Origin of the sequence: Gellertiella hungarica (genome assembly GCF_014197145.1) — a bacterium.
In the GTDB taxonomy this organism is placed as follows: domain Bacteria; phylum Pseudomonadota; class Alphaproteobacteria; order Rhizobiales; family Rhizobiaceae; genus Gellertiella; species Gellertiella hungarica.
Window position 1 is genome coordinate 1 of record NZ_JACIEZ010000014.1, and the last position, 80921, is coordinate 80921.

An 80921-nucleotide genomic window follows, 5' to 3' on the forward strand; every position below is an offset into this window, starting at 1 on the left:
CTCGAAAGTCATGACACGGTTCCTTCTCTGAGTTGCGCAGAATGATCTTAGCATCTCGCGCGACGGGTTCGGAGGGCCGTCCACATCATCAATTTCGCCGCTGCGCAACGAAATCGGCTCCCCCACGCCCCGCAGGCCGCCTATGGCGGTCATTGACCCAAACCCTCGCTTGTCGGTCCCGCACCTTTGTTTTCATTCAAAGGAGCCGACGATGACCACTTACGACCACATCAACGAACTGCGCGCCGAACTTGCAGCGTCATTCGACCAGGCCGAGCGTCAGCAGATCGCAGCTGAGCTGGCGGCGGCCGAAGCGAAGCTTGCCGAGGAAGAGGCCGCATTCAAGGCATTGATCAGCGCCGAGCCGCCCCACTAGGGCGGCTCGTTCCAATGCCGGCGCGTTGGGTATTATTGCGCTGTTACACGGTACCCTTCATCCAGGGCACCAGCCCCTACTCGATCGCGGTTCGAAGACGGTACGTCTCCCCTACCCTTACGACGTCATAGGCTTCCATAACACGACCTTCGAACAGCCTGTGCAGCGGATTGCGACGATCAACGTCAGACCCGACGATCACGCCAGCACAGACGCGGAAAATCTCCCGGGGCTCGATACCGCTGTTGTCTATCAGCAGCGCCTCATCAGCGTATCTGAGGGCGCTAGACAGCATCCGCAGCGATCCTTCATGGCGCCGTCGGATGATGTCTTCCGGAATGTCGTGGCCGCCCTTCTCTACCCGACGCTGAACACGTTCGATGTTGAGCTCAACTGAATCCAGGGCGACGTAGTAGAGGCCGACATAGTACCCAGTCGCCTGGGCTCGGCTCATCAGATTGATTGACTGTTGGCTGCTCAAGGTGGTCTCAAAGACGAACGACTGCCGGGTCTCGATCATCTCACGGATCTTCATGAGAGCCGCCCTCCCCGCTGCCATGGCGGCTGCCCGGCCATCCCTGGATCCTGTGAGCTGTTTGGCAATCTCATCAGCGTTGACCCAAGCACCGTCGAGCTGCAGCTTGGCATACGCCGATGACTTGCCCGATCCGTTGGGACCGCCAAGAACGATACAGGTTGGCTGGGACAAAGAGTGACGACCTCAGGCGGCAGAAATGCGCTTTCTCTGCTCAAATGTTGCCTGATCCTCGGCCTCATTCTGGAGGTCACGAGCGGAGATCGGCAGTCCCAAGCGACGGCTCTCGGCAATCGCTTCGCGGCCGATCTGCTTCAGGGCTTCCTTGTTCTCGTCAAACTTCTTCAAGAGCATTTGCGGTCTCCTAAGGAAAGAATATAGCGCAGAGCAAGCCCGTCGGCAAATCAGGACTTTCCCAGATGAAGGCGTCAGGCGACGCGATCAAAAGCTGCAGATCTGCTCTTTGCGCGTCTAGAAAGAGGATGGTACCCTTCTGAATCCGTTGCAACGGGAAGGATGATCACGCCATGATAGACGAAGTAGTCGACCTTTCGAAAACGCTGGTTTGGACTGTCGGAATGATCACGCAAGCCGGTCCTGATGAACGTAAGAGAGTAGTCAATGCTTATCGCGAAGCGCAGGACCTGGTTGCGCAGATCCCCAAAACCGACGAAGGCGCACGGCCTCGTATTGTCGCTTGCTTCCATCGCTCGGATAAATACCGCGCTGTCGAAGATATCGCCTGCGTTGGCTGGATCCTGACGGCGATCGAGGAACGCGTCAATGAAGGCGACCTTCCCGATTGGCGAAAGCTTCGCAAGGTCGTGAAGAACGCGGTGAAGCTCCTGTCGGACCCTGCCCCGACGCTTCACTGAATGCAGTCAGGTCCGGCACACATCCGATGGTTAGACATTGCTTTTGGCCTGGTGATGCGGAACGGTTTTGGCGGGGGAAGTCGGTCCCGGCTTCCGCTTCGCGGCGCTATGCTAAGCCTCCTGCGGCTTCCCTTCTTCCGTCAAAACCGTGTCGAGAATTCCCGCTTTCCCGCCCCTGAAGGAGGAGCGGCGCTATGCTGAAAGCTCCGATGTTCTTCATTGTCCTTCTCGGATCTCGGACTGGCGCCGATCGATCCGAGCGGTGCCTTCGCCAGAAGGGGGGGAAGGACGCCGCATGAGCGCCGGCTATTCGCCAATGGCGGCCGGCGCGCGGCGGAAACCAGAGCCAACCCATTGAGTGCAAGTTATGGCGCGGCTTTCGCCGCGCCATTCCCTTTCTGCTTCTCGATCGTCCGGGGCTCCATAGCAAGCACAAGGTCATGCACCATCTTCAAGGCCGTTTCGTCGAGCTTCTGCAGGTGGCCGACCGTTTCTTCCATCAGCTTGTTTCTCTCTGCTTCCTGTGAGTTGCCTTCGGATTGAGGGGGCCGTTCTTTGACGAAAGGATCGAAGAACTCTTCCGGGGTGATATTCAGGACTTCGAAAACGTGGAGCAGGCGTCCGACTGTCATCAAGGAGGAGGCGGTTTCGTAGCGGGCGTAGGTAGCCTCCTTCAGCCCTAGCAGCATAGCGACTTTGGCTTGCGCAAGTTGTCGATCGGTTCGCAGGTCTCTGAGCCTTTGCGCGACAAGCAGATCCAGTTGCCTGAGATCGATGATCTTGCCATTGAGCCGTTTGCGATAAACCGGATGATCTTTGTCTGGGTCTACAACGCGTTCAAGTCCGAGATAGCTTACCCACTGCTCGAGTCCGAAACCTGCCATTGCCACCAACCACACTGGAAATTAATCGTTATTCCTCTGGAACAAATAAAGATGGCACCTCGAAAGTCTACCCTGAATAGCTACTTTAGCGCATCGCTTTGCGACCCCGCTCTATGCCTTCGGCACGGAGCCAGCAGGCGCTGTCTCCGCCCATTCGGGTGATGATCGGTTGCGCTGCGGCTTCGCCTTCAATCACATGCATCTTGGGCAAAAATCGGTACCGACATTTACAGCCTCTCCCGATCGACCCATATTGGCTACTGATCAAGTCAGGTCGTGGCAAGTCTCTAGCCCTTTCTTGTCGCGTGCCTACGGAGGCCGCCCCGCCTGATCGGGGCGGCCTCTCCACTCTCCCAAAGCTCTTCACAGTCATCAGCATCAGGATGATTTGTCCGGTTTACGTCACGATGAAGCAGTGACGCCGGAGGCGTCCTGTCAGTCTCATCGATGAGGGAAAGAGGAGCGCCGCCCCCTCTCCCTCACAAGGGGAAAAAACGGTCTCCCCGTCCTTCCTTCGCGCAGCCTTGGGGCAGCGCTTTGTGCAGGAGCGCCGCTGACGCGCCGCCCCTTCGGCTTTGCCTCGGGCGGGCGAACCCCCTCCGTTTTTATCCCCTTGCCACCCTCTCCCCCGCTGCTCCGCGCGAACTCGGGAACAGGAGCGGGGCTCCTGCCCACGAGGGGCACGAGAAGACCGCTTCGCGGAGTTGGAGAAAGGGTGAGAACTATGACCACAACCGCAACCGTTTACCTCCTGGACCCGGAAGCCGGGACCATTCAAGCCGCACAGGTCGCAGCACCTAGCGCGTTCTCTCAGACCTACGGGCTAATTGGATGCCAGCTTGTCGAGGTAGTGCCATTCGACACGAGCCACGTTCTTATCGTCGATGAGGAGGGTTTGCGCGACGGCTTGACCGCTTTCACTGTCTTTGATGGCTACCCGCAGCCATTGGCTGGAAAGATCGTTCTTGCCAGCCTGGACGGCTCGCATGTCCTACCGCCGCAGATCAGCATTGAGGAAGCAGCGGCCCGCCTGAACGTCTGCAAGCCGGTTCTTGATCCGGTCTTTGCCAAGGCAGACGAGCATTCCCCCAATGGGGTCATTCTGGGCGGCGCTTTGATCGGGTTCCAGACCCGCATCACCCGCACTCACCCAACCGTCATGGCGGGGGTCGTCCGATGATCATCGCTGTTGTCGAGGACCGCACCCTGTCCATTCTCGCCGGAACCTTTGCCGCGACCATCGCGGCGAAGGACATCGAACATAGCTTCCATGCCCTTACTCATTTTCCGGAGCGGCGCACCCTTTCCGAACTGGAAGGGCTGGCAGAGCGCCTGAACGGCTTTGCCGCTTACATGGTGGAGCTGTGGGAGCAAGCAAAACTGCCCCTGCCGGACGCTGAATTAGAGGCCTTTGCCCGCCGTCATGTCGAGATGACCGCCAAGTATTGGGCAGCGGAAGGCCGTTGCATGAACTGGTTTATCACCGGACCTGCCCGCTTTCCCGTCGCCCGCAATGAAAAGCGGATGCGAGTATCAGACGCCCGCCGTGCTGACGTCTCGGCCCATATCGCGACTGCGAAAAAAGCATTGAAGCGCAAGGCGTTTCCCCACGGGACCGATGACGAGCCGATCCGCTCCGGCGACCCGGCAGCCATGCAGCGCATCGCCTCGCGGATCGAAGACCTGGCACTGTCCATCGACCGGATGAAACGGGCGAATGTCATCATTCGCCGGATGGAGAAGGATCAGGCGAGCGAAGCCGACATTCTGGCCCGTGTGGTGGCCGAAACCGGCATGGACGAGGAGAGGGCATCTCGTGGCGTTACCCTTGCCCCGTGGCAGAACCGACGCGGCTTTTCCACCACCAACACCCGCGCCGAACTGCGCCGCATGCAAACCCGCCTCGCATCGCTTGCTGCGATGAAGAAGAGCGGCGACCGCGCCGAGGACGTCGAGACGGAGGCAGGAGCCGTCACGGTCAAGGAAAATACCGACATGGCCCGCATTCAGTTGCTGTTTCCCGGCAAGCCGGACGAACAGACGCGGCGCACCCTGAAATCTCAAGGGTTCCGCTGGTCGCCGTCGCAGGGGGCTTGGCAGCGCAACTTGAACGAGGCCGGACGCTATGCGGCCAAGTGCGTCTTGAAATCGATCAGCGGCGACAGCGCCGCTTGATCAGCCCCGGAAAACAGAGGATCCCCACATGAATGAGCAAATCTTTACAGTCATGGAGTTTTCCGGCCGAGGAGACGCCATGTTCGGCGGCAGTGCCGCCGACTGGAGCCTATACACCCAAGAAGACGGCTCGAACGCTTTCATGAGCGCCGCCGACGCGCAGCGCCGCCAACTGGTGAAAGCCTATTTCCCGACCAAGAAGGAGGCAAGTGAGGCCGGAGAGGCAGCCAGTCAGCGCAAGGGCCTGATTTCGGCCTTGCCTGTTCGGCGTGTTGACGAGATCCCCTATGCGCAATTGCGCTGGATTGTCGGAAACATGCACGTTGGAACCAGCGATGACGACTTGAAAGCCGACATCAAGGGACGCGCGAAGTCGGGCATGACAGAGAATCCCGACCTTCTGGCGCAGGCGTGCGCCTATGCACTGGCAAGCCACCGAGCCAATCAGGGCTTGGTTGCCCATTTCCGGCTGTAGGAGGCGAAGCATGAAAAGCAACGGCCAGCGCCGAAGCGTTGAGGTGTTCGACACGCCCTCCGGTTTAGGAGGGAGCCACACGGTTGAGGTTGTCGAGGACCTTCGAAACAATAAGGTCAAGGTGCGCGTCTGGTATGGGCGCGCCACCGCGGCAGGTTGGGAAGCGTGGAAGGATTGGGACGGCTACCGCTTTGAGACCGACCGCGCCAACCTGACCAACAAGCGGTCAATGCCGCTGTTCAAATAGGACCTGGGCCGCATTTCGATGCGGCCCGACATCAGGAGGGACACCATTGAGCCGCTACACCGTGACCGCGAAAATCGACGAAGAGACCGACGAGAACGTCGTAATCGGCTATGATCCGCCGTTGCGCACCTTCTTTCTGCAGGCGTTTCCCGATGAGGAAACCGACGAATATGCCCTATGGTTCGGGACGCATCTTGAGCAGCACCCAAGCCTAGAATCGATCATCGAGAGCGCGCGCCGTTTTGGCTATGAGATCGAAGGGCTGTCACAGAACGCCATCGTCGCCATGACAAAGGAAGCGGGAACGCCGACGCCGCCAAGCCTTGGCGAGCGGCTAGGATTGGTACGCTGACAATTGTTGGATGCTTTGTTGCGGGGCTGGTTCGGAAGAAATGGCCCCGTAGCCATTTTGGCAGTTGCGAACCTGGCCGCATCGAGCGGGCTGCGGTCCGCCCGAAGGGAGCCCATGCCCCTCCCCTCGGCTCCCCTCCCGCCCGGCATGCTGCCGCCGTTGGCGGCTCTTTGATCATCTCGCTCAGGAGGTTGATCGAACCGGGCGATCCGCCAGCAATGAACTCATTTCCTTGGCGGAAAGCGTGCTTTTTGTCGCAATCAGATAGGCCGCGAGATAGGTCAGCTTCAGGTTGGCTTCTCCCTCTCCCTTTGGCTTGTAATTGATGATTGCCAAGCGGCGTGCCGTCGCTTTTTTCCCCCCTTGAACGGCTGCCGAGTGCTGATCGATCAACTCACGAAGCGAGGGGCCTTCTCCAGTCGCACTACCTGCGGTTTCCGTTCCAACGTGCTTGGACGACAGCTCGTCCGAGGTAAAGCTTGTGCGCAGAGTGGCTGTTGCCCGATGCGACGAACGCGAACTGGATAACGACAGTAGCATGGTGGATGCCTCACCGATCAAGTTGCATTGGAGGGGCTTTAAGACCATTGAACCTGACGAAACGCACGATAGGATGCGAAACGAAACGAAATCCGGGCCTGCAAGTCATTGGAAAAAAACGGTAAGATTTTTGTCGCGCCGCCTAACGACGGAAGCGATTTCAAGGAGCTGTTCAAGCAGATGGCCGCTGCAGGAGCCGGTCGGCCCTTGGGTGATGATGGTTTTCCGCAAGGTCCCTGGACGCCGGAACTGCTGGCGGATGCCATTTCAAAGATCGACTCCAATCGCGGCGGGGTGGATCTCCGCACGGTCCAGCTCTGGTTTCAGGAGAACGACAAGGGCATCAGCACCACCAACATTCTCTGGCTCGCACGCATCTTTGGTTGCGGCGACAAGGAGGCGACGAATGATTGGATGAAGGAGCTTAGTGCAGCGCAAGCTCGCCTGACTGCCAAGCGACGGGGTAACAAGAAGACTGGCGGCGCAGCTACTTCGCGAGTGCCGGACATGCCGGCGCCAGCCGCAAACCAGATTCCGCTAACGCCGGTCGTCTCGGTGGATCTTCAACCTATGTCGACGGAGCGGCCATCTGGTTTGGCGATCAGGACTGAGGCGATTTTCTCTCACGGATCACACTTGAATTTGCCGTCTTCGGTCTTCGCCGGTTCGTCCGCGCTTGGGTTCCTGTCCTATATCCTTGGGATCCACACCATCACCTATATGCGCGAGGACGGTATCGAAAAACAGGTCGGCTTTCTGTGGGCGCCGAACTGGACCTTCCTCTTCATGGTGCTGCTGCCGCTGTTCTTCGCCATAGTCATCGAGCTTCTGGTTTTCTGGAAACATGATGCACGTCCAAGGTTTCTGGCACATGCCGATCGACCTCAAAGCGGGGATGCCTGGATTCAAAACCTGCAGGCGAACTCCCATACCTATTGGGCGGTTTTCCTGATCTGCATCTTGTTTGCCGGCCTGGCTCAATGGATTGGGGTGCAGCTGATCCCGCTGTTAGAACAGGCGCAGGATTTTGCCCCGAGTTGGGGGACGATTGGCATCATACGGCCTGACATAATCTCGACCCCGGCGGCCATCGTCTTCACCGCCCTCGCCTACCTCTATATGTCCGTCACCTTCTACCTGCTCTTCGCGGGCCTGATCATTCTGCATACGATCATCCATGATCTTTGGAAGCTCGATAGCCAAGCGACGCTTCGGATTGATCAGGCATCAGGGCCGGGGGTCAGTGAGGCCGCTCTGAGGATCATGCGGGGGGTGTTCCGATGCACAGTTCTCGTCGTCCTGGCCGCCATCTGCATGAAAGCGCAGAGCGCCTATCTCGCTTCACAAGGCCCCGACATCATAACGTGGATCGTTCGCGATGTGTGGGCTGCCCTCACCAACTACGATGACGGCGATCATATCTTCGGCTATCGAATGCCAACCCACTACAGCAGCCTCCTCGTCGCAATATCGACCTGCAGCGTCTTCCTGTATGGAGCGATCCGGCTGGGCAGTGACAGACGTCTGCGAGCGCCCTTGTGGAAGATGTCTTCCGCGATCGGACTGCTCCTGATCTCGTATCTGACGATCGATGCCTTTGACGGCTTCTCGGTTCTGCTGATTGTCGCCGCATTGATCGCCACATACGGGCTATTTGATCCAGAGTTTGGATCCGGCTGGCGAGCCGGCGATATGGAAGGCGACAGCCATGTTTCATAGCTGGCTCGATCGTTGGGACGAGGGCCGCGCCCAACGTGGCGAAGAGGCCAAGGAGACCACGGACCTCATTCTGGACGCCGATCGTGCATTCCCCGGCATGGGAGCGGCTGAAACGCTAGAGGAGTTCTGCGTACTCGCGGAAACGGCCGCCGCTGATCCGGGTTTCTTTGATCCGCCTGATTCAAGCGACCAAACCTTTGAGCTGCGGGATGGCTGGCTGAAATTCCCTTCGGACATCTCAACGGATGTCGCGGAAAACAACATCGTGTGGGCCAGGATCACGGAGAGCGGAAAACGCGATAAGGCGGTGGTGATCTTCCATCACTGGAACGCCGAAAGTCGGAACCGGCAGATTGCCGGGTTCCTCTCCTGGCAAGGGATCACGGTTATCGAGATCGCCATGCCTTACCACTTGGAGCGCAAGCGCCCGGGCTCGCTCTATGCCGATTACATGCTCAGCGCCAATCTCGGCCGAACGGTGCAGGCCGTCAGACAGGCTGTATGGGACGGGCGCAAGCTTATCCGCTGGCTAAAGCGCGAGGGGTATCGGGATGTTTCTGTCCTCGGGATGAGTCTTGGTTCCTGGATAGCCGGACTGGTCGCGGCGCATGAGACCGCCGTTTCTCGGGCGTCACTCTTCCTCACGGCAGGAAGCCTTGCCGAAATGGTATGGACCGGGCGCGCAACCCGTTCGATCCGGAAGAGTCTCGAGCCGCATCTTGCGCTTGCCCAGCTTCAACGAGCGTGGGCACCACTCGATCTTGAAGACCATGCAGACAGGCTGGCGCGGCCAAGCCTCGAAATTCATGTCATCCTGGCATCGAGGGACACGGTTGTTTTACCGGGCCTGTCAGAACGCCTGCTGAAGCGGCTGCAGAATGCCGGAGCCAGAGTGAGCGTGCTGCGGCTGAATTGCGGGCACTACTCTCTTGGGCGGCCACCCTACATCTTGGGAGCCGGATGGAGCCTGAAGCGGTTTCTGATGCGCAAGCGCGAGGCCGCCCAGGCTTAGGAGCGCTTGAGCGCCGCATCGAGCGGCACCCAACCGCAACGAGGGGAGCCCCCTTCGGCCCCTCCCTTCAAACTCCCCTTCCCCCCTCACGACGGAGGCGCCCCGCAAGCGGGACGGTTCACTGAGGCTTGTTGTCGTTTCCGGCTAGGAGCGTCGACGTGAGCTCAACCACCGCTGCAGCATCACGGCGATGGAGATCCGACCTGGCGGCCGGATCACGATTTGCCGGTTGAAGGCAAAGACGACGGCCGGGGCTACGAAGGCCGCGTTTTCAGGCCGCTCCTTAGTGGCCGTACGTAATCTAATGCTGCGCACAATACGTCGGGCCCCGCCTTGGCGTGCAACCCTAAAGGGTTCTCCTCTCCGCTGCGCTCCGTTGCGATCGCTTCGCGATGCACTCGGCGGTTCCAGCCGTAATCGAGCTTCGCGATTACGCACAACCACTAAGGAGGAACCTCTGATGAAAACGCTCGTAACCTTCTGCCAGAAAACCGGCCGTCGCCTTCGCCAGTTCATCAACCGGCAAATCGCGAAGCTGTCCCACAAGGGCCAACTTCGGTTCTCCATCGCCGTGATGCTTCCGCTCATCGCCAAGGTCGAGTTCAGCTATCAAGTCGAGCTCAACAGCAAGGCCGGAAACGACAACAAGCCTCAGTGAAGCACGGCCGCACCCTGCCCTGCAGGGTGCGGCCTATCCGTCGTGATCCCGAACCCGCGGCCTTGCACGCGCCCGCAGGAAGCATATTTGCTGGAACATGACCGACTTTCCAAAAGCGCCACCCGAAAAGGATGAACGCCGCTACATCGCGTGTCAGATGGCGGTGGAAACTGTTTTGCAGGACCTGGTAGAGGATGCCATGCGCCGAGGTTGGGAGGAGACGGAAGTCCTCTCTGCCATTACAGAGGTTGCGGACAACCTCATGCTGGCGGCGGATGCCAATCGGGATCTAGACCTGCTTCTCGCTGCTCTGAGAAGAAACATGCCCCCGCCCAATCTTGCCGGTTAGGCGTCTCCAACATCGAGCGAATATACTGCCGCTGCGTCTTCAGGGTCGCGAAGTCCCTTGAACGAGGCGTGGCGCAGTTTCCCGTCGGACGTCCATCCCCGGAAGTCGATCTCAGCGATCAGGCCTGGATCTGTCGCGATGCGGGTCTTCTCTTTGAAGCGGATCACCGGCTTGTTCGTTTTCAGCTCGTCGAGCTGCTTTCGCAACGCTCGCGCTTGCTGATGTTTAAAGCCAGTTCCGACACTTCCGACATAGACGTACTCACCTCCTCTGAGAGCTCCGAGAAGGAGGCTTCCAAAGCCATCTGGCATAGCTGACGACAGTTCATAGCCGAGGATGGCAAAGCTTTCGCGCTGGACGCACTTGATCTTAATCCAGTCGCCAGTCTTGCCCGGTCTGTAGGGGCGATCACGATGCTTGCCGATGATGCCTTCCAGGCCCAGCGCGCAAGCGTGTTCGATCAGCCTTTCGGGATCCTCGTTGATTTCCTCGGACAAGCGGATCGCCCCTGTGGCCTCATCAAGCAGATCCTCAAGGATGTGCCGCCGTGCAGCAAACTCCAGCTTACGCAGATCATGGCCGTCGAGGTACATGAGATCGAACGCGAACATGAGCGCGGTTGCAGCCGGGTGTTTTCCGGTCCGGCCCCCAAGCGAGCCCTGCAGCAGCCCGAAGTCTGATCGCCCCATCTCGTCGAGCACGACGGCTTCACCATCGAGGATGAATGTCGCCGGACCAAGAGCGGCCGCCGCTGACGCAATGGCCGGGAATCTTTCCGTCCAGTCAAAGCCGCCGCGTGTCAGGATCCTCACCTTGGATAGCTCCCGGTGGACAGAAATCCGGTAGCCGTCCCACTTGATATCGTAGGACCATTCAGGCCCCTTCGGCGGGCGGTTCTTCAAGACGGCTAGGCAAGGTTCGACGCGATCCGGCATGGGATCGAACAGGAGGCGCGGCTGTTCAGGGTCGCGAGGTCTCAGGCGTCCGCTTCGCAGCGGCGCCTTATCTTCCGTCAGAAGCGGTTTTGGCGGCTTTCGCGGTCCTTTTACCATTCCGCCATTTCAGCAGAGACAGCTTAACAACCCGCTTAGGAAGCCTCTGGACCTCCGTCCGCTTGCTCCATAGGGTTTCGGTGCCCGGAAACGACGTAGGACAGGCACTGGTGGATCAGGCAACCGCCCAGGAGCTGCTGAAGCTCATTCACAGTATCGCAGATCCTTGCGAGGATATCATCGCCAAGGCTGGCGATCTCGCCGGCGATCCGTCCCAACCGCCAGAGATCCAGCAAGCCTCTGCTGACCTGGCTGCGACTGTTGAACAGCTGTTTCAGATCGCCCACTACATCATGAACGCAACGCCCAGGCTGTAGAGGCAAGGAACGGTTTTGCCGGGGGAAGTCGGTCCCGGCTTCCGCTTCGCGGCGCTATGCTAAGCCTCCTGCGGCTTCCCTTCTTCGTCAAAACCGTGTCGAGAATCCCCGCTTTCCCGCCCCTGAAGGAGGGGCGGCGCTATGCTGAAAGCTCCGATGTTCTTCATTGCCCTTCTCGGATCTCGGACTGGCGCCGATCGATCCGAGCCGAGCGGCTAACCGCCGCTATCGACACATTGAATCAAGTTGAAATGGAGAGCTGCCCGAGGAGCGGAGCGCTCATCACTCGGAGCGCAGCGGGCAGATCCATCGTTTTATAACCTGGTGAAGACGGAGAACCGGCGTCGCCGGTTCGCATCCGCAAGGAGCGGCCGGGATCGGCCGCCCATGGATCCTACCCTGTACCGCTCTTACGATAGGTCGCCAATCGCGCCAATGGGCAAGCGCGCAGGCGCTGTCGCTCGTCAGGAAAAACGGCTTTCGCCGTCAAGCCGGCAAACCTTCCGTTTTTCCTTCCTCCCGCCCCATGACCCGATCCGCGTCCTAACGGGAGCGGGCTGCGCCCTCCCCCTTCGTTCCGCCGGATGTGGGGGCACATCCTTCGAAAACGAAGGCAGAGGCTTCGCCCACTAGCGGGGCTTGCTCCCAAGGGAAACGGGAAAAACTGGAGCAAGAGACCATGAGCAACATCATCGCGATAGCATTGAACAAGCTGGACGCAGACCCGAAGAACGTCCGCAAGACTTACACCAAGGAGAGCATCGAGAGCCTGTCGGCCTCGATCCTCGCCAATGGCGTCATCCAAAACCTTGTGGTGCGCAAGGCATCCAAGGGAAGATACCTCGTAACCGCTGGCGGTCGCCGCCTTGCAGCCCTCAATCTTCTGGCCGAACGGGGCGAGATCACGGCTGACTACGCTGTGAATGTCATTGTCCGGGAGGCGGGTGACGCCACGGAATTAAGCCTGACCGAGAACGTGATGCGGGAGGCGATGCACCCCGCCGACCAGTTCGAGGCATTCAGAGCGTTGTTCAATGAGGGCAAGTCAATCAAGGACATCGCCGCCCGGTTCGGGACAACCGAAATCATCGTCAACCGCCGTCTTGCGCTGGCGAAGGTTTCCCCTGTCTTGTTCGCGGCGTTCCGCGCCGAGGATATGACCTTTGAGCAGCTTGCCGCCTTCACCATCACCGACGATCACGCTCGACAGGAAGAGGTGTGGAATGCCCTCCCCTCATGGGATCGCAGCGCCAACACAATCAAGCGCCGTCTCGCCGTGGATGAAGTCCCCGCAAGCGACAAGCGGCTCGCGCTGATCGGCGGGTTAGAGGTTTATGAGGCGGCTGGCGGTCCAGTGCGCCGCGACCTGTTTGCCGAGCAGGGAGGAGGCTTTGCATGCGATAGCGGCTTGCTTGAAAAGCTGGTTGCCGAGAAGTTGGAGGTCGAGGCGGAAGCTGTGAAGGCCGAAGGCTGGAAATGGGTCGAGTGGTGCGCTCAGCAGCCGGATAACATCTATCAGATGGCCCGGGTTTACCCGCAGCGCGTGGACCTCAGCGACGAGGATCAAGCCAAGCTTGACGCACTGACTGAGCGTTATGACGAACTGGCGGCGCAGATCGATGCGGATCAGGAGGATGAAGGTGCAGAGGCCGCCTTGTCCGCCGTCGAGCAGGAAATCGCCGTCCTGCAGAAGCGCGAAGAAGCCTATCGCAGCGAAGACCTCGCAATGGCAGGGGCAATCGTCACAATCGACCATTGGGGCAAGTTGTCGGTGCTGAGAGGCCTTGTCCGCGACGAGGACAAGAAGAAGGCCGAGGCCACGGAAGGGAAGCAAGGCGGGGCGACCGAGGAGGCTGACGGCGCTTCGAAATCTACGGGGCTGACCCATTCAGCCGCATTGATTGAAGACCTGACCGCTCAGAAGACGGCGGCACTTCGTGTCGAGCTGGGGAACAATCCCGACATTGCGCTTGTGGCGGTCGTCCACGCGATACTGCTCAAGGTGCAGTACCGTACGGCATGGGGCATTCCCGGCCACCAGAGCGCGCTTGAAATCTCTGTCACCCATGAAGTGCTGGACGGTTCGATGAAGCGTCCCGCCGAGAACAAGGCCCTTGAGGCGTGGGGAAGCCTTGAGGAAAACTATGGGCATCGGCTTCCCGGCGATCCTGCTGACCTTTGGGAATGGCTGATGGATCAATCACAAAGCGAATTGTTGCAGCTTCTGGCCTATGCCGCCGCCCATTCCGTCAATGCGGTTGAGAAGAAGTTCAGCAGTCGCAGCCAAGCGCTGGCCCATGCCGACCAGATGGGCCGCGCATTGAACGTGGACATGCATGACTGGTTTGAGACTACGGCGGAAAGCTATTTCAGCCACGTCAACAGGCCGACCATTCAAGCCGTTGTTGCCGAGGTGCGCGGCGAGGATTTCGCCGCGGGTGTCGGCAACATGAAGAAGGGTGAGGCTGCGGAGTATGCCGCCAAGTCCATCAAGGACAGCGGTTGGCTTCCGCCTCACGTTCGGATCGCGTCTGACCCCGACGCAGAGGGTGAGGCTGAAACCTCAGAGGACAAGAACGAACACTCGTTCCCGATGGCAGCGGAATAATCCCGCCGCTGCTTTCCGCCGGTCACGTCCTCCAGCGTGACCGGCTACCCTATTCCAGAGGACAAGCCATGCTTGATTCCGTACCTGATCCGACCCTTGCCGCCGAAAGCTGCTGCCAGCTAATCAACGCCTACCTGAACGATCCGGAGCATGTTGATTGGGATGACGTGCAAAAGGCACTCGATACAGCGCTAAAGGCCTTCGATCTGCCACCGACCCACTTTGAGGAGGCTATTCAGCGCGGCTGAGTTTACTGCAAGATCGCACCTTAGCGCCCGCTTTGGCATCGAGCCAATGCGGGCGCTTTCGCAGGTGCCTGGGAGGCAGAAACGTATCGGGGGACGGCACATCAGGCCGCTTGTTGAGAGGAGGCCCGCGCCCCCTCCTCTCAAACTCTCCTCCCCACCCGGTTGAATTTCCCCAACAATAACGGGGGGTAAATCCTACTCTGGAAACGTTCCAGATTTCAGTGTGAAGAGAGCGAAGACGCGGAAAAGCATGCTAACAAATTGAAACGTAAGCGCTATTTCAGATGTCGGCTGAACCGGCGCAGCAGCGCGGAAATGTGTCAACTTGCATCAATCCGGTATCTCAGGCTACAAATCGTAACGAGCGGAACCGTAACCGATTCCGACTCACACATTCTAACAGCTTTTTGGAGATCACACCCGGCCCAGAAAAGAAAAACCGCTCCCGAAGAATCCGGAAGCGGTCTGCAGTTCGGTAATAATAAGCCAAAACCGTTCTCGCAGACCTCCCCTCCGATGTCAATAATCAAAACACCTTTTCGGTGAACGGCGGAGCTTTGTCTGGCCTCTGACAGGAGACGGACGATGGGGGAACCCACACAACACAAGCGGCCGACAGGTCGCAGAATGACGAAGGAGCGAGCCGAATTCCGGCGACTGGCGCAGTCAACGGAAATCGGAACGGTGACGCGCGGCCAGCTGGCGGTACTTGCAAGAAACCTGATGACAATCGGGATGGTTACGACCGCAGAATATGCGTTGCTGGAAGCCATCATAACGACCGCCAAGGCAGACGCCTTCGACAAAGGAGGGCGGCCGATCGTCTACAAGTCGAACCGACAGCTCGGCTATGACATCAACAAGTCGCCAGGGCGCGTAAGCCGGATTCTCTCCCGATTGTACGACCTCGGCCTTGTCACCATGCAGGACAGTGCGAATTTCAAGCGCTACCCGATCCGTGACGGCGAAGGTGATATTGCCGACGCCTGCGGCATTGATCTGCGTGTCCTGATCGCTCGGCACCATGAACTTGATCAGCTGGTGCGCCAGAAACGGGAAGAGATTCGAGTGCGCGACAGCGCGGCGCGTCGCTTCCGGGACGCTCTGCGTGCCGCGAGATATGCTCTGGCGTCCTCAACCGAGCGAGGGGAAGCCATTCTCGGGCGGATCGGGTCCCGTGTTGAGAAGATCGCGGCCTTCATAGGATCGGCCAAGCACGCACCGGCCCATGTCCGCCGGAAGGCAACAATGCTTTTGGAGTGGCTTGCCGACCGATTGCGCAACGTGAATCGGTCCCCGCAAGCGCCCGACATAGATGCAAATCTGACATGCGCGGATGTCGAAAACGACATGCACATACAGATTACAACCCCAAGACCTTTTGAAGCTCGTAATGATGAACGGCGTTCGCCTAACGGCGAACAAATCAGTTCGTTAAGGGCTGGCTCCGCCAGCAAGAGGGCTTTTGAGGAAAGCCTGGGGAGCCGTTCGCGCCAAAGCCATAGGCAACTGCAAGTGCGGCCTTCACTTGTGGCGCTGGAAGATGTGTGGCGGGCTACGCCAAGCCTTGCCGAATATGGCTACCAGCCCCCGCGTAGCTGGGCGGACCTGGACCAGATCGCTCCCAAACTTTGCCGCATCGCCGGCGTGTCCGAGGATGCGCGCCAGCGGGCCGTGGAACGAATGGGCCAGCAGGCGGCTGCGGTTGCGATCGCTCTGACCTTTGAGAAATACACGCGCGCCGAAATCAGCTCGCCGGGCGGGTATTTGCGGGCCATGACAGACCGAGCCGCGATCGGAGAGCTTCATCTGAACCGCTCGGTATTTGGGTTGGCAGCCCGCAATTCTATGGAGGCGCGCGCTTGATGAATATTCGCTTGGTGGGAGCCGCGCTGGCTGCGCTTCTGTTCACTGCCTCCGCTGCGTCGGCCGATTTTTCAGGCCAGGCGTGGGTGATTGATGGAGACACCTTCAGCATTCGTCAGCAGAGGATCCGCATTGCGGCTATTGACGCTTGTGAGCGCGATCAAACCGGCTTCAGGAATGGCGCGATATGGAGGTGCGGCATCGAGGCACGACGGTTCCTCGCCAGCTTGATCGATGGCAAGCATGTCCGCTGCATTGAAGTCGATCGAGACCAGTACAAACGCCTTGTCGGCCAGTGCTTCGTCGATGGCTCGGATATTGGCCTTGAAATGGTGAAGGCGGGCCAAGCCAGCCTCCTGTTGCGCTATCTGCCAAGATCCCACCCGATTGACCTGAGCCAGTACCGCCACGCCGAGGATCGTGCCCGACAGCGAGGCCAAGGCTTGTGGGGCGCCCAGGTTGAATCGCCCTCCTCCTATCGCCGCAGCCATTCCGGCAACTGAACGACTGGGGCGCTCATATGGGCAACAGATGGCGAGATCTCATGTTTTGGCGAAACCATCGGTTACCCCAGCCTCTTGTTTCAGGTTGTTGGTTCGGTTGCATTCAGCACAATCCCGCACGCTACCAGTGCCGATGTCCCATTTGTCGAGGTGACGTATTGCTGCAAGCGCTCAGGCCCCACACCTCCAAAGTGGTTGCTCTTGATGCCCGTTCGCACGGCGACGCGGTTAGCGCAAAGCTGTTCGTCTCCAAATTTTCCCCGCCTTTGGCTTCCTCGCGAAACAAAATTTTCCGCCGCCCAGCCTCCTTCGCTGCGCTCCGGCCTACGGTGCGCACCGCTTTTCGCCGTGCCTTATGAACGATCATCGCAACCACCATAGAGGAGTGATTAACATGAGCATGACCAACTTCATCCAGTTCGACAAAGACGACATCGACAACGCCAAGGGAACCGGCCTCATCTCCACCATCGACCGGGACCTGGACATCAAGGTTACACCGTTCGACTCCACAAACGAAAAGGCTCCGACGCATCGCGTCTATGCCAAGTCACCTCGCGGCCACGACATCGAAGTTGGCGGCATCTGGAAGAAGACCAGCGGCGAAGGGAAGCCCTACTACACGCTCTCCATCAAGCGCCTCGGCTTCAATGCCAACCTGGGTCGCTATCCCGGCCAAGATGACCTGGCACTGCAGGCCATCATCGAGTGGGAACCGCGCGATTGATTGCTCTTGGAGGCCCGATCTCTGATCGGGTTTCCACCCTCAAAGAGCCGGATTTCCTCGCTTTCGCTGGATATTCGGCGCGTTTCATGCTAAGTTGAGCAGTAACTGGAGGCTTTGCCGATGAACGTTCATGCCCCCCGCCCCGATCGCTCTCCGGAAGCTGTTGCTTCCCGGAAGAAGGCCGTCGATCAGGCTCGCGCCGCCAACATGCGGCAGGGTTACACCGGCGATCCGGTTTTGGAAGAAGCAAACGGCCGTTACGTTGCGGGAGACATCACTTCCGAGGAAATGCGCCAAGAGCTGCTGGCCCGCTTCAAGCGGGCTTGATCATCACCTAGAGATTTGTCGCGGCCGCCTGTGATCTCAGGCGGCCTTTTTGCATGAGGTTTCGCGTGGTCCGCGATGATGAAGCCAAAGGCTCCTACACCTATCCCAACACTTCAGAGGATAAGGATTTCAAGGATGTTCTGAAGAACAAACTGGATATCAGGAGCCATTCAGCGCTGCGTGAAGCCGAATACGCTTTTACGGCTTTGAGACAAACGGAGCTCGCCGAGGGAAAAGGCCCTACCGGTAATCACGACGCAGCGCATCTGAAGGCTCTGCACGGCTACATCTTTCAGGATGTCTATGAATGGGCAGGACATACGCGCAATGAAAGTCCTGTCGTCGATGGGCAGCGGGTAGAGCCGGTAGGTGGGCTTTCGAAGGGCGACACGACCTTCCTGCACGGTTCGCGGATTGAAATGGGCCTCAACGAGGCGCTGAGGCCCGCCAGAGACGATCAGGGCCTAAGAGCTGCGACACCTGAGCAATTTGCTGAGAAAGCCGCGCACGTCCTTTCTGAGCTGAATTACGTTCACGCTTTTCGGGAAGGCAATGGAAGGGCAAACGAGGCGCTAGTGGTCTCGTTGGGCCGCACCTACGGTCATGACATCGATCTTACCGTCATCACCAAGCCTCGCATGATCGAGGCATCCATTGAGACCACCAATGATCCGTCCAGTCCGGCGATGAAGCATCTCATCCAGGATGCGATGGATCCTAACCGCCGCGAGGCTATCCGCAGTGCCATGTCAGATCTTGAGCAGGCTGGCGAGAAACCGTTCGAGCACAACATCCGCACGGCCCGCCCGGGCGAAGTGATCGAAGGACAGGTTCTCGGGCATGACAATCGCGTGGCGAGCCTCGTGACCGACAGGGGGATTGTGGCCGTTGACCGCGCTGACCTTCCCGAGCGGATGCCTCCCGACGACGAGGAGGTGAAGTTCACCGCTCGATCTGATTTCAAGACTCTGGGGCGGCCGGAACAGGTCCAAGATGCCCAATCGCAGCCAGGTCAGCAAAAGGCCCAAGAGCCTCAGTCGCAGCACATCAACGCCGAGCTTAAGGCTATCGAAGCGCAGCAGTTTGTCGATCGCCAGCGAAACCGCGACCAAGACGACCGAGAGCGCTGACCTGCGACCCGGTCGCTGCAGTGAGGGCCTGTGTCATTGGCCGGGGTGCCGGAGCTCTGCGCTCTCCCCTGTCCGTTGGATGATTTGACGGACAAACTACGATAGCCCCTCCCCCATTCAACCGCTTGCGCGGTCCTACACTCCGTTGCGGCCCTACGGGTGCATGGGGTCGTTTCGCTATCTTCGGATCTTTGCCGTCAACCAACGAACAGGAGACGGCGATGCAGAGCGTAAAGGACACCTACCAGCGGATCACCGACACCATCATTCAGCAGCTCGAGGCCGGCACCAAGCCTTGGATCTGGCCATGGCGCGGAAACAGCCGCAGGTCGGCTACGCCGCTCCGCGCCTCCGGCGAAGCCTATCGCGGCATCAACGTGGTCATGCTGTGGCTCTCCGGGCAACTCGCCGGCTACGACGAAAACACATGGATGACTTACCGGCAGGCTCAGGAGCTTGGTGCTCAGGTCCGCAAGGGCGAACAAGGAACCCTCGTCGTCAAGTACGGCACCTTCACGCCGAAGGAGCAGGAGGCGGACGATCGTGCAATCCCTTATCTCAAGGGCTACACCGTCTTCAACGTCGAGCAGATCGACAACCTGCCTGACCGCTTCAAGAGCCCGGCCGAGGCGGCGCCGATCGAGCCGGTTCCGGTTATCGACCATGTCGAAACCTTCATTCGGGCCACAGGCGCAAAGATAGCCTACGGCGGAAAGCAAGCCTGCTATCGCCCTGGCCCCGATGACATTCAAATGCCGGAGCGCGGTCGCTCAGCGAGGTTCATCTTTACAGCACGATTTTTCATGAGCTCGGGCACTGGAGCGGCGCAAAATCACGCCTTGATCGTGACCTTAGCGGGCGGTTCGGGAGCGAGACCTACGCAATGGAGGAGCTTATTGCCTTATCTTGACAGTCTGCACCGACTCTCACCCTAGTGGGGAGGTTGATGCACACGCTGACGGAGGCGCTTTCCAGGCCGGACGCAGCGCTCCCAAATAGCTGGCGGAGGCCGGCCTGGAGAGTGCCGGGCAAGTTGAACTCCTTCGTTGATGCTGGCTCCCCGGATAGGGGTCCGGGGGAAGGTTGAGCGACTTGTGGACAATGTAACGACGGTTTCGGACATCACCATTCAGGAGCGCCGATCAGCGGACGGGCTTGATGCCCATGTTCCGATGATCCTGCGGGACGGCAAGCTTTACGATCCTGATCTCGATCGTTTCTTTCTTGACCTACCCCTCAACGGCGTCCGCTCCCGCCACTCTCTCCGTGCCTATGGTTATGACGTCCTGGTCTGGGTCCGTTTTCTTTCGGAAGCCTGCGGCAAGACGGTATGGCAAGCTGACCGACACGATGTTCTTGCCTATCATCGAGTTCGCCGCCGGGCTGAAGCTGGGCAGCGCATCTCGGCCTCTTCCTGGAATCGCGCCGTCGCCTGCCTGGACCGCCTCTATCGATGGGGCGCTCGGGAACGTCTGATCGCCGAAGCGCCCTTCAGTCACCGTTCCGTTTGGAGGCAGGGACATGGTGGTCGTCGTGCGCAGATTGCGGCGCGCAATGAGGCCTACGAGCCCGCTGCGCGCCGAGCGGATGTTAGCTTCGTCACCCTTGAGGACTATCGGATATTCCGGGATGTCGGTCTGAGGGGGCATCTCCCCGAGGGCGGACCGCGACCCGGCGCCCGCGATCGCAACGGCATTCGCAATGCGTTGTTTGCCGATCTTCTCGTGACGACAGGCCTTCGCCTGGAGGAGGCGTCCTTTCTGTTCGCCTCCGACCTTGCTGTTTCCGACCATCAGACGGACCGATAGGTTTGGCTCGATCTGCCCGACGCCCTGACCAAGGGCGATCGAGGCCGCCGCATTCTTGTGCCCGGCCGGCTGCTTGAACAGGTACGCGCCTATGTTGCGGTCGAGCGCGCCCACGCGGTCCTCAAATTCCAGCGACGATCGGGGTGGCAATCATTCGAGAGGCCAATCTTCGTTCGCCGAGAGCGGACAGCTTCAAGACTTCGATTACTTGATGGGATCGAGATTGCCCTCGATCTGCTCAGCGCTGACGAGCGCAACAGGATCATCGTCTGCGACGACGATGGCGCACCGCGCGAGCCGGCGGTGCTGTGGCTCACGGAGGTCGGATTTCCTGTCCAGCCGAACTCTTGGGAAGTGATCTTCGCCCGCGCTTCCGAGCGGTGCAGCTCTTTCGGCTTCGAGATCACCATCTCTCCGCACCAACTGCGACATACCTTCGCCGTGCATATGCTGGCGATGCTGATCCAGCACCGCCTTCGCGATGCGGCATTGCCGGCCGGCCCGATTGAGGGATACCGCCAAATTCTCGGTGACCCGCTCCAGCAAGTTCAGCGGCTTCTCGGCCACGCCAGTTTGGCAACCACCTACATCTATCTCGATCACATTGCCACGCGCGCAAATACTGTCGATGCGGCGGTCGAGGAACTGCTGGCGCTGCTCCCTTCGGAGCGTTCGCTATGACGGGCCAGCCACGGAAGGGACGACCTGTCTGCTTTGTGCCCACCGATGGTACGGTACCCGCCCAGGTCAGCGATCCGGTGATCGGTCTGCGCTTCAACATCCAGGCGCGATATGGGGGCATCGCAGAAGTAGATTTCACTGACCTCGAGCCAAGACCTTTGGCGATCGCTTTCGCTGGAGCTCTTCGCAGGCAAGCGGAGCTCGGCGGATCGTTAGGAGCGCGCAGCACGATCAAGCAGCATATGAACGCCTATCGGCGTTTCTTCGGGTACTTGAGACAATATACGCACGTAACAATGCCCGCCGACCTGAGCGCCGATGTCATCGACGGCTACGAGGATTTCCTCGAAGCCAGCGGGATGACGCCGATTCATCGCCACACCGTCGTTGCCAAGGCTATTCTGGCCTTGCGTTCGATCGACGCCGATCAGCCTGGTGTCCTTGGCGAAGCCCTCCATCGTCGGCTCGGCTACACGAGCGCGCAGTCGGCCGGCAGATCTCGCCCACGCGATGCCTACAGTCCGTTTGTCGCAAGACAGCTTCGCGATGCTGCACGCGCTGACATTGGCGAACTGTTCCGGCGCTTCGGCAACCTGCCGAGTGATGAGGGCGACGAGAACCTTCGCAGCGTGACCGCTGAGGCATACGCGACGATCACCGCCCATGGCAGGCTCAGCAGCGGGGATCGTATTTTCAAAAGCCTGTACTTCATGCGGCTTCGTCGGGGCCTGTCGGTCTCAACTCTCGCCGAGGACATACATGGCCGATACCATCTCCGCGCCGCTGACATTCCGCCCCTTCTTACATTTCTGTCGCTGGAGACAGGCCTGGAGATCGAGTGTTGCAAGACGCTGACGATCGATTGCCTTCAGAATCCCGGCTCAGGTACGATCGAGATTGCCTATGTGAAGCGGCGCGCTCGCGGCGCCGAGCACAAACATATTCGCGTCCGTGATGGAGGGCTCGGCACTCCGGGCGGTCTCATTCGAAAGCTAATCGAGGTCACGGCCTTCACGCGTCAGTTCGTACCGAGCGATTGTCTCTGGCTCTATTATTACACCGGGCGGAAGCAGCTTCGCGCAGGTGTCGAACATCAGCAGGAACTGGTCGACCGATGGACCGGAAGTCACGGAATCGTCGACGACAATGGCCAGCCTCTTCGGCTCGTTCTGTCCCGCTTGCGCAAAACCCACAAGGCGCTCTGGTATCTGAAGACGGACGGTCACATGGCTCGTTTCGCACTCGGGCACACGCCGGAGATCGCGGCTCGCCACTACGCAGACATTCCGTCGCTGCGACCGCTTCATGAGGCCACCGTAGCAGAAGCGTTCGCCGCGGCCGCCGCGGCCGCAGGTCCAATTATATTGGCGCCTGACGATGAGGATTCCTGGCAGCGACGCGACACCACGTCGGGAGGAAGCCGCAACGCCGATGATCTCCTGAATGGGGAACAGGATGTCTGGCTGGCTGCGTGCTCGGGATTCGATCACAGTCCGTTTGGTGAAGTCGGGTCACCATGCCCGCAGCCGTTCTGGGGTTGCCTCGAATGTCGCAACGCGATCATCACCGCGCGCAAACTGCCGGCGCTCATCGCCTTCCAGGGTTTTATCGAGGCGCAACGCGCTGGGTTGTCAGCCGCCGATTGGGCCGTGAAGTTCGGTCGCGCCCACGACCGCATCACCAAGCAGATCCTGCCCGCCTTTCCCGACAGCTTGATCGATGAGGCCCGTCGCGAGGCGGAACAGCACTCACTCTATCTCCCACCAGAGGCTCGACAATGATCAGTGCCGCGACCGTTCCTGGTCAACAGGAACTCGACCTCCGCCCGGTTCTCGCGTCCGTCCCGCTGAAGCCCGGCTTCGATCGGGGCAATCTCTCACGCTACGGCGATGCGAACTGGGATCTTGGGCCGGCCGTGTTCCGGGAGAACGCCCGCCGCTGCCATGTCACCATCAATTTCGGGTCCGTCGAGCACGTCGGCGTGCGCGAGGCGCTTCGCGAGTTTCTCTATGCGCGCCTCAACTTCGATCTGCCGGGCCATCGCAAAAAGCTTCCGCCGGGCAGTGTGCGGCAGGTCTTCAACCGTGCGCGACGGTTTTTCGAGTTCGTTCGCGACGAGCTGGGTGACGTGGATATTCGCCGGGTGGATCAGCAAATCCTCGACCGGTATGCCCGTCATCTTAAGAGTGGCCACACCCGCCAACCGGCGATGGTGGCTCAGCTGCTGGAGATCCCATTCGATCTGCGAGCTTACCGCGATCATCTTCCTTCCGTCGGCCTGTTCTTCGAGCCTTGGAGCGAACGGTCGCCGGCCCGGGTCGCCGGATATCGCTTCGTCCGCGAGAACCTGACGCCGCGGATTCCCGAAGACATAATCACACCATTGCTGTCGTGGTCGCTCCGTTACGTCACCGTGTTCGCCGCCGATATCTTCGCCGCGCGTGGAGAGCTGGAGCGATTGGAGGCCCATTGCTCTGCACTCATCAAGTCGGATCAGGGACTCGGACGCAAGGAACGCCGCATTCGTCAAAGAAAGCGTCTACAGGACTATTTCGATCGCCTGCATCGCGAAGGCCGCGGCGTGCCGATTTGGGGAACCGCGCATAATGGAATGACGCTACGCCATCCAGAGACCGGAGAGGTGACGCCGCCCGTCAATTCACACCTGCTGCATCTTCATATCGGCATTGATGCGGTGGCAGAACCCAGGATGCATATCCAGTTGCTCGACGGCGCGCCTCGTTTGATCACCGCGGCCGTGCGTGAGCTTGGCGTCGAGACTGGGGGCATGGATACGCCTATTGCCATCCTGCCAGAGACCGGCAGCCACTGGCGACCGCGCTTCGATGGCAAGACGCTGGCGCACGAGGAGCGCATGCTTCAGACCGCCGCCTACATTCTCTGCGCCTATCTGACCGGTATGCGTGATTGCGAAGTCCAGGCGATGCAACGCGGATGCCTCAGTCTCACGCGCAGTGATGACGGCATGATCATGCGCCATCGCGTCCGGTCGATGGCATACAAGGGCAAATCGAACCAAGGCGAGCCGGCCGAGTGGGTCACGATCGAGCCGGTAGCCAAAGCCATCGATGTCCTCGAGCACCTGTCGTTTCGGGCGGCCTCTGCCCGTGGGCTCACGACGCTCTGGCCTGTCCTGGCGGGCAAATCCTACTGCAAGGATTACCTGTCCGCCGAGATCGTCCGTCAGCTCAACCACTATCGTGACCATCTCAATCACCTGTTCAGCACGCCGGACACGCCGGCTATTCCGAACGGGCCAGACGGCACGCCCTGGCGGATCACGACGCGGCAATTCCGGCGAACGATCGCGTGGCATATCGCCAACCGCCCCTTCGGAACGATCGCCGGCATGATCCAATACAAGCATGCCTCGGTTGCGGCATTTGAAGGTTATGCCGGCTCCAGTCGATCGGGCTTTCGCGCCGAGGTCGAGACCGAACGCAGCCTCGGCCAGCTCGACGATTTGCTGACCTATTTCGATGAACGCCAGGCTGGCGCGACCCCATCGGGGCCGGCGGCGGCACGTATATCGAAGACGCTGGATGGGATATCGGCGGAACTTGGTCCACTCCCCGCCATGATTGCCGACCGCGCGCGGATCCGCACGATGCTCGCCAGCCTGGGGCGAACGCTGCATGTCGGCATCCTAGCCGACTGCTTTTTCGATCCGGGCACCGCGGTCTGCCTGAAGCAGGCGACCAGCGACGCTAACACAGCGCCTCTGACGGCACTTTGCCAACCGACGCGCTGTCCGAATGCCTGTATCACCGCTAGGCATCGACCTGCCTGGGCGCGCTCGGCACTGGACGCCAAGAACCTGTTGAAGGAGAAGCGGCTGTCGCAGCTTCAGCGCAACGTTCTGCAGCAGGAACTCGAGCGAACGATGAAGATCCTGACCGACATCGACGAAGGCGCGGCACGGCGCTGAGGGGCTATGGCAGACAATAGCGGGTTTCGCGCCGCCAGCGCCGCCGTTCAGCGCAGCAAGTCGCGGATCCCCCGGCCGGCCTTCGGGTCTTTTTCGTAGCGGCACACCACATGCATATGGGCGTGGAAGATATGCTGACCGCCGGTCGCTCCGACATTCCATCCGATCGTGAACCCCTCGGGTTGGAATTGATCGAGCCGTCGCTTGGCTTCCGTCAGCATCCCACCGAGATCCGACCACTCTTCCGAGCTGAACTCGAATGGCGTCTCGACGTGGCGGAAGGGAATGACCATTGCGGACGGGTTCGGCAAGGTAAGCTTGAGCATCAAGTATTGCGTTTGATTGCTCGCCGCTGGCTCAGCTCCAGCCAATCCATTCGCAAGACACCATCGACAATTATCTATGTTTCCCTCTGCCATACCGACTGTCCAACCTCGTGATATCTGTGCATACATATCGCCCATGACCGACGCCGCCAACACATCACTTCCCCGTCATCCCGCAACTGCTTTCGGCGGAGGCGCCATTATTGGTGCTCTCGGAGGCCTCATAGGTCTCGGAGGCGCCGAGTTTCGTCTTCCGATCCTGATCGGGTTCTTTAATTTTGCAGCCTTGGAGGCGGTGATCCTCAACAAGGCCATGAGCCTCGTCGTCGTCGCGACCGCGCTTCCCTTCCGGGCGGGGACCGTTCCCTTCGGCGCCATAGCCGATAATTGGCCGATCGTGATCAATCTTCTCGCGGGAAGCCTGATCGGCGCCTGGTTCGGCGCGGGCTGGGCGACAAAACTTCGATCGGAGACGCTCTACAAGGTCATAGCCATCATGCTGGTGGCGATCGCCATCGTCCTGATGTTGGGCCACGATGCGACAGCGGGCCAGCCGCTGTTGACAGGCTTGGCCCAGATGATTGCCGGCGTTATCGCTGGCTTCATCATCGGCATTGTCGCCGCGCTCCTGGGTGTCGCAGGGGGCGAACTCCTGATCCCGACGCTCGTCCTCTTATTCGGCGCGGACATCAAGCTCGCTGGTAGCCTCTCGCTCGCGGTGAGCCTGCCGACAATGCTGGTCGGCTTCACACGCTACAGCCGTGACCAGAGCTTCTCCGTCATCGGCCGCAACAAGGCTTTCCTGCTCATAATGGCGGCCGGATCGATCGTCGGTACGTTTATCGGCGGCCTTCTGCTCGGCATCGTTCCAAACGCGGTTTTGCTGCCGGCATTGGCAATCATCCTCTTGATCTCCGCAGTGAAGGTGTGGCGGCACTAGCCGCACTCCCACAAACTTACCGATCGAAGTGAAGCATCCGCAGCTTGCAAGCTGACGGCATAGCGGACCTGAACCCCAACAACAGGCTGGATCCGACCGCAAGGCGGACGCGGCCCTGCCTCGCCGGCGGTCGCCCGGCGTGACCGGAGCGCGCGACGCCCGTCCCGTCCGCGCAACGGCTGATCGCCGTCCATCGCTTGCGCTTCGGCTCTGCGAGTGCGCAGCCGCGCCTAAGGCGCCGCAATTCGCTGCTCCGACGCCGGGACCGGCCCGGCGAAGAAGGAGCAACGATCATGACGAGACAAGAAAGAACAAAAGGAAGCCGCCCTTCGGGTCGGCATGAGAGGAAGAGGAAGGCTGGGATCGAGCGGTCGGCTTAAGGGGCGAGAGAGGCTCTCCCCGCTGGCCACGGAGGTTCCTGCATGTCTCACACTTCCAGCCCGGCGAGCCGTGCCGATGTCAATTCCCGCGTAACGGCCGAGATCATCACCGCAATCGAACAGGGCACAGGCGAATGGCGTGCGCCCTGGTTTCACAACGGATCGAGTATCGCCCGACCGACCAACGTCGCGTCCGGCAAGCGCTATCGCGGCATCAACACGCTGGCGCTATGGGCTGCGGGTTTTGCCGCCGGTTACGGTGATGGTCTCTGGGGCACCTATAAGCAATGGCAGGAGGCCGGCGCACAGGTGCGCGAAGGAGAACGCTCCACCACGATCGTGTTGTGGAGAGAGATCCAGGCATCCCGGCCGGCCGACAGTAATGACGACGCTGATGATGGGCACCGGCGCATGTTCGCTCGCGTGTTCTCCGTCTTCAACGTCGCGCAGGTCGACGGCTACGAGCGCCCGCCAAGTCCCGTCCTGCCCGAGAACGAGCGTCTGGCCCATGCGGAGGCGTTCATTTCCAATCTCGGTATCAAGACCGAGTTCGGCGGGCCGGAAGCCTATTATCGCCCCTCGGCAGATACGGTGTTCATGCCGGACTTCGCTTCGTTTCGTGATCCCGCGTCATTTTACGGCGTTTGGCTACATGAGAACGGTCACGCCAGCGGCGCAAAACATCGCATAGACCGCGACCTCTCTGGCCGGTTCGGGTCGGCCGCCTATGCCGCCGAAGAGTGCTGCGTCGAGATCCTGAGCGGGCTTGTCCTTGCCGATCTCGGAATCGCCCATCATCCACGTCCCGATCATGCGGCGTATGTCGCCTCGTGGCTCAAGGTCCTGAAGGACGATCCCAAAGCCATCTTCACGGCCGCCAGCAAGGCGCAGCAGGCGGCCGATTGGATGCACGCCCAACAGCCCCAGGCCGAGGAGATGGCAGCATGATCAGCACCATCACCGACCAGGGAAAATTTCACAAAGGGGCTGGACTGTCAGGATATATCGCCGAAATCTCAGCCGCGTTTGTCTGCGCCGATCTTGGCATTGAGCATGATCCGCGAGACAACACCGCGACTTACGTTGAAAACTGGCTCAAGGTGCTGAAGCAGGATTCACGTGCAGTCATCACTGCCGCCGCGAAGGCTCAGGCAGTCGCTGACTATCTCCGACAATTCAGCTCTTCTACAGGGTAGGGGCCCTAGCAAAACTGTCGGGCCTCATGCGCATCGATCCAAAACTTTACAACTGTAAAGTCGGGCATCCTGGATGCGTTAACTTCTTGTTAACGAAAAACGCCTTGAAGAATCGGAGTCAGTCTGGCATCCCTGACGGAAATGATCTCGTAAAGTGATCAGAACCGTCAAGAGGTTTGAATGTTGCAGCCAGCTTCTCAGAGCGTCAGAGACACTGCGTCGAAGATCGAGGTCTACACCTCGAAACTCTCTGCGGAGCTGAACGATATGCGTGAAGCTGTCTATCCACCCTCTGCGCAGAAAACATTTGGCCGGACATTCTCAACCCTTGACCTAGTGAGGCTACTCAAGGTTCCGGAAAGTACTCTTCGCCAGTTGACGCTGGAAGGGAAGGGGCCTTTGCCCGAGCGCGCAGAAAACAATAGGCGAACGTACACGATAGAGCAGGTCAAGGAACTGAGGCGATTCCTGGCCGAACTTCGTCCTGACGAAGCTGGCGAGCTGCTTCCGCATCGTCGCAAAGGGGAAAAGCTTCAGGTAATTGCTACGGCGAATTTTAAAGGTGGTAGTTCCAAGACAACCACTTCTATCCATCTCGCACATTTTCTAGGGCTTCAGGGTTATCGGGTCTTGTGTCTGGATCTTGATCCGCAAGCATCGATGACTGCGCTATTTGGTATTCAGCCCGAGTTCGATCTCGGCGAGAACCAGACAGCCTATGCAGCCATTCGATATGACAATGAGAGGCGGCCGCTCGCTGAAGTGATCCGGCCAACCTATTTCCCAGGTGTCGATCTAGTTCCTGGCAATCTGGAGCTAATGGACTTTGAGTTTGATACCCCGTCCTATCTGACCTCGAAAACAAGAGATGACCTGGGTTTGTTTTTCGAGCGGTTAAGCAGTGCCCTGGCCCGCGTCGATGATCGATACGATATCGTTATCATCGACACCCCACCGTCCCTTGGATACTCGACACTCGCTGCTCTTTATGCAGCCACGTCCTTAATCATTACCGTTCACCCGGCGATGCTCGACGTTGCATCGTGCAATCAGTTCCTGATCATGATCTCCGATCTATCGGAGGTGCTGGGGCAGTTTGGAGCTAAATTCGAGCATGACTTTTTCCGCTTCCTGCTCACGCGCGTGAACCCGAATGACGGGCCGCAGAAGTACATGTCCGGAGTCATGCGCCGATTGTTTGGTGATGATGTACTCGTTGCGGAGGCGCTCGAATCGACGGCAATCGCCGGTGCAGCGGTAGCGAAGAAGACCCTATACGAGCTTGAGTCGGGTGAGGTCGGTCGTGAAGCGTTGAAGCGCGCAATTGAGAGCGCTGACCGAGTTAACTCCGAGATCCTCGACCTCGTTCACAAAGTTTGGGGACGTAGCACATGAAGAAAAGCATCCTTCAGCGAATGGCGGCCGCCGAAAGCCGGACGGAATCTCCTGTGTTGTCGGACGCGTCCGACAAGCCCTCCCTGGCGCGGCGGCACTCTTCACCTGTCATTTCCAATGTGGGTCGGGCACTGACACAGCTCACAGAAGATAGTGTCATTTCACTCGATCCTGACCGTATCGACCGCTCCCCCTATAGAGATCGCTTTGGCAACGACGAGGACGCGGCCAAAGAGCTCGAGGCGCTTAAGATTTCAATCGCAAGTGAAGGCCAAAAAATTCCAGTTCTTGTTCGGCCGCATCCGACGAGAGCGGATCATTACCAGCTTGCCTACGGTTACCGTCGATGGGCAGCGATCAAGGCCATAATGGCAGAATCGGATCGCCCAGAGACCATAAAGATCCGAGCCTATGTTCGAGAACTTTCCGATCGGCAGTTGATTGAAGAGCAATCACTCGAGAATGGTGTTCGGGAAAACCTGACCTGGATTGAGCAGGCAATGTGGGCCGTACAGCTGAAAAGTGCTGGCCTTTCCCATCGCGCCATGTGCCCAATCTTGGGAGCTTCAGAAGCGGCAATATCGCATCTTTTTCGAGTGACGGAGGCGGTTCCCGAAGACATCATTCTTGCGATCGGAAGAGCAAAGGGAGTTGGTCGACCGAAATGGACCGCATTTGCCGAGTTGCTGAAAGATCCGAGCAGCGCAGCACGTGTTCGTAAAATAATCGACACGGTCGAGTTTCGAGGCGCTGACAGCTCCAGCCGTATTGCCCAAGCGATACGAGCTGCAAGTTCAGCGGCCGACAAAGTGACTACGGAGCCAGCTGAAGAGATTGTTGACTTCGCCGTGGGTGACCGAGTTTTTGGCCGCATGAAGAGTAATTCGGCTGGAACTACGGTCTCAATCCCGAAGCAGGAACGCGCTTTCGCGCGCTGGCTCGCGGACCGAATGCCTGATCTTCTAAGCGAATACAACAATCGTTCAGATCGAACTCACCAAGAGGTGTGATCGAGACACTCGTTAATTGGTCAAGAGGAGAGACCGCGACAAAAGAAAAAGGCCCCCAAAACGTTTCCGTCATGGAAGCCTCTCTCAATTCCTAGCAAGATCGAGAATCGCATTTCCATGAATCCCAGTCAAGAGTCTTTGGCATCGTTTTGGTGAGCGGATTTCTTTTGCCTGAAGAAAGGTGAAGGAATATGCAGACGGGAAATGTGACGACGCCCTTTGGGCGGCGGCCGGCTGTGCTTGCTCTTGTAAAGAGGCAGCTCCAGACGTCCGAGACGAAACCAAGCCGCCCGGTCGAAAAATGGAGAGTGTTTCGCGACGCTTGTGAGGCCCGTGAACGCCTTGGCCTCCAGGACAGGGCGCTGACTGTGCTGGACGCATTGCTGACGTTTTATCCAGAGAGCGAGCTCAACTGCGATAGTGGATTGGTGGTCTTTCCATCCAATGCTCAGCTGTCTGTCAGAGCGCACGGCATAACCGGAACGACCTTGCGGCGGCATTTGGCTGCCTTGGTCGAGGCCGGGCTCATCCAGCGCAAGGATAGTCCGAACGGCAAGCGCTACGCTCACCGGGACAAGGGTGGCGATATCGAGCAGGCTTTTGGATTCGATCTTTCTCCACTTTTGGCTCGCGCTGCGGAACTTGCAGGTCTGGCACAGGAAGTCGCTGCCGAGCGCCTGCAGTTCAGACGAGCCAAAGAGGCGCTGACTATCTGCCGGCGTGATGTACGCAAGCTAATTTCCGCCGCGATGGAGGAGGGGGCCGACGGCGACTGGGAAGCCATCGAAGACATGTATGTCGGCATTGTCAGCCGACTCCCCCGCAATCCTGACCGTCGCCAGGTGGAGGCAATCCTCGACGAGATGCAGCTTTTGCGCACCGAAATCCTCAACCTTCTGGAAAATCAGTTAGATTCTCAAAATATGGACGGCAATGCTGTTCAAAATGGCTGTCACATACAGAATTCAAAACCCGAATCCATCTATGAACTTGAACCTAGCTCTGGAAAAGAGCAGGGCGGAGCCGTCGAGCTGGAAGTAGCACCCAAAGCGGTTGCTCAGCCGTTGGCAAAGCCGGAACAGATGAAGTCGTTCCCGCTGTCGATGGTCCTGAAAGCCTGCCCGCAGATTTTGGATTACGGGCCCGGGGGGACGATCTACCATTGGCGCGAGCTGATGGGGGCCGCGGTGGTGGTTCGATCAATGCTTGGTGTTAGCCCGTCGGCTTACCAGGAAGCGTGTGAGGTGATGGGGCCGGAGAACGCGGCGGTTGCTATGGCTGCAATCCTGGAGAGGGCAGGGCATATCAATTCGGCAGGTGGATATCTCCGCGATCTCACGCGTCGAGCGAGGGCAGGGGAGTTCGGGCTCGGACCAATGCTGATGTCGTTGATGCGTGCCAATACGAACGGAGGCCGGAAAGCAGGGTGAGGGGCTGTGCTGACGCACTAGGGTGAGGTCTCGATGGAAAAGGCCTGAAGTCAGCCTTCCTACATTGACAGCACTTACGATCGGTTTCAGCTCTCATTCGTCTGTAGGTGTTTCGGTTGTAGATGACTTGCGACCTGGTGGGCGACCAGGCGGACGGCCTCTCCTGCTGGCTCTCGCAGCTTTTCGGTTCAATCGTTGGCGTTCAGCCTCAGCTTGCGCGTCAGCCTCCGCTTCCGCTTTCTGTCGAGCCTCAAGAACATCGCTTGGCGTCAATTGGCCAACTATGCCAATCAAACTGCGTATGGTGTCGTGGGGGAGGTCATGAATAAGTCTGAACAATTCAACCCGATCATCGGCCTCTTGAGGATCTTTGCCGTAAAGATGAGGTGCCGCAGCATGAATCATCTGCATTGGCAGGAAACCAAGGAGCTCGGAAAGGTGGATCATTCGTGATACGGTAAGGCGCGAAATGTTCAGTTCATAGCGGCTATAAACCACTCGTGCGAGACCAGCCAAGGTCGCGAAATCACTCTGGGTCAGACCAGTTTTCGCGCGTTCATCGAGTAGGAATGCGGAAAGTTTTGCGTCGATCTCGCCGAAGCTGACTATGCCGTCGAATCCCTCCTTGCGGTACAAGGGTCTCTGGAAATCTGGATCTGTAGTCTCAACCAGTTCCCTTGATTTGATATAGTCGGATAGATTCCGCACAGTCGGTATTCCCTCAGTCCCCAAATCCGCCTGTGGCAGATATCACGCACCATAACGTGCCATTAAGGCACTGTCATCCTGCGCGCCAGTTACAAAACCCTAACAAAAATGGGGGGAATGAACGCCAGGATCCTGATCTCCTCGATGTAAAGCCGCAACTCAGGGCGCGTTGTCCATCACCTCAAGATCCAGCGGGAGCATTCCTGTTCACGGCTTTCGCAGCGATCAGGTTCCAGCTATGGGCGCTGGATTGAAAGACGCCTTCGACCGTTCTTTCTTCGGAGATCCAGCTCAGCTTCACGCGCATTTCACAAGCCAAGGAAAGCTGGTCGATGCTGAAGCATCTAGTGATCAAAATCTCAGACTTCGGCCCAAATGTCTCAAAGTCCCACATCGCGAACCGGAACAGCTCCCGTTCTGCGTGTTCGTTGGTTGGCCAATCAGCCTGTTTAATCGGCTCTGGTGCAGATGAGCTAATTCCGAGGATATTTCCCTTGATCGTCGGAAGGAAGAACCCTGCCGATTCTAACCCGTCGGGGGCGATCATCAGTCCGAGGACGCTGCCCACGGCCACCCCGGCCAGAAATCGAAGGTCGAGGATCAATAACCACTATCCTTCAGGAACTGGTCGATTGCGGCCTTGACGATCACCGTCATTTTTAAGTCGTTTTCAGAGGCTGCGCGCTCCAAGCGTTTTTTGGTGTCGTAATCAAGGGGGCAATTGACGAAGTGCTTGCTCTCGCGCGCCTTGTTCTGCTTGAGCTCCTGCAGTCGTATTCTGGACGCCTCACGCTCCAACGACTTGGTCGTCGCTCTCTCCCGGCGAGCCTCCGGTGAGGGCAAAATCAAACTTGATCTTGGGGGCACCTGAACGGCTGGTATCTGAGCGGGAGCTTCTTCGACAGCGCAGCGACTTCGTCCGGTTGATGGCTGGCGACCGCGTTTTCTGCTTCGTTGTCTATAGCCGGCTGCGACATTGGATTGGGTACATTTGCCCGGGACCGTCGCGGTGCAACGGGAAAATCAGATATGCTGGAAGTCCCTTTAGCCATCTTACGACCTCTTCTGTTCGTTCGGCAGGAAACGTTCAATTTCTTGCATCAAGGCCATGACCTCGCTCCGGGCCTTTTTGACGGAGTCGCTAAGGTCCAGCATTTGCAGCGTCCCATATCCAAGTCTGATGTCGCGGTATGGGTTTCGCTCATAAAGCTCAGTGTCCAGGAGGTATGAGTCATATCCCTGTTCCTGCAAGTTTGCGATGAAGGGGCGGATCAGGCGGTAGGCTTCCAGTGAACGTCCCGGGAGAGTAATCCGGGTTCTGAAGTTGAGATGTGGAATGTTTCGCCCGGTACGATCGCAGGCGTCAGCCACGTCCATTGCTGCCTGGCCAGCAGCAAGGATCTCGTCTTGGTTTGGCTGGATCGGCGTCATAACGATCTGCGAGCCGGCGATGATCGTGTCCCGTAGCACGGTGTCTTGACCGGGCGAGTCGATCAGCACGACGTCAAACCCGGCGGTTTCGTTCTCCAGAATATGCTGAAGTGATGCATTGGTTACCGCCGTGCGAAGCTCAATGCCGTCTGGCCTGTTGTCTTTCGCCTCGGAACGGGACCACCACTCATTGAGGTTTTGTCGGCCATCGGCATCGACCAAGAGCACTTGCTTACCATGAAGCGCATATTCTCCAGCGACCAGGATTACGGCGGTTGTCTTGCCCGCTCCACCCTTGCCGCTTACCAGCGATATGCAGATTGTCATTGCGCGATCCTCTCAGACTAACGGTTCCCCCGCCCCCTAGCGATCCGACGTGGTTTCAATCGGCACATCAGTATCGTCGTTAAGATCTTCACATCGAAGCAAACCTAACATGTGAACACACGCAGGTTAAGATCAAAACGAACGTGTGATCACACGCCTTTGGACATCAATAAAACCACACGAGTTAGTCGTGTGGTTTTTACAAGTTCTGGGTCGAGTGGTGAACCCCGGAGCCGCGTGAGGCCTCACTTGGCGCTCGCACGGAGGGCGCAAGGGCGAAGAGCGAAGCGTCCCTTTCGCCTGAGTACGAGGGACAGACAAAGGCCTTCAGAAGCGGTTTTGGCGGTGAACCCTGGTGAGCGTTCCAACGGAAAGGGTGCGAAGCGAAGCGGAGCCAGTCAAGAGGTGGAATTTGGTTGAAATTATGGAGTATCGCTTTAAGTTGAGAGTGGCAGGATACGCAAAAATGTTTTACATTTTGCATTGCGATCGTGGGACAAGCCCACGATGACGGTCGCAAGGCTGGGGGGGCTTAATTGATTGACGAGTGAAGACACGATCGACGTGCCGACAGCCAAGCAACGCAAGGGGCGTCTAATCAACGTCCGCGTCAGCGATGCAGAGCATTCGGCTATCGAAGAAGCGGCCAAGTCGGCCGGTATGAGTGTGTCTGCTTTTTTCCGTTCTCTGCTCCTCGAGGGTGCAGGCGTTCGACCTATTCTGACTGCGGAAGACAGGTTGATCATGGCCGCATTGCTCGAAGACATGCGGATGATCGGCATCAATTTGAATCAGGTCGCCCGCTCCCTGAATGCAGGAAAGGGTGTCCATCCCTCAGAGCTGGACATCAACCTTGGCAACGTCCAGCGGATTCAGGCGGCTGTGATGAGTGAGCTGCGGACACTTTCGCGCCGTGCGGGGCATGAGCGCCGAGGCGAGGTGTAGGCCGTGGAGTTCTTTTTCGGCACTTTCACAATCGAATGGGAGCAAAGGCGCGCGGCGCTATTGCACGAAATGACGCTCGGCGGCCGTGGGAGCGCTGTGGAGGAAGAGCTTGAGAAGAGACTGAAGAATCTGCAGCACCAGGTTGGGATGTCTAAAGGCGGGTCGGGATCTAGGGGAGGGGTGAGGACTTCGGCATTCAACGTGTCGTCGCCTCCGAGGACGATGGCTGCCGGTTCGGGTGCTATGCGATCAATGGACGTTCGTCTTGCGAGCGTTGCCAAAGGGAGCCAGCCAGCAGTTGTCAAACTGGCTTCCTACGGTGGTGGAGCCCGCGTCGGCTCGATGCTCAACTATGTTTCCAGAGGGGGGGAGCTGAAGGTTGAGAACGAGAACGGCGAGACGTTGCGTGGCCGTGAGGAGCTGGCGCGTCTCCGTGGCGATTGGGATCACCTTTTCCAAAACAGGACCGAGAGCCGCGATATCGGCGCGTTTAGCGTCGAGGTGAGCGTTTCCGGCGGCTCGAACCCGCATGAGCAGGTGCGGGACATTCTCAGCAGTGGCTTTGGTGATCGACGCTACGCTTACTCTGTCGAAACCCGAAACGATGGATCGCTGAAGGTCGAGGGCTATGTTGTGTTGCGCAGCGGGCAGGGCGAGCGGCTGACGGCTGACGCAAAGGCGGCCGCCATCGTTCAGGAGCGTTTCAACGCCAGCGCCGTTGCGAAAGAGGCCCCTGCGGCTTTCTCGTTTACAGGCTATGGCAACGGCGTGGAATATGGCGCTGCCAAGTTGCGAGACCTGATCGCGCAGCGGAACGACGTTCGAGACGATCAGGGACGTTCGATCGCAGATGACAAGGCTGCGGGCGACCTGGTGCAAAAGGAATGGCGGGATGAGCTGCACAGCCGCAAGAGCCGTGACGTGATGCACGTGATCATGTCGGCGCGTGCCGGCACGGATGCGGCCGCGTTCGAAGGAGCTGTTCGCGACTTCTTGGCTGAGCAGTTTGCGGGCCATCGGTACGTTTTCGCTATGCACGATCCGGAGAACGATCCGAAAGAAGCAGGGGAGGGGGGCAAGCGGCCGCATGTTCATGCCCATGCCATCGTTACCATGCGTTCGGAATCGGGCGACCGGATCGAGACGACTCCGGCCACCTTCCGGCAATGGCGTGAGGTCATGGCCGAGAAGGCGCGAGACCACGGCATCAATATGGAAATGACCGATCGGCGAGAGTTCGCCACGCCGCCAGCCTTCACGCGAAATCAGGTTCGCGCCGTCAGGCATGATGGTCGAACCGAGCATGTAGGCACCAGCGATCCGGCGCAGGCGCGATATGACGCAAAGCGAGCTGGTCGGCGCGTGGTGGCGACGAGCCAGAGAAGCCGCCAGTACATCCTAAAGGCGCAGGAGACCTGGCAAAAGATTGCAGTGAACGCCGGCGACACAGTGGTTGCGGCCTACGCCGCTCAGCATCGCTCCTATCTGGAAAACGGCCTTGCCCAAACGGATCAATCGCCTGCTGGTGCAGTCATTCATGCAGATTTCGGCGGTGATTACCGCTCCAATATGGTAGCAATCAGAGACATGTTGTCGGAGGCAAAGGACATGCGCGAGCAGACACGCCCAGAGTTCGAAGCGTACGAAAAGACGGTTGAAACGGCTCTATTCAACCTTCAGCGCAGCGCTGGTCCAGAGGACCGGTCAGGCTTCGAAGAGGTTTCCTCCCTCGCTCGCGAGATCGTCGATCTGCGCAGGCAGATGCTCGAAATGAAGGAGCGTGGGCTTGATGAGCAGGATGGACGAAACGCTGCTGGCGACGTCCGCAGAGAAAGTGGTGCCGCGCCGGAACGAACGGCATCTGAGGTGCCAGAGCAGACGAATGCTAACCTCCAGTGGGAGGCGGCTGTTGCCAAGCATGGAGGGGCTGTCGTTGAGGCTGGTAACGATGCGATGGCAAATGTGGAACACTATCGCTCCGGCCTCGCCCATATCGAAGCCGGCGAGCTCGGAGACGAAAACCGGGAGCAGTATGAGAAGGGCCTTGAGGCTTCGCTTCATCATGCAGCTCAACTCGCCGCTACCGGAAACGGCTATCTCCGGGATGTTGCCAACGAAGATCCGGAACTGCGCGCGGAGATCGAGACCATTGAGCGCAATGAAGAGCGTGGGGACGAAAACAAGTCAAACAAGCAGCCGATAACTGCGGATACTGCCGACGATCGCCAACGCGATCTCAGGGCGGATCTGGAAGAGGAACGTCCAATCGGGCAAGCGGAGCGTGAGGCTCACCAGCTCGCTGAGACGGTGGACGCTACTCAGAGGCAGCAGACAAGTGTAAACAGAGACAGGGAAGCGGCCCAGCGGGGCGGCGAGACCACTCGGACTGATCCCGCGCAACAGCACATTCCTCGTCTCGAGGAGTTGGAGCGTGAACAGGTTGAACAGAGGGAGCGTAATCGGGACGACCGTGATCGCTAAAGTGTCATGCAGGACGGTAATCAGAACACCTACCTGGTGGAAGTAAACGACCCCAAGTCTGCCGACATCGTCGGCAAGATGATGGTGTGGGGTATGGTCTCCGTTGGGATCCTCGCGATCCTGATCAAGGTCTACGGGACCGTGATCGGCTGGTATCATGCTTCTGTGGCTTGGCTAACAGAGGCGGGTCAGTACGCAGCCAGCTTCTGGCCCTTCTGAACCTGAATTAGCGGCCGGCCTGTTCCATGATTGGATCAGGAACGGTCGCTGCGAATAGCTCTTCCAAGCTCTTCCTCTTGCGCGGTGATTTGCCTTCGGCTTCCCGTTCGACGACCTCCCTAAGGCGACTAACCCGATCATTGTGCGCTTTTTCGATGTCGTTCTCTGAGACAGGTGTTGTGCGCTTTTCGGGAGCGGGCACAGCTGCCTTTGCAGGTTCCGGAGTACCCCCGGCGCTGACCTTCTTGTTGGCCAGGGCGGAGGGATTTACGACGCGAGCGGGCGAGGTGGAGGGCACTGGCTCTTTCGGAGCCTCCTCCTGGACAGGCGCCCGCGGCTCCTCCGCTTTCGCCTCAGTCACAGGCTTTATCGCTTCCGCTTGTTCAACCTGTTCCTGGCCTGCATTGGCATAGGCTGGCGTGGTCGCTGGAACTGGTTTAGGTGGCAGGTAATCGACAGTTGGAACGGTCGGTATGTGCGTCTGAGAATAGGCCTCCGCCTCCTTGAAGGGCTGCGTCTTAAAGAAGCGCAGCTTGTCTCCAAAGATTGGCCGCTGACCCTCCACCAGCAAGATCATCTTGTTCTCGGGCATCTGGCGCACTTCCTGCGGCATCATCAAGTCCCGATCGCGAATTTGCTCGACCTTTGTTCGGCGCGGGAGGCCCATAAGCTCGATAGTGCGCGATTCAGACTGATATCGGATGGTTCTCTTGCCAAGCGCGCGGGAAGCATACTCTGCCGTGGCCTGATCATTAGCACCAAGGATGAGCTGATAGCCGCAGTTGCCAAGGAGCGAATGTCGGGACGTCTCACCATAGATCTCATCCAGGTTCTTCAGGTCCTGGATGATGAAGGCGAGCTTGATCTTATAGCCGGCCACATAGGGCAGCTTCGTCATGATCTCGTCCATGCGCTTCAGCTGGCGAAACTCATCCAGCAGGAAATAGACCGGCACCGACTTGGGATCATGCTCAAGGGTAAGTATGTCCATCACCTGTTGAACGAACAGCGTCAGCAGCGGCCTAAGAAGCGTGATGTCGGTGATGTTCGGGGCAAGGTAAATTGTGATGGGGCGACGCTTCATGGATCGAAGGTCCATGTCGGTCATGTTCGTTGCGGCCACAACGCGTTCGTTCTTGAACGGCCTCATCGCCTTCTGGATATCAAGCAGTGCCGAGGCCGCGGCCCGATCCGAGAGAGACAGGTAGGAATTGAAGCTCTCCATCGTGAACTTCGACAGGTATGGCTCCTTCTCCTTGATGTACTTCATCAAGGCCTGCAGATCGGTCCCGCTGTTGAAGAAGGAGTTGATCTCGCCGAGGTTCCTGCGCCCTTTGTAGAAGGGGCTTTCGAGAACATAGCTGATGGCGCCGGCGAGAACCTGTTGAGCTGTGGCCTGCCAAACTGAATTCTCGGATTCGGTGTTTTCCGGTACAAGAATGCTGGCGATATTTTGAATGTCAGTCGTGCGATTGCCTCGCTCAGGACGAACGAAATCCAAGGGATTATAGCTGTTGGTCGTCTCAGAACCCGGCGAGAACAAGAAGACCTGGCTGCCGTTGCGCTTCCGATAGCCGGCGGTTGCCTTGTAGACCTCGCCCTTCAGATCCGTGACGATCATAGAGCCTTCGTGCATGAGAGCGTTGGGGATGACGTAGCCCGCGCCCTTACCGGATCGCGTCGGGCCAATAATGAGGTGGTGGCGATCGTCATACGCGCGGAGGACGTTGCTCCCGATGCGGCCGAATATGTGACCTTTCTTGCCAAACCACTTCCCGCGCCGAAGGGTTGCGAGGTCCTGAAAGGCTGCATCCCCTAATGGATTGCTGGTAGGTTTGAGCCCAAGATAAGCAATGAGGCCCGATACGAGCAGCGCGGGCACTACAGAGCCGAGCGCGACTTTTTGAAGGGAAGGGGAGGAGCTATAGGCCCAGAACTGCTGAATTGGCGCGAATGGGTTTGAGGTGATTGTCGCCTCGAGGATCCTACCGTCACCGTAGAAGAGCTGAAGCCCCGCCCCGTACGCCAGCATCCAGACTGCAAATGCGATCAACAGGCAGAAGAACAGATAGAAGGCCTGTAGCCCCTTACTCATGATGCATCCCGTGCGAAGTAGATTTCGGAAACCCCGCGCTTGCCGCCTTCCCGCCTGAGCTGGATCACGATCGGAATGACCATTTGGATGTAGGACATCAGATCCTGCTTGGAGTAGCCGGCGGACATGCCGGACTGCTGCATCATCATGGCAAGCTGTTCATAGGCGCCGAGCGGCGTATCGGCGTGTACTGTCGACATGCTGCCCGGGTGGCCTGTGTTGATGGCGCGAAGGAATGAAAAGGCCTCAGCTCCACGAATTTCGCCAACAAAGAGGCGATCCGGCCGCATTCGAAGCGCCGATTCAAGGAGGTTCTGAATCGTCACGTTCGCGGTACCTTGCCCACCCTTGGATGCGATCAGGTGGACCGCGTTCTTCTGTGGTGGGAATAGCTCACGAGTATCTTCAAGCGTCAGAATCCGCTCATTCACGTCTACAGAGTTGAGGCAAGCGTTCAGAAACGTGGTTTTTCCCGACGACGTGCCGCCACTGATCAGGATCGAAACTCGCTTCGTGATGGCCGTATGGATGAAGTCGTAGATCTTCTCTGCGCGCAGATAGGCGATCAGCTCCCGATCCACGTCGCTTAGGCCCCCGACAGCAACCGAGACTTTGTCGAGAGAACCGTTGTCTCGATAGTCCTGCAGAGAGAAATTCTGCACAACCTGCTTACGGATCGTGATCGACCCACCGTCGGGTGCCGCGGGCGGCAAGACGACCTGGATACGTTCGCCGGTCGGCAGTGCTGCGCTAAGGATCGGATTAGCGGCGTTGAGGAACTGCTTTGTCGCTGCGGCAACCCGCTCGCCAATGTTCTCGATCTCCCGTGCCGTCAGAGCATCGATTTCATGATGCTCCATGTGATCAGCGCCGAAGCGCTCAACATAGACTTGGCCTGGGCGGTTCACCGCAATCTCAACCACCTTCGGGTCATCGAGAAATTGCCTGATGGGCTCCAGAGACCGGTTCAGGAAATAATGAGGATCATGAGCGGTCGTGTTACCTACCATAACGTTCACGTTTGATCTCCTTCATCGCTTCCGTGACAGGATCGTCGTACATCGCGCTGAAATCGAGGTCCTGACGAACATAGACAAAGATCCGCTCGCCTTGCGGTACGCTGATCGTTGGCGGGATCCTCAGGTTTTCGGCAAGGACCGTGTTCGCCATGTCGCTGAAGGTCTGCGCGATCGTTTCTCGCGCCAATTCAGCACCTCTTTCGGCGTCATCGTTTCCGGAGCTGGAGTCGCTACCGTATCCGGTTAGATAGCTTGCACCGCCTCCGACGATCGACAGCAAGATTGATGCGCCAAAGCGCTCACGGAACTTGTTGTCGACATGACCCGTCAGGCCCGATCGCCCGAGGCTGTCCGTGCCGATGGAGTTCAAGCGCACCGACACGCCGTCATCCCGGATCAGCCTCGTCCACACGACAAAGACCCGCTTCTGCCCCCGCGTAACTTCGGACTGATATTCCCCGATCAGGCGTGTTCCTGTTGGGATCAGGACACGCCGCCCATCGAAGGAGTACACATCCTTGGATGTGATGGCCCGGACCTGGCCCGGAAGGTCGCTGACGATCGCCGTTTCCAAGATGCCGGGGATCAGCGTGCCCTCTGGGATCATGGCGTCGATGCGCTCAATCTGCCGGGCCTTGGCGGAACGGTCACCGATCGCACTCGCTGAGGACAGGTACTGGCTGTTGCGATCCTCGCCAGCGACGGTCAAAGGCGTGCCGCTGTTCGAGCCATCGAGCGAACCATTCGCGGATCCTCCCAGGTTCTGGTCAAGCGTGATTAGCTTTGACCGAAATCGCTCCGGAAACACCTCTTCGGCGGGCGGCGGGGCGCTCGCCGGTTGAGCTACTTCGGGCGGGGGAGGCACGTTGAATTCAGTGACGTCCACCGGCGGAGCTGGCGGCGGAGGAGGCGGAGGTGGAAGTTCCAAGACAGGCTGTTCGGGTGGTGGGGGAGTGGGTTCTCCATCGCGCACGAAACCGGGCGGCCGGAAGGTCGTGGTACGGAACTCCTCCTCACTTTGGGGGCTTTCAGGCGGGCTTTCTCCGGACGTCGCGAGCACCAGGTACGCGGCGAAGACGCCAGCCAGCAAAAGGGCGGCCATGCCGACCGTTTGATTGCGCTTTACGTTTCGATTGCTGATTTGGGCCTCGTCGGCCGCCGCCATTGCGTCGAGTTCAGGGCTGCGCTTCATTAGTTGCCGCTCCTCCTGCGTTTGCTGGCATCAAGATCCGGTTTCGGAGCCATGATGTCAGAATCAGGTGCTGCAAAGTCCGGCTTGCGGAGGTTGAAAATGCACGTCCACTGGTTTCCGTCCCGGAGCGTGTATTGCGTGGCTACGCCGTCAACGACGATGTATTCGCCTTCCTTGCGGAAGTTTCGCAGGGTCTCGGAGAAGTCGGATTGAACGGCAAAAATGGCCGGCACGGTCCCTCGGCCGAACTTGAAAAAGGTCTTCTTTCCGTCATCGAAGACCATTGTCGGCTTCAGCGCCGCGTCGCCCGAGAAAGAGTAGTCAATATTGACGTTCGCTTTGTCGATGCTCGAAATGTTCGGGTTAGCTGCCCGAAACTCAGCCTCCTTCCGCAGAGACTCGTTCAGGTTCTTCTCCGGATAAACGAAGCGAATGCCGAAGACTTTTTTCCCTGCTTCCGGTGCATAGTCGTTGAGCTCAAGGAAGTAGATCCTCTTTGAGGTCACCACGTTCATGTTTGTGGAAACGTCCTTGGCTATCGGCTTGACGAAAAGGATGTTGCCCTTTTCGGACGGGGCAACCTGCCAACTGTCGGTGTCGCCAAGCGAGATCGTCTCAAACTTCTCATCTTCGTCGAAGATGATCATCGTCGAGATGCCGTAGGTCGCAGACACCTTCACGACGTTGTTCGGCTGATAGACAACACTGGTCACACGCTCATCCAGACTGCCAGGGCGGGGCTGTTGCGCCGCATAGGCGTGAGTCATCGTGAGAGCGGCGATCGACGCCGCCAGTAGGAAGCCATATTTCACTGCTGGCCTCCCGAGGTCACCGTTTCCTGATCACGGCGGTAGTCATAAACCTGGAAGCCCAACGGGTTTTCGAAGCGCCATTCGTTGCGCTCAGGCGTATCCGTGTAGCGATAGCGAACGATAGAGATGAAATGGCGCGTGATGACGTCTGAATCAGAGCGCTCATGCGTCGAGAACCGGACGAGCGCCGTTGTCGTGTTGGGGAAGGTGACAGACTTTATGTCAACGGTGATCGACTTGTTTTTGCCGAGCCGGCGAGCTGGATTGTCAGGGTTCGCGGCACTCCATTGGGCCTGGAGGTCGCGCGCTGCGTCGCCGGTGGAGAGCAAAGCTGCAATTCCAAAGTTCTGCTCGATGGCAAAAGGATCATAGCCCTCGCGGGATCGAATGTAACGGACGACATTCGCCTGAGTGACCGCCTGCTGATCGGTGATGTTCGATGTTCGGGTCAGCCCTGTCTTGACCTCGATGTAGCCAGTGTTCTTGTCGACCTCGACAATGTACGGCTCGAAGCTCTTGAGGGGCACGAGCATCACCAATGCGGAGAGCGACAGGATCGTGATGCCGCCGAAGATCAGCGTAATCAGCCAAGCGAACGCCTTGGACCGTTTGGCCTTTTTGACGATCTCTTGTTCCCAACGGTCCCCATCCTGAAAATAGCTCCGGAGAGCATCGTTATTCTCTGCCATGTATCCTAGCCCTTAATTCCCGCCACCAGTTGCCTAGTTGGGCAGACTGTTGTTGGTAATTCTGTTTTGCATCGCTTCTGCTGCACCGGCGTTTTGGATGTTTTCCCTCATGCCGGCATGGGTTCTGGCGCGTGCGGCCATTCCTAATTCTCCAGCCCTCCCGGCTACAGAACGTGTCGCGGTCAAAGCTCGTGCCGGCAGTGCAACACCGGTCGCGTAGCCAACCGATCGAGCGATCTGCCCAACGCCCGTTGCCACGCCCCCGGTAATTCCCTGGGCGAGAGTTTGGATGTTGAAGAGGACAAAAGCACCAGCCGCACAGATCAGGACGAAAGCCGAGATATCGTCTAGCTGGATCTCGTTCGCGGATGCTGCCGCTGCGACCTTCTGCAGTTCAGCGTCCATGGTCGTGATGAGAAAGGCGGCGACGACGTAAACGAAGAGCGGAATAATCGCGTACGTCAAAACCTGCTGGAACCAAGCCATTCCGTACTGGCGCGTGGAATCAAACAATAGGCAGGCGATAAAGATCGGTGCAGTGCCAAGCAGCACCCACATCATCACCTTCGCAAGCACGAGGATGGCAAGCGCAACGGCAATGAACAGCCCAACCGCCAGCATGATCAGGAACCCTACAAGGCCCGGGAGAATGGCAAAGTAGCCTGACTGCTCCGCGAATGCTGCTGCTGCCTCATTCGCTGTCTCCCAAATCATGGAGAGGCCGTCTGTCGGCTCAGTTATCCCGGTACTGCTAGCCGTCAGGAGCGCCCGCCCCACGTCTTCCGGCGTGTTGTTCAGCCAGTCGTAAAAGAAGAGTTGGAAGTTGCCCCACTGATCAATGAAAGCGACGATAAGCATCATCCGCCCGACCCGGCCGACGATCTCGCCGACGCTCACTCGCGCGGTCCCCATGACGAGTTGAAGTCCGTAATAGGCGACGTAGGCAATAAGCATGATCGTCAGCAAGGGCATGATCTCGTCGCCAACGACCTCATAAGCCCGTTGGGAGAAATTCCGCCCTGCATCTTCAAGAGCCTCAAGCAGGCCGCCTAGAAAGTTCATGGGGTCACTGCTCTCCGCTTGCAGCGAAAGCGTCGATCGCCGCCAGCGCTTCCGATGGGTTGCCATTCACGCTGGTCATTGGGCCACATTCCTGTCGCGGATCCTCGACGTAGGATGTGAGGTTTGCCGGCCTCTTGCATGGTGCAGTCTTCTCTTTCGGAGCACCGGCGCAGCCAGTTACGCCGGCAGCAACCAGAACGGAGAGGAGCACAAAACCATTCACTCGAAATGTCTTAGTCACCGTAGGTCAGCGCCTTCTTGGTATTGGAGATGTCGACAAGGCGGCGCTGGTTTTGAGCCTGCAGGGAGCCGACCGCCCCATTCATCACGCCAATCATTTCGTTGATCGTCAGGCCGGTTTGAACCTGCAGCTGCGTGTTCTGATCGATGGACCCCTTGATGTCTTGGGCCTGGCCGATCTGCTGACCTGCCTGCTGGAATGCCTGTGTTCGGGACTGAACGGCCTGTTGCGAGCCGGTGACTAGGGCAGCAACTCCAAGGACGGTCTTCATCATCTCTTCATAGGACTTGTCGCCGGAGAACGTGCTGTCCGCCTTGCCAGACAAGTTCTTTACTAGCTGAAGACCGTTGATGAAGGTGGTGGCAATCTGCCCGATGTCACCGCCCATGCTGCCGAAGTTCGGGACTCCGCCCTGCATCAGGCTATCGAGTGACGGCATCTGAGAAACGCTGAACCCTTGACCAACGGCGAGGTTCTGCATGGGATTTGAAACGCTCCCGCGATCCCCGGTGACGGCTTTAAGCGTCTCTTCTACCGTCTTCAGAACCTCCTTGTTCGTATCCAGGATCTGATCGGTCGTCTGAGAGGTTTCCGTTGCAATCTTCAGGTTGGCGCTGTCGATCACGGGAACCTGTGCATGCGCGGTAGACGCCATCGCTAGCGAAAACGCAGTCAGGAATGCTCTTTTCATGGCCGTTCTCCTTGTCATTCGGTGCTCAACATCAGCTTCATGTCAGCCTCTGGTTCGAGTTTTCGAACGCAGGCCTGTTCCTCCGGATTCCACTCAAGCTGCAGTTCCTTGTCGCAGAGGTCAGCTACCTCGCGATCGTCTTCTTTCTCGTCTCGCTTGTAGTCGCTGGACCGCGAAGACCCCGAGAGCCCGCCTAGATCGAGTGCATTTTGAGAATTCATAAGCTCGGCAAACGTTGTTCCGAGGCGGATGACCTGGTTCATCATCTCAAGGTTCGCATTGCGTGCTCCGGAATTATGGTCCCAGCTGTCTTGGATCGTGCCGCTTTCCATCTGGCCGAGTTGCTGAAGCCATGACGCGACGTTCCCGCTGTTTTCGGAAATCGACTGGCTGGTTGCCATTGAGTTGATCGTTGCGTCACGCGCACCTGAAAAGCCCGACGTGCCTCCGCCGAAGTTTTCGGGGATGTTCGACACATCGGAGCCTCCGAACTGAGGCATCCACTTGCCTTTGATCGCGGCTACATACCCCTGCGTCTCCTTGAACGGAGGGATGCCGCCATACTTTCGAACGTTGCCTGGCCCCGCGTTGTATGCCGCTAGGGCGAGGTTGGTATTGCCGTTGAAGGTACGGAGCTGCTGCTTCAGGTAGCGTGCGCCGCCGCGGAGGTTATCCTCGATATCGTGAGGGTTCACGCCAAGATCCTTGGCTGTGCCCGGCATCAGCTGCGACAAGCCCATGGCGCCGACAGGCGACTTTGCGCAGGGATTGAACCGGCTCTCCTGGTAGACGAGAGACATGAAGAGGGTTTCGTCTACCCCTTCCCCACGCGCCACTCGCTTCACGAGCCCGACAATCTCCGGATTGGCTTGTGCTGCCGAGGGGGCGTCACCTCCGCGCCCCGGCCGGTACATCGAGCAGGTGACGCTCTTGCTCACGGAGTGCCGGCGACTGTCTGTTTCTTCGATCTGCTTCGTCGTTTCATTGCGCACCGCATCTGTTGAAGTGAGGGCGCCATCCGTAACAGGAACCTGCGAGGAGGCGGGGGGCGCTGTTCCACAAGCCAAGGCTGCAACCAGCAGCGTTAGAGTCCGACTGTTCCTCATTCGGCCTTCTCCCATCCGCAGAATTTCGCCAACCAGTTTTCGGGTTCGTCTCCGTACTGCTCGCGAAGTGCCGCGCACTCCTCGATCGTCTCCTTGCGTCCTGAAAGCACCTTCACGAGATCCGGCATTGTCGACAGATCGAGACGCGCAATGACAGAGTCGTTGCCATGCTTAATCAGGAAGGTTCTCTTTTCAGGAGGCGTGTTCTTGATGAACTTGAACTCCTTCACCGTCAGGCCGAAGCGCTTGATGTAGCTCTCTTCGTCAGCCCGTGGGTTCGGGAAGTGGATGTTGGTCGCCGATTGCTCAATGAGCGTGTGCGACGCTTTGGATTTGGTAATGTCAGCAGCCGACTGCGTACCAAAGCCCACGATGCCGTTGAGCTTTCGGATCGTCTTCATCTTGTCGACGATGAAGGCGCTGAAAGTGTCATCCATCAGTAGCTGCCAGCCTTCATCCATGAAGAACATGACGGGGTTACCGTCCAGCAGCTCGTCCAGCCGATGGTAAAGATACATCAGCGCAGGGGTTCTTAGCTCCTCATTTCCGAGGATGTTGGTCATATCAAAGCCAAAGACGCTGTGACCCGAGAAGGAAAGGACGTCATGGGGCGCGTTGAACAGCCAGGCTTTTTCGCCTTCGATCCAAGGGCGAAGCCGCGAGTACAGATCGTTGGCATCGGCCTTGGACCGCCCCATCAAGAGGCCGGCAAGATTCGGGAGGTTCCGCTGAGCTGCCGGCTCCTGCATGATCCGGACGATTGCCTTTTCCAGCGTGTCCTCGTCCTCTTGCGTGAAGTCGGTGCGACGATCGCCGCGCAGCATGGCCTTGAGCAGACGGACCAGAAATTCCCGGTTCTCGCCGGTGTTTTCCAGTTGCAGCGGGTTAAAGCCCGTGGGCGTTCCCGGAGATAAAACTTCGTAGGCTCCGCCGATCGCCCTGACGAAGATCTCAGCCCCCCGGTCCTTGTCGAAGAACACGGCGCGAGGCGTGGGTGAAACCCGCATCGCCTGAGCCAGCAGGAAGGTCAAACCTACGGTCTTGCCGGATCCTGTCGGACCAGTCACCGTGAAGTGCCCGATATCCCGGCGGTGGAAGTTGAACCAGTAGGGGGTTTGTGAGGTCGTTTCCAGAATGGTGATCGGCAGGCCCCAATGGGTGCGATCCGCTTGTCCAGTCGCGAAATTATGCATCGAGGAAAGGCCGGAGAAGTTGGCGCTCGACAGCATGGCGATGCGGGAGATGTAGGAGCGGTTTCCAGGCAGCTGCGCCCAGAACGCCGCCTCAAGATTGAGGTCTTCCCGGAGCCAGTTGATGTTCATGTCGGTGAGGCAAGCGCCAAGTTCCGACACGCAACGGCTTAATCCCTCGAGGTCCCGCGAAATGCACAGAAGCGAAAAATGATGAAAGCCGAATACAGCCTCCTGGTTGAGGAGGCTGTTCAAAGCATAGTCGATGTCGGATTCGACCGAACTACCCGCTTCGTCGGAGGCCTTGATTTGGCGTTGAAGGCGGCTGATCCGCTCTTGTGCGATCGGTTTGTCTGCAAGGGTGAAGGACTGCGTCAGGATGAACTCGTGGTTCACCTGCAGCAACCCATCCAACATGCCGGGACCAGTGAATGGAGGGTATTCTTTAATTGAGAGTAGAGCGGCATAGCGGCTATCTTCTTCCACCGCCGCTTGTGCCTGCATCGTCCGCTTTGAAAAGTGAAGCCGTGAAGTGCCGACGTAGTTGCGAATTCCCATGCGCGGAAGCCGCATCTTTCGCGGCACACCGCAGGTCAAGATCGTGTTGAAGAACTCGCAGGGCTCCGAATACGGATCGCCCTTAGCGTCTTCTCCATCGATGTCCTTTTTTGCGATATCGTCTGATTTCTTGCGATACGTGATGCCAAGCGGCTTTGCGCCGTACTTGTGCAACTCTTTCACGATGTTCCCAACCAGCTCTTCGAGGTCGGTCACATCTTCACGGGTCGCTTGGGCCCTGGCCTCCTTGTTCGAGCGTTCAAAGATCCGCTTCAGCGAGTCGCCGAGGCCAAGCGCCCCTTTCATGCCCGAACGCACGATCGTCAGGTAGATTTCGTTCGTGAACATCCGCTTCTTGCGAAGTTGGTCCATATAGCGATCGTTCAGGATCTCGCAGAAGGAGGAATCGAACGAACCGCCGATTTCGGTCTCGACCTCACGACGGATTACAGTCGACCAAAGAGAATAGCGGCTCGAACCTAGTGCTCGGATCATGGTGTTCTGCACAACAGAACGCATGTTCAGTTCGGCCTGGTCCTCCGTCTGGAAGAACAGTCCATCAAGCTTGATGACGCTGATCAGGGTTCCATTCTCGAGCCCGATGACCGTGTCAGACACATGCCGCATATAGGGGATGTGAACGGACATAGGCCGCTCGTTGCCGGCGACCTTCCCAAACCCAAGCTCTTCCTTGACGACTTTCAGCATCTACTATGGTCCGTATGAGTTGGTGCCCCAAAAGCGCTTGTTGGGGGTCCTTGGCGTCTTGCGGGACGTGACCTGCAGGACGTCGAGGATCTTGCTGTCCCAGGCACAAAGCGAGAAAAGGACAAGGTAGGCGGCTGGCGCGATCAGCAGTGCCGCCAGATGGTTCGTCACCAGCCACCCAATGATTGTCACGCCGATGATCAGGACGACCGCCATGTAGGGCACGCCCCATAGCGTCGGAGAACGGGTCAAGCCGATCACCAACGGCGTCAAAGCTGGCTTCTCGTCCTGAAAATCGCTCATCAGCCGCCGCCTACCGACGAAATCATCTGGTCAACGATGGCAGGGGCGCCGAACACGAGACCGATGCCAATGACGACGGCTCCGGCCGTGAACCACGAAAGCCTGCCGGCAAAGGCAAGGAAGCCGAGGCCAATCACGGCGATGATTGCCATCAGACGTCCGAAGGGGCCGGTGATGAAGTCAACGATCATCTGTACGGCTGTCTGAAGGGGGGCGAATGCACCGCCGCCGCCACCGCCAGCCTGTGCAAGCGCTTGATCAGCGCCTGCAACCTGCAGGGCTGCCACCAAGCCAATGACGGCTACTGCCTTCAATGCCCCGGAATGCCGGGAAACGACGTTCTTCATAGTTCTCTCCTTTCTTTGCCGCCATGTCTCGGACGATCCCGCTCGCCTTTCGTTTGCCGGTTGGCATCGGTAGGCCAAGCTGGAAATTCACGACCTTTGCGACATAGCCGACGGTTTCTTGGAATGGCGGAACGCCGCCATATTCGTAGATGCGCCCCTCCCCGCTGTTGTAAGCGGCTGCGACCAGAAGCGGGTTCTGAAACTCATCGAGCAGGAAGCGGAGGTACTTCATCCCGCCCTCGATGTTTTGAGCGGGATCGCAAATGTCCTGAACACCGAAGCGAGCCGCCGTTTCGGGGATAAGCTGCATAGGTCCGCGTGCGCCTTTCGGTGAATTGCGGATCTCATCGAAGCGACTTTCGGCCCAGGCAATCGCAACCGCGAAGCCCTCATCGACGCTGTATCGGCGCGCAGTGGATGCAACCAGCGCTTTAATCTCATCAGGTGACAGGGGCGACGGCCCGCACTCTCCAAAGGGAGTTCCTGCCCCTAGATTTTCGGGGGTATCACTAGATGTAGTATTTAGAGTGGGAGTCTGGACAGGCTCAATGCGGCCCGTGGCCCGCTCCGAGACATCAAAATACGCGCTGACAGACGCATCAATGTGATGCCCTTTGGAACCCGCGTCGTTCGACGCCGTTGCGCCCAAATCCTCGGCTCCGCCCTTCGTGACAACACCGTTTGCACCAAGGACGAATTCCTTCTCTGATGTCTCGACACCGCTCCAGCGATCTTCGAAGTTCGTGACAAGAGATTCCTCGTTGATTGTCACAGAACCGTTGTAATGGCTGGAAATACGCCCTGTTGTGGCTAGGTTTTGTGACGCAGCAGTATTGGCCGCGAGCAGCATGGATAATGCTGCGCTAGTCAGGGTTCGCGGGCCTAGATACCCTGCATAGACAGTGTTTTTATCCATCGCACCCGCCCGTCAAACGGTGTTGTGATTGCCACGAAAACCAACTAGAGTTAATGCATGCATGATACCGATTTGATGCACTCTTACAAGTTTTCTGATCGGTGTTAAACCCTATTTTGCAGGGTCAACAATCGCACTACGGATGGTTAGGGCTAGATTATGAAACAGGCCATCATTCCCGCGCTTCTAAGTTGCGCATTGGCAACACAAGCGCTTGCCGCTCCTGCGGTGAACAAGGACTACATCAGGTCACTGGCGGCGCCGGGCAAGACGGTTCTTGTCGTCGAGTATTACGACGGGACCGGCAAAGTCGCTGATCGCAAAGGTTACGCCACGGCCAATGGCTTCAAGGCTATTTCGGCGACTGAGTTTCGCGTCGATGAATCGACAACGTTGCATCTATATGGCGTTCAGCCCTGCAACGGCGATCTGGTCAATCGCGCGGAGGACTATTCCGGGACTTGCGAGGAGTTTGGTACGCAGCAGCTGCAAACGATGCTGCAAAGCCCCAAGGTTCTGTTCTGCAGGGCCTTCATCAGCGAGCAGACTGCCCCCGTTCAGGATGTCACTTGCTACGGCTACTATAACTATCCTGGAGCAATGGACACGGTTGATAATCTTGAGGAGCAGCTTCTGTCGTTGGGAGCGGTTCGCCTGACTAAGAAAGCCGATGGTTCATTCGAACGTCCTGATCTCACGGAAGCTCAGGAAATCGGCCAGAAGGGTTCCTACGGCATGTGGGCAGATCCTCGGGTGAAGGCGCAATGAAGCTTGCTGCTGCACTCGTCGCGACTCTACTGCCCTTTGCCGCCAATGCCGCACCTGTAGGGTACTTCGATCTTGCTCCCGGCATTACCTTGGAAACGGGGGACACCTGGATCTCGAACGGAGAACGGTTTCGTCTCTATGGCATCCAGTCCTGCTTGCGCGGCACTGCCTACACGGATGGTCAGGGCAATAAGAAGGATTGCGGCGAGGCATCGCTTGCGATGTTGGCTGCCTACATCAAGGACACCAAACCGATCTGTGCCGCCGTGGCGAAGCTTAACGGCATCTCATATGTCGTTTGTTACGCCACGGTTGGCAGTCAGAGGCTCGACCTCGCGCAGATCATGGTGACAAGCGGCTATGCATTCGCCGCCTTGAAGGCCGATGGTCTCCCTTATCATGCCCCCTACGCCATAGCCGAGCAGCTTGCTCAGCAAAAGAAGGCCGGCCTTTGGCAATTCTCCGACGTTCAGCATCCTTCCATCCTGCTTAGTCGTGAGGCGAACCAGCGATCGAGGAGCGCCCAGCCATGAGAAACCGCCTTATCCTTGCTATCGCCGCAAGCTCTTTGGCCCTGCCGGCGTTTGCCGCCGATCCGATCTATCAGAACTGGCACGCCCTACGCGGTCAGGCTGCGCCTCCCGTTGCTGCTGCTGTCCGGTTGCCGACGTTCAAAGGCCCGGTAACCGTTCTCGACGGCCGCACGCTATGGTTCGGCGCGCTTGGCAATGGCTATAAAGTAAGGTTGGCTGGCATCGACACCTGTCAGCTCCCTCAATGGGCTTTGAACTCAAAGTGGACCAACCGGGACAAGCAACAGGCTCCAACCCCCGTTCCATGCGGTCCCTTCGCCAAGGCCTGGCTGAAAAGGACTGTCGGAAACAGACCCACGACTTGCGTCGGTCTGGCCTACGCGAACGATGGGATAGCCGTCGCACAATGCACGACTAACGGTGTGGATCTCGCCGCCGAAATGCTGCGCGTCGGTTGGGCTCGTCTCGATTCCCCTTACATCAACGCCCAATATTACGCTCATCAGACCAACGCGATGGCCGCCCGATATGGGATGTGGCGAACCTACGTGTTGGACATGAACGAATGGCGCCGCAAAGCGGTCGACAAGACGCTAGATCGGCATCCGATCGCCGACTTCAATCTATTGGCCGAGAGGAAAAGCGAGATCTCTCCTCCTTTTGCTGATGCGCGAAACAAGCCGAAGAGGACAGACCGATAGTTGCCAGACCTCGCACATATTGCGACCTCTCTCGAAACGGATCCCTTGGCTGGCTTGCTGCTTGCCATCTCCCTCTCGATCGCCCTCATAATCCCGGCGCAGAGACTCTGGTGGATCCACGCGCTACTAGCGGCCTTCCTTCTCATCCTGTCGCTGGCTTTCCACGACAAACGTCACTTGTCCTTCGACAGCTGCCTGGTCGGGCTCTTCACCTTCGCCGCGGTTTCTCGGGATATTCCCAATCAGCCACTGCTCTATCGCACCGGCATTTCCTGGTTTGTGTGCTTCGCGCTGATCTCGGCCGTCATCTACGCTGCAGGAGAACGCATCCAACACAGGCCTCCGCTCGAAGGACCTTTTTCCGAGCCGGCAATTTCAGCAGCATTGATCAAGATGGACACCTGATATGAAACCAGTGTTTTTTGCCGTAGCCGGTCTCGCGGCTCTTGCCATGTCTCCAGCATCTGCCAAGGCCGAGGATGCGTCATGGGGTTGCCAGGTTCTCTTGTGCGCAGCCTCACAAAGCCCGTCCTGGCATGGTGTCCCCTACTGCGTTCCCCCGATGAAAAGGCTCATAGAGGCTATGTCGAAGCCCGGCTTCTCCTGGCCGATCTGCCATGAAGCAAAAGCCGGAAAACCCGGCTACAAACCTTACGAGGAATGCCCCGCCGGCATGACCGCCGTTTCCTCCCGCACCGATGGGGATCGTTTGTTCTTGGGCCGAGACGACAAGGATCAGTGCACGAAGACCGTCAACCAGTGCAGCAACCGTGCCGCCTTCCGTACCCAATTTGGTGACAAGCGAGAAAACGAGCGTAAGGGTGTTACAATCCGGGGGATCAACCAGAACAACGACAATGACGTGTTCAACCGAGACAATGGTTGCATGGTGCAGATCACTCAGCCCCGCCCTCGCCGCGCAGATCCTTATTATTTCGACATTCCGAATGATAAGGGCGTCAAGCAGCGCGCTTGGTTCAATCTGAATGACTGAGTGGACGACATGAACAGCAACATTCTCATTGTAGCAGCAGCCGGTATCGGCATTCTCGCCGGTGCAGGAGGTACATATCTCATCATGCCGGAGCCAGAGCCGGTTGTTCGGGGTCCTACTGACGCGGAGATCGCGGCCCTTATCGCAGCCAATCCCTCCTTGATTCCCGCACCTCCGGCTCCTGTGCTTGAGATACCGACAGAGGAGGAAGCCCTAGCCGCATATCGCAGGGCTTATGCCCGCAATCCTCTGAGAACCGGCCGCGGTGAAGCGGATGTAACCCTTGCCTTGGGAGAGTGTGACGAGAACGCCAACGATCCAGGCGTATCATGCGTCGCTGCCATCAGGAGAAATCCGAACGCCGCTCCTCTCGATCGTGTCATTGGATTTGCCAAGTCTGCATCCGGCGAGTGGGTTGCCACCAACTATTGATCTCAGGGCCAGATGCCTGTTGCTCGTCAATGCCCCGGCAGTGAGATGGAGCATGAAAGAAGAAGCTACATTTCCTCCGGGTTTAGGCTCCCTTTGGAGGCTATCAGATACCCTGCTACGTAAAGCGGCTTCTGATCGCTCTCTTCCGGATCCAACGGCGCGTACCTTATGATTTTCAAACGTGCCTTTGCCTCCTGATCCTCTGACGCACGCTCACCCGCCCGAGCCAAAGGTCCTCGGCCGCATTCTCAAACGCCTGTCGTGACTACCGTGGATATGATCTCCGGCGTGTGAAATGCTTCCGCCCAGTGCAGGGCACGGGCATATAGCGATCCCGTTGTCTTTCCAAGATTCATTGATGTGCGCGGTTTTACCGGACGCTGTAGTTCCCGCAAGCGTCGATGCCACAGGCCGTCTCACGCAGCAATTCCTCAGCAAGTCTGAGCAGATCCTTCAGGCGCGAATCGCTCAGTCGGTAATGGACGTAACGGCCTCGCTGCTCGCCCGTCACGAGGCCGCACTCGCTGAGACACCGCAAGTGGTTCGACGCGTTCGACTGCGAGAGACCCGTCATCACGACGATCTCGCCCACGGACAAGGACCCTGCGCACAAGGCGTCCAGGATTGATAGCCGCGAGGCGTCAGCCAGTCCCCGGAACAGCTTAGTCCGGACGGCAGCGGCCGGAGCATCGACCCGCTCAATTTGTTTTACATGGCTCGACATATCAGTCACGAATGATATATTTCTCTCTCGAATTAGGGAAGATGGCCATGAACATAGCAGCTTCAACGGACGATGCCGAGACCGCACGCTACCGCGTCACCGGCATGGACTGCCCCTCCTGTGCGGCGAAAATTGAGAAAGCAGTGCGCTCGGTCGGAGTCGAGGAAGTGAAGGTCTCGACAGCCACGCAGATCATGACCTTGCGCGTGGACGATCCCAGTGCCCGTCTTCCCGAGGTAGAACGTGCCGTGACAGGCATCGGCTATAGGCTCGATCGCTTGGGCGCGCCGAGTGTCGATGCCGAAGGCGATATCGACGATCTGCCGAAGGACCTGAGCCATATCACCCCGGCCTATAAGCGGGCACTCTGGATCGTCGTGGCGCTCAATGTCGGCTATGGCCTTGTCGAAATGTTCGGCGGCTTTCTCTCGGGATCGCAGGCCCTCAAGGCTGATGCCCTCGACTTCCTGGGCGATGGCCTGATCACCTTCCTCGGCATCCTCGCGATCGGGTGGAGCCTTGTTTGGCGCGCCCGTTCCGCTTTGATCCAAGGTCTGTTTCTTGGTGCACTTGGTCTTGGGGTTCTCGGGAATACGGCCTATCGCGTGCTGGTGCAACAACAGCCGGAGGCTGAACTGATGGGACTGTTCGCGGTGATTGCACTCGTTGTTAATGTGGTCGCGGTTCTTCCGCTGCTGCCTCACCGGACCGGCGACGCCAATGTGCGAGCGGTTTGGCTGTTCTCGCGTAACGATGCCATTGGCAATGCGGCGGTTGTCGTCGCGGCGGGGCTGGTGGCGTGGACTGCCTCTCCGTGGCCGGATCTGGTTGTTGCCGTCGTTATCGCCGGTTTGTTCCTGCAATCCTCCTGGTCGATTATCCGCGATGCACGGGCGGACCTGCGGGAAGCCGCTCCGGTCACCGGCGCCAAAGCCTGACGGAGGTGCTGCTGTAGTGGACTTTTCCGGCATCGGAATCGCCACGGCCTTTGCCGCGGGGGTCGTTTCCTTTCTTTCCCCTTGTGTGCTGCCGCTTGTGCCTGGCTACATCTCGTATGTTGCCGGGCGCACGATCAGCCCGAATAGGCTCGCGAGCGATATGAGCCTGACGGAGACGGGTCGGACACTCGGCTTGAGCCTCTGTTTCGTACTCGGCTTCACCACCGTTTTTGTCCTGCTCGGAGCCAGTGCAACAGCCTTGGGCGGGGTGCTGCGCATGCACCTCTACGAAGCGAATCTGATCGGCGGCGCGATCGTCATCGTCTTCGGGCTGTTCACCGCCGGTCTCGTGCCTATACCCTGGCTCGAGCGCGATGTGAGATTTCATTCAGGCCCAAGAGGCGGCGGTCCTTTGGCGAGCTATCTTCTCGGCCTTGCTTTTGCCTTTGGCTGGACCCCCTGCATTGGGCCTGTTCTCGGCGCAATCCTGGCGCTGTCGGCCGCGAACGCCACCGTAGGAACCGGAACAGCGCTCTTGGCCGTCTATTCACTCGGCCTCGGCCTGCCCTTCATTCTCGCCGCCCTCTTCATGCGCGGGTTCATGGCGCGAATGAAATCCATGCGGCGGACGGGGCGCGTTCTGAAGATCGTCGCCGGCGGGGTCATGGTTATCATGGGGGTCGCGATGATCACCGGTCATCTCAGCAGTTTCGCGATCTGGCTCCTCCAGACGTTTCCCGCGCTCGGCCGCATCGGATGAACACAATGGCAATGACGCCAAACCCGCAAGACGACCCGGAAGTTGAGGCGAAATGAGTGTCTGGATCTGGGTAGCGGTTCTGCTTGCAGCCGTGTACGCCGCGCACTGGGGGTCGGAGCACTTGGCCGATCCCTTCAAGAAGTTGCGCCGGCAATGGGGCATCTCGGCCGCAGCAGGCGGCTCGCTGATCGGCATCGCTACCGCCAGCCCGGAAGTCGGGGTCAATATAACGAGCGCAATCCGGGGCGCCTCCGGCATCGGCCTAGGCGCTGTCCTCGGCTCGACCGTGATCGGCATCCCGACCCTCGTCACTATCGGCTATTTGGCGACTCGCAAGCGCGACCTCCCCAACGATCCCGGTCACGACAGACACCTGCAAAAGCATCTGCTCCGTGTCGATCCGGCGGCTGTGGGCGTGCAGGCGCTGCCTTATCTTGGCATCCTCGCCTTGCTCGCCGTTCTCACCCTGCCCTCGGCCTGGCGCGGTCTTCAGCCGGTCGATGGTTGGCTTCTGCTCGCCGCCTACATCGCCTACCTCGCCCAAGCGTTCCTGCGCGGACGCGGAGAGGGTGAGCAGGTCGACTGGTCGAAGCGCGAGATCTGGCTGGCCGTTGCCGGCGTGGTGGTGCTCGCGCTGGGTGCCTATTTCACGGTCATTGCGACCCAGAACCTTGTCAAGGAACTCGGCATCTCAACGATCGTCGGCGGCCTCTTCATCACCGCGCCGGTGGCGGCTCTGCCGGAAGCTTTCGCCGCCTGGAGCGTCGCCCGATCCGGCCAGATCACGCCGGCGCTTACTAACATCATCGGCGATCACGCCATGGCCGTGACCGTAGGCTTCCTGCCCCTGGCGCTGGTTGGGACCTCCATCGAGAACTTCCATCTGTTCTGGGTCAGCTTCGTCTTCGTCGCGCTCATGCCCGTGCTCTACGCCGCCTTTATTCGCTGGGGCGGCTCTGAGCCCGGCTTCCGGCGCTGGCAGGTTATCGTTCTGGTCGGCACCTATGCGACTTACGTGCTGATCGTCCTCTTCTGGGTTCTCGAGATTTTCTGATGGTGCAGACGCAAACAGCCTCGCATAAATCCGCCTCCATGCTGCGGCTGGGGCTGTCCATTGCGGTCGCCTGGTTCCTGATCGATCAGGTCAGCAAGTGGTGGATCCTCAACAGCGTGATGCGGCCGCCGCGGGTGATCCCGATGACCGAGTTCTTCAACTTGGTCCTCGGGCACAATACCGGCGTAAGCTTCGGGCTTTTCGGCGACACGTCGCCTTGGTTGCTGATGGCTTTCGCGCTGGCTATGGTCATCGGCCTCGTCATCTGGCTGAAGCGTGCCGAGAACCGGCTGACGGCGATTGCACTGGGGCTCATCATCGGCGGCGCGCTCGGCAACGCCCTTGATCGCCTGCGGCATGGCGCCGTCACCGACTTCCTGGATTTCTACGTCGCCACCTATCACTGGCCGGCTTTCAATCTCGCCGATGTGGGGATCGTGAGCGGCGCCGGCCTCCTGCTGTTCGAGAGTATTCGGCCGAGAGGCGAAAATCCGAAAGGCTGACCTGAACTCCATCAGATGAAGGCGCGCTGATGCCGCAACTCCCCCGTGACGCCCGATCAGACGCAACGCTCGCGCTTCTCGCTGATCCCTACAGGTTCAGCTCGAAGCAGTGCCGTGCGTATGGAACGGACCTATTCGAGACCCGGCTTATGCTCATGCGGCCCGACTTTTCTACGACCGAAGCCGATTTATGCGGCATGGCGCCATGATCGGGCGGATCCAGAAAACGCTGCTCGGAAGAGGTGGTGTGCAAGGGCTGGACGACGCGGCCCACCGGCATCGCAAGCAGATGTTCATGTCCCTGATGACACCCGAGCGGATCGAAGGACTGCTAGCCACTACTGCGGCGGAGTGGCAGGCCCGTGCTCGCCTATGGGCGCAGAAGGACGAGATCGTCTTATACGACGAGCTCCACGAACTTCTGACGCGAGCCGCGTGTGCGTGGGCCGGGGTGCCGCTCCCAGAGGCTCAGGTTCGACAGCGGACGCAGGAGATCACGGCGCCGTTCGACGCCGCAGGATCAGTCGGGCCTAGCACTGGCGGGCGCGCTGGGCGCGCAAGCGAGCCAATCGCTGGATCGAGAATGTCGTCGGGCAAATCCGTTCGGGGCAAATCCGCGCGCCGGTGGAATCGGTCGCTTACGTCATCGCAGAGCACCGGGATCTCAACGGTGAGCTGCTGAGCCCTCATATTGCCGCCGTTGAAGTCCTCAACGTGATTAGACCGATCGTTGCCGCCGCTGTCTATATCACCTTCGTCGCCCACGCCCTTCATCACCATCCTGAATGCCGGAGCAAACTCGAAGCTGGCGACGACGGTTCTTACCTAGAACTCTTCGTCCAGGAGGTCCGGCGCTTCTACCCCTTCTTTCCCGCAGTCGCGGCGCTGGTGCGCCGCGACCTCGAGTGGAGAGGATACCAGTTTCCTAGCGGGCGGCGCGTTATTTTGGACCTTTACGGGACGAACCACGACGCCAGTACGTGGGATGCACCTGAGGCGTTTCGGCCAGAGCGGTTTAGCGATTGGGACGGCAGCGCCTTCAACTTCATTCCGCAGGGGGGCGGAGATCACGACATGAATCACCGCTGCCCGGGCGAGTGGATCACGGTCGGGCTCATGAAACAGGCGGCGGGAGTTCTGTCCAGGCACGTCAAATACGATGTGCCGGAGCAGGATCTTCGGATTGACGTTTCTAGGCTGCCGGCCTTGCCCCCAAAGCCGATTAATTTTCGGTCAAGTGACATGTATGGACGGCCTCCGCTTGGCAAGGACTTTTGGTGTGCCATCGACTGCATCCAACAGTGAGGCGAGCGATATGGCAGGTTGCATCCAGCACCGCGGTCCTTTCCCAGTGATCGGCCATTGAGAAGCCAAGATTATCCGTAATGGCTGCGAACGACTTGCACCGCTCCTATTTCTCCCCTTGCAGCTAAAGTGGCTAGAGGTTTTAGTGTGGCGCAGTCTCGACGATGCGTCATGTTCTACGGTGGTCTTCGAGCGACATAAAGGGGCCGTGGCCCGAAACGCAGCGCGAACAGATCCACCAACGTCAGAGGAAATGCACTTGATCGCGACCATCCGGAGCAGGAAGACCGTCGTTCAGCATGCAACTCGTCGGTTCGCCGGCATGGCGGTCGTGGGACTGCTTCTATCGAGTTGCGTAGCGGCCGACATGGCCTTGGACGGCGTCTCCAGTGCGCCGCCACAGATCCCGAGCAGGATGATCACCGAGATGTCGAAGAAGGGCATGAAGACCGAAAGTCCCGTACTCGTCAGGATCTTCAAGCAGGAGAGCGAGCTGGAGGTCTGGAAGATGGATGGGTCCGGCCGATACGCGTTGCTCAAGACGTATCCGATGTGCAGGTGGTCAGGCAGGCTCGGCCCGAAGACAAGAGAGGGCGACCGTCAGGCGCCGGAGGGCTTCTATCATGTCACCGCGGGGATGCTGAACCCGAAGTCCCAATACTACGTCTCCTTCAATCTGGGCTATCCAAACCGGCTGGAGTCCGCCCTCGGCTACACGGGGGAAGCGCTCATGGTGCATGGCGCGTGCTCTTCGTCGGGTTGCTACGCTCTTACCGACCAGGGCGTGGGCGAGATCTACGCCATCGTTGCGAAGGCGCTTTCATCGGGACAAAACCACTTCCAGGTGCAGGCATATCCTTTTCGGATGACGCCGGAGAACATGGCGCTCCACAGGAGCGACGAGAACCTGCCGTTCTGGCGAACGCTGAAGGAAGGCTACGACGCTTTCGAGCTCACCAAGCAGCAGCCGAAGGTCTCGGTCTGTGGTCGGCGATACGTGTTCAACACCGCCTTTGAAGGCGGGGAGCCGCGCGATCCCCTGGCGGCGTGTCCGATCCCGGTCAGGCAGCCGGACCCGCAGATCATGGCGAAGATCGATGCGGAGAAGCGGAAGGTCGACGCGGCCTTGGCCGAGAGCAAGGCGTCTCCCGTCGCCGCATATGTCGATGGAGGAATGCACCCCAGCTTCCGGGAGCTTCTGAAGAAGAAAGGTCCCGAAAAGCTGGCGGCGAGCATCTCCGGCATCAAGTATCCCGTCAGCCGGCCCGAAGCGGCGCTTGCTGATCCATTCCAGGGCGTCAGGAAGAGGACGGCTGCTGGCGCCATATCCGATCAGTCGTCTGGAGACTGATGTGGCGGACGATCAGCAACAGCGGCAGCGCCGCATCCGGCGCAACAATCGGATCGTGCTCGCTATCCTCGTCGCATTCGTCCTCGGCGTCTTCACAAACAGCTTCTTCCACATCGGCGACGAGGCCCGGCCCGGCGCTGCGACCGCTTCCTCGCAGATGCGCCCCTAGACATGTCATGGGACGCTAGCAACAGCGGCGGAGGCCGTCGGACGGAAGTCCTCGTCATCGGCGCAGGACAGGCGGGGCTTGCTGCGGCGAACGAACTGAAGAAGGCGGGCGTCGACTACCTTCTGTTAGACGCCGCTGCCGCGGTCGGCGATAGCTGGCGGCAGCGGTACGAAACACTGACCCTCTTCACGCCACGGAGCATCAGCAGCCTTCCCGGACTGCCCCTTCCAGGCGATTCCGAGGGATACGCCACGAAGGACGAGTTCGCGGCATATCTTTCCCGATACGCGAAGATGGGCGGCCACCGCATCGAAACCCGGACGCGGATTTCGTCCCTCCGGAGGAAACAAGGCGCGTTGGAGGCCGTCTCCGACGACGGCAGGCTCTATTCTGCCTCGGCGGTTATCGTGGCCACCGGTCCGTTCTCGATCCCACGCATACCATCTATAGCAGAAAGGTTTTCCGATGAGATCCGGCAGATGCACGTCGCAGACTTCCAGAATGCAGGGTCGGTTGCCGAAGGTCCGGTCCTGGTCGTCGGAGACGGAGCAAGCGGAAGGGACGTCGCGCTGGCTCTTGCCACCAGCCACCAAGTCCTTCTTGCAAGGGGACGCGGCCGCAAGCTCTTTCCTGAACGAATCCTGGGGCGGAGTACCTGGTGGTGGCTCCAGCGCCTTGGGCTGCTGGGCGCAAAGCCGGATAGCATCATCGGGAGGAGGATGCGCCGGATCGATCCGTTTCCCAATCGAGGCAACGACGACGCCACGCTGATCCGAAAGGGCGTCGCGCTGAAGCCTAGGCTGGTTTCCGTCGACGGCTGCCATGCCGTCTTCGCGGACGGATCGCGCGAAGCGCCGCGCACCGTGGTCTGGGCGACCGGCTACCGGGACGAGTTCGACTGGATAAGGATCGAAGGCGCAGTGGACGCCGAAGGACGGCTCCTGCACCAGGAGGGCGTCTCTCCGGTTCCTGGTCTCTACTTCGTCGGCAGACCCTGGCAACGGAACAGGGCCTCCGCTCTTATCGCGGGGGCTGGCGAGGACGCTTCCTTCGTCGTCGAAGCACTTCGCCGCTGGATTCGTGAGGATACTCGTCGCTCTGTGAACATCAGAGATGACGGGTAAAAGTTCACAAATTGATCCCCCGTATCTCCCGGACTTAACTTTCAGTTAAGGATCAGGGGGCGGACGAACGAATGAGATTCTCTTTAATTGCCGGCTCGGCGCTCGCTGCTTCTGCGCTCGCCGGCTCTGCGAATGTTGCGGCCTCGGAGACATCCGGTGGGAAAAGCATGATCATCGGAGGAGTAACATCCCAGCCGATCGGCCACTACGAGTTCTGCCAAAGGAACTTGGTCGAGTGCAGCATCCGTCTTTCGTCTTCGCCCGCTCCCGAGCTGTCGGCGCAGGGCTGGGCGGCCATCGAAGAGGTCAACCGTTCCGTCAACAAAAGGATCGCGCCCAGGACGGACAAGCAGATCTTCGGCCAGGAGGAGGTATGGGCCTATCCAACCACTGAAGGAGACTGCGAGGATTACGCACTGCTGAAGCGCAGGGAGCTGGCTCGACGCGGCTTCTCTCTCTCCGACCTTCTGATAACAGTGGTGCGCAAGCCGGACGGGGAGGGCCACGCGATCCTGACGGTACGTACTGCTCAGGGAGACTTTGTTCTCGACAATCTTGAAGCTGACGTCAGGGCCTGGAACGAGACCAGCTACCTCTACGTGAAGCGGCAGTCTTCGTCCGACACCGGGCGCTGGGTTAGCATCGAGAGCGGCAAAGACGTGCCCGTCGGCTCCGTCCGCTAGTGCTCACCCCGCCGCCGAAGGAGTTGATCCGACCTCGTGTCCGATGACCTTGGCCTCGTCGTCGCACGAGTGTCCCGGCGTTTCTATCTCCATCGTGCTGTGACCGATCCCGTGTCTCTCCTGCAAGAGGGATCGTGCCCGGCTCTTTAGGCGGGACATTTCGAGGAGAGACGAACTGTCGACCACCAGGTGAGCCTCGAAGGCGTTGTGTCCTTCGTCGAGCGCCCAGACGTGGACATGGTGCACGCCGACGACGCCTTCGACTGAGCGAAGATCTTCGACTACGCGATCGATGTCGACATCGACCGGCGTCCCCAGCATCAGGACGCGAATCGAACCTCCGATCTCCGAAAACGCCTGCCACAGGATGTAGCCTGCGATCAGCAGAGTGATGGCGGGATCGATCCATGTCCATTCATAGAGGAGGATGAGCGTGCCTGCGATGATGACGCCCACGGATCCGAGGGCGTCAGCCACGTTGTGCAGGAACGCGGCCCGGATGTTCATGCTGCTCTTCGACATCGCGTAGGTGAGCATTGCGGTGACGATGTCGACGACAAGCGCGATTCCCGCCACGACGACTACCGTCCAACCCTCGATCGGCTCCGGCTGGATGAAGCGCATTACAGCTTCGTACAGCAGATACAGGCCTACAATGGTAAGCGTCGTGTAGTTGATGAGGGCGGCTACGATCTCGGCTCGTACGTAGCCGAAGGTCATCGAGGTATCTGCCGGGCGTCGTGCGATCCTGCGTGCGCCGTATGCGATGACGAGCGAGGCCGCATCGCTAAAGTTGTGTAGGGCGTCGGCTATGAGCGATAGGCTGCCGGAGAAGATGCCTCCCACGATTTGCGCGAAGGTCAGAAGACATTGACGACGATTGCCCAGCCGATGCGTCTGTCGCCGCCCGCCGCCTCATGATGGTGATGTCCACCCATGTCGCTCCTCGCTTGCTGTCGTGCGTGATTTGGACCCTCAGGAACCCGCCTTTGTGGCCTCCAGTTCCGACGATACCAGGTCGTAGAGGCCCTGTGGGCTGAACTCCGTGAGCGGTTTCCCGTTGACGAAGAAGGTCGGGGTCTGTCGGACGTTGTTGGCTTTCATGTCCGCCACGTCCTGCTCCAGGACGCTGTCCACCGACGAGGAGACCGCATCTTGACGAGCTCTCTCCTCGTCCAGGCCCGCGGCCACTGCGAACTGCCACGCCTTCTCGAGATCGGGCTCCCCATGAACGGCCCACGCCGGCTGCTGTGCCAGAAGCGCTTCAAGGACGCGTTCGAAAAGGTTCTGCTTCCTGGCCGCCTCGAGGATCCTGACGGCCTCGTCGCTTCCTTCATGCAGCGGCGTGTACCGGAGCACCAGGCGTACGTCGTCAACGGTCTGGCCCATTATCTGCTTCCCTCGGGGATAGAAGGCGCGGCAGGCTTCGCAGGACGGATCGAAAAATTCGACGATCGTCACCGGAGCCGCGGCCGGCCCGGTGACGGGCGAGTGCATCCTGACAAGTGTCTCGTTCGAGACGGACCGGGTGGGTGGGGCATCGTCGGTCCTGCCTCCATAGAGGGCGGCCCCGCCGGCGAAGACTGCAACAGCTACGAATGCGGTGGACAGAACGAGGGTACGTCCCTTCATGGTGATGATCTCCGGCGCACGATGAGGAGGAGCGCGATGATGATGGTGAACGCGGCAAGTGACAGCAGCGGCAGCGGGACCGATCCCAAAACCGTCATACCGTCCCCGGAGCAAGAAGGACCTTCGCCGCAAGGCTTGATGGCCTTTGGTATGATCTCGAAGTACAGGAGGTTGTGGAAGGCGGGCCACGAGCCATCCAGGCACGGCGAGGGGAAGCGCGTAGAGCCAGTCTCCGGCGTCGGAGCGCAGCAACGCGGTCCCAAGCACGGCGACCAGCGGGAACATGAAGACGCGCTGGTGCCAGCACAGGTCGCATGGAAGCTGGCCCATCACCTCTCCGATGAACAGTGCCGCCAACGTGGAGACGAGCGCCATGATCCAAGCCACAAACATGAGTGTCGATGCCGCGTCGGCTGCCTGTCCAAACCGGCTCATCGGTACTCCTGCTCTATCCGTACTCCTTATGAGACCTCAAGCTGCTACAGGGTCAGCCGGTCTTCCGGCAAACCCCTGTCCTACGCAGGTGAAGGGTGCGGCACTTCGGCGCGTGACGGCGGCCGGCCATGTTTACGTGTTGACCCTCTAGTAGCTTGAGGGGGTATGGGACCCGCTCGATCAGTTGCATAGAAAGGCGGCGCCGTGAAAGGCCTTCGGATTTTTCGGATCATCACCTGGTGCCTCGTCGCCCTCGTGGGAGGCTGGCTTCTCGTGTTCGGCTACCTGATGCCACTGGATCAGGGCCGGGAGGCGGCGACGACCGTCGCGTCGGCGCCGACCATCGGAAAGCCCTTCGAGCTGACGTCTCACCGGGGCGAGATCATAGACAACGCCTTCCTCCGTGGGAAACCGTACCTTGCCTTCTTCGGCTTCACGCACTGTCCCGACGTCTGTCCGACGATCCTTTTCGAATTGACGGACCTCATGAAGGTACTCGGCCCGACCGCGGACGACTTCAATGTGATCTTTATTACGGTGGATCCGGAGAGGGACGATCTCGAGCTTCTGAAGGCCTACATGAGCTCGTTCGATCAGCGCATCATGGCCCTGCGTGGCACGGAGGAGCAGACGCAGACGGCCGTAAAGGCGTTCGCCGCCTATGCCAGAAAGGTTCCGACCGAGGGAGGCAACTACACGATGGACCACACGGCCGGAGTCTATCTTATGGATGCGGACGGCGGCTTCCGCGGCACGCTGGACATGCACGAGCCGCGTGAGATTCGCCTGCAAAAAATCCGAAACCTTGTTTCGGCTGCTTAATTGCCTTGAACAGAAGGCTGAGGCAAATGCAACCATTTACCGGAAGCCTCTGCGCCTTTGCGGTAGCCCATCCCGACCCTCGGTGGCAGATAGGACGTCTGATTGCGAAGGCTACTCTAGCACTAGACCTTCTGCTTTCGGCCCCGTTCCGGCCTCCACTTTCCAAGCAGTTGATGTCCTTTTGTGCGCGAAGCCGCCATCTTGCCTTAGGAAGATGCGGTTTCTCTGAGGGCGCGATAAACGCTTGCCCGACCTATGTTCAGCGTCTTAGCGATCTCTGTTGGTCCGATCCCTTCGGATCTTAGACGGCGGATCTTAGCGACATCGACGTGGGGTTTTCTGCCTTTGTAGACACCTCTGCTTTTTGCTGCGGCAATGCCTTCCATCTGCCGCTCTCTTCGAAGGTTCGTCTCGAACTCAGCGAACACGCCGAGCATATCAAGGAAAGCTTTGCCGACCGCCGAGCTGGTGTCGATCGGCTGTTCTGTCGCCCTCAGCGTCACCCCATTCTGCTTGAGCAGCCGTACGATGTCCTGCAGATCCCCAACTGATCTTGCCAGTCGATCAACTCGCGTCACGACCAGGCTGTCGCCGTCACGCATGAATTCCAGGAGCGTGTTGAGCTCCTTCCGATCCTGCTTATTCGATCCAGATTTCTTTTCCGCTCGGATGACGGTACACCCGGCTGAACCGCCCCGGCTTTACCGGAGACCGTTTGGTTTGAGTTATGCGGCCATAGCTGGTGCGTCCAGCCTGGCGTAGTATCGTTCTTCTGCCTCTGCAGGCGGGATATTCCCGATGGGTTCCAGAAGGCGGCGGTGGTTGAACCAATCTACCCATTCGAGCGTGGCGAACTCCACGGCTTCAAAGTTGCGCCATGGTCCTCGCCGATGGATGACCTCGGCCTTGTAAAGACCGTTGATCGTTTCGGCGAGAGCATTGTCATAACTGTCGCCAACGCTCCCGACAGACGGCTCGATGCCCGCCTCCGCCAGCCGTTCGGAATAGCGTATGGACACATATTGCGAGCCGCGGTCGGAATGATGAACCAGCCCGCCACGTTTGAAAGGCCGCCGATCATGAAGCGCCTGGTCGAGGGCATCGAGCACAAAGCCCGCATGGGCCGTTCGGCTTGCCCGCCAACCGACGATACGGCGGGCGAAGGCATCAATGACGAAGGCCACGTAAACGAAGCCCTGCCAGGTCGCGACATAGGTGAAATCGGATAACCACAGCATGTTCGGCGCTGGAGCGAAGAACTGTCGGTTCACCCGGTCGAGCGGGCATAGAGCGGACTTGTCCGACACGGTGGTTTTGACTGGCTTGCCGCGAATGACGCCGCGAAGACCCATCATTCTCATAAGCCGAGCGACGGTGCAGCGGGCGATGTCGTAACCTTCTCGCTGCAACTGCCGCCAGACTTTGCGCACGCCATAGACCTGGAAGTTCTCGTTGAACACCCGGCGTATCTCGACTTTCATGGCAATATCATTCCGTTCGCGGGCCGATAGGCGGTCCACGTCCGTGCGCTTGGCGATAACCTCATAATAGGTGGACGGGGCAATCGGCAGCAGTCTGCAGATCGGCTCGACCCCGAGCACCGAGCGGTGTTCGTCGATGAAGGAAATCATCGCTTCAGTGGGCGGTCGAGCTCCGCCTGGGCAAAATACGCCGAGGCTTTGCGTAAAATCTCATTCGCCTGACGAAGCTCGCGGTTCTCCCGCTCCAGTGCCTTCATCTTCTCCGCCACGTCACTCGGCAAACCTGCACGCTTGCCGCTGTCGACCTCGGCCTTCTTCACCCATTCATGGAGGGTATGCGCCGAGCAGCCGATCTTGGCCGCTATCGATGATACCGCCGCCCAGCGCGATGAGTGTTCAGCTTCATGTTCCGTCACCATCCGAACGGCACGGGCGCGGACTTCAGGAGAAAATTTGTTCGTCGTTTTGCTTGTCATAGACCCTACTTCTCACGAGTTGGGGTCTCCGGCAAAGCCGGGGCGGTTCAGTTTGTCTTCGCTGGCCCGTTTGCTCAACGGGTTCTTGAGCCAGGCGTAGAAGCCGCTCGGGTGTACATGGAGAAGCCGACACATCGTCCGCACCGAGAAGCTCAGGCGATGCAGAGCAATGAATGCGTACTTCACTTTGCATCCCTGGCGAAGTACGCGGCCGCTTTTTTTAGGATGTCGCGCTCCTCGGTGACGCGAGTCAGTTCCTTCTTCAGTCGCCTGATCTCATCGGCTTCGTCGCCGCCCTTCCCGTTCGATGCGCTGAACTTCTTCTTCCACTCATAGAGCGAATGCTGGCTGACCCCGAGCCGCTGCGAAACCTCCGCTACGGGGTAGCCGCGCTCGGTGATCTGACGCACCGCATCACGCTTGAACTCTTCCGTGAAATTGCCTTTGCCCATGAAGGCCTCCTTGCCTCAGTTTTAGGGAAGAAGGCGTCTACAATTCTAGGGGCTATTCAAACTTCATCATTGTCGGCGCCGCTGGTCTTCGTACGGCCGAGATGAATGGAAAGAGAGAGCAGGGGAGGGGCCCCGTCAATCTGGATCGGCTCTTCCTGCTGCAGCTGCTCGATCCTGAGGCCCGCGATTTCGCTGCGGCGACGGCCGCCCGAGGCAAAGGCAACCATCAGGATCGCACGGTCTCTGACATCACGCAGGTTTCCCGTCGTGCAGGTTGCGAGCAGTCTGGACAGAAGATCCCCTGTGACGGCCTTGGCGCTTTTCCGCTTCCTTGGTCGCGGCGTCGCACGCACGGCCAGCCGGATTGCGGACCTGAGGGCAGGAGAACCGAAAAAGCCATCGAGGCCGCGCCATTTCGTCAGCGTCGACCAGGTTGCAAGACGCCGGCGCACGGTATCAGGCGCATGAGAGCGCAAGCGATCACTCCTTGACCTCCCGAAATCGAGGGGAGGGCAGGAGCCCCGCTCCTGCTCCCGAGCTCGTGCGGAACAGCTGGAGAGAGGGGGACAAGCGCTAAACCGGAGGGGGATCACCCACCCGGAGGGCCGAGACGTATTTCATGCAAATGCGGCCGGTGCTGCAGGCCGCAGGCCGAAGCATGGGGAGACCGGTTTAGTGCTTGTGGGGGAGAGAGGGCAGAGCGCCTTTCTCCCCTCTCAGTGCGCTGAATAAATTCGCCTTCCGGCCCGAAGGATATATTCCGGCACAGATAGCTTCCAGGCGGCTACGCGCCGTCATTTCCGTCATTCGAGAGCGCCAGAACACATCCTGGAAGCAGCCATTCTCCACTATGGAGCTATCGCTGCCTGTATCGGTAGCTCAAGCGTGAAAACGCTGCCCAACCCCGGACCATCACTCCATACCGAAACATCGCCGCCGTGTAACTCCATGAGTTGTTTGACGAGGGCGAGGCCGATCCCAAGTCCCCCATGAGCATGATTCCGATGCTCTTCGACTTGCTCGAACATCCTGAAAATTGCGCCAGCGGCCTCGGCACTGAGGCCGAGACCATTGTCAGTGACGCTGATGCGATAGGTGCGCGGAAGTAATTCCAGCGCTACCTCAATCTGACCGCCCATCGGCGTGTATTTTGCGGCATTGTTCACGAGGTTTGAAACGCACTGCGTCAGCCGAACCTTGTCAGCGAACATCATGCACGGCTGATCCGGAACGTTGATGGACAAAGCATGGTTTCGCTCCTCGATTGCCTCTTTTGTCATATCCAGCGCGGAGTGAATGGCATCTCTCAAGTCAAAGTCAGACTTTACGAGATTGATTTTGCCCTGCGTTATCCGTGACACATCGAGCAGGTCGTCAACGAGCCTGATGATGTGGTCCATCTGTTGGTGCATGAGGCCATGGATCTGCTCCACCTTGCCAGCATCCGGCTTTCTCGAAAGAAGCTTCAGCCCGCCATTGAGAGCGGCAAGTGGGTTGCGCAGTTCATGGACGAGAACGCCGATGAACTCGTTCTTACGCTTGTCGGCGAGCTGAAGCGCGCGAGTCTGTGCCTCGAGAAGGTCGCGCTGTTCGGAAATCATTTTACGCTGACGATAGAGCTCTGCAAAAATCTCTGCCTTGCTGCGCAGAATATCCGGCTCGATCGGTTTTTGAATAAAGTCGACGGCGCCCGCTTCATATCCCTGGAACCGCCGCTCGGCTGTATGGGTACCGGCAGTCACGAAAATGATCGGAACCCGCCGTGTCCGCTCATTGCCTCGCATAAGTTCGGCAAGTTCGAAGCCGTTCAGTCCTGGCATCTGAACGTCAATCAGCGCCAGTGCCACATCATGTTGGAGCAGAAGCTCGAGAGCCTCATCGCCGGACCGCGCCTTCAATAGCATCAGCTCGTCGCGTTGTAGCAGAGCTTCCAGAGAAAGCAGGTTCTCTGGAAGGTCGTCAACCAAGAGGAATTTGACGTCAGTGTTCATTTTCGATGTTCTGCAAATAGGTTGAAATCTTCGACAAGGTCAAAACTTGAGCGCTTGGGCATGCGCGGATGGCAGCTTCGGGCATGGCCCGAGCGAAAGCCTCGGACGGATCCTGAACGATTGCCGTTCCGCCAGAACGAACGACGGCCGAAAGGCCTTGGGAACCGTCATGATTGGCGCCCGTCAGGACAATAGCTGTCAGTTGGCTGCCCCAGGCGTCTGCCGCGCTCTCGAATGCCACGTCGATCGATGGCCGCGAGAAGAGAACCTCTTCCTCGCTGGATAAAGCGACATGCGTTCGCCCCTCGAGCGACAAATGATAATTAGGGGGCGCGAAGTAGATGAACCCGGCTTCCACGGGCTCCTTGTCTTCCGCCTCGATCGCGCGAAGCTGACATTTGAGGTCAAAAATCGCGGCCAGCACACTGCGTTTGTTTGGCGGTAAGTGCACCACGACGAAGATAGGATACGGATAAGTCGCAGGCAGTGGCGGCAATATCATGGACAGCGCTTCCAGCGCCCCAGCGGAGGCGCCGATGATGATCGCACCGTTCGGATTGTCCTTCACGAGCCGATCCTCTGATAGATCTTCTCATCTCGGACGAACTCCCGGAAGCCATCGGCATGCGTTGAAAACCGCAGTGTTTCCTTCGAGCCCAGCCCGAGAAAGCCGTTGCGTGGCAGCGTATCCCGGAAAAGACCGACAGCCCTGTCCTGTAGATCCCGGTCGAAATAGATCATGACGTTCCGGCAGGAGACCAGTTGCATCTCACCAAAGACCTGGTCCGTCACAAGACTATGATCTGAGAACACGACATTGCGCCGCAGGCTTTTGTCCAGGATGCACCGGTTGTAGCCCGTCGTGTAATAGTCAGACAAAGATCCCTTGCCGCCGGAGTCAAGATGGTTCTCGGTGAACAATCTGACCCGTTCGATGTCATAGATTCCGGCTTCCGCTTGGGCGAGGGCCTCTGGATTAATATCCGTCGCATAAAAGAGGGTTCGCTCCTCAAGCCCTTCCTCGCGAAAAAGAATGACAAAGGAATAGAGCTCTTCGCCCGAACTGCACCCGGCAATCCAGATCTTCAAGGAGGGGTAAGTGCGAAGATGCGGAACGACTTTCTCCCGGATCGCCGCGAAGTAGGACGGGTCGCGAAACATCTCGCTGACCTGGACCGTAAGGAAGCGGAGCATGTCGTCAAGCATCTCGGGATGATGAAGGACGCGCTCCTGCATGGCTGAGATGGTCGCAAAGCCCAACTGTTCGCGTGCCTGGCGCAACCGCCGCCGGATCGATGACATGGCGTAGCTGCGAAAGTCATAGTGGTAGCGATGATAAAGCGCCTCCAGCAGCAGCCGGATCTCTATATCCTCCACCTTTTCGAACGTCTCCGTCATTGCGGCATCCAGACGCGCACGAGAGACAGAAGCTTTTCGACGTCAAGCGGCTTTGCCATATAGTCATTGGCGCCGGCTTCAATGCAGCGTTTCTGATCGTCAGGCATTGCCTTGGCGGTCAAGGTGATGATCGGCAACTTCTGCCATGCTGAGTTCTTGCGGATGTGGCGGGTTGCGGTGAGGCCATCCATCACCGGCATCATTACATCCATCAAAACCAGATCGATCCGCCCGTCCGGTTTACTCAACGATTGTTCCAGTTTTTCCAGTGCCTCCTCGCCATTTCTGGCGATATCGACGATCACCCCGCGTGGTTCGAGGATGTTGGTCAGGGCGTAGACGTTGCGCACGTCGTCCTCGACGATCAGAATGCGGCGCCCTTCCAGCAGTTCCCCGCGATTGCGGGCTTTGCGGATCATTTGCTGCTGCTCGTCCGGCAGCTCGGAGACGACCTGGTGCAGGAAGAGTGTAACCTCGTCGAGCAGCCGTTCCGGCGATTTCGCACCCTTGATGATGATGGATTTCGAGTAACGGCGAAGCCTCTGCTCTTCTTCTGACGAGAGATCGCGTCCGGTGTAGACGATGACAGGCGGGAAGGAATGCATGCCCGCTTCGCTCAGCGTTTCCAGAAGCGCAAAGCCGGACGTATCCGGCAACGACAGATCCAGCACCATGCAGTCGAAGGTCTGTTCGGCCAGCAACGATAGGCATTCTGCCGCAGTCCCAGCCCCTACCGTTTCGACGTCATTCGACGATAGGAGTTTCGATAGAGCGTCCCGTTGAACGGCGTTGTCTTCAACGATCAACACGCGCCGCAACGTCTGCTGGGCCTTTGCCCCCAGCGACTCGATCATCGACACCAGGCGATCGCGTTGCACGGGCTTCAGCGCATAACCGACAGCCCCCAGCGACATGGCCCGGTCGGAATAGTCTTCGCCGGAAAGGATGTGGATCGGAATATGGCGCGTCCGCACGTCACGCTTCAGGCGGTCAAGCACAGAAAGGCCGGATTGGTCCGGAAGACCGACATCGAGCAGGATGGCGTTCGGCAGATACTGATGGGCGAGTTCCAGGGCTTCTTGAGCGGTTCCTGCTACGAGCGCCTGGAACTTCAGCTCACGGGCGAGATCGCGCAGGATGAGTGCAAAGGATTGATCGTCCTCGACAATCAGCAGCTTGCGGGCTGTTGCCTCGGATGCTGCACGGTCGTCATCGACGATTGCGACGGCCTTCGGCTTTTGTGCGGTGCTCTCTGCTTCCGTGCGGAAGACGGGTTCTGCAGCGGACGCGACGGGCGGGGCAAAATCCTGTTTCGGAGCCTGGACCAGCGCACTGTCGAACTCGGCCGGGATGATGACGGTGAACGTGCTGCCCTCGCCAAGCTGGCTTTGAAGCTGGAAGCGGCCTCCAAGCAAGCGCACGAGTTCGCGAGAAATCGACAGACCAAGGCCGGTGCCGCCGAACTTGCGGCTGATGGTGCTATCCGCCTGATGGAAGGCTTCAAAGATCCGCTTTTGCTGCTCGTGCGCAATCCCGATGCCGCTATCCTTGATCGCAAAGGCCACTTCATTGTCGCCGTGACGGCTGACCCCGAGCGACACGCTGCCCTTCTCCGTAAACTTCACGGCATTCGCCAAAAGGTTCTTCAACACCTGCTCGAGGCGCTGCGGATCGGTATGGATGACGGGCGGCACGCTGGCGGCGACGGAGACGTCAAGCTTGAGACCCTTGTTTGCCGCAAGCGGTTCGAACATGTGGCGCAGTCCGTTGACGGTTCTCTCGATCGACACCGCTTCCGGATTGATCTCCACATGTCCTGCTTCGATCTTGGACAGGTCCAGGATGTCATTGATCAGGTTCAGCAGATCATTGCCCGATGACTGAATGGTCTGGGCGAATTGAACCTGTTGGGCAGTCAGATTGCCTTCGGAATTGTCAGCCAGGAGTTTGGCAAGGATGAGCGAAGAGTTGAGCGGTGTTCGCAGCTCATGCGACATGTTCGCGAGGAAGTCTGATTTGTAGCGGCTGGCGAGTTCCACTTCCTTCGCCTTGGCCTCGATGGCGTCTTTCGACCGTTCAAGATTGTCCCGCTGCCGCTCCAGTTCTTCCGCTTGCTCCTCGAGCTGCGAATTGGTCTGTTCGAGTTCTGCCTGCTGCCGTTCAAGGCGGGTTTGTTGTTCGCGAAGTGCGCGTCCCTGTTCTTCGAGCTCCTCGTTGGAAACGCGCAGTTCTTCGTCCTGGACCTGCAGTTCCTCCGACTGACGCTGGGTCTCTTCCAAAAGAGCCTGGAGGCGGGTTCTGAATTCCGCTGATCGGATGGCGACAGCAATCAGCTCTGAGACCTGTTCGAGAAGCACCAATGTCTGATCGCTGATGGGAGACAGGAAGCCGAGTTCGAAAACGCCGCGGGTATCGCCTTCGACGATTGCGGGCGCCAAAGCTAGATAACGGGGCTTCTGCTGTCCCAGACCGGATCCAAAACTGATATAACCGTCCGGAACCTCACCAACCACGATTGGACGGTGATCCCGCAAGACGTGGCCGAACAGGCTGTCATTTTGGCCGAAGCTTGCAGGAAGCGTCACGTTCGACGGCACGCCATGTGCGGCCATGCGATGAAACCGGCCTGCATTTTCGACATAAATGACACCGGCCACGGCACCGAGATAGTTCGTCAGGAAGCGCAGGATATTTTCACCCAGTTCCCCCATCGGCTGCTCGCCGGCGACGGACGCCGCCAGGCCCAATTGTGCGTCTCGCAGCCACTGCTCGCGCTTCTGCGCCAGAGTGGATTTTCTCACCAGTGCGGAGATCGCGAGGGTCAGGATAATGCCAAGCAGCCCGGACGCCAGGGCGCTCGCCCAGGCGATAATGTAGGACGCATCCATCTCGCTCAGGCGCTGGCTCCGCTCTTCACCAGCCTCATTGCGCAGTTGGGAGATGACGTTGCGGATGCCATCCATATCGCTGCGACCGCGGTCTGTTTTCACCAGAGCCAGTGCTTCGGCCTCTCCTCGAGTCTCGAAGACCTCCAGTGTTTGTGCCATCACTTCGAGTTTGGACGAGACAAACGCCCGAAGTTCCTCGACACTCCCACGCTCGCGCATCTCGGCTGTGGCAGCCGAGCTGATTGTGTCCATTCGGGTCTGAATCTGTGGGAGGGCACGGTGATATGGCGCAAGATAGGCCTCCTCAGAGGTCAGGAGAAAGCCACGTAATCCCGTTTCTGCATCTTGTATGTCGATCAAAAGCAGGTCGAGCGCCACCACAAGACCATGCGTTTGCGTCACTCTCGCATTGCTGTCTCTGACGTTCTGGACTGTGTAAACGGTTAGCGCGGTGCTGATGACGAAAAAGAAGATCGCGGTCACTGCGCCGATAAGAGCGCTTCGCTCCAGACCGAGCATTTTGTTGCCTGTCAGTGCGGATGTTTTTCTGTGCATCATAAGGTCTCTAAATACTCGGTCAGATGATATTATCACGTAAGAGTGACGGCATCGGATACGGGAAATGGCTAGCGGGGTCGCAAAGCGTGTGGTTGCTGTGTCCCATCCACTCCCGCCGATCACGTCAACTTGAATAGAGTCCTAGGTAGCAATAATTTCATGAGGAAAGCAAGATTACGCTAAAAATGGAACCAAATGAGTTGCTTGCCCTTCAGGGGTTGGCTCATTCGCCGCAACGTCACGCAAGGAAGCTCAAGGGCTTCACAGTGGAGCATGTTCGCCCAGAATTGGGTGCTGCTTTCAGTTACGACTGGACGAGCGACCTCCATTTTTGCGCCTATCATGACATTGTCCTGGAAGATGGGGGCATACGTGCAGGGGATGGATCGGAGGACAACCGCCGTGACCTCCGCCACACGCTGACCTATGTCCCGCGGGGTGCACGCGTCACTGGCTGGTCCGAACTCCAAAGACGGAACAATTCGTTCACAGCTATCTATTTTGACCCAGCAGCTATCCGTGAGGAGCTTGGTACCCGCTTCGCTGAACGTGTCGATGAAAAGGTTTATTACCGAAGCGACGAGGTCGCGGCATACCTGCGCCAATGGGCTAGTCTACTGCGGCGAGGCCATTCTGATGCTCTGTACGAAGAAGCACTGGGCCTGATCACCATTTTGGCGATCCACAAAGCAACAATGCCGACATGGAGACAGCCGCCGCCCCTTGGCAGAGCGCCTCTTGCTCTTATCGACGAGTTTATCGAGGAGAACCTTGGCTCAGATCTCAGCCTGTCGAGCCTTGCTGAACTCGCGGGCCTTAGCCGATTCCATTTCAGCAGGGCGTTCAAGGCGGCGACCGGAGAGACCCCATACCAGCACGTGCTCCGACGTCGAATGGAAAGGGCACGATTGCTCCTGGCCGCACGAGAAATGCCCATCGACGAAATCGCCAGCAGGCTGGGCTTTCAGAATAGCGCGTATTTCCAGAGGACTTTCAAATCATGGGTGGGAATGAGTGTGAAGGAGTTCAGGGACCGGATGTAGGTCCTCACTCAATGAGCGCTTCAATTGTCCGGCCAATAAGAACAGAATGTCTGCCTGCGCCTGCGTCGTCAGCTAGGAACTCTGCGAACTCTCTCTGGCCAATCGTGGCTATACGAGAACTGAAATGGGTATCTCGCAATTCGGCCTTACCAAACTGCGTGGACCGGCTTGGAACGCTGGCAAACCAGTTGGCGTCAGCCAACCTTCAAAAATCCCAGCTTGGGCAGTCCGAATCAAGACCTGTAGAAAGGCGTTAGGTTGCTTGCATCAATCTTCGCTAAAAGATTGCAAACTAGTCCCGGGTCCCAGTTTTCTGGAACATCAAGCCGTGTTCGGCGGATATTGAATAGTGGTGAATGAAGGAACAACCATGCGAAAAATCGGTCGAGTGCGGGAAGTCTGGCGCTATCCGGTGAGTTCTCTTGGCGGGGAGACGCTCGCCTCGATCACCGTGTCGCCCGAGGGCATCGCATGCGACCGGCGGTTTGCGCTGTTTGATCCGGAAACCGGCCTTGCCGCCGCGCCCGAGAAGGAAACGCGCTGGCGGCCCGCCCTCTTCATCACCGCCTGGCAACCGGCTTCCGGATTGCCGGTGCTGCGCTTTGCCGACGGCGCGGAGCATGCGCTCGATGATGGCACATTGCCGGACCGTCTGGCGGAGCATTTTGGCTTCCCGGTCGCGGTTGGGCTCGTCGGGTCTGGCGATTACCGCTTCCACGTCGTCTCCAATCGTTACAAGCCGGCGCCGCTTCACCTGGTGACGACGGCTTCGACGGAGGCGCTCGCCGCGATAACAGGCCTTCCGCCACTCGACGCACGACGGTTCCGGCCCTCCGTGCTGATCGAAACGGAAGACGGCGAAGGTTTCATCGAAAACGACTGGGTGGGTCATACCGTGCGGATCGGAGATGCGGATGTCCGCGTCACTGAAGCCTCTCGCCGCTGTGGCATGACGCTCGTGGCGCAGCCCGGGATGGCGGAAGAGCCCGAGGTGCTGCGCGGGATCATGCGCGCCAACAAACGGAATCTCGGCGTCTATGCCACGCCCATCGAGGGCGTGACGATCAACGTCGGCGATGCCGTTTATGCCGAGATCTGAAAGAGCGGATTCTCCGCCTCAGAGATATCATTCAGGATCGCCCGACCAACGGTCTCGCCGATATCCCGGGCACTGGTGATGCCCTGAACGAAGGGCTCCTTGTGCAGCAGGAAGGCGATTGCTGCGCAATAGAGCCGACCTTCCGACATCAGGCCGAGACGCGGGCGATAGAACTCATCGACATCGATGCCGCCGGTGCGCACCATATCGGGGTCCCGGTCGAGCGATAGGATCGCCTCGACCTTAGGCGTCGCGGCTTCGCGCACGCCTCCCTGATCGACAAGCGTCGGAAAAGGGAGATCCGTCGCTGAGAGGGTTTCCTGGCCGGTCGCATCGATGAAGGCCCCGAAGCGATGCGTGGTGCCTGCCACCTCGACCTCCGCGCCGCGCTCCAGGCCGTCCTCGGCCGTGCGGATCGTATAGTCTTCGCCGAGCCGCAAGATCGACAGCTTGCCGGCGCGCGACAGTGCGAGCAGCCTGCGGATCGACATCAGCGGCACGGTTGCATAGTCGTCGATGAAGATGCCCTTGAAGTGGGGGTGGAAGCGCTTGAGGTCTTTCTCGTCCAGATGCGGAATGACGTGCGCGACGATCTCGTGGGTGATCAGGATCGCATAGCGCCACGGCACGGTATAGCGCTTCACCCGGTTTTCATCGGCTTCGGCCAAATTCTTGGCCGCCCAGACGAAGGGATCGCTGTCCGTCCTGTCCGCGTAATAGGCGGCGGCGAAGGTCTCGACCGTCAATTGCGACAGCCCGATGCGGGCGGCATAATCGGGATCGCGGGCGACGATTTCTCCGCGGAACAGCTCGAAGACATCATCGAGCAGGTCGTGACGACCTGTCGCGATCAGCGCATCGATGGCCTCTTCCGTGCAGACGAGCGGCGTCACATAGGGCAGCGGGCAGTAGAAGTCGGCTTCCGGCAGGATGCCCTTGCGGGACATCAGCGTCGCGCGAAAATCCTCAGTCCCTGCAGCCGGCTGATATTGCAGGTCGCCGGCCGCGTCGCTGTAAAACATGCCGTGGGCCGTCGCCACGGTCATCAGGGCGTCGATCCCGCTCAGCGAGGTGCCGAGAATGCCGACGGGTTCATTGCGGATCGACTTCAGAACTGTCGCCGGCCAGGGCGAAACGAAGTAGCCGGGTCGTATTTCGGTGCTGTCGGGCCAATTGTGGCCGGTCGCCATCACGACGTGGTCGAAGACTGCGTCCTCCTCTGCGTCGGGACGGGATACCCTCAGCCGCACTGCGGCCGCCTGTATCTCGATATCGGTGACCTTATGGCGGGCCAGCACGTGGATTTCGTGGCCGCGTTCGCCGGCCAGATTTCGCATCCGGGCAAACTGCGCCTGCATGTAGTCGCCGAGCACGAGGCGCGGATAGAACTCCCGCTCATCAATCGCCTCGCGGCGGATGCCGTGGCGCATCAGCGTGTCCTCATCCTGCCGCCGCAGCCATTCGACCAGAGTCTCGGTGAAAGCCGGAAGCTCGATGCTCGGAATGTTGGAGAGCATCGCCGGGTCATTCATATCGGGGTGATAGGGCGTACCCTTGCCCGGCTCTCCCTCTGCTTCATAAAGGGTGATCGACAGGGGAACGGTCGAGCCGATCAGTTGTTTGAACGTGTAGAGGCCGGTTGGACCCGTGCCGATGATCGCAATTCGTGGAAGCATGGACATATCCTATGTCCGGCGAACAATCTCGCACGGCTGTCGGGGAATGTTCCACCCTTGAAATTGTTCCCGCCCTCATGCGCCCGCGCGAACTAGCCTTCGAGAAAAAGGGGATCGTGTGAACGTGATGTGAGATCGGCTGTTTATGTTATCATGCCTAAATCATAATGACGTGTTCAAGTGTTCGCCTTGTCAAAATACTCCGTCCCTTGGACCTAATGTGAAGCCGGGTTTCGACAGGGGGCATCTATCATACAAGATAATTACGTTAATAAAGAAGTTATATTGGCTCGCCTAGGGAAAGAAACACTGAGGTTAACTTGAGTTTGGCTGTCGATCCGCAGCTTTGGGTTCATACCGCACAGACGTCTAAGGCGGAACTTTCCCCGGGCGCGCGCGTTTTCGCTACCGGACCGAGCAACCAGGTCTGCAAAGAGGAAAACCCATGAAAAAGATGATTTTCGCGGCGGCGCTTGTGTGCGCCACGGCAGTGTCTGCCTATGCCCAGACCACCACTGTTCCTGCGACGGACGGCGACACGCCAGCCGTAGCGACCCCGGAAACACCGAACGCTGCAGCCCCTGTCGAGGGCGCAAATTCCTTCACCGAAGAACAGGCGCGGGAGCGCATCGAAGCAGCCGGCTTCACCGGCGTTGCCGACCTCAAGCTCGACGACCAGGGCGTCTGGCAGGCTACGGCGATGAAGGACGGCAAGTCCATGCCGGTGGCCATGGATTACCAGGGCAACGTCGTCTCCAAATAATTTCGCGGAAACGCAAAGAAAGGTCATTCCCATGAAAACCGTTACCGGACTTTTTGACAACTACAATGACGCAAGCGCAGCCGTCAGCGCGCTGGAAGCGCGTGGCGTCCCGTCTGACGACATCAGCATCGTTTCCAACAATGCTGACAACCGCCACAAGCATGAAGATAACGACAACGGTGCCGCAGAAGGCGCTGGCACCGGTGCCGGCATCGGCGCTGTCGTCGGTGGCGCAGGCGGTCTTCTGACTGGCCTCGGCATCATGGCCATTCCCGGCGTCGGACCGGTTGTTGCAGCCGGCTGGCTTGCCGCCACTGCCGCTGGCGCCATCGCTGGCGCGGTTGCCGGTGGTGCGGCTGGTGGCCTCATCGGCGCACTGACGGATTCCGGCGTCTCGGAAGACGAGGCCCATGTCTATGCTGAAGGTGTTCGCCGCGGTGGCACGCTGGTCACCGCTCGTGTGGATGACGGCATGGAAACCGAAGCTGACATGATCCTCAAGCAGTCCAACCGTGTCGATCCGATGGCGCGCCGCCAGGCCTATTCGGAGCAGGGCTGGACGAAGTTCGATCATTCCGCTGATCCTTACGGCCCCGCCGAAATCGAGCAGGAGCGCGACCGCTATCGGGTTCGCACTGTCTAAAGTCTGATATGCGAGGACCGGCTCACGCCGGTCCTCGACGTTTTCGAGGCACATCATCTATCAACAGGGATGTCGGTTGGCTTTCCGGAACCTCAGAAGGTCACCCATGCGAAGCATTTCCGATACCATCGAGCGGCTCGCGCCCGCGCGCAGGCGCCAGGCGCCACTGGCGAGACGAACAAGCTTGCCCGACTGGCCGATCCTGCGCGAAACCCTGGGCTGCCAGCGGTGCACGTGTAGTTTGAGTGCTCTTCCCGCCCGTGGATGCGCCAGCTATCCCTAGACTTACAGTGGCTTGCGTGAACTGCACCCCGTTTCGACCGGACAGTCGGCATAAGCAGAAAGGCTCAAGCACAGGCTTGGGGACAGGCTTATGTCTAACGAGTATCGACACG

At 58.9% G+C, this 80921-nt stretch carries 84 protein-coding genes, 5 pseudogenes and 1 other annotated feature; of the genes and pseudogenes, 53 read left to right on the top strand and 36 right to left on the bottom strand.

Translation table 11 applies throughout. The features are described 5' to 3' along the window. The first annotated feature begins 211 nt into the window (after positions 1 to 211). The gene (locus GGR23_RS20850; protein ID WP_183368289.1) at positions 212 to 376 is read left to right on the top strand and encodes a hypothetical protein; all 165 of its coding nucleotides are present in this window, start codon (positions 212 to 214) and stop codon (positions 374 to 376) included. A gap of 76 nt (positions 377 to 452) precedes the next feature. Here the strand turns inward: GGR23_RS20850 and GGR23_RS20855 are convergent, their stop codons facing one another. Both GGR23_RS20855 and GGR23_RS20860 read right to left on the bottom strand, forming a co-directional pair. Then, positions 453 to 1085 carry an ATPase gene (locus GGR23_RS20855; protein WP_152508047.1) on the bottom strand — a complete coding sequence of 211 codons (633 nt, stop codon included), beginning with the start codon at positions 1083 to 1085 and terminating at the stop codon, positions 453 to 455. Positions 1086 to 1097: 12 nt separating this feature from the next. Then, on the bottom strand, positions 1098 to 1265 hold the full coding sequence (locus tag GGR23_RS20860) for a hypothetical protein (protein WP_165222187.1): 168 nt from the start codon (positions 1263 to 1265) through the stop codon (positions 1098 to 1100). A 173-nt stretch (positions 1266 to 1438) separates the two neighbouring features. On the opposite strand from GGR23_RS20860, the gene GGR23_RS20865 reads away from it, so the two are divergent. Then, positions 1439 to 1786, top strand: a complete 348-nt coding sequence (locus tag GGR23_RS20865) for a hypothetical protein (RefSeq protein ID WP_062553350.1) — start codon at positions 1439 to 1441, stop codon at positions 1784 to 1786. Between the two features lie 365 nt (positions 1787 to 2151). Here GGR23_RS20865 and GGR23_RS20870 read toward each other — a convergent pair whose 3' ends face one another. Further along, positions 2152 to 2670 (bottom strand): helix-turn-helix domain-containing protein, encoded by a 519-nt coding sequence (locus GGR23_RS20870; protein ID WP_183368290.1) that lies wholly within the window; start codon positions 2668 to 2670, stop codon positions 2152 to 2154. Between the two features lie 724 nt (positions 2671 to 3394). Here GGR23_RS20870 and GGR23_RS20875 point away from each other — a divergent pair. Genes GGR23_RS20875 through GGR23_RS20895 form a run of 5 tightly spaced genes read left to right on the top strand, consistent with a single transcriptional unit; the run spans position 3395 to position 5919 of the window. Then, positions 3395 to 3850, top strand: a complete 456-nt coding sequence (locus GGR23_RS20875) for a DUF3846 domain-containing protein (protein ID WP_183368291.1) — start codon at positions 3395 to 3397, stop codon at positions 3848 to 3850. Continuing rightward, positions 3847 to 4845, top strand: coding sequence for a hypothetical protein (locus tag GGR23_RS20880; RefSeq protein WP_246365968.1), 999 nt, complete (start codon positions 3847 to 3849; stop codon positions 4843 to 4845). Before GGR23_RS20875 ends, GGR23_RS20880 begins: the two co-directional genes overlap by 4 nt. A 28-nt stretch (positions 4846 to 4873) precedes the next feature. After that, positions 4874 to 5320, top strand: a complete 447-nt coding sequence (locus GGR23_RS20885; RefSeq protein WP_133676216.1) for a hypothetical protein — start codon at positions 4874 to 4876, stop codon at positions 5318 to 5320. A gap of 10 nt (positions 5321 to 5330) precedes the next feature. Then, entirely contained in the window at positions 5331 to 5567 is a 237-nt protein-coding gene (locus GGR23_RS20890; protein WP_183368292.1) for a hypothetical protein, read from the top strand. Positions 5568 to 5613: 46 nt separating this feature from the next. Further along, positions 5614 to 5919 carry a hypothetical protein gene (locus tag GGR23_RS20895; protein WP_183368293.1) on the top strand — a complete coding sequence of 102 codons (306 nt, stop codon included), beginning with the start codon at positions 5614 to 5616 and terminating at the stop codon, positions 5917 to 5919. A 183-nt stretch (positions 5920 to 6102) separates the two neighbouring features. Here the strand turns inward: GGR23_RS20895 and GGR23_RS20900 are convergent, their stop codons facing one another. Then, positions 6103 to 6459: a hypothetical protein gene (locus tag GGR23_RS20900; protein ID WP_246365970.1), complete on the bottom strand. Its 357-nt coding sequence runs from the start codon at positions 6457 to 6459 to the stop codon at positions 6103 to 6105. Between the two features lie 108 nt (positions 6460 to 6567). On the opposite strand from GGR23_RS20900, the gene GGR23_RS20905 reads away from it, so the two are divergent. The 4 genes from GGR23_RS20905 to GGR23_RS20920 all read left to right on the top strand — a co-directional run bounded on the left by GGR23_RS20905 (position 6568) and on the right by GGR23_RS20920 (position 10197). Beyond that, positions 6568 to 8178: an RcgA family putative transporter gene (locus GGR23_RS20905; RefSeq protein WP_183368294.1), complete on the top strand. Its 1611-nt coding sequence runs from the start codon at positions 6568 to 6570 to the stop codon at positions 8176 to 8178. After that, positions 8168 to 9190, top strand: coding sequence for an alpha/beta fold hydrolase (locus GGR23_RS20910; RefSeq protein WP_183368295.1), 1023 nt, complete (start codon positions 8168 to 8170; stop codon positions 9188 to 9190). The genes GGR23_RS20905 and GGR23_RS20910 overlap by 11 nt, the downstream gene beginning before the upstream one ends. Before the next feature lie 460 nt (positions 9191 to 9650). Further along, positions 9651 to 9848: a hypothetical protein gene (locus GGR23_RS20915; protein WP_052642493.1), complete on the top strand. Its 198-nt coding sequence runs from the start codon at positions 9651 to 9653 to the stop codon at positions 9846 to 9848. Between the two features lie 97 nt (positions 9849 to 9945). After that, positions 9946 to 10197 carry a hypothetical protein gene (locus GGR23_RS20920; protein ID WP_183368296.1) on the top strand — a complete coding sequence of 84 codons (252 nt, stop codon included), beginning with the start codon at positions 9946 to 9948 and terminating at the stop codon, positions 10195 to 10197. On the opposite strand, the gene ligD is transcribed toward GGR23_RS20920, so the two are convergent. Then, complete coding sequence (gene ligD, locus GGR23_RS20925; protein ID WP_183368297.1) at positions 10194 to 11249, bottom strand: non-homologous end-joining DNA ligase; 1056 nt, start codon at positions 11247 to 11249, stop codon at positions 10194 to 10196. The genes GGR23_RS20920 and ligD overlap by 4 nt on opposite strands. A 110-nt stretch (positions 11250 to 11359) precedes the next feature. On the opposite strand from ligD, the gene GGR23_RS20930 reads away from it, so the two are divergent. From GGR23_RS20930 to GGR23_RS20985, 13 genes and pseudogenes are all read left to right on the top strand, one after another. Further along, positions 11360 to 11566 carry a hypothetical protein gene (locus tag GGR23_RS20930; RefSeq protein ID WP_037094711.1) on the top strand — a complete coding sequence of 69 codons (207 nt, stop codon included), beginning with the start codon at positions 11360 to 11362 and terminating at the stop codon, positions 11564 to 11566. 679 nt (positions 11567 to 12245) lie between these two features. Then, positions 12246 to 14174: a ParB/RepB/Spo0J family partition protein gene (locus GGR23_RS20935; RefSeq protein WP_183368298.1), complete on the top strand. Its 1929-nt coding sequence runs from the start codon at positions 12246 to 12248 to the stop codon at positions 14172 to 14174. A gap of 68 nt (positions 14175 to 14242) precedes the next feature. Further along, the gene (locus tag GGR23_RS20940; RefSeq protein WP_052642527.1) at positions 14243 to 14422 is read left to right on the top strand and encodes a hypothetical protein; all 180 of its coding nucleotides are present in this window, start codon (positions 14243 to 14245) and stop codon (positions 14420 to 14422) included. 585 nt (positions 14423 to 15007) lie between these two features. Continuing rightward, on the top strand, positions 15008 to 16288 hold the full coding sequence (gene repC / locus GGR23_RS20945) for a plasmid replication protein RepC (protein ID WP_183368299.1): 1281 nt from the start codon (positions 15008 to 15010) through the stop codon (positions 16286 to 16288). Then, positions 16288 to 16791, top strand: a complete 504-nt coding sequence (locus tag GGR23_RS20950) for a thermonuclease family protein (protein ID WP_210297044.1) — start codon at positions 16288 to 16290, stop codon at positions 16789 to 16791. Before repC (GGR23_RS20945) ends, GGR23_RS20950 begins: the two co-directional genes overlap by 1 nt. Positions 16792 to 17185: 394 nt before the next feature. Beyond that, on the top strand, positions 17186 to 17518 hold the full coding sequence (locus GGR23_RS20955) for a DUF736 family protein (protein ID WP_052642533.1): 333 nt from the start codon (positions 17186 to 17188) through the stop codon (positions 17516 to 17518). A 120-nt stretch (positions 17519 to 17638) separates the two neighbouring features. Continuing rightward, the gene (locus GGR23_RS20960; RefSeq protein WP_127625926.1) at positions 17639 to 17845 is read left to right on the top strand and encodes an antitoxin VbhA family protein; all 207 of its coding nucleotides are present in this window, start codon (positions 17639 to 17641) and stop codon (positions 17843 to 17845) included. 65 nt (positions 17846 to 17910) lie between these two features. Then, positions 17911 to 18975 carry a Fic/DOC family protein gene (locus tag GGR23_RS20965; protein WP_244467749.1) on the top strand — a complete coding sequence of 355 codons (1065 nt, stop codon included), beginning with the start codon at positions 17911 to 17913 and terminating at the stop codon, positions 18973 to 18975. Between the two features lie 221 nt (positions 18976 to 19196). After that, positions 19197 to 19876: pseudogene (locus tag GGR23_RS20970) on the top strand (ArdC family protein); the annotation flags it as partial. Between the two features lie 193 nt (positions 19877 to 20069). Beyond that, on the top strand, positions 20070 to 20783 hold the full coding sequence (locus tag GGR23_RS23550; protein WP_343066711.1) for a site-specific integrase: 714 nt from the start codon (positions 20070 to 20072) through the stop codon (positions 20781 to 20783). Between the two features lie 57 nt (positions 20784 to 20840). After that, positions 20841 to 21464: a hypothetical protein gene (locus tag GGR23_RS23555; protein ID WP_343066712.1), complete on the top strand. Its 624-nt coding sequence runs from the start codon at positions 20841 to 20843 to the stop codon at positions 21462 to 21464. Further along, on the top strand, positions 21461 to 23245 hold the full coding sequence (locus GGR23_RS20980; RefSeq protein WP_183368300.1) for a hypothetical protein: 1785 nt from the start codon (positions 21461 to 21463) through the stop codon (positions 23243 to 23245). Before GGR23_RS23555 ends, GGR23_RS20980 begins: the two co-directional genes overlap by 4 nt. After that, positions 23242 to 25413, top strand: coding sequence for an integrase (locus tag GGR23_RS20985; RefSeq protein WP_183368301.1), 2172 nt, complete (start codon positions 23242 to 23244; stop codon positions 25411 to 25413). The genes GGR23_RS20980 and GGR23_RS20985 overlap by 4 nt, the downstream gene beginning before the upstream one ends. 47 nt (positions 25414 to 25460) lie before the next feature. Here the strand turns inward: GGR23_RS20985 and GGR23_RS20990 are convergent, their stop codons facing one another. Continuing rightward, positions 25461 to 25739, bottom strand: coding sequence for an HIT family protein (locus GGR23_RS20990; RefSeq protein WP_183368302.1), 279 nt, complete (start codon positions 25737 to 25739; stop codon positions 25461 to 25463). Between the two features lie 136 nt (positions 25740 to 25875). On the opposite strand from GGR23_RS20990, the gene GGR23_RS20995 reads away from it, so the two are divergent. The 6 genes from GGR23_RS20995 to repC (GGR23_RS21020) all read left to right on the top strand — a co-directional run bounded on the left by GGR23_RS20995 (position 25876) and on the right by repC (GGR23_RS21020) (position 32090). Further along, a complete protein-coding gene (locus tag GGR23_RS20995) occupies positions 25876 to 26679 on the top strand; it encodes a sulfite exporter TauE/SafE family protein (protein WP_183368303.1) in 804 nt (267 codons plus the stop codon). A gap of 422 nt (positions 26680 to 27101) precedes the next feature. Beyond that, positions 27102 to 28007, top strand: a complete 906-nt coding sequence (locus GGR23_RS21000) for an ArdC family protein (protein WP_183368304.1) — start codon at positions 27102 to 27104, stop codon at positions 28005 to 28007. Further along, entirely contained in the window at positions 28004 to 28255 is a 252-nt protein-coding gene (locus GGR23_RS21005) for a zincin-like metallopeptidase domain-containing protein (RefSeq protein ID WP_183368305.1), read from the top strand. Before GGR23_RS21000 ends, GGR23_RS21005 begins: the two co-directional genes overlap by 4 nt. A gap of 180 nt (positions 28256 to 28435) precedes the next feature. Then, positions 28436 to 29650 (top strand): plasmid partitioning protein RepA, encoded by a 1215-nt coding sequence (gene repA / locus GGR23_RS21010; RefSeq protein WP_052642541.1) that lies wholly within the window; start codon positions 28436 to 28438, stop codon positions 29648 to 29650. Then, a complete protein-coding gene (repB, locus tag GGR23_RS21015) occupies positions 29647 to 30660 on the top strand; it encodes a plasmid partitioning protein RepB (protein ID WP_183368306.1) in 1014 nt (337 codons plus the stop codon). The genes repA and repB overlap by 4 nt, the downstream gene beginning before the upstream one ends. 191 nt (positions 30661 to 30851) lie before the next feature. Further along, positions 30852 to 32090: a plasmid replication protein RepC gene (repC, locus tag GGR23_RS21020; protein WP_052642545.1), complete on the top strand. Its 1239-nt coding sequence runs from the start codon at positions 30852 to 30854 to the stop codon at positions 32088 to 32090. Positions 32091 to 32183: 93 nt separating this feature from the next. On the opposite strand, the gene GGR23_RS21025 is transcribed toward repC (GGR23_RS21020), so the two are convergent. The 4 genes from GGR23_RS21025 to GGR23_RS21040 all read right to left on the bottom strand — a co-directional run bounded on the left by GGR23_RS21025 (position 32184) and on the right by GGR23_RS21040 (position 34556). Next, positions 32184 to 32726: a helix-turn-helix domain-containing protein gene (locus GGR23_RS21025; protein WP_246365971.1), complete on the bottom strand. Its 543-nt coding sequence runs from the start codon at positions 32724 to 32726 to the stop codon at positions 32184 to 32186. Positions 32727 to 32979: 253 nt separating this feature from the next. Beyond that, positions 32980 to 33402, bottom strand: a complete 423-nt coding sequence (locus GGR23_RS21030) for a hypothetical protein (RefSeq protein ID WP_183368307.1) — start codon at positions 33400 to 33402, stop codon at positions 32980 to 32982. Further along, positions 33399 to 33596, bottom strand: a complete 198-nt coding sequence (locus tag GGR23_RS21035) for a hypothetical protein (RefSeq protein WP_183368308.1) — start codon at positions 33594 to 33596, stop codon at positions 33399 to 33401. Before GGR23_RS21035 ends, GGR23_RS21030 begins: the two co-directional genes overlap by 4 nt. A gap of 255 nt (positions 33597 to 33851) precedes the next feature. After that, positions 33852 to 34556: a ParA family protein gene (locus tag GGR23_RS21040; protein WP_183368309.1), complete on the bottom strand. Its 705-nt coding sequence runs from the start codon at positions 34554 to 34556 to the stop codon at positions 33852 to 33854. 540 nt (positions 34557 to 35096) lie between these two features. Here GGR23_RS21040 and GGR23_RS21045 point away from each other — a divergent pair. The 3 genes from GGR23_RS21045 to GGR23_RS21055 are packed head-to-tail and all read left to right on the top strand — an operon-like array spanning position 35097 to position 38201. After that, positions 35097 to 35501, top strand: coding sequence for a DUF6290 family protein (locus tag GGR23_RS21045; RefSeq protein ID WP_210297046.1), 405 nt, complete (start codon positions 35097 to 35099; stop codon positions 35499 to 35501). Between the two features lie 3 nt (positions 35502 to 35504). After that, entirely contained in the window at positions 35505 to 37982 is a 2478-nt protein-coding gene (locus tag GGR23_RS21050) for a relaxase/mobilization nuclease domain-containing protein (RefSeq protein WP_183368310.1), read from the top strand. Positions 37983 to 37988: 6 nt separating this feature from the next. Then, positions 37989 to 38201, top strand: a complete 213-nt coding sequence (locus tag GGR23_RS21055) for a hypothetical protein (RefSeq protein ID WP_052642558.1) — start codon at positions 37989 to 37991, stop codon at positions 38199 to 38201. A 7-nt stretch (positions 38202 to 38208) separates the two neighbouring features. Here GGR23_RS21055 and GGR23_RS21060 read toward each other — a convergent pair whose 3' ends face one another. Genes GGR23_RS21060 through GGR23_RS21115 form a run of 13 tightly spaced genes read right to left on the bottom strand, consistent with a single transcriptional unit; the run spans position 38209 to position 51064 of the window. Beyond that, positions 38209 to 40296, bottom strand: a complete 2088-nt coding sequence (locus tag GGR23_RS21060; RefSeq protein ID WP_183368311.1) for a type IV secretory system conjugative DNA transfer family protein — start codon at positions 40294 to 40296, stop codon at positions 38209 to 38211. Continuing rightward, positions 40293 to 41315 carry a P-type DNA transfer ATPase VirB11 gene (gene virB11 / locus GGR23_RS21065; protein WP_183368312.1) on the bottom strand — a complete coding sequence of 341 codons (1023 nt, stop codon included), beginning with the start codon at positions 41313 to 41315 and terminating at the stop codon, positions 40293 to 40295. Before virB11 ends, GGR23_RS21060 begins: the two co-directional genes overlap by 4 nt. Then, entirely contained in the window at positions 41296 to 42507 is a 1212-nt protein-coding gene (gene virB10 / locus GGR23_RS21070; protein ID WP_183368313.1) for a type IV secretion system protein VirB10, read from the bottom strand. Before virB10 ends, virB11 begins: the two co-directional genes overlap by 20 nt. Beyond that, entirely contained in the window at positions 42507 to 43319 is an 813-nt protein-coding gene (gene virB9 / locus GGR23_RS21075) for a P-type conjugative transfer protein VirB9 (RefSeq protein ID WP_183368314.1), read from the bottom strand. The genes virB10 and virB9 overlap by 1 nt, the downstream gene beginning before the upstream one ends. Continuing rightward, positions 43316 to 44008 carry a VirB8 family type IV secretion system protein gene (locus GGR23_RS21080; protein ID WP_037093755.1) on the bottom strand — a complete coding sequence of 231 codons (693 nt, stop codon included), beginning with the start codon at positions 44006 to 44008 and terminating at the stop codon, positions 43316 to 43318. The genes virB9 and GGR23_RS21080 overlap by 4 nt, the downstream gene beginning before the upstream one ends. 33 nt (positions 44009 to 44041) lie before the next feature. After that, complete coding sequence (locus GGR23_RS21085) at positions 44042 to 45070, bottom strand: TrbL/VirB6 family protein (RefSeq protein ID WP_183368315.1); 1029 nt, start codon at positions 45068 to 45070, stop codon at positions 44042 to 44044. Positions 45071 to 45074: 4 nt separating this feature from the next. Beyond that, positions 45075 to 45311 (bottom strand): hypothetical protein, encoded by a 237-nt coding sequence (locus tag GGR23_RS23310; protein WP_343066713.1) that lies wholly within the window; start codon positions 45309 to 45311, stop codon positions 45075 to 45077. After that, a complete protein-coding gene (locus tag GGR23_RS21090; protein WP_107341898.1) occupies positions 45304 to 46002 on the bottom strand; it encodes a type IV secretion system protein in 699 nt (232 codons plus the stop codon). Before GGR23_RS21090 ends, GGR23_RS23310 begins: the two co-directional genes overlap by 8 nt. 14 nt (positions 46003 to 46016) lie before the next feature. Continuing rightward, positions 46017 to 47108: a lytic transglycosylase domain-containing protein gene (locus tag GGR23_RS21095; protein ID WP_183368316.1), complete on the bottom strand. Its 1092-nt coding sequence runs from the start codon at positions 47106 to 47108 to the stop codon at positions 46017 to 46019. Next, a complete protein-coding gene (locus tag GGR23_RS21100; protein ID WP_183368317.1) occupies positions 47105 to 49564 on the bottom strand; it encodes a VirB4 family type IV secretion/conjugal transfer ATPase in 2460 nt (819 codons plus the stop codon). Before GGR23_RS21100 ends, GGR23_RS21095 begins: the two co-directional genes overlap by 4 nt. A gap of 3 nt (positions 49565 to 49567) precedes the next feature. Further along, positions 49568 to 49867 (bottom strand): VirB3 family type IV secretion system protein, encoded by a 300-nt coding sequence (locus tag GGR23_RS21105; protein ID WP_081950740.1) that lies wholly within the window; start codon positions 49865 to 49867, stop codon positions 49568 to 49570. Further along, on the bottom strand, positions 49867 to 50214 hold the full coding sequence (locus GGR23_RS21110; protein ID WP_037093745.1) for a TrbC/VirB2 family type IV secretion system protein: 348 nt from the start codon (positions 50212 to 50214) through the stop codon (positions 49867 to 49869). Before GGR23_RS21110 ends, GGR23_RS21105 begins: the two co-directional genes overlap by 1 nt. Beyond that, the gene (locus tag GGR23_RS21115; protein ID WP_246365972.1) at positions 50126 to 51064 is read right to left on the bottom strand and encodes a lytic transglycosylase domain-containing protein; all 939 of its coding nucleotides are present in this window, start codon (positions 51062 to 51064) and stop codon (positions 50126 to 50128) included. Before GGR23_RS21115 ends, GGR23_RS21110 begins: the two co-directional genes overlap by 89 nt. A gap of 225 nt (positions 51065 to 51289) precedes the next feature. On the opposite strand from GGR23_RS21115, the gene GGR23_RS21120 reads away from it, so the two are divergent. From GGR23_RS21120 to GGR23_RS21145, 6 genes are read left to right on the top strand one after another with little or no spacing between them, the layout of a single operon-like run. Continuing rightward, entirely contained in the window at positions 51290 to 51898 is a 609-nt protein-coding gene (locus GGR23_RS21120; RefSeq protein WP_115672744.1) for a hypothetical protein, read from the top strand. Further along, positions 51895 to 52431, top strand: a complete 537-nt coding sequence (locus tag GGR23_RS21125; RefSeq protein ID WP_183368319.1) for a thermonuclease family protein — start codon at positions 51895 to 51897, stop codon at positions 52429 to 52431. The genes GGR23_RS21120 and GGR23_RS21125 overlap by 4 nt, the downstream gene beginning before the upstream one ends. Next, a complete protein-coding gene (locus GGR23_RS21130; RefSeq protein WP_183368320.1) occupies positions 52428 to 53132 on the top strand; it encodes a thermonuclease family protein in 705 nt (234 codons plus the stop codon). Before GGR23_RS21125 ends, GGR23_RS21130 begins: the two co-directional genes overlap by 4 nt. Then, a complete protein-coding gene (locus GGR23_RS21135; protein WP_183368321.1) occupies positions 53133 to 53537 on the top strand; it encodes a hypothetical protein in 405 nt (134 codons plus the stop codon). A gap of 1 nt (position 53538) precedes the next feature. Next, positions 53539 to 54126, top strand: coding sequence for a hypothetical protein (locus GGR23_RS21140; RefSeq protein ID WP_183368322.1), 588 nt, complete (start codon positions 53539 to 53541; stop codon positions 54124 to 54126). Positions 54127 to 54135: 9 nt separating this feature from the next. Continuing rightward, entirely contained in the window at positions 54136 to 54558 is a 423-nt protein-coding gene (locus GGR23_RS21145; RefSeq protein ID WP_183368323.1) for a hypothetical protein, read from the top strand. 370 nt (positions 54559 to 54928) lie between these two features. Here GGR23_RS21145 and GGR23_RS21150 read toward each other — a convergent pair whose 3' ends face one another. After that, positions 54929 to 55282: an ArsR/SmtB family transcription factor gene (locus GGR23_RS21150; RefSeq protein WP_183368345.1), complete on the bottom strand. Its 354-nt coding sequence runs from the start codon at positions 55280 to 55282 to the stop codon at positions 54929 to 54931. A gap of 47 nt (positions 55283 to 55329) precedes the next feature. Here GGR23_RS21150 and GGR23_RS21155 point away from each other — a divergent pair, with 47 nt between their 5' ends. The 9 genes from GGR23_RS21155 (at position 55330) to GGR23_RS21195 (ending at position 63169) form a co-directional block, all read left to right on the top strand. After that, positions 55330 to 56220, top strand: coding sequence for a cation diffusion facilitator family transporter (locus tag GGR23_RS21155; RefSeq protein ID WP_183368324.1), 891 nt, complete (start codon positions 55330 to 55332; stop codon positions 56218 to 56220). Between the two features lie 16 nt (positions 56221 to 56236). Further along, entirely contained in the window at positions 56237 to 56980 is a 744-nt protein-coding gene (locus GGR23_RS21160) for a cytochrome c biogenesis protein CcdA (RefSeq protein WP_183368325.1), read from the top strand. Positions 56981 to 57032: 52 nt separating this feature from the next. Next, positions 57033 to 58034 carry a sodium:calcium antiporter gene (locus GGR23_RS21165; protein ID WP_183368326.1) on the top strand — a complete coding sequence of 334 codons (1002 nt, stop codon included), beginning with the start codon at positions 57033 to 57035 and terminating at the stop codon, positions 58032 to 58034. Further along, on the top strand, positions 58034 to 58537 hold the full coding sequence (gene lspA / locus GGR23_RS21170; protein ID WP_313291404.1) for a signal peptidase II: 504 nt from the start codon (positions 58034 to 58036) through the stop codon (positions 58535 to 58537). Before GGR23_RS21165 ends, lspA begins: the two co-directional genes overlap by 1 nt. Before the next feature lie 624 nt (positions 58538 to 59161). After that, a complete protein-coding gene (locus tag GGR23_RS23315; RefSeq protein ID WP_343066714.1) occupies positions 59162 to 59842 on the top strand; it encodes a cytochrome P450 in 681 nt (226 codons plus the stop codon). Positions 59843 to 60095: 253 nt separating this feature from the next. After that, on the top strand, positions 60096 to 61193 hold the full coding sequence (locus GGR23_RS21180) for a L,D-transpeptidase family protein (protein WP_382340918.1): 1098 nt from the start codon (positions 60096 to 60098) through the stop codon (positions 61191 to 61193). A gap of 1 nt (position 61194) precedes the next feature. Beyond that, the gene (locus GGR23_RS21185) at positions 61195 to 61362 is read left to right on the top strand and encodes a hypothetical protein (protein ID WP_183368327.1); all 168 of its coding nucleotides are present in this window, start codon (positions 61195 to 61197) and stop codon (positions 61360 to 61362) included. A gap of 2 nt (positions 61363 to 61364) precedes the next feature. After that, positions 61365 to 62486, top strand: coding sequence for a flavin-containing monooxygenase (locus tag GGR23_RS21190; protein WP_183368328.1), 1122 nt, complete (start codon positions 61365 to 61367; stop codon positions 62484 to 62486). A 71-nt stretch (positions 62487 to 62557) separates the two neighbouring features. Continuing rightward, complete coding sequence (locus GGR23_RS21195) at positions 62558 to 63169, top strand: transglutaminase-like cysteine peptidase (RefSeq protein ID WP_183368329.1); 612 nt, start codon at positions 62558 to 62560, stop codon at positions 63167 to 63169. Positions 63170 to 63172: 3 nt separating this feature from the next. Here the strand turns inward: GGR23_RS21195 and GGR23_RS21200 are convergent, their stop codons facing one another. The 3 genes and pseudogenes from GGR23_RS21200 to GGR23_RS23560 all read right to left on the bottom strand — a co-directional run. Then, complete coding sequence (locus tag GGR23_RS21200) at positions 63173 to 64015, bottom strand: cation diffusion facilitator family transporter (RefSeq protein WP_425486197.1); 843 nt, start codon at positions 64013 to 64015, stop codon at positions 63173 to 63175. A 129-nt stretch (positions 64016 to 64144) separates the two neighbouring features. Beyond that, positions 64145 to 64801: a DsbA family protein gene (locus GGR23_RS21205; protein ID WP_183368330.1), complete on the bottom strand. Its 657-nt coding sequence runs from the start codon at positions 64799 to 64801 to the stop codon at positions 64145 to 64147. A gap of 270 nt (positions 64802 to 65071) precedes the next feature. Next, a pseudogene (locus GGR23_RS23560) lies at positions 65072 to 65236 on the bottom strand (disulfide bond formation protein B); the annotation flags it as partial. Positions 65237 to 65509: 273 nt separating this feature from the next. Between GGR23_RS23560 and GGR23_RS21215 the strand changes: the two are divergent. Then, on the top strand, positions 65510 to 66058 hold the full coding sequence (locus tag GGR23_RS21215) for an SCO family protein (RefSeq protein WP_343066715.1): 549 nt from the start codon (positions 65510 to 65512) through the stop codon (positions 66056 to 66058). Positions 66059 to 66264: 206 nt separating this feature from the next. Here GGR23_RS21215 and GGR23_RS21220 read toward each other — a convergent pair. The 8 genes and pseudogenes from GGR23_RS21220 to GGR23_RS21255 all read right to left on the bottom strand — a co-directional run. Further along, positions 66265 to 66747, bottom strand: a pseudogene (locus GGR23_RS21220) (recombinase family protein); the annotation flags it as partial. Between the two features lie 36 nt (positions 66748 to 66783). After that, positions 66784 to 68015 (bottom strand): IS3 family transposase gene (locus GGR23_RS21225; RefSeq protein ID WP_183368332.1). Its coding sequence is split into 2 segments (ribosomal slippage): positions 66784 to 67724 and positions 67724 to 68015, totalling 1233 coding nucleotides; the frame shifts between segments, so codons are not numbered across the junction. After that, positions 67615 to 67731: a sequence feature (AL1L pseudoknot), on the bottom strand. (Overlaps the previous gene by 117 nt.) A gap of 54 nt (positions 68016 to 68069) precedes the next feature. Next, positions 68070 to 68467, bottom strand: a pseudogene (locus tag GGR23_RS21230) (transposase); the annotation flags it as partial. Between the two features lie 59 nt (positions 68468 to 68526). Next, positions 68527 to 68937, bottom strand: a pseudogene (locus GGR23_RS21235) (integrase); the annotation flags it as partial. 378 nt (positions 68938 to 69315) lie between these two features. Then, positions 69316 to 70458, bottom strand: a complete 1143-nt coding sequence (locus GGR23_RS21240) for a hybrid sensor histidine kinase/response regulator (RefSeq protein WP_072492898.1) — start codon at positions 70456 to 70458, stop codon at positions 69316 to 69318. Next, complete coding sequence (locus GGR23_RS21245) at positions 70448 to 71026, bottom strand: chemotaxis protein CheB (RefSeq protein WP_072492897.1); 579 nt, start codon at positions 71024 to 71026, stop codon at positions 70448 to 70450. The genes GGR23_RS21240 and GGR23_RS21245 overlap by 11 nt, the downstream gene beginning before the upstream one ends. Then, positions 71023 to 71856, bottom strand: a complete 834-nt coding sequence (locus tag GGR23_RS21250; RefSeq protein WP_183368333.1) for a CheR family methyltransferase — start codon at positions 71854 to 71856, stop codon at positions 71023 to 71025. Before GGR23_RS21250 ends, GGR23_RS21245 begins: the two co-directional genes overlap by 4 nt. Further along, entirely contained in the window at positions 71853 to 75299 is a 3447-nt protein-coding gene (locus tag GGR23_RS21255) for a response regulator (protein ID WP_183368334.1), read from the bottom strand. The genes GGR23_RS21250 and GGR23_RS21255 overlap by 4 nt, the downstream gene beginning before the upstream one ends. Before the next feature lie 188 nt (positions 75300 to 75487). Here GGR23_RS21255 and GGR23_RS21260 point away from each other — a divergent pair, with 188 nt between their 5' ends. Both GGR23_RS21260 and GGR23_RS21265 read left to right on the top strand, forming a co-directional pair. Continuing rightward, positions 75488 to 76345: a helix-turn-helix transcriptional regulator gene (locus GGR23_RS21260; protein WP_183368335.1), complete on the top strand. Its 858-nt coding sequence runs from the start codon at positions 75488 to 75490 to the stop codon at positions 76343 to 76345. Between the two features lie 370 nt (positions 76346 to 76715). Further along, positions 76716 to 77444 (top strand): MOSC domain-containing protein, encoded by a 729-nt coding sequence (locus GGR23_RS21265; RefSeq protein WP_183368336.1) that lies wholly within the window; start codon positions 76716 to 76718, stop codon positions 77442 to 77444. Here GGR23_RS21265 and GGR23_RS21270 read toward each other — a convergent pair. Beyond that, entirely contained in the window at positions 77429 to 79120 is a 1692-nt protein-coding gene (locus GGR23_RS21270) for an FAD/NAD(P)-binding protein (RefSeq protein ID WP_183368337.1), read from the bottom strand. The two genes, GGR23_RS21265 and GGR23_RS21270, sit on opposite strands and share 16 nt — an antisense overlap. A 445-nt stretch (positions 79121 to 79565) precedes the next feature. On the opposite strand from GGR23_RS21270, the gene GGR23_RS21275 reads away from it, so the two are divergent. Together GGR23_RS21275 and GGR23_RS21280 are read left to right on the top strand one after the other, a co-directional pair. Then, positions 79566 to 79883: a PepSY domain-containing protein gene (locus tag GGR23_RS21275; RefSeq protein ID WP_183368338.1), complete on the top strand. Its 318-nt coding sequence runs from the start codon at positions 79566 to 79568 to the stop codon at positions 79881 to 79883. A gap of 31 nt (positions 79884 to 79914) precedes the next feature. After that, positions 79915 to 80526, top strand: coding sequence for a general stress protein (locus GGR23_RS21280; RefSeq protein WP_183368339.1), 612 nt, complete (start codon positions 79915 to 79917; stop codon positions 80524 to 80526). The last annotated feature ends 395 nt before the right edge of the window (positions 80527 to 80921 follow it).

Excerpts from the sequence above, each read along its gene's own strand:
- GGR23_RS21260 (WP_183368335.1), top strand. The coding sequence starts at position 75,488 with ATGGAACCAAATGAGTTGCTTGCCCTTCAGGGGTTGGCTCATTCGCCG.
- repB (WP_183368306.1), top strand. The coding sequence starts at position 29,647 with ATGAAGAAAAGCATCCTTCAGCGAATGGCGGCCGCCGAAAGCCGGACG.
- GGR23_RS21270 (WP_183368337.1), bottom strand. The coding sequence starts at position 79,120 with ATGCTTCCACGAATTGCGATCATCGGCACGGGTCCAACCGGCCTCTAC.
- GGR23_RS21255 (WP_183368334.1), bottom strand. The coding sequence starts at position 75,299 with ATGCACAGAAAAACATCCGCACTGACAGGCAACAAAATGCTCGGTCTG.
- lspA (WP_313291404.1), top strand. The coding sequence starts at position 58,034 with ATGGTGCAGACGCAAACAGCCTCGCATAAATCCGCCTCCATGCTGCGG.
- GGR23_RS21095 (WP_183368316.1), bottom strand. The coding sequence starts at position 47,108 with ATGAGGAACAGTCGGACTCTAACGCTGCTGGTTGCAGCCTTGGCTTGT.
- GGR23_RS21100 (WP_183368317.1), bottom strand. The coding sequence starts at position 49,564 with ATGCTGAAAGTCGTCAAGGAAGAGCTTGGGTTTGGGAAGGTCGCCGGC.
- GGR23_RS20865 (WP_062553350.1), top strand. The coding sequence starts at position 1,439 with ATGATAGACGAAGTAGTCGACCTTTCGAAAACGCTGGTTTGGACTGTC.
- GGR23_RS21120 (WP_115672744.1), top strand. The coding sequence starts at position 51,290 with ATGAAACAGGCCATCATTCCCGCGCTTCTAAGTTGCGCATTGGCAACA.
- GGR23_RS21060 (WP_183368311.1), bottom strand. The coding sequence starts at position 40,296 with ATGAGTAAGGGGCTACAGGCCTTCTATCTGTTCTTCTGCCTGTTGATC.
- GGR23_RS20890 (WP_183368292.1), top strand. The coding sequence starts at position 5,331 with ATGAAAAGCAACGGCCAGCGCCGAAGCGTTGAGGTGTTCGACACGCCC.
- GGR23_RS21140 (WP_183368322.1), top strand. The coding sequence starts at position 53,539 with ATGAAACCAGTGTTTTTTGCCGTAGCCGGTCTCGCGGCTCTTGCCATG.
- GGR23_RS20985 (WP_183368301.1), top strand. The coding sequence starts at position 23,242 with ATGATCAGTGCCGCGACCGTTCCTGGTCAACAGGAACTCGACCTCCGC.
- repA (WP_052642541.1), top strand. The coding sequence starts at position 28,436 with ATGTTGCAGCCAGCTTCTCAGAGCGTCAGAGACACTGCGTCGAAGATC.
- GGR23_RS21180 (WP_382340918.1), top strand. The coding sequence starts at position 60,096 with ATGCACTTGATCGCGACCATCCGGAGCAGGAAGACCGTCGTTCAGCAT.
- GGR23_RS21190 (WP_183368328.1), top strand. The coding sequence starts at position 61,365 with ATGTCATGGGACGCTAGCAACAGCGGCGGAGGCCGTCGGACGGAAGTC.
- GGR23_RS20955 (WP_052642533.1), top strand. The coding sequence starts at position 17,186 with ATGAGCATGACCAACTTCATCCAGTTCGACAAAGACGACATCGACAAC.
- GGR23_RS21250 (WP_183368333.1), bottom strand. The coding sequence starts at position 71,856 with ATGACGGAGACGTTCGAAAAGGTGGAGGATATAGAGATCCGGCTGCTG.
- GGR23_RS21275 (WP_183368338.1), top strand. The coding sequence starts at position 79,566 with ATGAAAAAGATGATTTTCGCGGCGGCGCTTGTGTGCGCCACGGCAGTG.
- GGR23_RS20900 (WP_246365970.1), bottom strand. The coding sequence starts at position 6,459 with ATGCTACTGTCGTTATCCAGTTCGCGTTCGTCGCATCGGGCAACAGCC.
- GGR23_RS21000 (WP_183368304.1), top strand. The coding sequence starts at position 27,102 with ATGTCTCACACTTCCAGCCCGGCGAGCCGTGCCGATGTCAATTCCCGC.
- GGR23_RS21265 (WP_183368336.1), top strand. The coding sequence starts at position 76,716 with ATGCGAAAAATCGGTCGAGTGCGGGAAGTCTGGCGCTATCCGGTGAGT.
- GGR23_RS21110 (WP_037093745.1), bottom strand. The coding sequence starts at position 50,214 with ATGAAGAACGTCGTTTCCCGGCATTCCGGGGCATTGAAGGCAGTAGCC.
- GGR23_RS20850 (WP_183368289.1), top strand. The coding sequence starts at position 212 with ATGACCACTTACGACCACATCAACGAACTGCGCGCCGAACTTGCAGCG.
- GGR23_RS21090 (WP_107341898.1), bottom strand. The coding sequence starts at position 46,002 with ATGAAAAGAGCATTCCTGACTGCGTTTTCGCTAGCGATGGCGTCTACC.
- GGR23_RS20910 (WP_183368295.1), top strand. The coding sequence starts at position 8,168 with ATGTTTCATAGCTGGCTCGATCGTTGGGACGAGGGCCGCGCCCAACGT.
- GGR23_RS21040 (WP_183368309.1), bottom strand. The coding sequence starts at position 34,556 with ATGACAATCTGCATATCGCTGGTAAGCGGCAAGGGTGGAGCGGGCAAG.
- GGR23_RS21195 (WP_183368329.1), top strand. The coding sequence starts at position 62,558 with ATGAGATTCTCTTTAATTGCCGGCTCGGCGCTCGCTGCTTCTGCGCTC.
- GGR23_RS20950 (WP_210297044.1), top strand. The coding sequence starts at position 16,288 with ATGAATATTCGCTTGGTGGGAGCCGCGCTGGCTGCGCTTCTGTTCACT.
- GGR23_RS21240 (WP_072492898.1), bottom strand. The coding sequence starts at position 70,458 with ATGAACACTGACGTCAAATTCCTCTTGGTTGACGACCTTCCAGAGAAC.
- GGR23_RS21125 (WP_183368319.1), top strand. The coding sequence starts at position 51,895 with ATGAAGCTTGCTGCTGCACTCGTCGCGACTCTACTGCCCTTTGCCGCC.
- GGR23_RS21165 (WP_183368326.1), top strand. The coding sequence starts at position 57,033 with ATGAGTGTCTGGATCTGGGTAGCGGTTCTGCTTGCAGCCGTGTACGCC.
- virB10 (WP_183368313.1), bottom strand. The coding sequence starts at position 42,507 with ATGAAGCGCAGCCCTGAACTCGACGCAATGGCGGCGGCCGACGAGGCC.
- ligD (WP_183368297.1), bottom strand. The coding sequence starts at position 11,249 with ATGGTAAAAGGACCGCGAAAGCCGCCAAAACCGCTTCTGACGGAAGAT.
- GGR23_RS20980 (WP_183368300.1), top strand. The coding sequence starts at position 21,461 with ATGACGGGCCAGCCACGGAAGGGACGACCTGTCTGCTTTGTGCCCACC.
- GGR23_RS20995 (WP_183368303.1), top strand. The coding sequence starts at position 25,876 with ATGACCGACGCCGCCAACACATCACTTCCCCGTCATCCCGCAACTGCT.
- GGR23_RS21055 (WP_052642558.1), top strand. The coding sequence starts at position 37,989 with ATGCAGGACGGTAATCAGAACACCTACCTGGTGGAAGTAAACGACCCC.
- GGR23_RS20960 (WP_127625926.1), top strand. The coding sequence starts at position 17,639 with ATGAACGTTCATGCCCCCCGCCCCGATCGCTCTCCGGAAGCTGTTGCT.
- GGR23_RS20935 (WP_183368298.1), top strand. The coding sequence starts at position 12,246 with ATGAGCAACATCATCGCGATAGCATTGAACAAGCTGGACGCAGACCCG.
- GGR23_RS20915 (WP_052642493.1), top strand. The coding sequence starts at position 9,651 with ATGAAAACGCTCGTAACCTTCTGCCAGAAAACCGGCCGTCGCCTTCGC.
- GGR23_RS20875 (WP_183368291.1), top strand. The coding sequence starts at position 3,395 with ATGACCACAACCGCAACCGTTTACCTCCTGGACCCGGAAGCCGGGACC.
- GGR23_RS20860 (WP_165222187.1), bottom strand. The coding sequence starts at position 1,265 with ATGCTCTTGAAGAAGTTTGACGAGAACAAGGAAGCCCTGAAGCAGATC.
- GGR23_RS20870 (WP_183368290.1), bottom strand. The coding sequence starts at position 2,670 with ATGGCAGGTTTCGGACTCGAGCAGTGGGTAAGCTATCTCGGACTTGAA.
- GGR23_RS20990 (WP_183368302.1), bottom strand. The coding sequence starts at position 25,739 with ATGCTCAAGCTTACCTTGCCGAACCCGTCCGCAATGGTCATTCCCTTC.
- GGR23_RS20940 (WP_052642527.1), top strand. The coding sequence starts at position 14,243 with ATGCTTGATTCCGTACCTGATCCGACCCTTGCCGCCGAAAGCTGCTGC.
- GGR23_RS21205 (WP_183368330.1), bottom strand. The coding sequence starts at position 64,801 with ATGAAGGGACGTACCCTCGTTCTGTCCACCGCATTCGTAGCTGTTGCA.
- GGR23_RS21145 (WP_183368323.1), top strand. The coding sequence starts at position 54,136 with ATGAACAGCAACATTCTCATTGTAGCAGCAGCCGGTATCGGCATTCTC.
- repC (WP_183368299.1), top strand. The coding sequence starts at position 15,008 with ATGGGGGAACCCACACAACACAAGCGGCCGACAGGTCGCAGAATGACG.
- GGR23_RS21155 (WP_183368324.1), top strand. The coding sequence starts at position 55,330 with ATGAACATAGCAGCTTCAACGGACGATGCCGAGACCGCACGCTACCGC.
- GGR23_RS21280 (WP_183368339.1), top strand. The coding sequence starts at position 79,915 with ATGAAAACCGTTACCGGACTTTTTGACAACTACAATGACGCAAGCGCA.
- GGR23_RS20885 (WP_133676216.1), top strand. The coding sequence starts at position 4,874 with ATGAATGAGCAAATCTTTACAGTCATGGAGTTTTCCGGCCGAGGAGAC.
- GGR23_RS21115 (WP_246365972.1), bottom strand. The coding sequence starts at position 51,064 with ATGCTGCTCGCGGCCAATACTGCTGCGTCACAAAACCTAGCCACAACA.
- GGR23_RS21105 (WP_081950740.1), bottom strand. The coding sequence starts at position 49,867 with ATGAGCGATTTTCAGGACGAGAAGCCAGCTTTGACGCCGTTGGTGATC.
- GGR23_RS21085 (WP_183368315.1), bottom strand. The coding sequence starts at position 45,070 with ATGAACTTTCTAGGCGGCCTGCTTGAGGCTCTTGAAGATGCAGGGCGG.
- GGR23_RS21005 (WP_183368305.1), top strand. The coding sequence starts at position 28,004 with ATGATCAGCACCATCACCGACCAGGGAAAATTTCACAAAGGGGCTGGA.
- repC (WP_052642545.1), top strand. The coding sequence starts at position 30,852 with ATGCAGACGGGAAATGTGACGACGCCCTTTGGGCGGCGGCCGGCTGTG.
- GGR23_RS21130 (WP_183368320.1), top strand. The coding sequence starts at position 52,428 with ATGAGAAACCGCCTTATCCTTGCTATCGCCGCAAGCTCTTTGGCCCTG.
- GGR23_RS21150 (WP_183368345.1), bottom strand. The coding sequence starts at position 55,282 with ATGTCGAGCCATGTAAAACAAATTGAGCGGGTCGATGCTCCGGCCGCT.
- GGR23_RS21080 (WP_037093755.1), bottom strand. The coding sequence starts at position 44,008 with ATGGCAGAGAATAACGATGCTCTCCGGAGCTATTTTCAGGATGGGGAC.
- GGR23_RS20920 (WP_183368296.1), top strand. The coding sequence starts at position 9,946 with ATGACCGACTTTCCAAAAGCGCCACCCGAAAAGGATGAACGCCGCTAC.
- GGR23_RS20880 (WP_246365968.1), top strand. The coding sequence starts at position 3,847 with ATGATCATCGCTGTTGTCGAGGACCGCACCCTGTCCATTCTCGCCGGA.